The organism is Parabacteroides faecis, assembly GCF_014647375.1.
GTDB lineage: Bacteria > Bacteroidota > Bacteroidia > Bacteroidales > Tannerellaceae > Parabacteroides > Parabacteroides faecis.
This window is the reverse complement of record NZ_BMPB01000003.1, coordinates 115,343-230,685: the sequence shown is the minus strand read 5'-3', so window position 1 is coordinate 230,685 and position 115,343 is coordinate 115,343. Positions and strand designations below refer to the sequence as shown.

93 protein-coding genes (2 of these 93 running past the window's edge) are annotated in these 115,343 nt (G+C 44.3%); 61 read left to right on the top strand and 32 right to left on the bottom strand.

What is annotated here, in order from left to right; translation table 11 throughout:
* Window positions 1-222, bottom strand: partial view of a MutS-related protein gene (locus IEY67_RS05310; protein WP_183669343.1) — the 5' portion only. It extends 1,092 nt beyond the left edge of the window; only the first 222 of its 1,314 coding nucleotides appear in the window; it begins with the start codon at window positions 220-222; the stop codon falls past the left edge of the window.
* Between the two features lie 138 nt (window positions 223-360).
* Window positions 361-774: a DUF5856 family protein gene (locus IEY67_RS05305; protein WP_122354989.1), complete on the bottom strand. Its 414-nt coding sequence runs from the start codon at window positions 772-774 to the stop codon at window positions 361-363.
* 148 nt (window positions 775-922) lie between these two features.
* Here IEY67_RS05305 and IEY67_RS05300 point away from each other — a divergent pair, with 148 nt between their 5' ends.
* The gene (locus IEY67_RS05300) at window positions 923-1,279 is read left to right on the top strand and encodes a DUF488 domain-containing protein (protein WP_183669345.1); all 357 of its coding nucleotides are present in this window, start codon (window positions 923-925) and stop codon (window positions 1,277-1,279) included.
* Between the two features lie 139 nt (window positions 1,280-1,418).
* Window positions 1,419-2,309, top strand: coding sequence for a metallophosphoesterase (locus IEY67_RS05295; protein ID WP_229800962.1), 891 nt, complete (start codon window positions 1,419-1,421; stop codon window positions 2,307-2,309).
* Between the two features lie 153 nt (window positions 2,310-2,462).
* Here the strand turns inward: IEY67_RS05295 and metF are convergent, their stop codons facing one another.
* Window positions 2,463-3,413, bottom strand: a complete 951-nt coding sequence (gene metF / locus IEY67_RS05290; protein ID WP_122354987.1) for a methylenetetrahydrofolate reductase [NAD(P)H] — start codon at window positions 3,411-3,413, stop codon at window positions 2,463-2,465.
* Between the two features lie 83 nt (window positions 3,414-3,496).
* On the opposite strand from metF, the gene IEY67_RS05285 reads away from it, so the two are divergent.
* The 3 genes from IEY67_RS05285 to nifJ all read left to right on the top strand — a co-directional run bounded on the left by IEY67_RS05285 (window position 3,497) and on the right by nifJ (window position 9,472).
* The gene (locus IEY67_RS05285; RefSeq protein WP_122354985.1) at window positions 3,497-4,516 is read left to right on the top strand and encodes a branched-chain amino acid aminotransferase; all 1,020 of its coding nucleotides are present in this window, start codon (window positions 3,497-3,499) and stop codon (window positions 4,514-4,516) included.
* 186 nt (window positions 4,517-4,702) lie between these two features.
* Entirely contained in the window at window positions 4,703-5,881 is a 1,179-nt protein-coding gene (locus tag IEY67_RS05280; RefSeq protein WP_122354983.1) for an ATP-binding protein, read from the top strand.
* Window positions 5,882-5,914: 33 nt separating this feature from the next.
* Window positions 5,915-9,472 carry a pyruvate:ferredoxin (flavodoxin) oxidoreductase gene (gene nifJ, locus IEY67_RS05275; protein WP_122374219.1) on the top strand — a complete coding sequence of 1,186 codons (3,558 nt, stop codon included), beginning with the start codon at window positions 5,915-5,917 and terminating at the stop codon, window positions 9,470-9,472.
* A gap of 79 nt (window positions 9,473-9,551) precedes the next feature.
* On the opposite strand, the gene IEY67_RS05270 is transcribed toward nifJ, so the two are convergent.
* Window positions 9,552-10,586 (bottom strand): aldo/keto reductase, encoded by a 1,035-nt coding sequence (locus tag IEY67_RS05270; RefSeq protein ID WP_122354979.1) that lies wholly within the window; start codon window positions 10,584-10,586, stop codon window positions 9,552-9,554.
* A 106-nt stretch (window positions 10,587-10,692) separates the two neighbouring features.
* Here IEY67_RS05270 and IEY67_RS05265 point away from each other — a divergent pair, with 106 nt between their 5' ends.
* The 5 genes from IEY67_RS05265 (at window position 10,693) to IEY67_RS05245 (ending at window position 14,251) form a co-directional block, all read left to right on the top strand.
* Window positions 10,693-11,466, top strand: coding sequence for a Cof-type HAD-IIB family hydrolase (locus IEY67_RS05265; RefSeq protein ID WP_122354977.1), 774 nt, complete (start codon window positions 10,693-10,695; stop codon window positions 11,464-11,466).
* Between the two features lie 33 nt (window positions 11,467-11,499).
* The gene (locus IEY67_RS05260) at window positions 11,500-12,051 is read left to right on the top strand and encodes a beta-class carbonic anhydrase (RefSeq protein ID WP_122354975.1); all 552 of its coding nucleotides are present in this window, start codon (window positions 11,500-11,502) and stop codon (window positions 12,049-12,051) included.
* 180 nt (window positions 12,052-12,231) lie between these two features.
* A complete protein-coding gene (locus IEY67_RS05255; protein WP_165359927.1) occupies window positions 12,232-12,390 on the top strand; it encodes a hypothetical protein in 159 nt (52 codons plus the stop codon).
* A 292-nt stretch (window positions 12,391-12,682) separates the two neighbouring features.
* Window positions 12,683-13,681, top strand: a complete 999-nt coding sequence (locus IEY67_RS05250) for a M28 family metallopeptidase (RefSeq protein ID WP_122374221.1) — start codon at window positions 12,683-12,685, stop codon at window positions 13,679-13,681.
* A 27-nt stretch (window positions 13,682-13,708) separates the two neighbouring features.
* Complete coding sequence (locus IEY67_RS05245) at window positions 13,709-14,251, top strand: FKBP-type peptidyl-prolyl cis-trans isomerase (RefSeq protein ID WP_122374222.1); 543 nt, start codon at window positions 13,709-13,711, stop codon at window positions 14,249-14,251.
* A 124-nt stretch (window positions 14,252-14,375) separates the two neighbouring features.
* Here the strand turns inward: IEY67_RS05245 and IEY67_RS05240 are convergent, their stop codons facing one another.
* The 3 genes from IEY67_RS05240 to IEY67_RS05230 all read right to left on the bottom strand — a co-directional run bounded on the left by IEY67_RS05240 (window position 14,376) and on the right by IEY67_RS05230 (window position 20,437).
* The gene (locus IEY67_RS05240) at window positions 14,376-15,014 is read right to left on the bottom strand and encodes a hypothetical protein (RefSeq protein WP_147382529.1); all 639 of its coding nucleotides are present in this window, start codon (window positions 15,012-15,014) and stop codon (window positions 14,376-14,378) included.
* Window positions 15,015-15,081: 67 nt separating this feature from the next.
* The gene (locus IEY67_RS05235; protein WP_183669349.1) at window positions 15,082-16,980 is read right to left on the bottom strand and encodes a SusD/RagB family nutrient-binding outer membrane lipoprotein; all 1,899 of its coding nucleotides are present in this window, start codon (window positions 16,978-16,980) and stop codon (window positions 15,082-15,084) included.
* Between the two features lie 31 nt (window positions 16,981-17,011).
* A complete protein-coding gene (locus tag IEY67_RS05230) occupies window positions 17,012-20,437 on the bottom strand; it encodes a SusC/RagA family TonB-linked outer membrane protein (protein WP_122354967.1) in 3,426 nt (1,141 codons plus the stop codon).
* A gap of 695 nt (window positions 20,438-21,132) precedes the next feature.
* Between IEY67_RS05230 and IEY67_RS05225 the strand changes: the two genes are divergently transcribed.
* From IEY67_RS05225 to IEY67_RS05200, 6 genes are all read left to right on the top strand, one after another.
* A complete protein-coding gene (locus IEY67_RS05225) occupies window positions 21,133-24,495 on the top strand; it encodes a SusC/RagA family TonB-linked outer membrane protein (protein WP_122374226.1) in 3,363 nt (1,120 codons plus the stop codon).
* 16 nt (window positions 24,496-24,511) lie between these two features.
* A complete protein-coding gene (locus IEY67_RS05220) occupies window positions 24,512-26,284 on the top strand; it encodes a SusD/RagB family nutrient-binding outer membrane lipoprotein (RefSeq protein WP_122374227.1) in 1,773 nt (590 codons plus the stop codon).
* Between the two features lie 99 nt (window positions 26,285-26,383).
* The gene (locus tag IEY67_RS05215; protein ID WP_183669360.1) at window positions 26,384-27,055 is read left to right on the top strand and encodes a hypothetical protein; all 672 of its coding nucleotides are present in this window, start codon (window positions 26,384-26,386) and stop codon (window positions 27,053-27,055) included.
* Window positions 27,056-27,341: 286 nt separating this feature from the next.
* Window positions 27,342-30,509 (top strand): SusC/RagA family TonB-linked outer membrane protein, encoded by a 3,168-nt coding sequence (locus IEY67_RS05210; RefSeq protein ID WP_122354961.1) that lies wholly within the window; start codon window positions 27,342-27,344, stop codon window positions 30,507-30,509.
* Window positions 30,510-30,546: 37 nt separating this feature from the next.
* Complete coding sequence (locus tag IEY67_RS05205) at window positions 30,547-32,466, top strand: SusD/RagB family nutrient-binding outer membrane lipoprotein (protein ID WP_122362553.1); 1,920 nt, start codon at window positions 30,547-30,549, stop codon at window positions 32,464-32,466.
* A 153-nt stretch (window positions 32,467-32,619) separates the two neighbouring features.
* Complete coding sequence (locus IEY67_RS05200) at window positions 32,620-34,203, top strand: hydroxymethylglutaryl-CoA lyase-like TIM-barrel protein (RefSeq protein WP_183669362.1); 1,584 nt, start codon at window positions 32,620-32,622, stop codon at window positions 34,201-34,203.
* A gap of 119 nt (window positions 34,204-34,322) precedes the next feature.
* Here IEY67_RS05200 and rpiB read toward each other — a convergent pair whose 3' ends face one another.
* The 6 genes from rpiB to IEY67_RS05170 form a co-directional block, all read right to left on the bottom strand.
* On the bottom strand, window positions 34,323-34,754 hold the full coding sequence (gene rpiB, locus IEY67_RS05195) for a ribose 5-phosphate isomerase B (RefSeq protein ID WP_122362551.1): 432 nt from the start codon (window positions 34,752-34,754) through the stop codon (window positions 34,323-34,325).
* Between the two features lie 194 nt (window positions 34,755-34,948).
* Window positions 34,949-36,976, bottom strand: coding sequence for a transketolase family protein (locus tag IEY67_RS05190; protein WP_183669364.1), 2,028 nt, complete (start codon window positions 36,974-36,976; stop codon window positions 34,949-34,951).
* Window positions 36,977-37,135: 159 nt separating this feature from the next.
* Window positions 37,136-37,828 (bottom strand): NUDIX hydrolase, encoded by a 693-nt coding sequence (locus IEY67_RS05185; protein WP_122362549.1) that lies wholly within the window; start codon window positions 37,826-37,828, stop codon window positions 37,136-37,138.
* A 28-nt stretch (window positions 37,829-37,856) separates the two neighbouring features.
* Window positions 37,857-39,002, bottom strand: coding sequence for a galactokinase (gene galK, locus IEY67_RS05180; protein ID WP_183669366.1), 1,146 nt, complete (start codon window positions 39,000-39,002; stop codon window positions 37,857-37,859).
* An 89-nt stretch (window positions 39,003-39,091) separates the two neighbouring features.
* Complete coding sequence (locus tag IEY67_RS05175; protein ID WP_122354955.1) at window positions 39,092-40,348, bottom strand: MFS transporter; 1,257 nt, start codon at window positions 40,346-40,348, stop codon at window positions 39,092-39,094.
* A 45-nt stretch (window positions 40,349-40,393) separates the two neighbouring features.
* Window positions 40,394-41,470, bottom strand: coding sequence for an aldose epimerase family protein (locus IEY67_RS05170; protein WP_183669368.1), 1,077 nt, complete (start codon window positions 41,468-41,470; stop codon window positions 40,394-40,396).
* Between the two features lie 189 nt (window positions 41,471-41,659).
* On the opposite strand from IEY67_RS05170, the gene IEY67_RS05165 reads away from it, so the two are divergent.
* The 15 genes from IEY67_RS05165 to IEY67_RS05095 all read left to right on the top strand — a co-directional run bounded on the left by IEY67_RS05165 (window position 41,660) and on the right by IEY67_RS05095 (window position 58,926).
* Window positions 41,660-43,612, top strand: coding sequence for an alpha-L-arabinofuranosidase family protein (locus IEY67_RS05165; RefSeq protein WP_183669370.1), 1,953 nt, complete (start codon window positions 41,660-41,662; stop codon window positions 43,610-43,612).
* Between the two features lie 267 nt (window positions 43,613-43,879).
* Window positions 43,880-44,176: a nucleotidyltransferase family protein gene (locus IEY67_RS05160; protein ID WP_122374234.1), complete on the top strand. Its 297-nt coding sequence runs from the start codon at window positions 43,880-43,882 to the stop codon at window positions 44,174-44,176.
* Entirely contained in the window at window positions 44,160-44,375 is a 216-nt protein-coding gene (locus IEY67_RS05155; RefSeq protein ID WP_183669372.1) for a HepT-like ribonuclease domain-containing protein, read from the top strand. The genes IEY67_RS05160 and IEY67_RS05155 overlap by 17 nt, the downstream gene beginning before the upstream one ends.
* A gap of 642 nt (window positions 44,376-45,017) precedes the next feature.
* Window positions 45,018-45,935 (top strand): tyrosine-type recombinase/integrase, encoded by a 918-nt coding sequence (locus IEY67_RS05150; protein ID WP_183669374.1) that lies wholly within the window; start codon window positions 45,018-45,020, stop codon window positions 45,933-45,935.
* 490 nt (window positions 45,936-46,425) lie between these two features.
* Complete coding sequence (locus IEY67_RS05145; protein ID WP_183669376.1) at window positions 46,426-47,853, top strand: DUF3575 domain-containing protein; 1,428 nt, start codon at window positions 46,426-46,428, stop codon at window positions 47,851-47,853.
* Between the two features lie 14 nt (window positions 47,854-47,867).
* Window positions 47,868-48,830 (top strand): DUF5119 domain-containing protein, encoded by a 963-nt coding sequence (locus IEY67_RS05140; RefSeq protein WP_229800961.1) that lies wholly within the window; start codon window positions 47,868-47,870, stop codon window positions 48,828-48,830.
* Between the two features lie 49 nt (window positions 48,831-48,879).
* Window positions 48,880-49,830 carry a fimbrillin family protein gene (locus IEY67_RS05135; protein WP_183669378.1) on the top strand — a complete coding sequence of 317 codons (951 nt, stop codon included), beginning with the start codon at window positions 48,880-48,882 and terminating at the stop codon, window positions 49,828-49,830.
* Between the two features lie 65 nt (window positions 49,831-49,895).
* Window positions 49,896-50,870: a fimbrillin family protein gene (locus IEY67_RS05130; protein WP_183669380.1), complete on the top strand. Its 975-nt coding sequence runs from the start codon at window positions 49,896-49,898 to the stop codon at window positions 50,868-50,870.
* Between the two features lie 34 nt (window positions 50,871-50,904).
* The gene (locus tag IEY67_RS05125) at window positions 50,905-52,215 is read left to right on the top strand and encodes a fimbrillin family protein (RefSeq protein ID WP_183669382.1); all 1,311 of its coding nucleotides are present in this window, start codon (window positions 50,905-50,907) and stop codon (window positions 52,213-52,215) included.
* A 26-nt stretch (window positions 52,216-52,241) separates the two neighbouring features.
* Window positions 52,242-53,357, top strand: coding sequence for a fimbrillin family protein (locus IEY67_RS05120; RefSeq protein WP_183669384.1), 1,116 nt, complete (start codon window positions 52,242-52,244; stop codon window positions 53,355-53,357).
* A 12-nt stretch (window positions 53,358-53,369) separates the two neighbouring features.
* Window positions 53,370-54,515, top strand: coding sequence for a BF2992 family fimbrillin-A clan protein (locus tag IEY67_RS05115; RefSeq protein WP_183669386.1), 1,146 nt, complete (start codon window positions 53,370-53,372; stop codon window positions 54,513-54,515).
* Window positions 54,516-54,583: 68 nt separating this feature from the next.
* The gene (locus tag IEY67_RS05110; protein ID WP_183669388.1) at window positions 54,584-57,439 is read left to right on the top strand and encodes a BACON domain-containing protein; all 2,856 of its coding nucleotides are present in this window, start codon (window positions 54,584-54,586) and stop codon (window positions 57,437-57,439) included.
* A gap of 134 nt (window positions 57,440-57,573) precedes the next feature.
* Complete coding sequence (locus IEY67_RS05105; protein WP_183669390.1) at window positions 57,574-57,855, top strand: HU family DNA-binding protein; 282 nt, start codon at window positions 57,574-57,576, stop codon at window positions 57,853-57,855.
* 107 nt (window positions 57,856-57,962) lie between these two features.
* Complete coding sequence (locus IEY67_RS05100; RefSeq protein ID WP_183669392.1) at window positions 57,963-58,448, top strand: hypothetical protein; 486 nt, start codon at window positions 57,963-57,965, stop codon at window positions 58,446-58,448.
* A gap of 127 nt (window positions 58,449-58,575) precedes the next feature.
* A complete protein-coding gene (locus IEY67_RS05095) occupies window positions 58,576-58,926 on the top strand; it encodes a DsrE family protein (RefSeq protein ID WP_183669394.1) in 351 nt (116 codons plus the stop codon).
* Here the strand turns inward: IEY67_RS05095 and IEY67_RS05090 are convergent.
* Complete coding sequence (locus IEY67_RS05090) at window positions 58,921-61,554, bottom strand: response regulator (RefSeq protein WP_183669997.1); 2,634 nt, start codon at window positions 61,552-61,554, stop codon at window positions 58,921-58,923. The two genes, IEY67_RS05095 and IEY67_RS05090, sit on opposite strands and share 6 nt — an antisense overlap.
* Window positions 61,555-62,537: 983 nt before the next feature.
* Between IEY67_RS05090 and IEY67_RS05085 the strand changes: the two genes are divergently transcribed.
* The 4 genes from IEY67_RS05085 (at window position 62,538) to IEY67_RS05070 (ending at window position 64,708) form a co-directional block, all read left to right on the top strand.
* The gene (locus IEY67_RS05085) at window positions 62,538-63,137 is read left to right on the top strand and encodes a DUF1062 domain-containing protein (RefSeq protein WP_183669396.1); all 600 of its coding nucleotides are present in this window, start codon (window positions 62,538-62,540) and stop codon (window positions 63,135-63,137) included.
* Window positions 63,138-63,183: 46 nt separating this feature from the next.
* Window positions 63,184-63,912 (top strand): nitroreductase family protein, encoded by a 729-nt coding sequence (locus IEY67_RS05080; RefSeq protein WP_183669398.1) that lies wholly within the window; start codon window positions 63,184-63,186, stop codon window positions 63,910-63,912.
* Window positions 63,913-64,026: 114 nt separating this feature from the next.
* Window positions 64,027-64,320, top strand: a complete 294-nt coding sequence (locus IEY67_RS05075) for a nucleotidyltransferase family protein (RefSeq protein ID WP_122374248.1) — start codon at window positions 64,027-64,029, stop codon at window positions 64,318-64,320.
* Window positions 64,321-64,336: 16 nt separating this feature from the next.
* On the top strand, window positions 64,337-64,708 hold the full coding sequence (locus tag IEY67_RS05070; RefSeq protein ID WP_229800959.1) for a HepT-like ribonuclease domain-containing protein: 372 nt from the start codon (window positions 64,337-64,339) through the stop codon (window positions 64,706-64,708).
* 99 nt (window positions 64,709-64,807) lie between these two features.
* Here the strand turns inward: IEY67_RS05070 and IEY67_RS05065 are convergent, their stop codons facing one another.
* The 3 genes from IEY67_RS05065 to IEY67_RS05055 form a co-directional block, all read right to left on the bottom strand.
* Window positions 64,808-66,574: an ABC transporter ATP-binding protein gene (locus IEY67_RS05065; protein ID WP_183669401.1), complete on the bottom strand. Its 1,767-nt coding sequence runs from the start codon at window positions 66,572-66,574 to the stop codon at window positions 64,808-64,810.
* Between the two features lie 3 nt (window positions 66,575-66,577).
* Window positions 66,578-68,302: an ABC transporter ATP-binding protein gene (locus IEY67_RS05060; RefSeq protein WP_183669403.1), complete on the bottom strand. Its 1,725-nt coding sequence runs from the start codon at window positions 68,300-68,302 to the stop codon at window positions 66,578-66,580.
* Window positions 68,303-68,374: 72 nt separating this feature from the next.
* Window positions 68,375-69,910 carry a BT2802 family ribose utilization protein gene (locus IEY67_RS05055; RefSeq protein WP_183669405.1) on the bottom strand — a complete coding sequence of 512 codons (1,536 nt, stop codon included), beginning with the start codon at window positions 69,908-69,910 and terminating at the stop codon, window positions 68,375-68,377.
* A 297-nt stretch (window positions 69,911-70,207) separates the two neighbouring features.
* Between IEY67_RS05055 and rbsK the strand changes: the two genes are divergently transcribed.
* The 7 genes from rbsK to IEY67_RS05020 all read left to right on the top strand — a co-directional run bounded on the left by rbsK (window position 70,208) and on the right by IEY67_RS05020 (window position 76,949).
* Window positions 70,208-71,137: a ribokinase gene (gene rbsK / locus IEY67_RS05050; protein WP_183669407.1), complete on the top strand. Its 930-nt coding sequence runs from the start codon at window positions 70,208-70,210 to the stop codon at window positions 71,135-71,137.
* A 19-nt stretch (window positions 71,138-71,156) separates the two neighbouring features.
* Window positions 71,157-72,713 carry an ADP-ribosylglycohydrolase family protein gene (locus IEY67_RS05045; RefSeq protein WP_183669410.1) on the top strand — a complete coding sequence of 519 codons (1,557 nt, stop codon included), beginning with the start codon at window positions 71,157-71,159 and terminating at the stop codon, window positions 72,711-72,713.
* Between the two features lie 9 nt (window positions 72,714-72,722).
* A complete protein-coding gene (locus IEY67_RS05040) occupies window positions 72,723-73,736 on the top strand; it encodes a nucleoside hydrolase (protein ID WP_183669412.1) in 1,014 nt (337 codons plus the stop codon).
* 7 nt (window positions 73,737-73,743) lie between these two features.
* Window positions 73,744-74,745 (top strand): GRP family sugar transporter, encoded by a 1,002-nt coding sequence (locus tag IEY67_RS05035; RefSeq protein ID WP_122374255.1) that lies wholly within the window; start codon window positions 73,744-73,746, stop codon window positions 74,743-74,745.
* A 155-nt stretch (window positions 74,746-74,900) separates the two neighbouring features.
* Complete coding sequence (locus tag IEY67_RS05030) at window positions 74,901-75,656, top strand: hypothetical protein (RefSeq protein WP_122354923.1); 756 nt, start codon at window positions 74,901-74,903, stop codon at window positions 75,654-75,656.
* Window positions 75,631-76,011 carry a GtrA family protein gene (locus tag IEY67_RS05025; RefSeq protein ID WP_075557103.1) on the top strand — a complete coding sequence of 127 codons (381 nt, stop codon included), beginning with the start codon at window positions 75,631-75,633 and terminating at the stop codon, window positions 76,009-76,011. The genes IEY67_RS05030 and IEY67_RS05025 overlap by 26 nt, the downstream gene beginning before the upstream one ends.
* Window positions 76,012-76,016: 5 nt before the next feature.
* The gene (locus tag IEY67_RS05020) at window positions 76,017-76,949 is read left to right on the top strand and encodes a glycosyltransferase family 2 protein (RefSeq protein WP_183669414.1); all 933 of its coding nucleotides are present in this window, start codon (window positions 76,017-76,019) and stop codon (window positions 76,947-76,949) included.
* An 82-nt stretch (window positions 76,950-77,031) separates the two neighbouring features.
* On the opposite strand, the gene msrA is transcribed toward IEY67_RS05020, so the two are convergent.
* Window positions 77,032-77,538, bottom strand: a complete 507-nt coding sequence (gene msrA, locus IEY67_RS05015; RefSeq protein ID WP_122354919.1) for a peptide-methionine (S)-S-oxide reductase MsrA — start codon at window positions 77,536-77,538, stop codon at window positions 77,032-77,034.
* Window positions 77,539-77,601: 63 nt separating this feature from the next.
* Between msrA and IEY67_RS05010 the strand changes: the two genes are divergently transcribed.
* The 7 genes from IEY67_RS05010 (at window position 77,602) to IEY67_RS04980 (ending at window position 84,979) form a co-directional block, all read left to right on the top strand.
* Window positions 77,602-78,792, top strand: coding sequence for a uracil-xanthine permease family protein (locus IEY67_RS05010; RefSeq protein ID WP_122362527.1), 1,191 nt, complete (start codon window positions 77,602-77,604; stop codon window positions 78,790-78,792).
* 140 nt (window positions 78,793-78,932) lie between these two features.
* Window positions 78,933-80,315 (top strand): polyamine ABC transporter ATP-binding protein, encoded by a 1,383-nt coding sequence (locus IEY67_RS05005; protein ID WP_183669417.1) that lies wholly within the window; start codon window positions 78,933-78,935, stop codon window positions 80,313-80,315.
* Between the two features lie 38 nt (window positions 80,316-80,353).
* Window positions 80,354-81,127 carry an ABC transporter permease gene (locus IEY67_RS05000; protein ID WP_122354913.1) on the top strand — a complete coding sequence of 258 codons (774 nt, stop codon included), beginning with the start codon at window positions 80,354-80,356 and terminating at the stop codon, window positions 81,125-81,127.
* Window positions 81,124-81,915 (top strand): ABC transporter permease, encoded by a 792-nt coding sequence (locus IEY67_RS04995; protein WP_183669419.1) that lies wholly within the window; start codon window positions 81,124-81,126, stop codon window positions 81,913-81,915. Before IEY67_RS05000 ends, IEY67_RS04995 begins: the two co-directional genes overlap by 4 nt.
* Before the next feature lie 22 nt (window positions 81,916-81,937).
* Window positions 81,938-83,266, top strand: a complete 1,329-nt coding sequence (locus IEY67_RS04990) for an ABC transporter substrate-binding protein (protein ID WP_122354909.1) — start codon at window positions 81,938-81,940, stop codon at window positions 83,264-83,266.
* A gap of 17 nt (window positions 83,267-83,283) precedes the next feature.
* Window positions 83,284-83,889, top strand: a complete 606-nt coding sequence (locus IEY67_RS04985; protein ID WP_183669422.1) for an HAD family hydrolase — start codon at window positions 83,284-83,286, stop codon at window positions 83,887-83,889.
* A 100-nt stretch (window positions 83,890-83,989) separates the two neighbouring features.
* Entirely contained in the window at window positions 83,990-84,979 is a 990-nt protein-coding gene (locus tag IEY67_RS04980; protein WP_183669424.1) for a FimB/Mfa2 family fimbrial subunit, read from the top strand.
* Window positions 84,980-85,009: 30 nt separating this feature from the next.
* On the opposite strand, the gene IEY67_RS04975 is transcribed toward IEY67_RS04980, so the two are convergent.
* On the bottom strand, window positions 85,010-85,693 hold the full coding sequence (locus IEY67_RS04975) for a queuosine precursor transporter (protein WP_183669426.1): 684 nt from the start codon (window positions 85,691-85,693) through the stop codon (window positions 85,010-85,012).
* Between the two features lie 99 nt (window positions 85,694-85,792).
* A complete protein-coding gene (locus IEY67_RS04970) occupies window positions 85,793-86,461 on the bottom strand; it encodes a DUF2490 domain-containing protein (protein ID WP_122354899.1) in 669 nt (222 codons plus the stop codon).
* A 92-nt stretch (window positions 86,462-86,553) separates the two neighbouring features.
* Between IEY67_RS04970 and IEY67_RS04965 the strand changes: the two genes are divergently transcribed.
* A complete protein-coding gene (locus IEY67_RS04965) occupies window positions 86,554-87,225 on the top strand; it encodes an SGNH/GDSL hydrolase family protein (RefSeq protein ID WP_122362521.1) in 672 nt (223 codons plus the stop codon).
* A 222-nt stretch (window positions 87,226-87,447) separates the two neighbouring features.
* Complete coding sequence (locus IEY67_RS04960; RefSeq protein WP_183669428.1) at window positions 87,448-88,002, top strand: GNAT family N-acetyltransferase; 555 nt, start codon at window positions 87,448-87,450, stop codon at window positions 88,000-88,002.
* A 98-nt stretch (window positions 88,003-88,100) separates the two neighbouring features.
* Here the strand turns inward: IEY67_RS04960 and IEY67_RS04955 are convergent, their stop codons facing one another.
* The 6 genes from IEY67_RS04955 to IEY67_RS04930 all read right to left on the bottom strand — a co-directional run bounded on the left by IEY67_RS04955 (window position 88,101) and on the right by IEY67_RS04930 (window position 93,001).
* Window positions 88,101-88,862, bottom strand: a complete 762-nt coding sequence (locus tag IEY67_RS04955) for an exodeoxyribonuclease III (protein ID WP_183669430.1) — start codon at window positions 88,860-88,862, stop codon at window positions 88,101-88,103.
* Between the two features lie 117 nt (window positions 88,863-88,979).
* A complete protein-coding gene (locus tag IEY67_RS04950) occupies window positions 88,980-89,720 on the bottom strand; it encodes a LytR/AlgR family response regulator transcription factor (protein ID WP_122354890.1) in 741 nt (246 codons plus the stop codon).
* On the bottom strand, window positions 89,717-90,853 hold the full coding sequence (locus tag IEY67_RS04945; protein ID WP_183669432.1) for a sensor histidine kinase: 1,137 nt from the start codon (window positions 90,851-90,853) through the stop codon (window positions 89,717-89,719). The genes IEY67_RS04950 and IEY67_RS04945 overlap by 4 nt, the downstream gene beginning before the upstream one ends.
* A 5-nt stretch (window positions 90,854-90,858) precedes the next feature.
* A complete protein-coding gene (locus tag IEY67_RS04940; RefSeq protein WP_183669434.1) occupies window positions 90,859-91,533 on the bottom strand; it encodes a DUF2490 domain-containing protein in 675 nt (224 codons plus the stop codon).
* 21 nt (window positions 91,534-91,554) lie between these two features.
* A complete protein-coding gene (locus IEY67_RS04935; protein ID WP_183669436.1) occupies window positions 91,555-92,238 on the bottom strand; it encodes a DUF4956 domain-containing protein in 684 nt (227 codons plus the stop codon).
* Window positions 92,222-93,001, bottom strand: coding sequence for a polyphosphate polymerase domain-containing protein (locus IEY67_RS04930; protein WP_183669438.1), 780 nt, complete (start codon window positions 92,999-93,001; stop codon window positions 92,222-92,224). Before IEY67_RS04930 ends, IEY67_RS04935 begins: the two co-directional genes overlap by 17 nt.
* Before the next feature lie 788 nt (window positions 93,002-93,789).
* Here IEY67_RS04930 and IEY67_RS04925 point away from each other — a divergent pair.
* The 3 genes from IEY67_RS04925 (at window position 93,790) to IEY67_RS04915 (ending at window position 97,379) form a co-directional block, all read left to right on the top strand.
* Window positions 93,790-95,403 carry a carbohydrate-binding domain-containing protein gene (locus tag IEY67_RS04925; RefSeq protein WP_183669439.1) on the top strand — a complete coding sequence of 538 codons (1,614 nt, stop codon included), beginning with the start codon at window positions 93,790-93,792 and terminating at the stop codon, window positions 95,401-95,403.
* An 84-nt stretch (window positions 95,404-95,487) separates the two neighbouring features.
* On the top strand, window positions 95,488-96,729 hold the full coding sequence (locus tag IEY67_RS04920; protein WP_183669442.1) for a PLP-dependent transferase: 1,242 nt from the start codon (window positions 95,488-95,490) through the stop codon (window positions 96,727-96,729).
* The gene (locus IEY67_RS04915; protein ID WP_183669444.1) at window positions 96,729-97,379 is read left to right on the top strand and encodes a LuxR C-terminal-related transcriptional regulator; all 651 of its coding nucleotides are present in this window, start codon (window positions 96,729-96,731) and stop codon (window positions 97,377-97,379) included. Before IEY67_RS04920 ends, IEY67_RS04915 begins: the two co-directional genes overlap by 1 nt.
* 32 nt (window positions 97,380-97,411) lie before the next feature.
* Here IEY67_RS04915 and IEY67_RS04910 read toward each other — a convergent pair whose 3' ends face one another.
* The 5 genes from IEY67_RS04910 to cysK all read right to left on the bottom strand — a co-directional run bounded on the left by IEY67_RS04910 (window position 97,412) and on the right by cysK (window position 103,166).
* On the bottom strand, window positions 97,412-99,016 hold the full coding sequence (locus IEY67_RS04910) for an MFS transporter (RefSeq protein ID WP_183669445.1): 1,605 nt from the start codon (window positions 99,014-99,016) through the stop codon (window positions 97,412-97,414).
* A gap of 47 nt (window positions 99,017-99,063) precedes the next feature.
* Window positions 99,064-100,134: an HlyD family secretion protein gene (locus IEY67_RS04905; RefSeq protein WP_183669447.1), complete on the bottom strand. Its 1,071-nt coding sequence runs from the start codon at window positions 100,132-100,134 to the stop codon at window positions 99,064-99,066.
* 18 nt (window positions 100,135-100,152) lie between these two features.
* Window positions 100,153-101,463 carry a TolC family protein gene (locus IEY67_RS04900; protein WP_183669450.1) on the bottom strand — a complete coding sequence of 437 codons (1,311 nt, stop codon included), beginning with the start codon at window positions 101,461-101,463 and terminating at the stop codon, window positions 100,153-100,155.
* Window positions 101,441-101,881, bottom strand: a complete 441-nt coding sequence (locus IEY67_RS04895) for a MarR family winged helix-turn-helix transcriptional regulator (protein ID WP_122374271.1) — start codon at window positions 101,879-101,881, stop codon at window positions 101,441-101,443. Before IEY67_RS04895 ends, IEY67_RS04900 begins: the two co-directional genes overlap by 23 nt.
* 337 nt (window positions 101,882-102,218) lie before the next feature.
* Window positions 102,219-103,166: a cysteine synthase A gene (gene cysK, locus IEY67_RS04890; RefSeq protein WP_122352377.1), complete on the bottom strand. Its 948-nt coding sequence runs from the start codon at window positions 103,164-103,166 to the stop codon at window positions 102,219-102,221.
* Window positions 103,167-103,317: 151 nt separating this feature from the next.
* Between cysK and IEY67_RS04885 the strand changes: the two genes are divergently transcribed.
* The 5 genes from IEY67_RS04885 to IEY67_RS04865 all read left to right on the top strand — a co-directional run bounded on the left by IEY67_RS04885 (window position 103,318) and on the right by IEY67_RS04865 (window position 112,819).
* Complete coding sequence (locus IEY67_RS04885; protein WP_122352378.1) at window positions 103,318-103,860, top strand: RNA polymerase sigma-70 factor; 543 nt, start codon at window positions 103,318-103,320, stop codon at window positions 103,858-103,860.
* A gap of 105 nt (window positions 103,861-103,965) precedes the next feature.
* Window positions 103,966-104,943 carry a FecR family protein gene (locus IEY67_RS04880; protein ID WP_183669452.1) on the top strand — a complete coding sequence of 326 codons (978 nt, stop codon included), beginning with the start codon at window positions 103,966-103,968 and terminating at the stop codon, window positions 104,941-104,943.
* A 169-nt stretch (window positions 104,944-105,112) separates the two neighbouring features.
* Window positions 105,113-108,508, top strand: a complete 3,396-nt coding sequence (locus tag IEY67_RS04875) for a TonB-dependent receptor (protein ID WP_183669454.1) — start codon at window positions 105,113-105,115, stop codon at window positions 108,506-108,508.
* A gap of 12 nt (window positions 108,509-108,520) precedes the next feature.
* Entirely contained in the window at window positions 108,521-110,221 is a 1,701-nt protein-coding gene (locus IEY67_RS04870) for a RagB/SusD family nutrient uptake outer membrane protein (RefSeq protein WP_122352381.1), read from the top strand.
* 117 nt (window positions 110,222-110,338) lie between these two features.
* Window positions 110,339-112,819 (top strand): hypothetical protein, encoded by a 2,481-nt coding sequence (locus tag IEY67_RS04865; protein WP_183669999.1) that lies wholly within the window; start codon window positions 110,339-110,341, stop codon window positions 112,817-112,819.
* 141 nt (window positions 112,820-112,960) lie between these two features.
* On the opposite strand, the gene IEY67_RS04860 is transcribed toward IEY67_RS04865, so the two are convergent.
* Complete coding sequence (locus IEY67_RS04860; protein WP_122352604.1) at window positions 112,961-113,554, bottom strand: RNA polymerase sigma-70 factor; 594 nt, start codon at window positions 113,552-113,554, stop codon at window positions 112,961-112,963.
* Window positions 113,555-113,695: 141 nt separating this feature from the next.
* On the opposite strand from IEY67_RS04860, the gene IEY67_RS04855 reads away from it, so the two are divergent.
* Window positions 113,696-114,628 carry a FecR family protein gene (locus tag IEY67_RS04855; RefSeq protein WP_183669456.1) on the top strand — a complete coding sequence of 311 codons (933 nt, stop codon included), beginning with the start codon at window positions 113,696-113,698 and terminating at the stop codon, window positions 114,626-114,628.
* A gap of 160 nt (window positions 114,629-114,788) precedes the next feature.
* Window positions 114,789-115,343, top strand: the beginning of a protein-coding gene (locus tag IEY67_RS04850) for a TonB-dependent receptor (RefSeq protein ID WP_183669458.1). 2,847 nt of this gene lie beyond the right edge of the window; the window shows 555 of its 3,402 coding nt (coding positions 1-555); its start codon is at window positions 114,789-114,791; the stop codon falls past the right edge of the window.

Below are 115,343 nucleotides of genomic sequence, written 5' to 3'. Positions count from 1 at the left end.
TGCGATTCCTCCGACCCGGATGGATTCGATACGATTGTGAAGTACCCTCATGTCGCTGATGGGATAGGTTACCCAATTTTTTAGTAGCCTGTGTCCACCGATTGATTGGGTTTCATTATAGATGCTTGTCAACTCAAATTCTCCGTAAGGATTTTGTGTAACACATAGATCATTACGAGTTTGTATATCTGTCTCTAATTTTTTTATTCCTATCTGTCCCATTTAACAAAGATAGGTTTGTTTGTGAGATATGAATACTCAGAAGTCTGAAAAATATAAAAAGGAGTTGTCAATAAAGACAGCTCCTTTTTTTTATAAATATATAAACTCTAAAAAATAACTTGCTGACCGTTCGGTCGTTTATTGTAATCTGACCAATCTGTAAAGCAACTGCTGGATCGCTTCCTGATAGTCGTCGATAATGGATTGTGAGAATGCTTCAGGGAATAGATCTCTGTGTTTTTCTACGTAGTTGTAGAAATCTGATGCATGTTTTACAATATCCTTCGGCGTTTTTGTTTCAGGAATAGTTATTTGCAGGTCGCCCACCATCGCGTAAGTTGTTTCCGTAATTCTGTCGATCACATCGAGTACTGAAGCAACGGCTTCATCCAATGCCATGTGTTTAGCATAACTACCTGCTCCGGTTACGCTCCAATGAAAAAGTTTAAGACTGCTGTTGAATGAGAAAAGTTCTCCGATAAATGCTGCTAGCTCTTTGTTTGATGTATGGGCTGCTTTTTCTTTTTGTTCCGATTTTACTGTTGTACTCATAATACTTTTAGTTTTATGTTTTGTACTTAATAAACATCATGGACTGCTGGAAAGTTCTGAGAAAATGTAGAAAATATGGGAAAGAAATGAATGCTAACAATATGGCCATAAACCTTGTTTATATAGAAAATGTAATACATAAATGGTTATGACACAAATAAAGTTAAAACGGATATATGAAGATCCGGAAAGTTCGGACGGCTATAGGGTTTTTGTCGATCGTTTATGGCCGAGAGGTATGAAAAAAGAGGCTGTCCATTATGATTTATGGGCAAAAGACGTAACGCCTTCTCCTGAAATACGTGAATGGTTTCATCAGGCACCCGCTGAAAGATGGAATGAGTTTACTGCATTATACCAAAAGGAACTGAGTGGTTCGGATGCAGTAAAGCAGTTTGTTGAAGAGATAAAAAAGTATCCGGTAGTGACATTGCTTTACGCCGCAAAAAGTCCGGATCATAATCATGCTTTGATATTAAAAGAATATTTGGAACATGTGATATAAGCGGTAGATAGGTGCTTATAGTCAAAGGTATTGACTTTTTATTAACTTTGTAAGTCAATATCAGGGGTATGTTGTGTCTGACAGCGTGCTGATTGACTTTTAAATCTATGAAACTTATAATATGAACAGACGCTTATTTTTGAAAAAAACATGTGGGGGAGCATTGCTTTTGGCTGCCTCTCCTTCTTTTATATCCTGTAACCGTCAGCAACGTCCCGTTCGCTTTGGGATTGTGACAGATCTGCACTATTCACGACGTGAACCTTACGGAACACGTTATTTTCCTCAGACGATGGAAAAGTTGAAAGAGGCCATCGGTGTTTTCAATGAGTCAAATCTGGATTTCGTGATCGAGTTGGGTGATCTTAAAGATCAGGACAATGTACCTCAGAGAGAGCGAACCCTTACCTATCTGGATGAAATAGAAAAGGAGTTTCAGACTTTTCAGGGACCTGTTTATCATGTTTTAGGAAATCATGATATGGACAGTATCTCAAAAGAGGATTTTTTACAACATACCTCCAATCATGGTGATGCCGATAAGAAAACATATTACTCATTTATCTGTAATGATATAAAATTCATAGTACTGGATGCAAATCATAATCTGGACGGAACACCTTATGATAGAGGGAATTTTGATTGGACAAAGGCTTTTATTCCTAAAGATCAGGTGTTGTGGTTGCAGGAAGAATTAAAAGAGAAAGACAAACCTGTCGTCATCTTTATACATCAGTTACTGGATCGTTTTTCTGATATTGGCAAGGCGCTTTGTGTTAGTAATGCGGACGAAATTGTTCCTCTGTTGGAGGCAAATGGAAATATACTTGCAGTATTTCAGGGACATCATCATGCCGGACATTACAGTTTCCGTAATAATATCCACTATTGGACAATGAAAGGGATGATAGAAGGAAAGTTGCCCGATAATAATAGTTTTGCTGTTGTAGAAATTGATCCGCAAAACAATATTCATATCGATGGTTTCTATAATTGTGAAGATAAGGATTTAAACCGCATCACGGTGTAAAGCCTTCGGTCGATCTGCATAAAGCGGTCTAATGTTTTTCAAATACAGGCAGGGCTAAATAAAATTAGAGGTAGGTGTAATTCGAATTACATCTACCTCTAATTTATAAGACATGATAATGTGTCCTGGCGGTCAACGATTCCACCAAAGGATTTAATATACTTCTTTCGCTACTTTATAAACGCTGTCTGTTGCCATCATTGTATAAAAATGCAGGCTTGGTACTCCGTGAGCGATCAGGTCTTTACATTGTTGGATACACCATTCTACGCCTACTGCTTTGACTTCATCGTCATTCTTGCATTTGCGCAGTTCGGCAGCAAAAGGTTCCGGAATATCAGAACGGAAGATCTTTGGTAATACAGTCAGCTGAGTTTTAAAGACGACCGGCTTGATTCCCGGAATGATCGGAACCGTGATACCTTCTGCACGGCAACGGTCTACAAAAGAATAATATTTTTCATTGTCGAAGAACATCTGTGTAACCAGGTAGTCGGCTCCGTTCTTCACTTTTTCTTTCAGGTAAAAGATATCCGATTCCATATTCGGGGCTTCCTCATGTTTTTCCGGGTAGCAAGCCATACCGTATGAGAACGGAGTTTCGTTAGCCTCAAAGGTTGAACCGTCTATAGCAATTCCTTTGTTGAAATTATTCACCTGTTGTTGCAGACCGGTTGCATGCTCGTGGTACAGGTCGGTGTTTTGTCCGGCTTCCAGCGTTTTCACATCTCCGCGGAGCAGTAGCAGATCGTAAACACCCAGGAAGTTGAGGTCGATCAAGGCATATTCTGTCTCATCTTTTGTAAACCCTTTACAGATGATATGCGGAACAGCCGGAATACCATATTTATTTTGAATAGCGGAAGCAATGGCTACAGAACCCGGACGTTTGCGGATGTTCACTTTCTGGAAACTTCCGTCAGGGAGCGTCTTATATATATATTCGCTATGATGTGAGGTGATGTTAATGTATTTAGGATTGAATTCTTTTAGTTTATCAATCACATTATACACTTTCTGTATGCTGTTCCCTTTCAAGGGTGGAAGTATTTCGAATGAGAAAGCAGTGCTTTTACTGCCGTTGATCAGATCAATAACTTTCATATTTTAATTATTTTTGCTGCAAAAGTAACAATTATCATCTGAAATAGCTTACTTTTGCGTTCATAATCTAATTACGACATTATATGGAAAATATGAATTGGTCTGATCTTGCATTCGGTTATATGAAGACAGACTACAATGTACGGTGTTACTATCGCGATGGTAAGTGGGGTGAATTGGAAGTTAGTTCTTCTGAAATTATCAATATTCACATGGCAGCTACTTGCCTCCATTACGGACAGGAGTCGTTTGAAGGGTTAAAAGCATTCAAGGGAAAAGACGGGAAGATCCGTGTATTCCGTATGGATGAAAACGGCAAACGTATGCAAGCTTCCAGCCGTGGTATCAAGATGGCTGAACTTCCTGTGGAAATGTTTGAAGAAGCAGTTCGCAAGGTAGTGAAATTGAACGAACGTTTTGTTCCTCCTTACGAGAGTGGAGCAGCATTATATATCCGCCCGCTGATGATCGGTTTGGGTGCACAGGTTGGTGTGAAGCCGGCTCCCGAGTATATGTTCATGATATTCGTAACGCCGGTAGGCCCTTATTTCAAGGGTGGTTTCAAACCTTCGAAGGTTTGTATCATGCGTGAATACGACCGTGCTGCGCCTCAGGGTACAGGTACTATCAAAGTCGGTGGTAACTATGCAGCCAGTCTCGTTGCCGGAGAGAAAGCGAAAGAAAAAGGTTATGCAGCCGTTCTTTATCTGGATCCGAAAGAAAAGAAATATCTGGATGAATGCGGTCCGGCAAACTTTTTCGGTATCCGTGGCAATAGCTACATCACTCCGCAGTCTCATTCCATCCTGCCTTCTATCACCAATAAGAGTTTGCAACAATTGGCAGCCGATATGGGCCTGACCGTTGAACGTCGTCCGGTTCCGGTGGAAGAACTCGCTACATTCGATGAAGCGGCAGAATGCGGAACAGCGGCCGTTATCGCTCCGATCTCACAAATCGACGATTTGGATATCGATAAGTCTTATGTAATTGCCAAAGATGGCAAACCGGGTCCTGTTTGTGAAAAGTTATATAATAAACTACGTGGTATTCAGTATGGCGACGAGCCTGATACTTACGGATGGGTAACGATAATTGAATGAATAAGATAAGAGTATTGACAGTTAGTGGTTTATTTCTAAAAAGACCATTAACTGCCAACTCTGAATTCTCAAACGTCAATACGCATTGTTAACTTTGGATTGCCAACTGAAAATAAAATTGCTATCTCGGTATTGCAAAGTAGAGGATAATTTCTATCTTTGTGGCCTATATAGTAAGACAGTAAGGTGGAAGCATTCTTTAAAACACATAAATACCTTGTAGAACATTTGCATGCACCGGTACGCCGGGGGCTGATGGATGAGATTAACTGGAATGACCGGTTGATCGGTATCAAAGGCTCTCGTGGAGTAGGTAAGACTACGTTTTTACTGGATTATGCCCGCGAACATTTTGGTGCTGATAATAAAGAGTGCCTATATATTAATCTGAATCATTTTTATTTTACAGAACGTACTTTAGTCGATTTCGCTTCTGAATTCAGAGCGAAAGGAGGGAAGGTGCTGTTGATTGACCAGGTTTTCAAATATTCAGGATGGTCGAAAGAGTTACGTTACTGTTATGATAATTTTGAAGATCTGAAGATTATCTTTTCCGGTTCATCGGTTATGCGGTTGAAGGAAGAGAATCCGGATCTCTCGGGTAAAGTCGTTTCATATAATTTGCGTGGTTTTTCTTTCCGTGAGTTTCTGAATCTGATGTCGGGAAACAATTTTCCGGCTTACACATTCGAGGAAGTGCTCGCAAACCACCAGGAGATTGCCCGTAATATCTGTTCGGTAGCCAAACCGATGGCTTATTTTCAGGATTACCTGCATCATGGTTTTTATCCTTTTTTCCTGGAGAAACGCAATTTCTCCGAGAATCTGCTGAAAACAATGAATATGATGTTGGAGGTAGATGTCTTATATATAAAACAAATCGAGCAAAGTTATTTGCCTAAGCTCCGAAAATTATTATATTTGCTGGCTATCAGTGCGCCGTGTACGCCGAATGTAAGTCAGTTAAGTAAAGATATAGAAACATCTCGGGCGACAGTGATGAATTATATTAAGTATCTGACCGATGCCCGTTTGATGAATATGTTATATCCGGTAGGCGAATCGTTCCCGAAAAAGCCCTCTACCGTATATATGTATAATTCGAATCTGATGTACCCCATCCGTCCGATGGAGGTTAACCTACAGGCAGTGCGCGAATCTTTTTTCTATAACCAGCTTTTGAAAGACAATAGACTGAATGAAGGAATAAAGAATGCTCACTTTCTGGTAAATGAAAAGTATAATTTCAGGATAGAGGAAAGTATGAAGGTGAAAAACAATCCCGATTTATACTATGCTATTGATAAGGTTGAAGTAGGAGATGGCAACATGATCCCGCTTTGGCTTTTTGGCTTTTTATACTAATAAAATTCTTTTAAATACTAATAGTAAAAGTCTATGACAAAACAGAAGAAATTTTTGACCTGTGATGGTAACCAGGCTGCTGCACATATTTCCTATATGTTCAGCGAGGTAGCCGCTATCTACCCCATCACTCCGTCGTCTACAATGGCAGAATATGTAGACGAATGGGCTGCCGCCGGACGTAAGAACATCTTCGGCGAAACGGTTTTGGTACAGGAAATGCAATCGGAAGGTGGTGCTGCAGGTGCAGTTCACGGTTCTTTGCAAGCCGGTGCCCTGACTTCAACTTACACAGCTTCTCAGGGATTGTTGCTGATGATCCCGAACATGTATAAGATCGCTGGTGAGTTGCTTCCTTGCGTATTCCATGTGTCTGCCCGTACATTGGCATCTCATGCTTTGTGTATCTTCGGTGACCATCAGGATGTAATGTCTGCCCGTCAGACAGGTTTCGCAATGTTGGCAGAAGGTTCTGTACAGGAAGTTATGGACCTGTCCGGTGTTGCTCATCTGGCTACTATCAAGTCTCGCGTACCTTTCGTGAACTTCTTCGACGGTTTCCGTACATCACACGAAATCCAGAAGATCGAAGCGTTGGAAAATGATGACCTGGCTCCGCTGATCGACCAGAAGGCGTTGGCTGAATTCCGTGCACGTGCATTGAATCCGGAAAAACCGGAAGCTCGTGGTATGGCTGAAAACCCGGATCATTTCTTCCAGCACAGAGAATCATCGAACAAATACTATGAAGCAGTTCCTGCTATCGTAGAAGAATATATGAACGAAATCTCCAAACTTACAGGCCGCAAATATGGTTTGTTCGATTATTACGGAGCAGAAGATGCAGAACGCGTAATTATTGCTATGGGTTCTGTAACAGAAGCTGCCCGTGAAGCTATCGACCACCTGACGGCTCAGGGTGAAAAAGTTGGTTTGGTTTCTGTTCACTTGTATCGTCCGTTCTCTGCTAAGCACTTCCTGGCTGCTGTTCCTAAGACTGCGAAACGTATTGCTGTTCTTGACAGAACAAAAGAACCGGGTGCTACCGGCGAACCTTTGTATCTGGATGTAAAAGACTGCTACTACGGAACAGAAAATGCTCCTGTTATCGTTGGTGGCCGTTATGGTTTGGGTTCTAAGGATACTACTCCTGCTCAGATCCTTGCCGTTTATGAAAACCTGGCATTACCGATGCCGAAGAACCAGTTCACACTGGGTATCGTAGACGACGTTACATTCACTTCTCTTCCTCAGAAAGAAGAAATTGCTTTGGGTGGCGAAGGCATGTTCGAAGCTAAGTTCTACGGTTTGGGTGCTGACGGTACTGTCGGTGCTAACAAGAACTCTGTAAAGATCATCGGTGACAATACAAATAAATATTGCCAGGCATATTTCTCTTATGACTCTAAGAAGTCTGGTGGTTTCACTTGTTCTCACCTGCGTTTCGGTGACCATCCGATCCGTTCCACTTATTTGGTAAATACGCCTAACTTCGTTGCTTGCCACGTTCAGGCTTACCTGCGTATGTACGATGTAACTCGTGGTTTGCGTGAAAACGGTACATTCCTGCTGAACACTGTATGGAATGGCGAAGAGTTGGCTAAACACCTGCCGAATAAGGTAAAACGTTATTTCGCTCAGAAAAATATTACTGTTTACTATATCAATGCAACTCAGATTGCATTGGAAATCGGTTTGGGTAACCGTACCAATACAATCCTTCAGTCTGCATTCTTCCGTATCACAGGTGTAATTCCTGTTGACCTGGCTATCGAACAGATGAAGAAATTCATTGTGAAGTCTTATGGTAAGAAAGGTGAAGATGTAGTTAATAAGAACTATGCTGCTGTCGATCGTGGTGGCGAATATACTCAGCTTGCTGTCGATCCGTCATGGGCTAACCTGCCGGATGATGAAGTTGTAGCAAACAACGATCCTGCTTTCATCAACGAAGTAGTTCGTCCTATCAATGCTCAGGATGGTGACCTGCTGAAGGTTTCTGCATTCGAAGGTATCGAAGACGGTACTTGGCATCAGGGAACTTCCAAATACGAAAAACGCGGTGTAGCTGCTTTTGTTCCTGTTTGGGAACCGGATAACTGTATCCAGTGTAACAAGTGTGCGTATGTTTGTCCTCACGCTTCTATCCGTCCGTTTGTGTTGGATGCTGCTGAACAGGCTGCTGCTCCGTTCAATAACTCTTTGAAAGCTACAGGTAAACAATTTGAAGGAATGCAGTTCCGTATCCAGGTTGACGTTCTTGACTGTCTGGGTTGTGGTAACTGTGCCGATGTTTGTCCGGGTAATCCGAAGAAGGGTGGTAAAGCGCTTAAGATGGCTGCTCTGGAAACTCAGTTGGCCGAAGCTCCGAACTGGGATTTCTGTGCAGAAAAGGTTACAAGCAAACAACATCTGGTTGACATCAAAGCTAACGTGAAGAACTCTCAGTTTGCAACTCCGTTGTTTGAGTTCTCAGGTGCTTGCTCCGGTTGTGGTGAAACTCCGTATGTGAAATTGATAACTCAGTTGTTCGGTGACCGTGAAATGGTAGCTAACGCAACAGGTTGTTCATCTATCTATTCAGGTTCTGTTCCTTCAACTCCGTATACAACAAACGAAAAAGGACAGGGTCCGGCTTGGGCTAACTCATTGTTCGAAGACTTCTGTGAATTCGGTCTGGGTATGGAACTGGCTAACGAAAAGATGCGTGCTCGTCTGACGAATGCAATGAACGCAATTATCGCTGGTGAAAATGCTCCTGCCGAAGTGAAAGAAGTGTTGAAAGCATGGGTTGAAAACCAGAACGATGCTGATAAGACAAAAGAACTGGCTCCTCAGATAATAGCTATTGCTGAAGAAGGTATCACTCACGGCTGTCCGCTTAGCGCACAGATCAAGGAACTTTCTCACTTCCTGGTAAAACGTTCACAGTGGATCATCGGTGGTGACGGTGCTTCTTATGATATCGGTTACGGTGGTCTCGACCATGTAATTGCTTCAGGTAAGAACGTCAATATTCTGGTTCTGGATACCGAAGTTTATTCTAACACTGGTGGTCAGTCTTCTAAAGCTACTCCGGTCGGTGCAATCGCTAAGTTTGCAGCTGCTGGTAAGAGAGTACGTAAGAAAGACCTGGGTCTGATGGCTACAACTTACGGTTACGTATATGTTGCCCAGATCGCAATGGGTGCTGACCAGGCACAGACATTGAAAGCGATCCGCGAAGCTGAAGCTTATGACGGTCCTTCATTGATCATCGCTTACTCTCCTTGTATCAACCACGGTTTGAAGAAGGGTATGGGTAAGAGCCAGCAGGAAGAAGCAGATGCAGTAGCATGTGGTTACTGGCACTTGTGGCGTTATAACCCGGCATTGGAAGAAGAAGGCAAGAATCCGTTCTCTTTGGACAGCAAAGAACCGGATTGGAGCAAATTCCAGGACTTCCTGAAGGGTGAAGTACGTTTCGCGTCTCTGACAAAACAGTTCCCGGCTGAAGCAGGCGAATTGTTCCAGGCTGCTGAAGACAACGCTAAGTGGAGACTGAATAACTACAAGCGTCTGGCTAAACAGCAATGGGGTGTTGAAGAATAATTGATTATTTGATCATCTAAATAGTAAAAACGGAATCTTCGAAAGAAGGTTCCGTTTTTTTATGAAGTTAAATGAGGTTCTAAAACTGAATCTGTGCATTCAGGAATGGGAACTGTGCCTGATGCCAATAAGGATAAACGGGAGTGACCTGGCTGGCATCATCTAAACGTTTTACCTGTTCCGGTGTCAGATTCCACCCGACAGCTTCCAGGTTTTGTTTTAATTGTTCCTCTGTGCTGGCTCCAATGATCAGGCTGGAAACAGTAGGACGTTGCAATAACCAGTTCAACGCACATTGTGCAACAGTATGTCCCGTCTCTTCGGCTATTTCATCCAATACATCCATAATATTGTACAACCGTTCGTAAGATGTCGCTTCGTCTGGAATAGGGCTGCCGCCGCGAGCTACACGTCCGTCAGCCGGTATCGGATTATTTCTTCTGTATCTCCCACCTAAGCGGCCGGCAGAAAGAGGACTCCAGATAATAGAGCCGACTTTCTGATCGATACCCAGTGGCATTAACTCCCATTCAAACTCCCTGTTAAGCAATGAATAATGCACCTGCTGTGCCACATAACGGCTCCAGCCGTATCGTTCGGAGACTGATAATGCTTTCATCAGATGCCATCCGGAGAAATTCGAACAGGCAATATACCGTATTTTACCGGCTGTGATCAGATCGTCCAATGCGCGAAGCGTTTCCTCTACCGGAGTATTGGCATCGAACCCGTGCATGTGATAAATATCTATGTGATCGGTATTCAGCCGCTTCAGGCTGGCTTCGCAAGCTTCGATCAGATGAAAACGGGAAGACCCCATTGCATTACGGCTTTCCGGATTCAGGTTGAATGTCGCTTTAGTTGAGATCAGTAACTTATTTCTCAGTCCCTCCATCGCTTTACCCAATATCTTTTCAGATAATCCGTCTGAGTATGCATCTGCCGTATCAAACAGATTCACGCCTGCGTCGAGGCAACGGTTTATCATGCGTCTGGCTTCTTCTACCTGGGTATGTCCCCAACCTTCGAAACCATTTGTACCTCCGAAAGTAGCAGTTCCTAAACAGAGAACCGGCACGTATAGTCCTGATCCTCCTAATTGTCTGTATTCCATAGTTTACCTATTAAATTGTTATTAAGATCTTACTTACAAAGGTATATAAAATATGCATGTGTTTATTTATTCTTATCTTTGTATCAAATTTAGGTTATTAAAAAGTATGGTTAAGGCAGTTTTTTTCGATATAGACGGGACATTGGTTAGTTTTAAGACCCACGAAGTTCCGCAGTCAACTATCGAAGCATTGGATATGTTAAGAAAGAAAGGTATTAAAGTTTTTATAGCTACAGGGCGGCACTTCAGTTCCATCAACAATCTGGGAGATTTACAGTTTGACGGATACGTTACATTGAACGGGGGATATTGCTTTGCCGGCGATAAAGTCATTTATAAACACAGTATTCCTGACAGGGATGTCGAAGCCCTGATCCGTTATATGGAAACAGAAGAATCTTTTCCATGTGCATTTGTCCGGGAGAAAGATATCTATATGAATTATAAGGATGAAACGGTGGAAGAGATATTCAATATGTTGAATTTTCCGGAGCCGCCTATCCGTCCGATGAATGAAATACGGGGTGAGACCGTTTACCAGCTTGTTTCTTTCTTTACTGCCGATCAGGAGAAAAAGATCATGCAGATTTTGTCTCATTGTGAATCGACCCGTTGGAATCCTTTATTTACAGATGTTGTTCCTGCCGGGAGCAGCAAGCGAATCGGGATCGATAAGATGCTGGAATATTTCAGGATACCGTTGAATGAATGTGTAGCATTCGGTGATGGCGGCAATGATGTTGCCATGCTTGAACATGCCGGAATTGGCGTGGCTATGGGAAATGCGGAAGACGATGTGAAACGATATGCCGATTATGTAACCGATTCTGTCGATGAGGACGGAATATTCAAAGCGTTGAAACATTTGAACATTATCTGATCGTAAGTTGTTTCTATACTAAGAAGTAAACATATGATTGACGAATTACTAGTATTTAATAAAGAGTTCGTAAAGAACAAAGGATACGAAAAGTTTATCACGAATAAGTATCCGGATAAGAAAATTGCGATTGTATCTTGTATGGATACTCGCCTGACAGAACTTCTTCCTGCCTCATTGGGTATCAAGAACGGTGATGTGAAAGTCATAAAGAATGCCGGAGCAGTCATTTCGCATCCGTTTGGTAGTGTGATACGCAGTTTGTTGGTTGCCATCTATGATTTGGGGGTAACTGAGATCATGATCATCGGACATTCGGATTGTGGCGCACAACATATGGACAGCGATACGATGATAGAAGCCATGAAGAAACGGGGCATTCCTGCCGATCGTATCGATATGATACGTTATTGCGGGGTCGACTTTAAAGACTGGCTACATGGTTTCGACTCGTCAGAAGGTTCTGTTAGGAATACAGTGAACCAGGTTCTTCATCATCCGTTGATCCCTTCCGATATAACGGTTAGAGGCTTTGTAATTAATTCAGTTACAGGCGAATTGACAGAGGTGAAACAGGAAGTTTAGCTTCTAAAAAGATATGACTATAAATTAAATAAATGTAAAGATAGAAATTATTTATATGTTTTATAGCATAGTTTTGAATATAATGTCTATCTTTGCATTGTAAACAAAAAGAAAAGATTAGAGTTTAGGTTAATTATTAATGAGTCTTCCAAGCGTGGAAGACATAAAAATGTAAAGATTATGATGACAAGTAGAAATGAAGAAAATCTTCGTGCTTTAGCGATGTTGCGTTATCAGGCTGATCGTTATCAGTCAATGAGAAATGGTACAATGAGTCAGCGAGTAAATGCTGAAATCCGCCGCCTATTAGAAGAAATGGGCGCTAACGCAAAAAATTAAACAAAAAGATTAGTATATTATTAGATGTTTTCTCTTCACCAAAGTCTTTTAAAGACTGGTGAGAGACAAAAGATGGGCATTCGACACTGGCAGATCAGTGAAGATTAGCCTTTTTTTATTTTATAGCCCTTACAATTCTTCAATTTATCTTCTATCTTTGCCTTGGTAAACGAAGATAGGCTGTATTTGGCATAATCAAAACAAGTTTTGCTTCTGCTCTTATTTGCACTATCTTTGTACGCGAAAGCTGAAACTATATTATTTCCAATAATTTGTAAAACACAATCATACGATGAAAAGAGTAGGTTTATTTGTAGCATCCGTTATGCTATCTACAACCCTTTGGGCACAGTCGCCTATTGAAAAAGGACTGAATGTAATCAATAAAGAGAATGCGGAGGCATATATCGGTTTTCTGGCCAGTGACGAACTGGAAGGGCGTGAAGCCGGTTTCCAGGGAGGACGTATTGCCGGAGAGTATATCGTATCCAATCTGAAGACAATGGGGATTGCACCTTTGAATGAATCTTATTATCAACCTTTTGAAGCTTATAATAAAGAACGCCAGAAGCGAGGACGTTTCCAGGTACATCCGGATTCGATCGCTCAGTTGAAACAAGGAGTACATCAGAAATTATCCATGCGCAATATCCTGGGAAAGATAGAAGGAAAGAATCCGAATGAATATGTTATTATCGGTGCCCATTACGATCACCTGGGATTTGATCCGATGCTGGACGGCGACCAGATCTATAATGGTGCCGATGATAATGCTTCCGGGGTATCGGCTGTTCTGCAGGTAGCGAAGGCTTTCCTGGCATCGGGCCAACAACCGGAACGTACCGTGATCTTTGCTTTCTGGGACGGGGAAGAGAAAGGATTGCTGGGCTCAGAGTATTTTGTGCAGAACTGTTCTTTCCTGAAAGATATTAAAGGATATTTGAATTATGATATGATCGGTCGTAACTCGAATGAGGCGGTTCCTGAGCAGGTCGATTATTTCTATACAGAAGCAAACAAGGCTTTCGGGGATTGGCTGAAGAATGACATCAAGAAATACAACCTGAACCTGAAGCCAATTTATCATGCCTGGGACAAACCGGTAGGAGGGAGTGACAATGGTTCTTTTGCCAAACGTGAGATCCCTATTATCTGGTATCATACCAACGGTCATCCGGACTATCATATGCCGAGTGACCATGTAGAAAAGATCAATTGGAATAAAATAGTTGATATAACGAAAGCCTCTTTCCTGAATATGTGGAATCTGGCGAATGAAAAGAAGTATTAATGTTGAATTTAATCATGTGAGTAAAGAATGAAATCAATTTATGTAGCCCTATGTTGGGTGGTGGTGATGGTTACCGGTTTGGTAGCTTGCAGTGATGATGAGGGAAAGACGATACCTGCTCATACGGAAGCAGAGAAACTTTGGATTGCTCAGAATCAGGCATATTTCCAGGAAAGGAAGGCGATTGTGGAAGAGGATGGACAATTATTATATCAACAGTTGGTTGTGGAGGATGATACCTTGTTATACCGTGTATTGGAAGTTGGCCAGGTCGATTCTGTTCCGACGATAGACTCGGATGCGAAAGTTTCGATGTTGGGGATATTACCTGTCTCTAAGGATCAGATTGTCGGAGATAGCAAGGGAAATCCCGTAGAAATGACATTCGATCTGGATAGTCCGGATTTGATCAAGGGATTGGCTGCTCTTTTGTTGCAAACCCATAAAGGAGAAAGAGTGGAAACTATTATTCCTTATCAGTTAGGCTATGGAGAAAAGGATTATCCTTATCCGTATATTCCGTTGTGCTCAACGCTTCAGTTTACTTTGACCGTAAAAAGTTTTGAGTAATCCTAAAAAGAATTTCGTAATCCGGCGTCACTTTTATAGAGACGCTTTACAAGTTCTGATATATAATGTAAAACGGGTGACGCTGTCATAAAAAGCAGGATCACCCGTTTTTTATTTAACCTGATTATAATCCCAGGCAATAATTGACAAGTGTGATGACATCTTTCGCATTCTTCATGTCTGTTTTCGTTTCTTTTATATAAGTTTCGATGAGGTTCTCTTTGCCGGGAAAGAGTTTTAATAGCGATTTCTTATTTTTGAATTTCAGCGGAGTACCATCACGGAATATGCAATATTCATTCTGATTGGCGAGCTTATACACTTCCGTGTATTGATTTTCGTAAGTGCTATAGTTTAACTGGTTCGTATTTAAAGTTTCCACTTTAGCCTGTTGCGTTACGCCGAAAGCATTTTTATATCCCTGGGAAGTATTCTTCAACAACCAGTTTATACCGATAAGACCATTCGGTATCTGTAGTATCTCATAGAAACTGGATCCGGTCGGAATGAATTTGGCATTTCCAATATAGACCGTATCGATCTGGGCAACGTTGGTAAGGAGCATTTCTTCCGAACCGTTTTTGAACATCATCTTCTGATTGCCGGCATCGTAATTGAGTTCTGCCATTGTCTTGGAGTTGTTCTTCATTAACACGACACCCTTCGAGTAATCTTCGAAAAGCATCTGACGTTTCTTCTGTGCATTAACACTACCTACGGTTGCTATACAGCACAGGATGGTGATTAACAGGTATGTTCTCATTGTTGTAGAATATGTGAAAGAGCAGTTACAGAATCTGTAACTACTCTTTCGAGGTTATTAATAGGAATTAATTCTTTGGTCCTTCACCCCATTGCGGAGCACCCTGATCCTGCCATGTACGTTCTGAATTCAGAATAGATGTATTCGCATCACCGGCACCTGTGATGGTGTAACCCTGTGCTGCATACGCATCTCTCTGGATCTGGTACAACTGGCTCATCTCGTTAGGAACACCAGTCTGGAAACGACGCGGGAAGTTGGTCACAGGAATAGAAGCATAATTCTCACGACTGATAAACTGTGAATTGAATTTAGGCAAGCCTGAACGACGGGCGGTAACAAACTGATCGTAAGGATACATGGTAAAGTTGATCAACTGCTGCAAGTATACTTTTTCCAGTTGTTCGCTGGCTGAACCGGTCAGCTGGTAATCGTCTGATGCCAGCATCGCTTCGATCTCTCCGCTTTTCAGTTCGATGGAAACTTCATTCGGATCATAATCATAAGTAGTGCCGTAATAAGCGATCTGGTTTAATCCGGCTACCTTATCATATTCCTGAACAGACAGTTTAACACCTTGTGTGAAATAGCTTTCAGCCGTACCGGGCAAGTTTGCTCCTAATAGTTTGAACTCAGCCAGATACAGGTTTACCTCACTTCCACCCAGATACAAACCGTACCAGGGACGGCTGTCGTTTCTAGTGATTACAGGACCGCCGGGAACTGTAGGCAGGGTGAAATTATAGTAACGTCCGATAACCATCTGATGCTGGTACATAGAGTAGGGGCGATAGCTTTTTGCACTCTGGCCGTTTTCGTCGGTAATCTTGTAACGGTTTTCATAGTCAAACCATTCACCGTAAACAGCCGAATTGTTCTTGGCATTATATTCAACCGGAAGGCCGTAATAACGAACCCAAGGTTCACCCATTCCTTTCCATTTCACGAATGTTTTCTTTCCGCCGGACGTGGTATATTCAACGTTTTCTTCGATATAGGAAGGAATCGCCTTGCCCTGATCGTAGAATTCCTGAATGATTTTAGAGTTCCAGTCGTTTTTACGATAAAGGAAACGAACGCGAGGGTCTTTGTTTTCAAGCATGAAATCTACTATACGCTGGTTGGAAGCCATTCCGTCCATAAATCCGTTACTCCAGTGGTAAATGTAATCGTCACTGCTTGAGTTTACGACACTTTTGTTGAACAACATGGCATCATCCAAAGAATCGATATAGCCGCAGGAAGCATTTGCGACTTCCGAAGCAATAGCCAGAGCTCTTGCTTTATCTTGAGATATCAAACGGGCAGCAATTCTTAGTTTCAGCGAATTAGCCATTTTGGCCCACTTGGCACGGTCGCCTTTATAAACGATATCCTGCTCGTTTGTAAAAATCTGGTCGGTGGCAGTCGTGAATGTTGTGATAGCTGAATTTAATTGATCCAACCACAGCGTGTACAGATCGGCAATTCTGTCGTAAGCCGGGGTCAGAGTACCGCCATGTAAGGCGTTGCCGGCTTCCGTAAACTGGATATCTCCATTGATATCGCTGCTAGAAAGTGCCAGATAAGTAGTAAGAACATCTACGCATGCGGCTGTTACGGCATGTTTGGCTGCATCTTCCTCGCTCATGTTCGAACGTAAATAAGTGATTTCGTGTGCCAGTTTCAAAGTGTTCACATAGCTTACGCCACCAGTAACAGTCGTCAATGCGGAGCTTTCGGTAAAGCTGCCGGTCGGTACCGCCATCTGACTCCATGATGTCAACATCGGTGCGTCATAAAACCAGAATGTATACCCAAAAGGTTCAAAGTCCATAGCGGCCATTGCGAACAGATAAGACGGGTCACCCACAGTCACCTGCGAAGGGCTGGAGTTGATATCTGCGAAATCATCACGGCATCCGGTGGTGCATACCAAGGCTGCACTCAGGCCGAATCCCATTAATATATTACTATATTTGTTCATGTCTCAATTAATTTAAAGTTTCTTGTTTTGTTTAGAATCCAACATTAATAGTAAATGTGTAGTTAGCAGTCAAGCCGTTGAAAGAACGGATACGGAACTCGGAAGCAGATGTACCGCGGACAGATTCCGGGTTGATCTTATTCGGCATCGTGTTTAGCAGATAACCCAGGTTACGTCCGGATACCGACAGGTTCAGATGTTGTGCCCCCAGTTTGTGTGCAATCTTGTTAGGCATTCTGTAAGATACGGTGATTTCACGTACTGCGATGTAATTCAGTTTCTTCACCCAATCGTCGTTCACGACACCTGTCCCCCATGCATTGTTCCAGTAATGCCATGCCGAAGCATGCTGCGGGTCTACAAGACCCTTGTCATACAAAGCCTGGTATGTTTCGCCACCGGCAGCTACCGTATAAGCGCTTCCGTCAGGAAGAGGAATAGATGTTCCGCCTTCGATCAGACCTACCGGAATCAAACCGTCGTTATACTGCTGACCGTCCCAGATGGAAGTATAGCTCATACCGCCGTTTTCTGCGTCACGCCATTTCAGGGAGCTTTCCGTAAAACCGTATGCCAGACCGTAACGGTTTGCATAAGACGCTACATAACCACCGAAACGCATATCGAACAAAGCACGCAGGCTCCAATTTTTATACGTAAGCGAAGTACTTACAGAACCCAGGAAGTCAGGAACCATCGAACCAACCACTTCCGCTTCACCGCTACGCTGGTAATACATGGCATGCATACCTCTGTCGCCACCATAATAAGAAGTAGCGTTCAATATAGGCAAGCCGGTCTTTTCGTCGATCTTTGCTTTCGAGTCACTCATCAATACCCCGTAAGATTCACCTACTTTTGCCACCGAGCCAATGCGATAGTTTCCATATGCGACACTACCGGACAACTCTATATAATCGGCTACATTCGGGTGCAGTTCAACGATTTTATTGTTGTTCTTGGTGTACGTAAAGTTCAAATCCCACTGCCAGTCTTTGTTTTTGAACGGTGTTGTATTCAAGGCTATTTCCAGCCCCTTGTTTTCGATATTACCGGCATTGATATGCTGGTTGCTGATACCGGAGATACCCGGAACGCTGATCGACATGATCTGGTCCTTTGTATTTTCCTTATAATAAGTCATGTCGATACCGATACGGTTAGACAGGAAGCGCCAGTCCAGACCAATTTCCCAGGCATTTTTACGTTCCGGTTTCAGGTTCGTAGAATAAGCTGTCGACGGGATGCTCAGAGCATATACGTTACCGCCGCCTTGTAACTGGGCAGTCAGCAATGAATAAGCCGAGTTGATCGTATAAGCATCCGTGTCATTACCAACCTGTGCCCATGATCCGCGCAGTTTGGCAAAAGAGATCCATTCCGGAAGCTGTTCGCGGAACGTTTCGTGAGCCAGCCAGGATGCGGAAATAGACGGATAGAAATAGGAGTAGTTACCATGTGTATCCGAATAAACCAGGGCAGACGACCAGTCATTACGTCCGGTCACATCCAGGAAGAGCTGATCTTTCCAGCTGGCACTTGCCTGGAAGGATAAAGACAGCATACGTTTTTCCCCTTCTATCTTACCGCTGTAAGACGGTGTATTGATAGAGTTGGCAATAAAATACTGGTTAGGAACAACCAGACCGCCGTTTGTATTTTCAGCCATGGTCTGTTGCATATTGTTGAAATATTCACCACGGATGAACCCGCCGAATGTGAAATCGCCCACACTCTTGTTGAACGTAAACGCGGCATTCAGGTTGGTCTGTTCCTTTGTATACAGTCCCATTCCATAATAACCGCTCTTCTTGTTTGCATAGTCGGAACCGGGCTGTTTCTCCTCGTAACGTCTGTAATAATAGTTGTAGTTACCTTCCGCACGGAATTTCATCCAGTCGGTCAGTTCCATATTCAATACCAATGTCGGACGTACAGAAGTTTCTTTCTGCGAATAGTCATTTTCATAAATCGCCCACCAGGTACTTCTTCCCGGGTTGTTACCGTATTCGTCGCCATAGCTGGCACTTGCCAGACCGCCGTGAGTTCCTTTATAACGTTTACGGAAATACTGTGTATCGTATGTACGTCCCCAGGTACCGTCTACGAACAACTCACCGATATTCGGCTGCGCATTCTTCGGATTTGAATTGGCGAAAGCAATAGATGCTTCCACTTCGATCTTGTCGGTAATCTTATGGGATGCCTTAGCCAGGAACGATGTACGATCGAAGCTGTTGTTCGGTAATGTACCGCTTGCATACTTATAAGACAGAGAAGTATAGAAAGAGGTCTTTTCGCTGCTACCGCTGACGGATACGTTCGTATTGCTGTTGAATCCTAAATTATACGCATCCTTAAAGTTATTCTCAACCGGACTGTAGGCAATTGTCGAATAGTCATAGTTTTCAATGTCGCGTCCGTCGAATGCAGGTCCCCAATGGCGACCTGTTCCGCCTGTAAGAGTCGGATTGCCGGCTGAATTCAGATGGAACTGGCCGATATTGTCATACAGATAATAGTTTCCACTGGCATCGGTTTCACCATAGCCGACATTACCGGTATAGTTTCCGCGTCCGTATTTATTCTGCAACTTCGGTTGTTTGAACATATGGTCGATACCGAACGTCTGCGAAACATTCACCCCGATACCCTGTTTGCCTTTACCCGATTTCGTCGTGATAACGACTGCACCGTTCAAACCGCGTGAACCGTAAAGGGCGGTAGCGGCTGCACCTTTCAGAACAGACACTGTTTCGAAGTCGTCCGGGTTCAGGTTCTTCAACTCATTACCGTAGTCGTAGTTATGAGCTGTCCAGTCTGCATCCCCGTCGCGGATCGCGTTATCCAGGATAACGCCGTCTACTACATAAATAGGCTGGTTGTTTTTACCCAGTGTAGATGCACCACGGATCTGGATCTTGGTCGCACCGAACATACCACCGTCGGAACCGGCAATTTCAACCCCTGCCACTTTACCCTGTAAAGCTGAAACCGGATTGATTGCGTTGTTCAGCAATTCTTCACCTTTTAATTCGGTAACGGCATATCCCAATGCTTTCGTTTCGCGTTTCATACCCAAAGCGGTAACAACCACTTCATCCAGAGCTTGTGAATCTTCCTTTAACGACACACGAAGAGAGGGCTGTCCGGTATACCGGATTTCCTGTGTGGCGTAGCCGATAAACGAGACCTGGATGGTGGCTCCGTTTTGCACGTTTTCCAGTGTAAAATTACCGTTCACGTCGGTAATGGTACCATTTGTGGTTCCCTTCACAACTATAGAGGCTCCGGCAACGGGTCCGAAGTTGTCCTCTACTACTCCGGTGACTCTCCCATTCTGTTGGGTAATCCCGGTACTTTGCTTACTTGGCATCAGATCTGCATATGCGCTCCCTGAGAAACCGAGTGCGCCAGCGATCAGAATTAAGCTGACAGGCTTTAAGTTTTTCAACATAATTGATAGTTTTTAGATTACTGAAGTGTTATTTTGGCGAATAAGCACTTCTATGTTTAATTTGATGTATTATTGTATATCTCTTGTAATTTAATATCTGTCTAAAATTGTGTTTAGCGATCATCATAGTTCTAAAAGAACTCTGTACATTTTATATCCGCGACAAATATATGAAATAATTATTACCCAGTGTTATTTTTCGTCAAAAAATTATCACAAGATTTTGTTTTTAACACATTGGCTAACAATAATCCATCGTAATTAAGTTAACAGGACACTTGATTTACGGTTCATATGTTAATATAGATTTACAAAACTTCTCTGAAGAAATATGATTACATTTTCCTGTTAACATTTATAAGGTGTCTATATTTTACTCAAAAATCAGGAAAAGATAATTCTATTTGCAAAGTGAGATATATACATAAAATTCATATCATACTACAAAACAACATATTATGCAATAGGCAGATTTCTAAATAATTAGCTATAATTACTTAAGTTCTTTTAGTACTTATATCCATCTTTTTATTTTTAACCGAAATAACTATAGTCCTTTTAGAACTGAGGTAACGCCAACTAAAATACACACTAGTTTCTAAAATATTACTGCGAATTATATCCAAAGAGATTTAGAACAGACCATTGTTTCGCCAAAGCAGTGTCTATTTTATGTTCAAATAAAACCATCAATTATGTTGAAAAACTTTAAGCCTGTGGGCTTATTGCTGTTAGCCGGAACACTAGGTATCCCCGGATATGTGTCTGCGGATACGGTTGCAGCAATGCCAAAAACCAGTATTTCCCAACAGAATGGGAAAGTGACGGGAGTAGTTGAAGATGAATTCGGTCCTGTTGCCGGAGCATCTGTCGTAGTGAAAGGTACAACTAATGGATCGATTACCGATATGGACGGTAACTTTACATTGGAAGGTGTGAAGAGCGGTGACATTATTCAGATTTCTTTTATCGGGTATGCTACCCAGGAAATCAAGTATACTGGTCAACCTGCTTTACAAGTGAAAATGGCTGAAGATGCTCAGAAACTGGACGAAGTTGTTGTAACAGCTTTGGGTATCAAACGCGAAAAGAAAGCACTGGGTTATTCAGTAAGTAGTGTAAAAGGTGAGGAACTGACTGAAGCAGGTACGCCGATGAATGCTATGCAAGCTTTGTATGGTAAAACTTCTGGTTTGCAGTTACAATCTACTGCTTCCGGTCCTTCTGGTGGTATGAACATTAAAGTTCGTAATGCTATTTCTTTGACAGAAGATTCTTCTACTCGTCCATTGATTGTAGTGGATGGTATTCCTATTCATGATGAAAATACAGGACAGTCTACTAATAGCCGTACCGGTGGTGACCATGGTACAGGTTTGAATGACATCAATCCGGAAGACATCGCTTCTATTGAAATCCTGAAAGGTGCAAAAGCGGCCGTTTTGTATGGATCGGAAGGTGCTAATGGTGTTATGTTGATTACTACTAAAACCGGCGGTAAAAAAGGATTAGGTATTGATTTTGGTATCAATCATTCTTGGAATATTGCTGCTTATCTGCCTGAATTACAGAATGAATTCGGTACAGGTTCGAGTGCAGGTACTGCTGCTTTAAAAGAAATCTCCAAAGATGGTTTCTATACAATGACCGATCCAAATACCGGACAAACAGTTGAGTCATTGTGGAGAGGTTCCAGTTATAATTTTGGTCCGCGTTTGGATGGCCGTCAGTTATTATGGTGGGATGGACAGTATCATTCTTATTCTGCTCAGAGAAATAATCAAAGGGATTTGTACCGTACAGGTGGTCAGACTAATGTGAATTTTGCATTGAGCAATGGAGGTGATTTGGGATCTTTCCGTTTGTCATACAACTATCGTGATTACAATGCTATCTCTTATGGTGCAGATAACAAAGCTCACTCATTTAGTTTTGCTGCAGACCTGAAAGCAAACGATTGGATTAAGGTGAAAATGAACACCAACTTTTCGAATACGAAGGATCATAATGCTCCGTACGCCATGCAAAGTTTTGCAACCTATGGTTTCCCGCGTGAACAGGATGTCAACCTGATCAAAGATATGTATTTGACAGATGAAGGTTACAATTATTTCAGCATGAATAATTCAGTTACGCAGATGGCTCCTTATACCAGTTATTTCTCTGATTATTATTGGGCACAATTACGTAATTCAAATGACTATGACCGTAATCACTTGATTCAGTCATTGAACGTTGATGTTACATTCAATGATAAGTTCTCCTGGACTACGTTGGGAGGTATTGACTGGACAGTTTCTGATCAGGAAATTAAGCAACATGTCAGCAAACCGTTGTCTTATGAAAATAAGCAAGGTTGGTATCAGATTGCAAGTAAACGTAATATGATTATGTATGGCCAGTCTTCTTTTAATTACAATCAGACATTTAATGATGTTTGGGATTTGTCAGCTATGGTCGGTGGTGCTGTTAAGTATAATAAAGAAGAATATCAGGAACAATCTGTGCAGGAAACTTTCGCTATTGAAAACTGGTTTTCTTTGAGTAATACTCGTGAGGATTTTGGTCCTCGTTCAAGTCGTACCCGTGGAAATGATTTGTTGTTAAGTGTGTTCGCTTCTGCTCAATTAGCTTATGCCAACCAGGTTTACTTGGAAATTCAGGCTCGTAATGACTGGTCTTCTATTCTTCCTCCTGAAAATAATCATTATTTTTATCCAGGAGCCAGTTTATCATGGATCTTCACGGAAGCATTCGATATTCCAAGCTTGAACTTTGGTAAGGTACGTGCTTCTTGGGCCGATGTAGGTCGCCCTGGACCTCGTTATTATGGAAACGTAGACTTCTCGTTAGGTGCGTATGGTGGACAGCCTACCATGTCTTTACCGGATTATTTGCCACCTGCAGACTTCGCCTCTGCCAATGGCGGATTCCCGGTTCCCAATTTGAAACCTGAACGTAAGCGTGAATATGAAATTGGTTTGGAAGGTGCATTTTTACCAGGTAACCGTATCGGCGTAGATTTCTCTTTCTTCCATAATAATACCTATGACCAGATCACAAAGTTAACAGTACCTTCTTCTTCTGGTTTGACAGAGGTTCGTATGAATGCTGGTGATATCGCTCAGAGTGGTATTGAATTTTCTGTAAATACAAAGCCGATCATGACTAAAGACTGGACATGGGAAGTCGGATTTAATTTGGCAAATTATTCAACAAAAGTAAAGAAGTTAGGTAAAGGTATCAATCAGTTGGATATGTGGGGTGCAACGGGTGCTTCTGTTCGGAGTATTCCTAATGGTGAATATGGTGAAATCTATATTTATCCATATCAGCGTGACGAAAATGGCAACCGTATCGTTAATCAGGGAACCGGTGTTTGGGACTTTGATAAAACACAGATGATCAAAGTTGGAAAAATTACTCCGGATGTTGTTGGTGGTCTTACAACTAGTCTTTCATATAAAGATTTTTCTTTGAGTGCTGTATTTGACTTCCAATTCGGGGCAACTATGATTTCTCAGACAAACATGTTTTTGTTGGGTAATGGTTCCGGTGTTGAATCATTAAAGTATCGTGATGAAGCACGTGGCGGTCTGCCTTATTATGTGAATACTGCTGGAGAGCGTATCCTGTTAGATAGCCACTCTGCAGCTGTTCCTGCTGATTCATTTTATCCATTCATCCTGCATGATGGTGTAATCACACCGGGTGTAACGAGTGATGGAAAACAGAATGAAAAACTGATTACTGCTGAACAATATTATAGCCAGTTATACTGGCAAGGAGGTATGGATTTGTCAGAAGATCAGATTTATAAAAGTGATTATATAGCTTTGCGTTCTTTGTCGTTTAATTACAATTTACCGAAAAGCTTCTTGTCAAAATTCAAGATTCAAAGTGCACGTATCAATGCTTTTGCAAACAACTTGTGCTATATTTATAAGGCAATTCCGAATGTAACACCGGAATCTACACAAGGTACTAACTCGTTTACAGAGGTTAGTAGTATCCCTGGTGTCCGTAGTTTTGGTTTGGGTCTTAATGTTTCATTCTAAATCAGTATAACAAAGTATGAATACAATCAGAAAATATATAACCAGTTTAGCTTTGGGCGTTGCCGTAACTGGAGCAATGGTGTCATGTGACACGCTGGATGAAAAATTTTATAATCCGGATAAATTGACAGAAGCTGACTTCAGTTTGTTGTTTGCATCTGCTCAAACAAAAGGGCATTTGTTCCGTTATGACTATGGTGCGACTTACCATTATATGAGAGGCTTTGGTAAGATGTTGGGATTAGGTGTCAGCCCATTATATTTGGATAAGACCCAAAATAATACGATTGTTCGTCCTTGGGATGGTTGGTCAGGTACTCCATTTAATGAGTTTATTTTTACGCAGACTTGTACCAATTATAGCAAAGAACTCAGTGGCATGAAATTATTATATGCAGACATGACGGAGGAGGAACAGGAACAAAACAAAGTGTATATGCTTTGTAGTGATATCATCCGTTCTTATGCATTCCAGCGTGCAACAGACTTGTACGACGATATGCCTTATTCGGAAGCCGGTGGTGCTTTTCAAGAACTGTTTTATCCTAAATACGATACGCAGGAAGAGATTTACATGAATATCATGGAAACTCTAAAAAGTGCAGCTGCCGACTTAACAGCTTTCCAGTTTCAGACTGATGCACAAAAGTCGAAGTTCTCATCCGTAGATATTTTGTGTAATGGTGATTTGGACAAATGGATTCGTATGGCTAATTCTTTGCGTTTGCGTATGGCAATGCGTCTCTGTCATGTGAAATCGGATGTAGCTCTTTCGACTATTAAAGAGTTGGTTGCCGAAAATCGTATGTTGACAGAATATTCACATGATCTTGGTTTTGAAGAACAAGATAAGACACATGCTTTCGAGGTGACATTCTTCCGTGGGTTGGATGAACGTGGATATGAATCAGGGGCACCGGCAACAATTATTAAAGATATCATGAATTATGAATATCAACCGGGCGATGAAAATGGTATCACTCGTCACGATTTTGACCCACGTCTGTATGCCATGTTCCAAACTGATATTCATGGACGTTATATAGGTTTGCCATTAACAATGGAAGAAGCAGAAGCAGAGCTTCCTAAATATTATACAGAACAGGAATTGACTGATATGTATAATTTTAACGATGTGGTTACAAATCCGTGGAATCCGGAACGTATTCCTACGATGTATAATCGTCGTACTTATTTCAATTTTGATATGAAATTTCCAGTGATGGGTTCAACGGAAACAAACTTGCTATTAGCTGAAGCCGCAGTGCGTTGGCCGGGTGAGTTTGGTAGTATTGATGTTAAAGGATGTATTAAGAAAGCTATTGATGCTTCTACTCGCTTCTATTACAATGTGAATAAAACAATGAGTTATAATGAATCTTCTCTGCCAAGTATTTTGTACGTTCAAGCAAAGGCTAAGGCTCCGGAGTTGGATGAAGAACATTTGGCTGATTATGAAGAATTCGCAGCTAATAAATTTGTTGCTTTGGCATCAACAAAGGATAAACTAAAATTTATTTTCGACCAGAAGTTCTGCCATATGAATATCATGAATCCATATGAAATTTATAATGAAGCACGTCGTTTGGTGAAAGACTTTGACGGAGAACTGCCATTTGTTGCTACTCCTAACGTTGTATTCCAGGAACGTATGTTCTACCCATCCAGTGAGTTGACTAATAATGCAGAAAATTTTGCAAAGGTTGCTTATAAAAATACGTATGACACACCGGTGTGGTGGACAGGGCGTACAACTGCTGCTGAGAATCATAATGGTAATGCATTGTAATAAACATTAGCATAATGCTATATAATAACAAAGGCTGTCGAGAAATTTTCGGCAGCCTTTATTTCATTATATAAATGTGATTTCAATCTATAATATACAATGAAAACAATATATTTTCTTTTCAAAACGCTCCTTATTTTGTTTACATTCCCTTTCATTTTAAGTGCGCAAGAAACAGTAGAAATGTCTTCGGATGTTTTCCTGTTCGATCGGTTTATCAATGGAAAGATCTTGTTGACCGATAAGAGCTATATAGAAACTCAGTTCAATTATGATTGTGAAAAACAGGAATTATACTACAAAGACGGTAATGAATACCAAATGATGTATAACACTTCGAATATAGATACTCTCTGGATCGGGAACCGGAAGTTCGTCCCGGCTCATGAAGGTGTCCGTTTCTTTGAATGTATTCCCGCTGGAGACCGAATATTGCTGGTCGATTGGAAAATAAAGTTATATTATAAAGGTAAACGTGGTGCTATGGGAGTAGTCTCTCAAGCCGGAGGACAAGCATCTTTTGATATGTCTTTGATGCAAAACAAAGGACTTAGTAATCCGGATAACAGTGTATATAAAAAGGATTACCAAAATACCTATCGAATTTATCTGGATGGACAGCAAGTATCTTTCAGTAACCTCAAATCATTCTTAAAACTCTATCCCGATACTCATCGGACAGCCATCCGTCAGCTGGTAAAAGAGCAATCCATTCATTTTGATGATCCATGGCAAGTAGCTAAATTGATAGTTCTTTGCCAGACTATGTAGGAAGAAGGTTCTTTCTTCTTTATTTTCACAAATCCGTTACAAGTATTTGTGATTAAAAATAAAAAAAAGTTATGCTCTGATTGAATAACCAATAAAAAAGAGTTTTCATCCTCCTTTTGATTTATAGCTTGTGCCTTTCGCCGGGAAGGCTTTTAGGGGGAACAAATCCCGTTGTTCCCCAATGTTAATCTTGCAACAACGCTTGTTTCTTTCTGTTTATATTACCAAATGACGTTGGTTGACGCCAAACACATTTAATCTAATAAATTAAACAAAAAACATCAGTATGTTGAAAAGATTCAAATCTGTCAGCATGATTCTCCTGGCGGGCGCGTTGGGTTTCAACGGAAACGCCTTTGCCAATCCGAATACCGGGAATCCTGCTATTGACATTTCCCAACAGGATACGAAAGTAACGGGAACAGTAGAAGATGAGTTCGGACCCGTCGCAGGGGCTTCTGTTGTAATAAAAGGTACTACCACAGGTACTATGACCGATATGGATGGTCATTTCACTCTGGAAGGCGTAAAGAAGGGAGACATTATCCAAATCTCTTTTATTGGTTTTGCCACACAAGATATTCCTTACACCGGACAAGCTACATTGAATGTTAAACTGGCAGAAGATGCCCAGAAGCTGGATGAAGTCGTTGTGACCGCTTTAGGTATGAAACGTGACAAGAAAGCACTGGGTTACGCGATGCAGGAACTGAAAGGTGACGAATTGCTGTCGTCACGCGAACCGAATCTTGCCAATTCCTTATCAGGAAAAGTCTCCGGTCTGCAGATCGTGCGCTCCAGTAATGGGGTAGGAGGTTCTTCTAAAATCGTTCTGCGTGGTAACAACTCCCTGACCGGTAGCAACCAGCCGCTGATCGTAGTCGACGGTACGCCGATGGATAACTTCACAGGCGGTGTCGATGATGTATGGGGTAACTCCGGTGCCGATATGGGTAACGGTCTTTCCGATATCAACCCCGAAGATATCGAATCGATGACGGTGCTGAAAGGTGCTTCTGCTGCCGCTTTGTACGGGTCGCGTGCCGGTAACGGTGTGATCCTGATCACCACTAAGTCGGGAAAGAAAAACGAAGGTCTGGGTATCACGGTCAATGCCGGTATCACGACTGAATCGATTTTCCTTAAACCGGATCTGCAGAACAGCTTCGGACAAGGTTCGGTCGGTGCTTACGATAACCAGTCGCGTTTGAGCTGGGGACCGAAAGCGGAAGGACAGATGGTCTCCGACTGGCTCGGACGTCAGGTACCTTTAAAGACTTATGATAATATAGATGCCTTTTTCAATACCGGGACTTCCTTCAATGAAGGTGTCAGTTTCCAGCAGAATATAAAAGGGACATCGGTATTCTCTTCTATCAACCGTTCGGATGATGCCGGTATCACTCCCGAATCAAAACTGAACAAGACGAATATTACTTTGCGTGCAACCACTTTCCTCGATGAAGCCGAAAAGTGGAAGATCGATGCCAAAGTGAACTACATCAATATGAATGCCCACAACCGCCCGATCCAGGGTGTCAATCCTTCCAATGCATTCAACACGATCTATAATTTGCCCCGTTCACTGAATGTCGCTGAGTTTAAACAGGATGTGGATGAACAGGGAAACATGATCTGGTGGGATGCCTCGAAGAATCCGCAGGAAAACCCGTACTGGGTAACCAAATACCGGCAAAACAACGATACCCGTAACCGTTTGCTGGGTAATATCGCATTGAAATACGCTCCAACGAATTGGTTCGATATTGAACTCCGGGGTGGTACCGACTATTATACGACTACTAAAAATGAAAAAGTATATGCCGGTGGAAATACAACGCCAAGTGGTCTGTACAACGAAGGTTCTGAAACATTCTACGAAAATAACTATAGTTTCCTGGCTACAGCCCGTAAGGATAACCTGATCGACCGTCTGGGTGGATTTGTTTCTTTTGGTGGTAACCTGATGATGCAGAAACGAACGAAGATGAATGCTTCGGCAGGCGAACTGCTTGTCCCGAACCTCTTCTCCCTGAACAATGGTATCAATAAACCGACAGTCACCTCCGAACTGATCCGCCGCAAGATGAATTCGCTGTATGGATCGTTGCAGTTGAACTGGGACGGTTATCTGTTCCTGGATGTGACGGCACGTAACGACTGGTCGTCTACTATGTCGAAAGCCAATCGTTCTTATTTCTATCCGTCAGTCAGCTTGTCGGGCGTTATCTCCGATATGGTTCCGAAGTTGGGTGGGCAGATGCCTGAATGGTTTACCTTTGCCAAGGTGAGAGCTTCTTATGCAGAAGTAGGTAACGACCTCGATCCGTATCAGTTATACAATAACTTTACGGTAGGAAAGGATGAGAATGGGAATACGACGTCTGCTCCGGGCAATGTGCTTTTTGATTCTACGGTACGCAGTGAGTTGATAAAATCGTGGGAAGCCGGTTTCGATGTCCGCTTCTTCAATAACCGTTTGGGATTGGATGCTGCCTGGTATAAGACAAACGCCACCCGTCAGTTGCTGAACCTCCCGATGGACCCGTTCTCCGGTTATAGTTCACGGAAAGTAAATGCCGGTAATATCCAGAACGAAGGTATCGAAATCTCATTGAACGGTGCGATCCTCGATAACCCGAAAGGATTGAGCTGGAATTCGACGGCACAATTCTCTCTGAACCGGAACAAGATCATCGACCTGTATCCGGGTGTTACTCTCTATGATATAAAAACATTGGATGCTATCCAGATCGTAGCCGTACAAGGTAGTTATTACGGTGATATCTACGGACAAACATTCCAGCGTGTAGAAGATAAGAACGATCCTAACTATGGCAAGATCATTGTAGGTGAAGACGGTCTGCCGCTGATCACGACCGGCAAATCGAAGGTCGGTAATCAAAGTCCCGACTGGATGCTGGGATGGACAAACAGCTTTGCGTATAAAGGTTTCAATCTTAGCTTCCTGGTAGACTTCCGTATCGGTGGTGACTTGTATTCGGCTACGGCTTCCAACCTGTATGTCCGTGGTAATGCCGCCGGAACAGTAGTCAACGGCAATCGTCAGGACTTCGTGGTCCCTAATTCTGTGGTACAGACCTCTAACGGTTATGCGGAAAATAAAGTCCCTGTAACTCATCAGAACTATTGGGAACGTATCGGTTCGACCGGAAACTACGGTTTGCCTGAAATGTTTACGTATGATGCTACCAATATCCGTCTGCGTAACATCACGCTTGGCTATGACTTTAACCGGGCCATGTTACAAAAGACACCGTTCCAGCGCCTGCGTCTGTCGGCCACTTGTAACAATGTATGGATGATCCATTATAACCTGCCGGGTATCGACCCCGAATCCGTATCGGCAACCAATACGAATGCCACCGGATTTGAAAACGGGGCTGCACCGACCAGCCGCTCATTTACGTTCAACGTTACGGTAGGATTTTAAAGATGGTTTAATAAGAACAATAAAGAAATAAAACAAGATGAACACCAAGAATATATTACTGGCAGGCATGTTCTCGATAGCCGCTTTGTTTACATCCTGTAATGATTTTCAGGAAATAAACGAAGACCCTAACCAGGTAGGTGAGGACAAAGTGAAGCCTGAATGGTTCCTGAACGGCTCTATTGTCGGAGCACAGATGAACCCGGAGATTGCCGAACGTATCTTCATTGCCGAGTGGAACCGTGCTTCCCGCTTCAACCGGGGTAGCGGTTTTACGATCGGAACGGACAATAACGACTATATTACCCTATATCTGAGTAACTCATACGCTGTAGGTTGGTTGAACAAAGCCACCAAGGCGATCGAACTGGGTGAAAAGAAGGTTGCCGAAGGCGAAGCCGAACAATATCCTTATTATAAGAATGTGATACAGATGGCACGTATCTGGCGTGCTTACCTGAATGCGGAAGTATCGGATGGTTTCGGACCGATCCCGGCTTTGTCGGCTTTCACGGGTGTGCCTGCCGAATATGATAGTGTGGAAACTATTTACGGCTTTATCCTGAAAGAGCTGAAAGAAGCGGAGGCTGCCCTCGATCCTTCCATTAATATGGAACCGATGGCTGGTGAAGATGCTTTCTATGCCGGAAATATCAATGAATGGAAGAAATATGCAAACTCTTTGCGTATGCGTTACGCCATGCGTATTTCGGCTGTCTCTCCGGAACTGGCAAAGACTGAGTTCGAAGATGCAGCGGGCAAGACTTTTATCTCTTCCCTGAATGACCTGGCTGGCGTACAGGAAAAAGATGGTTGGAACGATTTGACAAGTGTAATGTCGCGTACCTGGAATGCACAGGCGATGTCTGTCACTTTCAAGAATCTGGCAGAAGGATTAGGCGGTATCGAATTTCCTGTTCCCGACTCACTGAAGAGTCATCTGAAAGATCCTCATACCTATATGGGGTTATATCTGGACAAACATTTCCCGCTGAAGACGAATGATCCGTGTGCCGGATTCTATTTTGATGCGATCCCTCAGTATGTCGATCCGCGTGGACCTAAACTGTTCAGCGTGGTAGGCTGGAATGACGGGGTGGTTTATTCCGATTATATCGGTGCGGCCAGCGAAGTACAGCCGGTCGAATTGATGGACCCGAACGATAATACTAAACCGATGCTGACGGTCGATCCTCGTTATACCTGGGGTACCTGGGTAGCCGGAGAATGGAATAATCTGTCCGGTCTGGTCAGTGCACTGACAGGAAAGAATTATAACTATCCTTCCATGTCGAAACAGTATCGTATGAATACTCAGAAACGTGTCTTCTTCGGTCCGTGGGAAAGTTATTTCCTGTTGGCGGAAGCAGCCCTGAAAGGTTGGACGGTTCCGGGTACCGCCAAGTCGAATTATGAGAGTGGCATCACTGCCAGTTTCGAATATCATGGCTTGCAAAACCAGGTTGCACAATATCTGACATCGACGGATTATAATCGTGTAGGTACCTCTGTCAGCTTTGACCATACGACAGAAGCGCAACCGTACACAGTCAATTATGTCGATCCTTATACAAAGGAAAACAAGACAATGACATATAATTATCCGAAGAATTCCATCTATCGCGGTGGCTCTTACAATAACGATGCACTGACGAAGATTATCACTCAGAAATACATTGCACAGGTACCCTGGTTACCGGAAGAAGCCTGGAGCGATCATCGCCGTCTCGGTCTGCCGTTCTTTGAGAATCAGGCTGTAGAAAAAGACTACAACCCATTGAACCAGGTTCCTTTGACTATGGCAACAGCCAAAGAATGCCGCTGGGATTTCTACCCTAAACGCTACCGTTATCCTGCCAATATCCAGACAAATAACCTGGAAGGGTATCAGAAGGCACTGGAATTGCTGGGGGGACCGGATCTGACGACAACCCCGCTTTGGTGGAATCAACATTAACTACTTTTGGCTTGATCCAAAAGTAGACAAAAGATCAAGGCTGCACCGGCTTCGCTGCTCCGTCTTCTCCCTCCACGGACGCTCACCCGCTGAGGCCTTGATCTTTTGTTTACTTTTCTATCAAGAGAAAAGTAAAATTAAACAAACACAAATATGGTACATAAATTATTAATCCGCGACCTCACCCTCCGTGACGGGCAGCAGTCAGCATTTGCAACACGCATGTCACAACAACAAATCGATCGTGTATTATCTTTCTATAAAGAGGTTGGTTTCTACGCAATGGAAGTGTGGGGTGGGGCAGTTCCCGATGCTGCCATGCGATATCTGAATGAAGATCCCTGGGAGAGACTGGAAAAGATAAAAGCAGCCGTAGGTACGACAACCAAGCTCGCCGCCTTATGCCGTGGGCGCGACCTGTTCGGCTACAATCCTTATCCGGACAATGTCGTCAAAGGTCTTTGCCGTAACGCTGTCGAGTCGGGCATTAATATTATGCGTATCTTCGATGCTATGAACGATGTCGACAATATGAAGCCGGCTATCAAATATACCGATCGTTATGGAGGAATGGCCGATTGTGCCGTCTGCTATGCCATCGATCCACACCATTCCGCTTTGGAACGGATAGAAGCCGCCCTGCATGGCCGCCCGTTGCATAAGCCGATCTTTAAGAATGACTATTTCCTGGAAAAAGCCCGGCAAATGGAAAATTATAGTGCCGACATTATTACTCTGGAAGATGCCAACGGCCTGATCACTCCGGGAAAGACAGCCGAGCTGATACGTCTTTTCAAGAAGAATCTGAAGGCTCCCGTTGACTTCCATACCCGTTGTATTGCCGGATACGGCCTACCTTCTATGCTGGCTGCTATTGTCAACGGTGTGGATATCGTCGATACGAATATATGGTATTTTGCCGGAGGTTGCTCTGCACCCGCTATCGAATTGATCTATGTCTTCTGCAAGAAGATGGGAATAGAGTTGGAGATCGATATGGAAGCCGTCGCCCGTATCAATGCCGAACTTTTCAAGATACGCAAGGAGCTGCGGGCTTACGATTCCGCCAAAGAACTTCCTAATCCCTTTAACCCTCTGACCGATAAATTACCTACCGAAATAGACCGTTTCTTCAATGACGCTATCGAAGCTGCCCGCCATGACAAGGAAGACGACCTGATCATTTTCTGTCGCGCTATAGAGGAATATTTCAACTTCCCCGAACCGAATGAATTGGTTCAGAAGTCTCAGATCCCGGTAAATATGTATAATCAGATTGTAGCTTTGTTGAAGCAACAGGGACATCCCGAATTGTTGGAGAAAGCGATGTCATTGATTCCCCAGGTACGTATGGATGCCGGTTTACCTCCTTTGGTTACCCCGGTAAGTCAGGTGATCGCTTCACAGGCTGTAGCCTGTGCATTGGATGAGTTGAATGGTTGCCCTCTCTACAGTAAACCTGTATATCCTTTTATCTCCCTGATCCGGGGAGAGTTTGGAAAAACACCTTTACCGATAGATCCGGAATTTCGTTTGAAAATAACCGGTAAACGGGAAGAACAATGTTATGATGCTTCGGATTATGAGATGCAGGAAAACCCGATGATAGATGAAGTCGGTATCCTGGTTGCCGAAAATGAGAAAGAAGTCTTGTTGCTGGAACTCTTTCCGATGTCGGCCCGTAATTTCCTGACGAAACGTAAAAAGGAAAAGTTCAAGGATAATATGTTTTCCTAGGCACAAAGGTCTATGGAGCTGTTGGCATTATATACCTATAGGTATCAGCCCTATAATCCTACAACTGTTAACTCTATAGTGTCACAGGGGGTGACACTAATATAATAATCCCGTTGTTTTTACAACGGGATTTTGTTTATTCTTCGTATATGCCGACCGCCTTCGAAAGGAGTGTTCAGAAAGGCTTCGACAGCGCGGGTAGCTTCCTCCTGACTGATAAACCGACCGGGCATGACAAGTATATTGGCATCATTGTGCTCACGAGCCAATCGTGCAATCTCTTCCTGCCAACATAAAGCGGCCCGTATTCCCTGGTGTTTGTTTAAAGTCATCGCAATACCGTTTCCTGATCCGCAGATCGCTATTCCGGGATATACTTCCCCGGCTTCTACAGCGTAAGCCAACGGATGGGCGAAATCGGGATAATCGCAACTTTCTGTTGAACAGGTTCCGAAATCCTTATAGGATAATCCTTTGGAGTCCAGTATTTGTTTCACATACTCTTTTAGTTCGTAACCTGCGTGGTCACAACATAAACCTAGTGTTTTCATCTTTATCTGTTAGAGGTAGACAAATGGCCCTATGGTTCCGTCTGATGCAACCGTGTTGGTTCCCGATGCAGTAACCGTGCTGGTTCCTGTTCGTGCAACCGTGGCTTCGCGATGAAGGAAACGCCGGGGTTCCGCTTACGGGAACCGAGGCGTTCCTGCCGGTGCAACCATAGGGATGCTTTATCTTATGTTTCTTATGCTAATAATTCTTTTACCTGATTGTATACATTCTGTCCGGTGAAGCCCAGTTTTTCGTCCAGAACCTTGTAAGGAGCGGAGAATCCGAATGATTCGAGTCCCCATACCTTACCGTTGGCTCCGACCAATCCTTCCAGGTTGACCGGCAGACCGGCTGTCAGACCGAAAATCTTGCTTCCTGTCGGAATAACAGATTCCTGATACTCCTTGCTCTGGCTGCGGAACAGTCCTTCAGACGGAACGGATACGATACGAACCTTTACGCCATCGGCGCGAAGCAGTGCAGCTCCTTCAACCAATGTGGCTACTTCCGAGCCGGAAGCGACCATGATAACGTCCGGGTTTTCATCGCTTTCTACAATATAAGCACCCTTTTCTGCCTGCAGAGCTTCGTCGTAACGGCTTCCTTTTGCGGGCAGGTCATTAATGTTCTGACGGGAAAGGATCAAAGCGGTAGGAGTGGCGGTATTTTCCATTGCCATCTTCCATGCAATTGTCGTTTCAATAACATCGGCCGGACGGAGAACCAGCATAGAGTTGTGTCCCTTGTGATTCTTCAGTTTTTCCATCAGGCGGATCTGTGCTTCCTGTTCAACCGGTTCGTGAGTAGGCCCGTCTTCACCGACACGGAAAGCGTCGTGCGACCAGATGAACTTAACCGGCTGCTCCATCAATGCTGCCATACGGATGGCTGGTTTCATATAATCGGAGAATACGAAGAAGGTACCGCAAGCCACGATCACACCACCGTGCAGTGACATACCGATACATACACATGCCATGGTCAATTCGGAAACGCCAGCCTGGAAGAAAGCTCCGCTGAAATCTCCTTTTATAAATGAATGTGTTTTCTTCAGGAAACCGTCTGTCTTGTCCGAATTGGAAAGGTCGGCAGATGAAACAACCATATTTTCAACCTGGGTTGCCAATACGCCTAATACGGTAGCGGATGCGGCACGTGTTGCCTGGTTTGCTTTCTGTTCGATAGCTTCCCAGTCCAGTTTAGGAGCTTTGCCGGAGAACCAGAATTGCATTTTCTCTGCCAGTTCCGGATTGGCTTTCGCCCATGCTTCTTTAGCAGCATAACGTTCGGCTACGATAGCTTCCAGTTCTTTTGCACGTTTTGCATACAGTTCGGCAACGTCTGTGAATACAGTAAACGGATTCTTAGGATCGCCTCCCAGGTTCTTGATTGTCTCTTCGATCGATGCACCTGCAGCAGACAGAGGTTGACCGTGTGTGGAGACTTTGTTTTCGTAGCTGCTGTCGTCGGCTCCGCGGGCACCTTTACCCATAATGGTATCACCGATGATCAGGGTAGGACGTTGGGTTTCTGCCTTCGCTTCATCCAAAGCCTTACGTATTTCATTTACATCGTTTCCGTTGATGCTGATCACTTTCCAGCCCCATGCCTCGTATTTCATAGCAACATTTTCAGTCGTTACTTCTTCTACGGTTGTAGAAAGCTGGATGTTGTTGGAGTCGTAGAACATGATCAGGTTGTCCAGCCCCAGTGTTCCGGCAACACGTCCGGCACCTTGTGAGATTTCTTCCTGGATACCACCATCGGATATATATGCGTAAATAGTCTGGTTCATTACATCTCCCAGGCGGGCTTTCAGGAACTTGGCAGCGATCGCAGCACCTACTGCGTAAGTATGGCCTTGTCCCAGCGGACCTGAGGTATTTTCGATTCCTTGCTTGACGTTTACTTCAGGATGGCCCGGAGTAGGACTTCCCCACTGGCGGAACTGCGACAGTTCTTCCATCGTGAATTTGCCGGTAAGGGCGAGGGCTGAATAAAGCATCGGAGACATGTGTCCCGGGTCCTGGAAGTAGCGGTCCCTGCCTTCCCATTCCGGGTTCTTGGGATCATAGACTAAATACTCTGAAAATAGTACATTGATAAAATCAGCACCACCCATTGCACCGCCCGGATGACCGGATTTAGCCTTTTCTACCATTGACGCTGCCAGGACGCGGATATTATCCGCTGCTCTGTTCATTACTTTGATATCGTTCATTTTGATGAATTATTTTAATTTTTGCACAAAGATAGGGAATCTCTTCTTATAGACCGCTATATCATACAAACAATTCATTTTCTGTAAAGTTTCCTAATTAGCGATATTTCTCATAGAGAGCCGGATATGCAAGGCGATTTTCGCGATTCGGATGGTTTGTTACAAGGAGAAATAGAATCCTTGATCCAGTAAACGGTCGTATTTCTCTTTATTGAACATATAATAGAAAGCGCCTCTTTTAGAACTCTTTTTATCCTTCTCGTCCAGTTTTTCGAGAATGTCCATCGAGTTTAACTTCTTACGGAAATTACGTTTGTCTAACGGGGTCTGATAGATCGCTTCATATAGGCTTTGAAGCTGGGGTAGGGTAAATTTTTCCGGAAGAAGGTTGAATCCGACAGGGCGTGTCGCTGCTTTTTTCTTCAGGAGCGACAGGGTGTCGTCGATCATTTGGTTGTGGTCGAAGATCAGTTCGGGAATATCGCTGATTTTAACCCATTCGGCATTATGTTCTTTCAGCAACTCCGGATTGAAATCGTTCATATTGACTAATGAATAGTATGCTACGGAGATAACCCGTTCTCCAAGATCGCGGGTAACATCTCCGTAAGCACCTACCTGCTCCATAAAAAGACGATCGATACCGGAACATTCGGTAAGAACTCGGGAAGCCGCTTCGTTTACACTTTCGCCCGATTTGATAAAGCCGCCCATCAGAGACCACTGTCCTTTTAGTGGTTCAAAATTCCGTTTGTAAAGTAATACGTTGAGTTCACCACTGTTGAATCCCAGAATAATACAATCTACTGCAACAAAAAATTTGACTTCGTTCTGATAAAATGCGGCTGTCATGATATTTTATGGATATTGAATTAATTTATTATGCGAGTTTGCGTGCGCCGTCGCTGATTACTACTTCGTAAACTTTAGGTTCGTGACCGAATTTCTTTGTATAAGACTCGAATGCTTCTTTGATGAAATCATCATGCAACTCGTCTTTTACAAGGTTGATCGTACAGCCGCCGAAACCACCGCCCATCACACGTGAACCTGTTACGCCACATTTCTTGGCTACATCGTTCAGGAAGTCCAGTTCTTCGCAGCTCACTTCGTACAATTTGCTCATACCGTGATGAGTTTCGTACATTTTCTGACCTACAGTTTCGTAGTCGCCTTTTTCCAGAGCTTCGCAAACGTCGAGTACGCGCTGTACTTCTTCGATTACGTATTCGGCACGCATATAATCTTCTGCGCTGATATCGCCTTTCACTTCGTTCAGCATGTCCATTGTAGCGTCACGCAGGAATTCTACTTCCGGGTGATTACGACGGATAGCAGCTGCTGCATTTTCGCAAGACTGGCGACGTTTGTTGTATGCAGAAGAAGCCAGTTCGTGTTTAACTACGGAATCCAGCAATACCAACTTATAGCCAACCGGATTGAACGGGAAATATTTATATTCCAAAGAACGGCAATCCAGACGGATCAGGCTTCCTTCTTTACCGAATACAGAAGCGAACTGGTCCATGATACCACAGTTAACACCACAATAGTTGTGTTCTGTAGACTGACCGATCTTAGCTAATTCGAATTTGTCGATACCTAGAGAGAAAAGATCATTCAAAGCAAAAGCATAGGTACTTTCCAAAGCGGCTGATGAAGACATACCGGCACCCAGAGGAACATCGCCTGCAAATACGGTATCGAATCCCTGGATCTGACCGCCACGTTTGATGATCTCGCGGCATACACCGAAGATATATCTTGCCCAGCTTGCTTTTGGTGCATCTTCTTCGTTCAGTCCGAATTCTGCATAATCGTTCAGGTCGATAGAGAATGCGCGAACTTTACCTGTGCCGTTCGGTTTGATCTCAGCGATCATGCCTTTATCGATAGCACCCGGAAATACGAAACCACCATTATAGTCTGTGTGTTCACCGATCAGGTTGATACGGCCCGGAGAAGCATATACACTACCTTCTGTATTAAATAACTCCTGAAATTTATTTCTAATTTTTTTCTGCATGATATTATTTCTTTTAAAGGTTATAAATAAAGAAATTATCCGGTTATAAGGTAAAACCGGATAATTTCATAAATTGGCATATTGTTTATTTATTCTGATTTTTTCGATGGTTTAGAACCGATAGCCGCATAGAATAAAATGTAAGCAGCACTGAAGAGTACAACCCAGTAGCTGGTCATATAATCAGTCATATCGGCAACCCAACCCTGAACAGCAACCATTACAGCGCAACCGAATACCATTGTCATAAAGATACCGCTGGCAATAGCTGTATATTTTCCTAATCCTTCTACAGCCATGTTGAATATACCACCCCACATTACGCTGGTACAAAGACCTACGAGAAGGAATGCCAGAATACCAACGGGAACTTCCTGCCAGATCACACTTAATGAAGCCCAGTCTACACCAGGAACTTCAACTGTATTTGTTTCAGGTGAGAACATACCGAAGCTAACCAACAGAAGAGTGGCAACCGATACGATAGTGATCATTGTGCGGCTGGAAACCTTACCTCCGATACTAGCTCCTACGAAACGTCCGATAAGCATCATAAGCCAGTAAACAGCTACGATAAGACCCACGGTGCTGGCCGGGATACCTTTTGCTGTAAGGTATTGAAGAATATAAGTAGGAGTACCTACTTCAACGCTCATGTAAAGGAAGATTGCGAGTGCTCCCAGTGCAAAATGGCGATGGCTCAAAGCGCCCTTGATCAAGCTTGTGTCAACAGGTGCCTGTTCGGGTTCTTCAATTTTTGTAAATATGATAACTACAAATGCGATAACGAAGATAGCAAGAGCGATCATCAATGCCGGTGTTGCGTCGGCAATATGTGCTTTGGCTGCGTCACCGATAAGAGCTCCCATCAGGATGTAGCAGGCAACGGCTGCAGTACTGTTGAATACACCGCCGAGCTGGATAAGCTGGTTACCCTTGTTACCACCGCCACCGAGCAGGTTAAGCATTGGGTTAACCACGCAGTTAAGAATACACATAGTGAAACCGCTGATAAATGCTCCGACTAGGTAAACCAGGAAAGCGCTCTCTTTGCCCACATGACCACTCAGCCATTGAACTAAAATACCTACGATACCTACAACAAGACCGATAAGAGCTGTTTTCTTATAGCCATATTTGGCGATAAGCATACCGGCAGGAATACCCATTACCAGATAGGCAATGAAGTTACCATAGTTTCCAATTTGGGCAAGAACATTGCTAGCCCCGAAGTCGTTCTTTACGATAATAGCCATTGGTGAACAAAGGTTAGTCACGAATGCGATCATTGCAAACAGTGCAATCATAATGATGATGGCACCCCATTGTTTTTTTTCTTGAGTCATTGATTGATATTTTTATTATTATTGATATATTAATTTTGTTATTTGTTATTCAGCAGAGAATTTATAAATGGTCTTGCTTTCAAAAACTTCTCCCGGACGGAGTACGGTAGAGGGGTATTCCGGTTTGTTCGGGCTGTCGGGGAAATGTTGTGTTTCCAGGCATAAAGCAGCTCTTGCCGGGTAACGCTGTCCGTTCTTTCCTTCGAAATTACCGGTCATCCAGTTACCTGTATATAATTGTACACCCGGTTCGGTTGTATATGCTTCCATGATAATACCGGTCTTCGGCGATTGACAACGGGCACAGAAACCCAGTTCGCCTTCTTCCTTATTTAATATATAGGTATGGTCGTAGCCTCTTGCCCAGGTCAACTGGTCGGTCGGTTCGTCTATGCGTGCACCTACCAGATAAGGGGTACGGAAATCCATCGGGGTACCTTCCACCTTTTCCGGTGCTCCGTAAGGTATGGCTGTTTCATCCGTAGGAAGATATTGATCGGCATTGATTGTCAGTGTATGATCTGCTACTGACGGATCGCCTGCTCCTGATAAGTTGAAGTAGGAGTGGTTGGTCAGGTTCAATACGGTCGGTTTGTCTGTTACGGCATGATACATGATTACGACTTCATTGTCGTCTGTCAGATGGTATGTAACAGTTACTTTTAATGTTCCGGGGAAACCTTCTTCACCGTCTGCTGACGTATATTTCAGTTCTACGGTCTGGTCATCGGTCTGATTGGCATCCCATACAACAGAATTAAAACCTTTGAGTCCTCCGTGGAGACTGTTGGGACCATTGTTGATGGCCAACTTATCGTACACAACGTCGTCGAGTGTAAATGAACCCTTGGCGATACGGTTCCCGTAGCGACCGCAGATAGCTCCGAAGTAAGGCTCTTCAGAAACCAGATAATCATCGATTGAATTATGTCCGGTAACAACATCGGTTAACTTGCCGGACCGATCCGGTACCATAAGCGATACAATTTTTGCACCGTAGTTGGTAATGGTAAGTTCTGCTCCTTTCTTATTGGTCAGGATACATAGCATCGTCTCCTTCCCGTCTATTTGCTTGCTGAAATTAGCCACAGTCAAGCCAGACAGTGTATTCTTGTTCTTCATGTATGTAATGTTATCAAAATTGCGTGTAAAATTAGCCTACTTCTTCGTAAATAGGATGCACGAAAAGATGTTATAGAGCATAAAGCCGCTTTTTGTCTACCAATTTAGTGTATTAGTCCACCTTTTAAATATGTATTTAGTGTACATTTGCAACTAAATAAATCTTTTATTTACGGAAAAACACTTGATATGAGAAGAAGCATGAAAAACGCTATCTCCCTGTTCCTCTTAAGCATGGGGGTAAGCAGTCTGATGGCACAGACTAGTGAGTTCAAAATAGACGTGCAGCAAACGGGTGCGCCTATCCAATCCACCATGTACGGTATCTTTTTTGAAGATATCAACTTCGGAGCAGACGGAGGATTGTATGCAGAGTTGATTAAGAACCGTTCTTTTGAGTTTGAAAATCCTTTCGGGGGCTGGGTTCCTTTTGGAAATGTAACGGTACAGACCAAATCCCCCTGTTTTGACAAGAATCCGCATTATGTACGTCTTTCTTGTAATAAAGAATTGACCGGTACAGGGCTGGATAACGAAGGTTTTAAAGGTATTGGTATTAAGGCAGAGGAGAAGTATGACTTTTCTTTCTATGCCCGTACGGTAACTAACGGTCCGATCAAGTTTCGTATAAATCTGGTAAATAGTGGGCATGACATTTATGAAACAAAGGAAGTTGAGATAAACGGTAAAGATTGGAAAAAGTATTCCGTTGTCCTGACTCCTGAGGCAACAGAAGCCCATTCCCGTTTACGTATCACGATGCTTACACAGGGAACGGCGGATCTGGAACATATATCTTTATTCCCTCAGAAAACATTCAATAACCGTCCGAACGGTATGCGTGCCGATCTTGCACAGGCATTGAAAGATCTTAAACCGGGTGTATTCCGCTTTCCCGGAGGTTGTATCGTGGAAGGAACGAACCTGGCCACTCGTTATCAGTGGAAAAATACGGTTGGTCCGGTTGAAAACCGACCGATCAATATCAATCGTTGGAATTATACATTTCCTCATAAGAAGTTCTCCGATTATTATCAGTCTTATGGTTTAGGTTTCTTTGAATATTTCCAGTTGAGTGAGGATATCGGTGCCGAGCCGCTTCCTGTGTTGAACTGTGGTCTTTCTTGTCAGTATGAAAATGATGATCCGAAAGAAAACTGTCCGGTCGATAAATTGCAACCTTATATTGACGATGCCCTTGACCTGATCGAGTTTGCCAACGGTCCTGTGACTTCTAAATGGGGAAAACTGCGTGCCGATATGGGACATCCGGCTCCTTTCAACCTGAAGTTTATAGCTATTGGTAATGAGCAGTGGGGTACTTTGTTTACCGAACGCCTGGAACCTTTCGTAAAGGCTATTCGTGCCAAATATCCGGATATCAAAGTTATTGGTAGTTCTGGTCCACAAGCGGAAGGGGAAGATTTCGACTTCTTGTGGCCTGAAATGAAGCGGATGAAAGTCGATTTGGTAGATGAACATTTTTACCGTTCTCCCGAATGGTTTCTGAATGGTGCCAAACGCTATGATTCATACGATCGTAATGGTCCTAAGGTTTTTGCTGGTGAATATGCCTGTCATCCGAACAATCGCGAGAATAGTTTCCTGACAGCATTGGCTGAGGCGGCTTTTATGACTGGTTTTGAGCGTAATGCGGATGTAGTACATATCTGTACCTATGCACCTCTGTTTGCCCATGTGGATGCCTGGCAGTGGCGTCCGGATTTGATCTGGTTCGATAATCTTTCTTTGGTGAAGACACCGAATTATTATGTACAGCAACTTTACGGTCATAATGCCGGTACGAATGTCGTGCCTTTGACCATGCAGAACGAACCGGTTACCGGACAAAATGATCTGTATGCAACGGCAGCAGTCGATAAGAATACAAATGAGTTGATCATTAAGATCGCCAATACCGGCATTCAAAATAGAAAAGTGAAACTGGATTTAAACGGCCTTTCCGGTGGAAAACATAAAGGTACAGTAACCGTACTTCACGCCTCTGACCTGGAAGCTAAAAATACGATCTGCAAACCGGACCAGGTAGTGCCTGTTGTTTCAGAAATTGAACTGGAAGCTCCGGCTGCAGAAGTAGTACTTCGCCCATTAAGTTTCTCTGTTTATCGCGTTGCATTTTGATATAAGTTTTCCCTCAATCCGGAGTTTGTTAGGCTTTAGAAATTTGCCGTTTGGGGCAAAAATCTTAAACAGATAAACATGAGCTTCTCAAGAAATATTTAAGATAGGAGTGAATTTTAGCGCAAAGACGTGCAATATAGAAGAGTGGAAAATAGAATCATGAATGATGACTTATGAAAGTTAGAATTATCAGATAGTTGTTAAAAAAGAACTCATGTTGATATTTTTCACATATTTAGCTATCTTTGTGATATGAAGTAGTTATATATGAAGGTTTCAATTTTAAATAAACTGTCCTCATTTTTCTCTATGCAACCTGTTCAAAGGGCATGGGTGTTCGGTTCTTATTCCAGAGGGGAGGAATCGAAGAAGAGTGATATTGATATTTTGGTTCAATTTTTACCGGATGCTAATATTACTCTTTTTAAATATGCAGGAATGGTCGATGCACTTCAAAAACTACTGAAAAAGAAAGTAGACCTTGTGGAAGAAGGGCAACTAAAAGATTTTGCTAAAGAGAGTGCTAACCTAGATAAACTGTTGATCTATGAGAGAAAAGCCTAAAGATGAAAGTCGGTTACTTCATATAATTGAGGCTATCGATAATATAGTAGAGTTTACACAAGGCGTAGATTTTGAATCTTATAAGCAAAATAAAATCCTTCGCTTTGCTGTAATTAAGAATCTTGAAATAATTGGTGAAGCAGCATATTTATTAACGAAAGAATTTCGTGATTCTCATTGCAAGAACTTTTACCTTTAAAAAAGCAGATTCAAGAAATATTGGATAAGTAATTATCATTTTGACAATCAGTTAATTCATGTACTCTTTCTTTGTCGTGTATAGAGGTAAAGGAGAGTTTAAAAACATATATCCCCTTGATCCGGAGTTCAGCAATGACGGATTGAGGGGATTTTCTTTTTAGCGGAAACATTTAAGAGGGGAAAATGTAATCATCATAATGATTTCGGAGTTAGTGACAGGGAAAAGGCGGAACCTACTATTATTTGTCAAATGAAAATGAATCGTTCAGAAAGAGCTTCCAGCTATCAGAAAGCCGTATCAGCCCTGTTTAAGAGCATAATCCCGAAGCAAATCTCCCCATATTTTGTAGTGTTAAAATTTTCATCACAATGATTGTCCCACTTCATTGTGATAAGTACGTGAAGTCATTGTGATGACTCTGTCGGGACATTGTGATGATAGGGAAGATTCATTGCAATGATTTCCGAAAGGAGGGGTGATGAAGGGAGGAAAACAGAGTGATAAGGCGGGTTTTTCTTCCGGAACAGCTGTTTGAGTGAAAACGACTGTTAGCCTGATCGGTAAAAATCGAACATTCTGAAAGCTATGAATGTTTATCTTTATCTTTTTGATTAATCCGAATAAAATGGAGGAAAAGTTATGAAGAAAAGAGATTTTTATGGACAGATGTTGTTGCAGGAAGAGGATAAACGTTCCTGCGGCGATGAAAGTACGGCTGACCTGTATCGGGCGGTGCGTAATCATTTTATATGTTTCTCGGGTGGTAAGGACTTGTGCCTGAAAGATGTGACACCGGCTTTGGTTGAGGCGTTTTTGAAATGGTTGCGTGAAAAAGGACTGCGTGTGAATACGGTGAACAGTTACATGAGCAATTTGCGTGCGATGTATAACCGAGCCCGTCGGGTGTGTAGGGAGAAAATGGGAGAGTCACCTTTTGCGGGGATTCACTTGAAGAGGGAGGAGACGCGTAAACGTGCTGTGCCGGTGGAAGTGATAAAGGAAATAGCCGCTCTGGATTTGAAGAGTGAACCGGAGAAGCAGCTTGCTATTGATTTGGCATTGTTTTCGTTTATGGCTTGCGGTATTCCTTTTGTGGATATCGTGCATCTGACAGGTGAGAATTTGGTGGAGAACGGTACGGTATTGCAATACCACCGGCAGAAGACCGGGGCATTTATCCAGATGGAAGTGACTTCGGGAATACAGATGCTGATCGACCGGTATAAAAATGAAGAGAGGCGTTACCTTTTCCCGGTGCTGTCGGAAGATATGACCCACGAACAGTATAAAGCCTGTCTGGCAACAGAAAACCGTTACTTGAAAGAGATCAGTGTGATGCTGGATTTGCCGGAAACATTGACGACCTATTCGTTCCGTCATGCCTGGGCTTCGGAGGCGTACCGCCTGCATGTCGCTATCGGCGTGATCAGCCAGGCACTGGGGCATACATCGGAAAAAACGACCCGTCTCTATTTACAGAAGTTTGACGTATCGGAAATAGCCAAAGCAAACCGGCAGGTTTCCGAAGCGATCGGCAGCTGTTTGCGGGTGGGATAAACCTTATTTATATAATAAGGGGAAACATCCTCTTTCTGTCTTACAATCAGTGTCTTATAAATAAGAAAAAAACTGAATTGTAATGAAGTACGTGGCAAACGTAAGAATAAAAAAATGAAAAAACAAGGAGTGTAGGGTGTTTTCTTAAAAAAGGCATATCAATTTTACTAAATTTCACAAGTTAACCTATTTTTTAGCCATATAATATGAATTTCATTACAAGATGGTATAAAACAGGCCCGGACTGCCATCGTTTTTTAATCTGTTAAGAGAAAACTGTTATTTCCGCAGTACCGTTTCTTCCTCCAAAAAGACTCAAAAAGACATCAATCCTTCATTTTTTACCCTAAAAACTCCCAAAGGAGGTTCTTCGGGAAAGGGCTTTTTTCACCCTCTACCCTTATTATATAAATAAGGTGAACATTTACAGAGAGTTAGTGATAATCATAGTCACTGTTCAATATTGAACAAACTGGTATTATATATTAATATGTATAGGATAAAAGGTCCACACCGGAAAATACAGGTAAGAACAATCTTCCTGTTGCTGCTTTGCTTCCTTTTGAGGATGGAAACGGATGCCCAGACTACGACCTATTACAAGGCTGAATCGTTCCTATTCTCTTTCCGCCGGGATAACGACCTGTTCCTTGCCGACTACGGAGACAACGCTTATCAATTGGAACGGATGGGCGATTTACTCGACGTGTCCCGTGACCAAATCCTGAAAGGTGATTGCCATTTGTTGATCGTATCGCATGTGAGTGCATATGAATACGAAGATACAGAGGTGGTGAACGAAGCCTCATTGCGTGCGGGTCGTATCCACGCCTACCTGAAAACCCGTTTCGATATTCCCCATGATTGTGTAGCTTTTTATATCGACCGTAGCGGAAACTATCGCGACCAGGTACATGTCTATAAGGTTTATAAACCACTTCCGTGGTTTGCGAACATTTCGATTCATTACAGTGAAAGCCGTTATCCGGTAGCGGTAGAGGCTGCCATGGGTGAATATGGGGCAGTCCCTTATGTAGACCTGTACCGTCGTGGTGAGACAGGAGGTTACGACCGTGAAGTGTACCGTATTGACGATCCTCTTTTCGACCGAACGGAACTGGAAGATTACCGTCTGGCTTCCGTAACGGATACGGTACGCCATAGTAAACGGATAGAAGAGCCGGACATCGCTTTAGCCACCACCGTAACAACCAGGGAAACAGTGCGGGTGGTGACAAAACAGAGAAAAACAGTCGGAAAAGAAGTTGTTCCCGAGGAACAAAAACAGTCAACCAAACCAGTGAGGATGGAAGAAGCTCCGGTGCAGCAAAGCTCAGTATATCTGGGGGTGAAAACGAACCTTCTTCCCTGGTGTGGCGTAGCCCCGTCGATTCGTTTAGGAACCGGTGAAACGAAGATAGAAACGGGGGCATTCATGCCGAACCTGGAAGTGGAGTGTAGTTTCGCCGGTCGTTGGTCGGTAGCCTTGTTGGGCATGTATTCCGACTTTGCCTATAAAGACAAGACGCGCGACTGTTGGGCTGTGTCCGAAATCTCCCTCGAACCTACTATCTGGCTATCCTCTTCGGGGAAGTTTACCGGATTGAATACCGGCTTGTTTACCGAATACGGTGATTTCGATATACGTGGAAGCGCGATCGACCTGTCGGAAGATATGCTTTACGGACGGACAGGTTGTTTTTGGTCGGCAGGTCTGTCGATGGGTTATCGCTTTTCTCTGGTCGGTGGTTTGGGAGTAGATATGCGTGTCCGTGCCGGTTATCGAAGTGTTTTCAGTGGGAAGAAATATCGGTATGATTCGCTGGATAACCGTAATTATCTGGAAACGAGTTTTGCTTCTACGGGTTTTATGGTTGGTTTAAAGGTCAGTTTATCCTATCGTTTTCAAATCAGGTGAAGGGAGGTGAGGATATGGAAAGATATAAAAATAAGAGAGAGATAAGATATAAGGGATATAGGATGATGCAGGTTGTCGTTTGGGCGATCAGTACCGTATGGATTATGGCGATTTCATCTTGCGCCTATCACAGTCCTGATGAGGATTGGGAGAAGAACGGAAAGGTACGTTTGCTGCTTCGAAGGTCAAACAGTGGTTGCCCGGATAATATGATTTGGTATTTCTACCCGGAAGATTCGGAAAGTCCGTTCATGCGTACGGGTGACGTTTCAGGATATGAGGGCACGTTGCCTTTGGGACGTTACCGGGTAGCAGTCTGTAATACCAGTTGTACGGGTGTCACGCTTGAAATGGAGAAGGGGTATGAGGAAGCCTGCGGCAGGGCACAACAACTCTCTTCGTTAAAATCAAGCTCCGTGCAGATAGCCTGCCCGGGGAGCTTGTACGGTACAGGTCTGGAGCAGATCGAGGTAGTCGGAGGTGAAACGGTAGCAAAGGAATTAACTCCGGCAAACCTTGTTCGTACATTGGAAATGAATATAAAGGTCACAGGAGGGGATAAGGATGATATCGTTCCTGCGGTCTTGTCGGGAAGGTTGACCGGTGTATCGTCACGGGTTCATATCCCTTCCGGCAAGCCGCTGTTCGATACGCCTGTTTTTATGACGTTCGAGCCGGAAGAGGTCAGTCCGGACGTGTATGCTTCTTCACTGAGCCTGTTCGGTTTATCCCCGGGTGAGGAGGAGGAGGGAAGTGACGAACCCGTCGACCTTTCCCTTACGATGACATTGGCGGATGGAAAGGAAATCACTTCATTGACGGATATAACGAAAGATGTGAAAGATGCGTTCACCGCAACTGTCACAACACATGTGATACTGGATCTGGTTGTCCGCTATGATGAAATAAGCGGTTTGACGATCACGCTGACGGACTGGAAACCGGGCAGTGGCGGTTCGGGTGTGGTAACTCCCTGAAACGGAATGAAAATGAGAACAATAGTAACAATAAAAACACTGGTATAATATGAAAATAGGAAAATTATTGATCATGAGTCTGTTAGTGGTTGCTTTCTTAGGCAGTTGCACGAATATGGAAGAACCGGTGACGGATGGAACAGTAGAAGTGAGTGCCGGGATCGCGGAGTCTACCCGTGCTGTGATTGGCAGCGGTTATGCGAATGACCTGGAAGTCTCGTTCGCCCGTCTGGATAATCCCGGAACAACGGGTGTTCAATGGAATACCCCGTCTATCGATGCGGTTCGCACAGGTGGTACAGGCAACACGGTTCTAACGTTTGAACCTGAACAAACCTATCTGACGGAAGATGGCGAATCGATTCTGATCGGTTACTATCCCCGCAAGGCGTTGAATAGTGGAACCGCCAACCCGGTCAGTGTCGCATACACCATTACCGGAGAGGAGGATATAATGGCAACAGGAGTCCAGATCGGTTCGCTGGTGGATAAGTTCGAGACTTTTACCTTCAATCATCTATTGACCCAATTGCAGTTCAAATGTACGGGTTCTGCCGGAGCGATCACAAAATGGACGGCTATAACTTCCATTAAAGTAAAGAATGTAACAACGGGATTGAAACTATCGCTTGATAAAACAACTGGGGCAAAACTGACAGCACCAGGAACAGCCGACCAAACGCTAACGGTTAAAAACTGCCCTTCTACAGTTGCGGCTTTGGATGCCGAAAAAACATCGACCGGCTATCTGTTGCTTTACCCGACAGCGAATATGGGAACAGAAGATTTGCCTGTCAGTTTAGAAGTGAAAGGAACTTATGACGGAAATCCCAAAACATTGAACGTAACCGTCTCCAATATCAGTGAAGGCGTGAAAGCGGGCTATTCCCACCTTATCACGCTCACCTTTACGGAGGACGGCAAAATAGCAGTGGAAACCGGTATCACCGAGTGGCAACCGGGTAATAACGGTAGTACTATCATTATCCCCGGCGAGTAACCTTTCCCCTCTTCGAGAGGGGGCAGGAGGGTGTAAATTAAAAAAACAAGACAACTATCAAAATCATGAACAACTTCATAGCAATAATATCAATATCCATCGTCATCCTTCCGGGCCTCGCCGCCTGTTCAGACAGCAATCCTACTCCGGAGCCGGTTCCGGAAACAGCGGTCTGCCTGGAAGGGGCGATCGGACAATCAACGCGTGGAGCAATCGGTTCCGGCTATGAAAAGGATTTAGAGGTTTACTTTGCCCGTCAGGATGAAACGGCCGTTTCGACAGAAAGTTATGGCATGTGGAACAGATATGAGGCGGTGCGAACAGGCGGGAAGGGGAACCGTCCGATCGTGTTTGCCCAGTCCCAGTCATACCCGGAGGATGCTCGTCATATCCGCCTACACGGCTATTATCCGGCAAAGGGTGAGTCGGAAGCCGTTGCAGGAACGGGCAAAGTAACCTTTATAGTAGATGGTACAACTGATATTATGTCAACAGGAATCCTAACGGGCAGCGAGTATGCCCCGATACAAACCTGTACGTTCCATCATTTACTGACACAGGTTCGTTTGGTTTGTTACAGTGACCGATCCGATGGATGGGGAACGATAAAAACGATCGATGCAGTGGACGTACATACACGTCAGGAACTGGATCTGGAACAGGAGACTCCCTATTTGGATGATATATCGTCAGATGATGGAATAAAAAATATCCCGGTACAGGATATAACAAACTTGCCGGTCCCGGAGGTAACAGCCAGCGAAGATCTTCCCGAATCGCAAGGATATCTCTTGCTCCCGGTTTCCCCAGTGGACGGAACAGCAAAACACCCGTTGCATCTTTGGATAACAACGACGAAAGATGGTAGGGGAACCGAACATGAAACAGTCTCGGAAGTTTCTTTCTATATAGAAGGTGGTTTTCAGATAGGAAAAAGCCATGTTGTAACCCTCTTCTTTACAGATAAAAGCCAGATACAGACTATATCTGTCGGTGTGGAAGCCTGGACGGATCATGAACAGGATGATATGCCGATATAAAATATTACATAGAAACACTTTAAAACGAACGGAAATGAAAACAACTAAGACAATGTGGGTTATGTTGATAGCCCTTCTGACAGCGACAAGCTGTTCGGAAACAGAAACCGAAATCGACCCTGAACCGGGAAGTGGCGGTCAGGTAGCTTTGGGTATCACTCCCAATCTGAAAGTGGATGCTGGAACCAAAGCGGCTACTAAATCGGTAGTAAGTGGTGAAAAGATTACCTATACCGATTACAACTCTGCCCCTGGTTTGGGTGTATTGGTCACGAATAGTACCTCGACAGGTTGGTATAAACCCGATGAGACAGGTTCCGGCTATACCGGACATCATGTGAGGTATATAGGGGATGGAAATGGAGCCAACTGGATTTCAATCACAGACAAAAAAAGTTCTTATGACCAGAAAAACGAAGTCCCTTATTATCTGACTAAAACGGTAGGAAAGGTGTATGCTTATTATCCTTATAATGAAGATCTTGGGATTTCTTCCATCAGTAGCGAATCCAACCTGAAAATCCAGGTAAAGGTCCTCACTACCGGTGAGATAGATGCTTCTACTAACAATGCAAGGAAATATTGGGATGTGAATAAATGGTCACAACCATCGAGTAAAGGCACTCCAGTAAATCTGTCTTTGTCGACTGAGAATGATTACCTCTATTTTGACGCAACGGAGAGCGGCCGTTATGTCAATAACGGACGTGCCGAAGGACAAACACCTGTTACTCCGGAAGCCGATCCTGATAATACAAATGACAAGAATCCCGGTTATAAGATCAACCTGAATATGAAGCATGCTATGGCGATGGTCTCTTTCCGTGTGTATGACGGTGGGCATCTGAGTGATAAAGACGTGAAGTTTACGACGTTCAAAATAAAGAACCATACCGACGGTTCAAGTCTGTTTAAGACAGGAGAAGGATATATGTCGTTGACGGACGGGGCAATAACCGGACCTTCAACCACGACCGGTATGACTCGTACGATTACTGGTTATATATTGATGAGACAGGTAGAGGAAGGAGGAAAAGAAGGTGAACATGCTTTTGTCCAAAACGGCAAGACTTCTTCCTCAGTGAATGGCCAGACCGTGTCTAAAACGGTCAGCGCCCTGGTATACCCGATAGAAAGTTTCGATGACAACGAAATAGATGTGGAAATCACGTTGCAGGAGGGAGAAAATCCGGTAGTTGTCTATCAGGTCACTCTTCCTGCAAACAATTGGTCGGCTGGCGACAATTACATCTACACATTCTCGGCAGGTCGTAACAAGTTGACGATAATGGACGTAACGGTAGAAAAATGGAATGATGTCGATCAGGTGGAAATCCCGTTGTAATTAAACAACGACTAAAAATAAAGCCCATGAAAAAGTTCTTATACCTATTACCGGCAGTGCTCCTGTCGCTGTGCATGGCGTGCACGGAAGCGGAGATCGCTTTGCCTGTACCCGGTGGCGAAGATACAGAAAAGGGTGTTCCTTTGAGCATCAGGAACCTGGGCTTGTCATTGGAAGTGGAATCACGAAGCGTCGTTACGGGTGGTCCGGGGGAGGAGGAAAAGAATCCGAACCCGCTTGCTTCTGTCGGTATATGCGTCACCAAACAGAACGGTAGCGGTGCAGTCAGTTTCTACGTGAGCAGTGTCAAAAGTCAGCTGTTCACCTATAACGAGGCAATACCACTGCCTGCCTGGGAGTTGGCGGAAGGAGAAGAACCGCTTTGCCTGTATACGGAAAAAGGGACTGTTTATGCCTATGCGCCGTCCGGGAAAAGCGTGTCGCTTTCGGGAACCCCTAAAGTACCGTCGATGAGCGGTGTCAGGGTGCTGGATAAGCAGAAGTTTTCTTTCAACGACGGCGGCAAGCAGGTGGATGCCGCGACCGATGTACAGTGGGAAACTGACCAGGACGATTACCTCTACTGTATGGCGGCGGACCAGGTAGACCGCTGGCATCCGGAGGTATCGCTTTTGATGCAGCATGCACTGGCAAAGGTGAGTTTCCGTGTATTGGAAGCAGAGGGAGGAACGGCCTTTTCTGGCTGCCGGGTAGCCCGGGTGACGTTGAAAAGTGATGTGGGCCTGAAAAAATCCACTTCCGCCAGACTGAACCTTTCGACAGGTGTTCTGGAGGGAACCATGACAGATGCCGGTGAACTGGTGTTTACAGCGGACGGCGATCTGCGCGGAGTGGGTTCCGGTGAAGCCGATGCCTCCAAAGTCGCGATACAGGCATTCGGCCTGGTCATTCCGGTGACGGATGTGGGTGTCACGCTGGTGCTTACGCTCGAAGACGGGCGTACGTTCAATATGAAACCGGCAGAAGGAAACGGGAAAGCTCCCGGAACGTTTACAGCGGACTGGAAAAAGGGATACAATTATATCTACAATATCCGCCTGCAGCCGCAGGGAATCGAACTGGCGGATATCCGGGTTGCCGGTTGGAATGATGGCGGGGCGCATGATATTCCGGTAGAATAAAAACTGTATGATATGAAACGATATTTGATATGTCTGTTGGGGGGAATGCTCACTGGTTGTACCTCCGGTCCTGTGGAAGAGATGCCGGAAACGGCGCAGCTGGTGGCAGTCAGTTTCGGGAAGCCCGACTTGGGTATCCCAGTGGTCCTGACACGGTCGGATGAAGCTGTTACGCCGGAGCCTACGCCATTGCCGGAAGGAGCTACCATACGCATCCGTGGCTATTTGCTGGGAAATGTGGGAGAACAGACCACGCCGGCAGCTTTTTCTGCGGCGGCTTCCACCTTTGAATTCACTTATGAAGTGCTGGCCGATGGCAGCCTGTCGCCTTGTCGGGTGGATGATGTGGGGAAAAAGGTTGCCGGAGAAGCGGAAAAGACGGTTGTCCGTAGCGGCATATATGACTTTTATGCCGTTTCTCCGGCACGGCCGTTGCAGAAAGGGAGTGGTGATTCTTATCAGATAACGGATATTCCCCACAAAGAAGACATGATGACCTCGTTTGTGCGCGGCGTAACGGTTTCTGAAAGTTCCCGGCAGGTAAAGTTGGGAACTTTCCGTCGTAAATGTGCTCTGGTGGTGTTCAATGTCGCTCCGTCGAAAGAAAACATGCTTCCGTTTAACCGGCTATATGCCACCCGTTTGAAACTAAGTAAAATATCCTCATCCGGTGCCGTTCTTATAGCCGGAGAGGATACGGGCATTCCGGCTACGGACGGCGTTGACGGTGAAACAGGGGAGGTCGTATTTGAAACGGGTGAGTTTGAACTGGTAGAAGCGGGTGCCGATCCGGACAATAGCGGACTGAACAAGACAAAAGGAGTGCTTCTACCCAAAACGGCGAAGCCTTTCGATGTGGAGATCGATGTGCAGCGGGATGAGAAAACGGCAACCCTGAAAGCGACTGTCGATAAAAGTATATCTTTCGACGAAGGCCAAAGGTATGTTTTTACGTTGGAGGTAAAGAATAATGAAAGCCGTTTGCAGGTACGTGTACTGGCATGGAATGCGGTTCCCTTTACCGATGCATATGTCGGAGCTCCCGACCTGCCTTGTCCCGATCCGGATATCAACCAAGGGGTTGGAACGGAATTTACGGTTGCCCGGTGGAAAGAGATCACGTGGAGTGGGAACGGGGAAGCCGGAAGAGGTGCATAATATGCCGATGGGAAAATGTGCCGGTGTGCCAATAAGAAGAATGAGATATGGAATAAAAAAGAGAGAGAATGAAACAAATGAGTGGAATAAGATATAAACGTTGGATTTGTATGTCTGCCTGGTTATTTTTGCTTTTTGTCGGTAGCTGTACACAGGCAGATGTGGAAAATGGCGATATATCGCCGCATATGTTAAAGGATGTGGATGCCGGTTTTCATTTGAATGTCCTGGCGAGCCGTGCGCCGACAACACGAAGTATAACGTTTACTCCCGAAGGGACGGTAGATGCCGATTCACTGGCCGTCGGTGAGAGGGAACGTATCGGCACCCGCGCCACCCAATCGCTGGATGAAGAGCAGGAAAGTAAGATTGCCGGGCTTTGGGTGGGACAGTATGATGCTTCGACCGGGACGCTTCTATTTAATAAATACTTTGCTTCCTTGACAGACAATACGGTGAATATAAAGTTGAAACAAAGTCAGGATGGAGCACAAAGCCATGTCTGGTTCATCGCGAATGCCGGTGACCTGGGAGAGATCGGGGATGAAACGAAATTGAAGGGACATGTCCTGTCGTATGCTTCGACGGAAAGTGGTTTGCCGGAAAGTAACCTGTGCGGAATGACAGGTATGTGGGAAGGAGTAGTACAGGAAAAGGGTGACAAAAACATCACGGTCGAATTGACACGCCTCCTGGCAAAGATCTCGTTTACCTATTCGATAGGTGGAAATAATTTTTCTTTTACTCCTTCTTCTGTCGAATTGAAATCCGTCCCTCAGAAATCGCAGGTCGATGTCCCGGAAAGCCGGTTGGCTAATATGACGTATACGGGTTATGCCGGTACTGCCGATAAGAACGGAGCCACGATGTGCTGGTATTTGCCGGAGAATATGGCGGGTACGGTAAAAAATGGAGATGCGGTCGATTCGGAAAAGAAGAAAACAGGCAAGGGGGTAATCCATGCTACTTTTATTGAATTGACCGGAATTGCCGTGCAGAGTGGGGTGACTTACGAGAATGTCACTTTCTGTTTTTATCCGGGCAGCGATAAAAACAACTATGATATTGTGCGTAACTCGCATTATACGATGAATGTGACGTTGGTAGGCATAGATGTATCCGACGAACGTATCACGGTAGGCAGGATACCGCCTATCGAAGTGACGGAAGGAAATATGCCTGCTGAAAAAGGAGGAACGAAGGAGGTACAGATCACCGCCCGTCCGGGTCAGGCATGGTCGTTCGACCTGGAGGATTGGCTGTCGGCTGTGATAGAGGGTAAGGAAGCCGGTACGGGTGTTACGGTTTCTCACCAGGGTCCGGCGAAGGTCACTTTCCAGGCTGTATCGAGCAATCCGAAAGCGGAAGAGAGAAGTGTGTCCTTTTCTGTGAATGTAAACGACAATCCCTGGACAATAACCATTACGCAGGAGGGTTCGACCCTAACCAAAGGGGATGATATCTCTTTGGGCGCGGCATCCGGTTCGGAGGGTAGTTCCACTTGTAAAGTGACCAAAGGTTTGCAGTGGCAGGCGGCAGTGAGCGATGAGGACTGGTGGAGCTGGGCGGATAGTAATCCGGCTATCTCGGGAAATGAATCCGACGGTAGTGAGTTTCCGTTGAAAGTAAAATCATTGTCATCCAATCCACTAGCACAGGAACGTACGGGAAAGATTACAGTTGCGGCAGGTGCATCGTTTAGTGATCCGACTTATCCGGGCCTGAAAGGAGAAATAATAGTCAAACAGGCTGGTTCAACGGTTGAAGGCTCGACAGTAAAGCTTGAACCGGTAGCAGCCAGTAATCAGTCATCTTCCTTTACCGCAACGCTCGGTTTGGCATGGGCAGCGAAAGTAACGCAAGGGGATTGGCTCACCCTGACAGGTTCGACTTCGGGTAGCACAACGACCGGAAGTGTGCAGGATATCACCTTTGACGCAACAGTAAATCCGACAGCCTCCTTGCGAAGCGGTGAGATCACAGTCCGGGCTGGTAACGAAACGGGTGGTCCGACAGGTGTGATAGTGATAAACCAAAAGGCTTCATCGCTAACAGCTTCCGGTGATAAAACCACATTGGCGGCAACAGCTGACGACAAGGGTACACTCACGTTTCAGGCAACTAAGGGACTTCCTTTATCCATAACCAAGCCTGAATGGTTAACCCTAACGGCAACACCTCCGGAAAACGCAACCGGTGAAGAACAGACTTTGGGATATAAAACAAGTAGTTTAAATTTAAACAGTACAGTTAATGCAGGAAATATATCAGTGACAGCCGGAACAATGAACCAGAGTGTACCGGTGAATCAGGCTGCTTCTTTGTTTAGCGTTACCAGTCCGGTTGCCGAAATAGCGGCGGTTGGAGGAAGTACAACAGGTTCTGTTAAGGCTACTACAGGTTTACCATGGACTATATCTCCGTTAACTAATAATGGCATAACTGTGAGTCCTACCAAAGGAACAGGTAATACCGCGCTAACCTTTACGGGATCTGCCAATACGGGTGCTGATCGTAAGGGAACTTTTACTGTATCGGTAACAGGAGCCAATCCAGCACGAAGAGCACAGGTAACGGTTAAACAGGCATCAGGGGAAATTGGTGCTTATGTCGGAAACTTACAGGTATGTAAAACGGACGGAGGTTCAAAAAATTGGAGTAACGCAAACTCATATTGTAACGGTTTAACAGCAGAAGGCCATTCTGATTGGTATTTGCCATCGCAAGATCAGTTGTTAACTATGTATAGAAGCAAGCAGTCGTTACAGGCAACCGCAGGCTTTCAAAAGTTCGAGAGCAGTTGGACCTGGAGTAGCACGCTCCAGATTGCGAGCAGCTACCAAGTCGTGAGCTTTTACAACGGCAGTACCAACGCCTACGGTGCCGACGCCGTCATGTCATTCCGTTGTGTCCGTGAAAGATAGTTGTGCCCAGCTAACTCAATGAATGATGATGGTCTGTGATCCGAGGTCTGGAGGGCAATAGAGAATACCCTTATGACAGAGAAAACAGAAGCAGTCCATTGATAAATAGCTATAACATTCAAATAAAACAAATTATGAACAAAGCAGATTTAGTAAATGAACTGGCCGAGAAAATGCAAATTACGCAATGCCAGTCACGACAATTTCTCAATATCTTTCAGGAGGTGTTGACAGAGGTAATAAAACAGGATGCTTCCGTGATGTTACAAGGATTTGGCACTTTTACTCCCTGGAAACAAAAGGAACGGGAAGGACGAAATCCTCGAACAGGTAAAAATTGTATGATACCGGCACGTACGAGTGTCAAGTTCAAACCCGGAAAGTTTTTACTCGAAGAGTTGAACCCCGGCAAATAGATAATACAGGGGCATAGATATCTTCATATAATGGATTTTAATCTGTGTCCCTAAACGTCTGTTTTTGATTTTCCCTCAATTAATTATTCAACGCCTATCATAATATCATGAAGAAACAAAATAAATTAGAAGCATTATTCCCCAATGGAAAAGTACCGGATGTAAAAGTCTTTAACCGAAGCCTCGACAAAATGTCGAAAGAAGGCCGTAACCGTCTACTTGAAAAAATCTACAAAATAGCTTTCACCGTCTGGTCTGCCTTACCCAAAAAGCACCAGAAATTCATCCGGGAAGTAATCATCCACGACCGCCAGTCATACGTCGACTTCATCCAGCAAAGAACTGTCATGTCCTGCCTCCGTTGTCCTCTCCGTTATCCTATTTTGTTTATCCGAATGCTCCACCTAACCGAAATCGTCGAACGCACAGCGCAAACCTCTGTAAATCATATTGCAATGTCCGTCCTGATCTGCTTCCAGATTTGTGGCAAGGTTGGTACGCTTGCCGGACATCTTGGCAAAGATGAGATTGCCTATGAAGAAGCGTTAGTGTTGGTAGGTAAGATGACGATTGTGGAGTTTTGCGGGTATTAATACCTGTATTTGCCGCATAATGTGCGGAGAATATAGAGGCTAATCTCCGTAAATAAACTATGATTGCCAAAATTACATTAGTAAAACCTATTCCATGTCTAGCCTGTTTTTAAGAAAAATGTTTATCATGGAAAAGTTCAGTTTTGTATTTTTGATTCGTGAAGACACTTGCTGGAATCAGTTGTTTTCACATGTGGATAATTTGAAGAAGTCATCTGACGAAGTTGGAAACATCGCTGTTGTTGCTGTAGGAACCGCTTTGCTTTCTTGTTTACGATTCACGAATTTGGAAACTATCAAAGAAACTATATCACGCCTGTCGGATGAGGGTACACAATTTTATTTATGTATAAATACGATGTCTCGTTATGGCATCAAGGAAGACATGTTACTTCCCCAGATAGCCATTGCCCATGAAGGTGGCCTTTTGAAAGTCGCAAAACTGGAATCAATGGGGTATCATCAGGTTGTTTTATAAAAACTCTTGCAATATATCGAAGAGTTTTGTTTTATCGATAGGCTTCATCAGATATTCATTGCAACCGGCGGTCAAAGCTGCTTGGCGGTCTGCATCGAATGCGTGAGCTGTGAGGGCTATAATCGGTAGTTTGGTGTTGAACTGCCGGATCTTCTCTGTTGCTATCAATCCATTCATAATAGGCATTTTCATGTCTATCAGCAGTAAATCGACAGGCTGACTTTTGATAATATCCATAGCTTCCTGCCCGTTTTTAGCCCGGATCAGGTCATAATCTTTCTTTAAGATAGTCGAAACCAATAAATAATTGCTTTCGATATCCTCTGCTATCAGAATCGTTTTCCGTTCGTTTGAAATAGATGATTTGTTTGAAACCGGGACGGCTTTTTTCTCCGTTTGGAGCTGTTTTTCCTGGTGTATCTCCGTTTCGCAAGGCAGAAAGGCCCAAAACAAAGAACCCTGACCAAACGTTGATTCAAAGCCGACGTTACCACCCATCGCTTCGGCAATGGCTTTGCAGATGGATAGTCCTAATCCTGTGCCTTGAGCAAATTCGTCCAACTTTTCGAAACGCTGGAACAGTTTATTCTTCTTTTCATCGGGAATACCGATGCCACTGTCTCTCACATAGAGGCGAATACCATTCTCTACCACCTCGTATCCCATTTCGATAAATCCTTTTGGGGTATATTTGATCGCATTGGTGACGTAGTTGGTTATGATTTGGGTGACACGGTTCCGGTCCAGATTAACTTTGCAATCCGGATAGGGATTATGAGAAAGCAATCGTACATATGAATTTGTTATCCGCTGCTTCATCGAGATGACCAGGTCCTCGAAGTAGGTTGAGATATCGAATTTGTCATACTTCAATTCAACAGTTCCGGATTCGATTTTCGATAAGTCCAGGATGTCGCTGATTAGTTTCAGCAACAGTTCGTTGTTGATATTGATGATTTTGATGTATTCGGCTTTCTCTTCCGGCTCGGTTGTCTCCATCAACAGATCGGAAAATCCGACGATAGCGTTCAATGGAGTCCGTATTTCGTGGCTCATATTGGCAAGGAATGCAGACTTGAGTTTGTCCGACTGTTCTGCAAGGGTTTTGGCATGTTTCAGTTCCTGTATCATATTTTCCCGTTCGGTTACATCGTCCATGCGGATGACAATACCATCTGCTGTCCCGTCTTCTTTGAAAACGGGGGTACAGAAAATTTCAAGGGTATGTCCGTTTTCAAACGTGTTCTGCATCTGTTCCGTTTGTCGGGAAAGGATTGCTTGTTGCATAACGCAATCCTCGCAAGGGGAAGTAAGCCCGTAAGACTCATAACAGTGGCTTCCTTTTTTGTAAGCTTCGTAGGTGAGGCTGGCTGAACAGTTGGCGACGTTTTCCCATTGCACGATATAGTCCGTGGTGATATAGACCAGGCCGGAGTAGGTATTGTTGAGTATAAGCTCGTTTTGTTGGATGAGGCCGTTCAGTTTCTTTTCGTTTTCCCGCATCATCGTCAATTCATTCTGCTTGTGCTTGTCGATGCTGATGGTCATACCGAACATAAATGTATAAGGACCTTCGTCGCGTTGGGTTGTTTCGACTAATCCTTGTGTCTGCCACCAGTTATAGGTGCCGTTATTATTCAGGTCGGCACGGTACTCTACGTTCCACTTTTCGTTTTCATGGGTTATTGCATGTCGGAAAGAGTCCAGGAAAAGTTTCCGGTCGTCGGGATGGACGAAGCTGATGAATTTTTTTAGAGAATCGTGCAATACGGGGTTAATTATGAGATTATCGGAGCCTTCGCCAAAACTGAACTTATCCTTATCCGGCTCGTAGAACCAGGTATGGGCGTTCATAATTTCCATGGACAGGTCGAGCATCTTAGTCCGTCGCTTAAGGTCGTTTTGCAGACTCTGGTCCCAACGGACAGTAAGCAACATACGCTTGCCACTGTCGAATATAACACTTTTACGAACGAGTGCGTCGTAACTCCGGCCGTCCTTCAATTCGATATGCTCCAATCCGTTGTAGGGGTTGCCGGTGGCGAATACTTCCTTGTCGGTCTTTTCGATGCGGCTGACACGTTTAGCCTCCATCACATCGTGAATCGTTTTATCGACACTGATTCCGAACAACCGCTGACTCTCATCATTACAGAATACATAACGCGAATTATCTTCTATATCTTTGATTTGTATGCAAGCCGGAATACTGTTGAGGATGTTGTCCTGTAATTGTTTTTTCTCTTCGAGTTGCTTGGTGGCACGTACTGTCTCGGTTACGTTCTGTACGATAAACAGATAATTTTCGAGTTGTCCACGGGCATCTGTAATAGGTCGGCCGATACATTCAATATGGATGTCACCATCTTGAGAGGTCGAATAATAACTGGAATCTTTTACTGTATTGAAACTATATGGAAAGGAACAGCGGATATCACCACCTTCCATCACTACTTTTTTTACTTTGTCGGGGAGGTTTGGATTGCCATTAATATTTACGCCGCTGATGTCAAAAGTCTCTTTGGGGATACCGAATATTTTGAAATCTGTGTCGTTAAGGAATTGCATCTTACCGTCCGGTGAATATATCTCAACGCCTACTGGCAACGTATTCACGATGGTGGTCATCTGATTGTATAAGGATTCGTATTTTTGCTGGAGCAACCAGCTTTCGGCTGTATTTTCGAGTTTTCCGTATTCCTTTGTCTCTATCTGGTTTCGTTTGATTACGATATCAGTGATGTCGCGGATTTCGTTGAGTATCTGCCCGTCGGATAATTTGCTGATCGTCGATTCTAGGTAGTTGTCGAGGATTTTGAAATGGTATTTTACCGGAACTCCTGTCATGGAAACGGATTCGAATGCGTTGTTCAGCATTGAACAAGCCTGATGGAATGGTGAAGTAGGATCGCTGGCATACATGAGAATATTTGTACCGAGGATATCGTCAACCGATTTGCCTGCCAGTATTTTTAGTGAGAGGTTGAAGATACCGATTATATTTTTGTCCTTATCCAGAAGTATCATCGATTGTGGCAAAGCCTTTACTATGGTTTTGTAGAATTTCAACTCTTCTTCTTGGGTGTAATCCTGAATGAATTTCATGGCTTATGTGTATTGTACATGGCAAAGGTAGTATAATTCATCATCTTTCAACTAAAAAGTAACCGAAAAGTCATGATATACATTCGACATAGAGAAAACTAACTGAATATGGCTCTTACATTCTCCGGAAATGCTAAATAAACGGTAGTGGGGGATAGCAAAAACTGGTTTTGTTTGATGACATTCGTTAGATACTCCTTGTAATTGACTAAAATGAGCAATAAATCATTATCTTTGCCCCGAAATTATAAATATTCACGTTTTGGGAGCAATTCTTAAATTTATACTGGCTTAATATTAGCCTCATAAACCGCAGGCTGATAATTCTTTCGTTTGAGTAGTCCTACTCGAACAGGTTTCTTATTTAATTTTTTCATTTACAGCATTGAACTTTAAGGGCATAGGCCTTTGATGTGGTTGTTTATGGCGACTTCTGAGTTTGCTATAACTGTAATGCTGTGGATCATAATCAAATATTTCAAAGAATATCAAGCACAGTATAAAGAATGGAAACTGAATATATATGGGAGATAAAGCCTAAAAATACTCCTGCCTTAAAAAGAAAATGTAATCATTGTAATTGCGACCGGTTTTATTGTAGTAACAAATTCAGAATGAATGCGCAAAAAAGGAATATAGATGTCTGGTTGATTTATAGATGCGTAGAATGTGATAGTACATATAACCTAACGATTTTGTCACGCACAAAACCTGAACAGATAAAGAAAGAGTTATTTCGTAAGTTTTCGGAAAACGATGAAGAACTTGCATGGGAGTATGCTTTTTCTTCCGAAACAGGGCGAAAAAATAGTGTCGAGTTGGATTATAGCAGTGTCGAATATGAGATATTGCATGACGATATTTCGATAAATGATATCTTGAATGCGGATGATGAGTTTGTAACATTCAAGATTCAAACCCGTTTTGAGTTCGGGTTAAAGTTATCTTCTGTCATTCGAATTTGTTTAGGATTGTCTGCAAATCAGTTAAATCGGCTGATAGAGGCAAAAGCGATATTCAGTCCTGAGGGTTATCCGCTAAAGAAACATAAAGTAAAGGATGGAGATGTTGTGCTGGTAAACAAACATATTGTGGGAATGTTTTAATTTTGTAGTGATATAGAAAAGTATTTTAATCAAATAAGTCAGCATTATGAATTTAGAAGAAGTCCTCAATTACCGCCGTTCGGTACGGGCATATGATAAAGAAAAACCGATGGATCCGGAAAGGGTGAAGCATTGTCTGGAACTGGCGACATTGGCTCCCAACAGTTCGAATATGCAGTTGTGGGAGTTTTACCATATTACGGAGCCCAAATTGTTGGCGGAAGTTTCAAGAGCTTGTCTCGACCAGAAAGCGGCTTCGACTGCTTCGCAAATCGTTGTTTTCGTTGTACGGCGGGACTTGTACAAGAAACATGCTCGGTTCGTTCTCGATTTCGAACGGGAGAATATTCGTCGGAACAGTCCGAAAGAACGTCAGGATAAACGTATCAAAGACCGGGAATTATACTACGGGAAATTGATGCCGTTTGTTTATGCCCGGTTCTTCGGGGTTTTGGGGTTGTTCAGGAAGCTGCTGGCTAATACCATCAGTATCTTTCGTCCGATGATGCTCGAAGTATCTGAGAATGATGTGCGTGTGGTTGCCCATAAATCGTGTGCACTTGCAGCTCAGACGTTTATGATTGCGATGGCAAACGAAGGGTATGATACTTGTCCTTTAGAAGGGCTGGACAGCCGACGGCTGAAAAAGGCACTGAAGTTACCTCACGGGGCTGAAATAAATATGGCTATTCCCTGTGGAATACGAGACGGAAATAAGGGAATCTGGGGAGAACGGTGCAGGCTGCCGTTTGAGGATGTTTATCGGAGGGTTTGAGGTAGCTCTTTAAGCTAAACCGCTCATACATTACTTTCTTGCTGCATTTACATTTTATATTATTTTTATATTGTATCTTTGTAATGCACATAAACAAAGAAAGAGAGTAACAAAATGAAAACAACTGCTGAAATTGTAGAAATGTTGCGCGATTTCAAAGCTCATTCGGCGGAGAAGTACGGCATTATGACTCTTGGCCTTTTCGGCTCCGTTGCCCGTGGAGAACAACGAGAGGGGAGTGATATTGATGTTTGTGTGAAACTTCGGGAAACCAGCTATCATACCTTGATGGATATTCAGGAAGATTTAGAAAAACTCTTTCGAACAAGAGTGGATGTTATAACCCTGCATGATACAATGAGAGCATTGTTTCGGCGCAATATTGAGAAAGATGCAATCTATATCTAAGGAAACAATACTCGATATGTTGGATTTCGTTGTGATGCGCACGGAATTGGCCATAAATTGTACACAAGGAGTGGTGCGTCATCATGATTTCTTGTTATCGAATGAAGGTATGAATTTGTTTGATGCTACATGTATGCGGCTTCAAACTATTGGTGAGACGATGAAAAAGATTGACCTTCCTACAGAAGGACGGTTATTGGAATGTTATACAGACGTTTCATGGCGGGATATTTTTGGATTAAGAAATATAATTTCTCACGATTATCTATCAGTTAACCCGGAGATTATATTTGATATTGTAAAGAATGAGCTTCAACCTTTACTTATAACTTTAAAAAAGATCATTTCAGATTTGGAGTCAGGACTTTATGACGACCTGTTTGTATAAGCAGGTCGTTTTCCCTTTATTTTCTGACACAGCTTTTAACCCTAAAAGCTTTCTAAAGATTACTTTTTAAGAGATGGTATGCCAGTAAATACAATTAAATTACTTGAACTGCTCCTGATTTAGCGAGTAATATATCCCTTTTAAGCGGAGAAGTTCTTCATGATTTCCTCGTTCTACGATCTGTCCGTGTTCGAGTACCAGGATCACGTCTGCGTTTCTGATGGTAGAGAGGCGGTGGGCGATAATCAGGCTGGTGCGTCCCTGCATCAGTTGGTCGAGACCTTTCTGGATGAGTATCTCGCTACGGGTGTCGATATTGCTGGTTGCTTCGTCCAATAATAGGATAGGAGGGTCGGCAATAGCGGCACGGGCGATATTGAGCAACTGACGTTGTCCCTGGCTGAGGTTGGCACCGTCGTTTTCCAGCAAGGTATCGTATCCCTGGGGCAGACGTTTGATGAAAGAATGGGCGGCAGTCAGTTTGGCTGCTTGTACAACTTCTTCATCGGTCGCGTCCAGACGTCCGAAGCGGATATTTTCGCGGACAGTTCCTGTGAACAAGTGAGTGTCCTGCAAGACGATCGCCATGGATTGGCGCAGGCTGTTTCGTTTGATCAGTTGTATCGGGTGACCGTCTATGGCAATTTCGCCCGACTGGATATCGAAGAAACGGGGGAACATGTTCAGGATGGTTGTTTTCCCGGCTCCGGTGGCACCGACCAATGCTATTTTACAACCGGCAGAAGCATGGAGCGAGATACCTTTCAGGATCGTTTTCTCCGGTTTGTATCCGAAATAAACGTCTTTCATGGAAACATCTCCCTGTACCTGTTGTAAAGCGATGGCTTCGGGGGAGTCCGGTGTTTCCGGTGCTTCGTCGATCACTTCGAAGATACGTTCGGCTCCGGCGATGGCTGCCTGGATACTGTTGTAAAGGCTGGCCAATTCATTGATCGGACGTCCGAACTGGCGGGAATATTGCAGGAAGGCTGCAAGACCGCCGACATCGAAACCACGAAAGATGGCGAGTAGGGCACCTACAATCGTGATAAAGACGTAATTCAATGTGTTCAGGTTCTGCATGACGGGCATCATCATACCGGAGTAGAACTGAGCTTTCTCCGATTTACCTTTCAAGTCGTCGTTGAGCGTATCGAAGTCGGACTGTACTTTCTTTTCGTGTCCGAACACTTTGATCACCTTCTGGCCGCTTATCATTTCTTCTATATAACCGTTCAGGGTACCGATAGACTCCTGCTGGGCTTTGAAGTATTTGCGGCTTCGCTGAACGATCCCTTTGGCAAAGAGGAACATTAGTGGAACGGTGATCAGAGTTACCAGAGTAAGTATCGGACTGATATATAACATCAGGCAGAAGATACCGATCAGGGTAAGAGCGCTCGACAACATATCCGACAGACTGTCGGTCAGTGCATCGCTGATCTTGTCTATGTCATTCGTGTAACGACTCATCAGGTCGCCGTGCTGGTGAGTGTCGAAATATTTGACAGGCAGATGTTCCATTTTCTGGAAAAGGTCGGCACGCATACGGGTAACGGTACGCTGGCCTATTTTATTCAGTAGGATATATTGGATATAGACGGCGGCAACTCCTGTCAGGTAAATGGCGGCAAGGATAGCCAAGACCCTGATCAGTCCGTGAAAGTCTCCGGGAAGGATATAATCATTGATAATCGGGCGCAACATGTATGACCCCAATAGATTAGCCACGATACTGACAATGATCAGGAAGCCGATCACGAACAACAGCTGCTTGTCGCAGGACAGGTACGAAATCAGCCGGAAGAAAGTTTTCTTTCCTTCCCGGGGCTTTGCATTCTCTTTTAAATGATCTCCGTGTGCCATATCCTATAATAATACTTGTTGTGAATGATAGATTTCCTGATAAACGGTAGATGTTTCGATCAATTCATCCGGAGTTCCTATGGCGTTGATCTCGCCCTCTTCGAGTACGATCACCCGGTCGGCCGATTGCATCGTATTGATCCGCTGGGTGATGATAAATACAGTCGTGTCGTGTAACAACGCATTCAGGTTGTTCCGTATTTTCAGTTCTGTTTCCGTATCGACAGCACTCGTACTGTCATCCAGGATCAGTATCTTAGGTTTACGGAGCAACGCACGGGCGATGCAGATACGCTGTTTCTGTCCGCCGGAAAGATTGATGCCTCCGCGTCCCAGCAACGTATTGTAACCGTCCGTGAAGGACTGGATAAAATCGTGTGCTTCGGCGGCACGGGTGGCTTCTTCTATCTCTTCCATCGATGCGTCGGGTTTTCCCCATCTGAGGTTCTCGACGATCGTTCCGGTGAATAGCTCGTTTTTTTGGAGGACCATGCCGATCCCCTGGTGAAGTTCATCCAGGTTATAGTCTTTTATCGGGATGTTGTCGATCCGGATTTCTCCGGCAGTAACATCGTATAACCGTGGTATCAGTTGTACCAGGGAGCTTTTGGCAGAGCCGGTAGCACCGACCAGCGCAATCGTTTCGCCGGGTTCGGCCCGGAAGCTGATATGCTGTAGAATGTCATTTTCTCCACCGATATAACGGAAACTGACATCATTAAATGTCACTTCTCCTTTCTCTACCCGGTGTTTGTTTTGAAGCCCTTCCCGGGTGTTTGTCAGGGAGGGTTCCGTATTGAGCACTTCCATGATCCGTTTAGAGGAAGCGGAAGCGCGGGAGTACGACATAATGACCATTGAGAGCATCATCAATGACATCAGTACCTGGAAAACGTAATTCACGAATGAGATCAGTTCGCCCACCTTCAGTTCGCCGTCCATCACCTTTTGCCCACCCAGCCAAAGGATGGATAGTATGGATAAATTCATGACTAACTGCATGACCGGAAAGATGGAAACGACGATGTTGGACGCACGGATCACCATATCGCGCAGTTCTTCACTGCTTTTGACGAATTTATCCGTCTCAAAATCTTCCCTGACAAAAGATTTGACGACACGGATATTGATGAGGTTTTCCCTGACCACACCATTCAGTTGGTCTACTTTCTGTTGTACTTTCAGGAAATAAGGAAATCCTTTACTCAGGATCAGGTAGACACTTCCTCCGAGGATCGGGATAGCGGCTATCAGGACCAACGCCAGTTGTTTATTGATGCTGACGACAAAGAAAACGGCCATGACGAGCATCAGTGGAGAGCGTAATAAAAGTCTCATCGACATCAGAACGATCTGTTGTATGCGGGATATATCGCTAGTAAGCCTTGTGACAAGCGAAGCTGAACTGAATTTGTCGATATCGAAAAAGGATAGTTGTTGTATTTTATTGAAGAGTGTTCCCCGTAGATCTGTACCGAAGCCGATTCCGATGCGGGAAGAAATGTAAGTATTCACAATACTGACTAATAATCCCCCGACGGATACTAACACCATATAGGTCCCGATCCGGGTAATAACGGACAGGTCACGTGGCATGACCCCGTTGTCAATGATTTCAGCCATGAACATCGGCTGAACCGTTTCGCACAGCACAGTGATCAGTACAAGAAGCGGGCTGATCAACAATCCCACTTTATATCGTTTAAGAATTTGCCAGTATTTTCCCATATCGTTGTTACAAAGATAGAACATAATTGGGAAATGATATGTTTTCGGGTTTCTGAAAAATGGAGTTACAGGCTATTGTAACTCCGTATTCCTTTCCACCAGTATCTCTGCAAACGCTCTGTCGGTCAGTTTGCTTTCTATCCAGGAAAGGATATCGAATGTTTTAAGTAACTGTTTTTCGTATTTATCCTGCCTGATCTTCGTTATTTCTTTTTGGAATTGCATCCACAATTTATTTTGGGCTTTCTCATAAGATGGCAACGGATACCCCATGACAAAGCGGAACAAAAGTTTCTCTGTTTGGTACGTCTGCTTTTCATAACGCATATTCCGTTTGATGGAGTTGATCTCATTCTCAAAGAAACTGTAATCCCCGAGTTCCGCCTGTATAAGGAGGTTGATCAAACGTGCTGTTTTATAGGATGGTAACGCATAGAATTGTTTGCCAGCACTGAATATCTTCTTCATGCTTTTACGTGCTTTACCGGGATTTCCCAGACATAGATGAAGGATCGCAGTATTCAGATACAATTTAAGTTGTGTCTCCGGTCTGAGTAAACCGGCCTTTTTGAATAAGCTGTCTTCGTTTTCTTCCGATAGGTGGAGTGCCTCTTCCAATTTTCCCGTATTTATCAGAGCAGTCTGTTCGTATTGATAGATGCAAGCACTTATTTCCAGAAGAAATTCGGTAGCGTAGTTGCCTTGTTGTATCTTTTTCAACCGTTCGATAAAGAAGGGCATTTCTTTATATAAACCTGCTGTATGGAGGCTGTCCAGTACACCCTTTATTGCGCTCAGATAATAGATCGGAGGATTCAGAATTAGATGCTGGTTCGATTCAAAAAGAGCGATAAGTTCCTGATAAAAGCGGATCGCTGATTTATAATTACCTGTATTCAGATAGTAGGCTGCCTGGAACAGCAGGTGTAGTTTTTTTGCCTCAAAACCTTTATATGAACTATTGGCTATCAGATTGAGTTCGCTCAATACCAGATCGTTCAGGTTATCTTTCTGTTTGTCCGACCGGACATATCCTTTATAGGTGATGCGGTGCTTTAGAATATCATATAGTTGCAGATGAAGGTTCGTATTTCTTGAATACTTCATAACGTCGTTTATTTTCATCTGCTTACTGACTAACTCCCTTTCGGAAATCTCCTTAAAGCCAAGCGAACTGAGATATTTCAGTTCTGTCCTCCGGATGAGAAGGAGAAGAGGGTCGTTCTCATAAGTCACTGCCAGGCTTTTGGCTTTATCCAACTGGCTGAAAGCGGCATCGAAGAGTTCCCTTTCAAAAAGTATCTCGGCTTTGGTGATATGGTCGAAGATCGCTGTCTGTACATCTTCTTTCTTTCGTAGATGGGTCAGGCAGTCCATGATCACCCGGTAAAGATGTTTCGCCGCCATCTCAAAGTTGCCTTTGCTCTGTTCCTGACAGTAAAGTTTACAGATATCCTCGGAGGGAGTCCCTTTATTGATCAGGTCGAACAGAAGGAGATAGTTCTTTTCACCGCTTTGCAAATTCGCGTACAGGCGGAAATATCTTTTTTCCGCTTTGGTAAGTGATTGAATAAGCAGGATCAGATGATCCGGATTTGTGTATTTCATATCTGTATCGGATTGTTCTTTCAGGATATTAGTTCCTGTTGCACGACGAAATTAAATAAACTTTTTCATATGAGGACTGTAAAAATGTTTTTTCTATTGTTGTTTTACTCTCGGTAAGATGGATATTTATAACTTGTTTTGTGAATTATATTCATTTGTTTATTAGTGATTTATTGTTCTATGGTAGAAATAAATCTTAGATTTGGGTTTATCTGTATACTCGAATTATTCATAGAATAGTAGAGAATATAAAGTTATATTTGTATCGCTTCATTGCAGACTTTAAATTTTATAGATATGGACACTGAACAATTAGACCGGCATAATATCCTGGTGGTTGGTAGCAGCAATACGGATATGGTTATTAAAGCCGGACATCTTCCCCGTCCGGGGGAAACCATTGTGGGAGGGACATTCTTTATGAACCCCGGTGGTAAAGGGGCCAACCAGGCAGTCACTATTGCCCGTTTGGGAGCTTCCGTCACTTTTATATGTAAAACGGGCAGTGATATTTTCGGTCATCAGTCGCAACAACTTTTTGAGGAAGAAGGCATCAATACCTCGTATATCTTTTCTGATTCGGAGCATCCTTCCGGGGTCGCTTTGATTACCGTGGACGATCATGCCGAAAACTGCATTGTTGTTGCTTCAGGGGCAAATGCCAATTTATTACCGGCCGACCTGGTAAAAGCGGAAGAGGCGATCGACCAGGCGGATATTGTCCTGATGCAGTTGGAGATTCCGATGGAAACAGTCGAGTATGTTGCGGAAATGGCTTATCGCAAGCATAAAAAAGTGATACTGAATCCTGCTCCGGCGCATCCATTGTCTCCGTCATTACTGAAACATCTCTACATGATCACCCCAAATGAGACGGAAGCTGAAATGATTTCCGGTGTGAAGATAACCGATCGGGAATCGGCGGTTAAGGCAGCCCGTATACTTTCTGAAATGGGAGTGGAGAATGTTATCATTACGCTGGGTTCGAAAGGAGCATTGGTGTATGGTGCTGAGGAAGCGGATTTTGTACCGGCTCTGAAAGTGGAAGCCGTGGATACAACCGCTGCCGGTGATGTCTTTAACGGTGCACTGATTGTTGCTTTATCGGAAGGACGGAGTCAATTGGAGGCAGTCCGTTTCGCTTGTAAGGCTTCGGCAATCTCGGTAACCCGGGTCGGGGCACAATCTTCTGTCCCTTACCGGAGTGAAGTCGATATATTTGAGTAAACATTATAATCTGCTAATTATGAAAAATCTGATTGTACCTATTTTATCCGGCTGTTTATTCCTGTTGGGAACTGTAGCCTGTTCGGAACAACCGTCTGCCGGAAAGCAAATCGTCTTACCGTCGGAAATAGCCATCAGTAAGGAGAAGCTGATGGATAAAATCAAAGGAGGATGGGCCGGACAAACGATCGGTTGTACGTACGGAGGACCGACGGAGTTTCGTTATAACGGGACGATGATACAGGATTATGTCCCTATTTCCTGGCCGGACGGCTATATCAAATGGTGGTATGAGAACAATCCCGGTCTGTATGATGATGTCTATATGGACCTGACCTTTGTGGATGTCTTCGACCGTTTGGGATTGGATGCACCGGTCGATTCGTTTGCGATGGCATTTGCAAAAGCCGGATATATGCTGTGGCATGCCAACCAGGCTGCACGGTATAATATTTTGCAGGGTATCATGCCTCCGGCTTCCGGTCATTGGCTGAATAACCCGCATGCGGATGACCTGGATTACCAGATCGAGGCCGATTATGCCGGTCTGATGTCTCCTGGAATGCCGAATACCGCTTCTGAAATTTCGGATAAGATCGGTCATATCATGAATTATGGTGACGGTTGGTATGGAGGTGTTTATGTAGGAGCCATGTATTCGCTGGCATTTGTTTCGGATGATATCGGGTTTATCGTTACCGAAGCCCTCAAAACTATACCAAAGGAGAGCCGTTACTATCAATGTATGAACGATGTGATCCGTTGGCATAACGAATTTCCGGATGATTGGAAACGGACTTGGTTTGAATGCGAAAAGAAATGGAGTGAAGATGTTGGTTGTCCGGACGGTGTTTTTGTCCCGTTCAATATTGATGCGGTGATTAATAGTGCCTATATTGTGATCGGCCTGTTGTATGGCGAAGGTGACTTCTATAAAACAATGGATATTGCTACCCGTTGCGGTCAGGATTCCGATTGTAACCCGGCTTCTGCTGCAGGTATTTTAGGTACAGTGCTGGGATACAGTAAAATCCCTGACTATTGGCTGAAGAACCTGAAAGAAGTGGAGGATATGGATTTTGCCTATACAACGATTTCGCTTAATAAGGCCTATCGGATGAGTTTCGATCAGGCTTTGCAGGTTGTTGAACGGAATGGAGGAAAGATAGAAGGAGACCAGGTACTTATTTCCTGCCAGCAGCCTGTCCCTGTGAAATTAGAGAAAGCATTCGACGGCTTGTATCCTGTAGACCGTATCGGTGTCAATAAGCGTGTTGCCGATGTGGGAAATGTCGGATTTGAAGGAACCGGTATTGTCTTTAAAGGACATGTGCAGTCGAATAATAATGAATATGTGGCCCGTGTGGAAATGTATATAGACGGGGAGTTGGTCGAAACAGCCAACCTGCCTGCTTCGTATATTACGCGCCGCCATGAATTGTTCTGGAAATATCAGTTGCCGAAGAAACCGCATACAGTCTCTTTCAAGTGGCTGAATCCGCAACCGGATGCATCCGTTAATTTCGGAGAAGCTATCGTTTATTCCGATACCCCGTTGAAAATAAACCATCAATAATGTCTTATCATGAAACAATCCTTTTTGTTAATCTGTGTATTATCCCTGCTGGTCGCCTGTAACGGAACAGAGAAGAAAGCAACGCAGGAAGCTGCCGTACAACCAGTGAATCTGATTCTGGATACCGATTTGGGCCCTGATTACGACGACGTAGGGGCGATGGCTGTTATGCATGCACTAGCCGACAGCGGTTATGTGAATATACTCGCAACCTTGTCTTCTAACCACGATGAATTGGTTATTCCTTGTATAGAGGTGTTGAATATATATTTCAACCGCCCTGATATTCCGTTGGGAGCACCTAAAAGCGAAGGTGGTGTAACAATGACTTCCGGTCATAAAATAAAATGGACGGAGATATTACCGGCTAAATATCCGCATAAGACCAAAAAGACATCGGACGCTCCGGATGCAGTCCAGGTATATCGTAAAATATTAAGTTCTCAACCGGATGGCAGCGTTGTCATTTGTACTGTCGGCTTTTTCACGAATCTGAAGGACCTGCTGCTTTCTGCCGGCGATGAATACAGCCCGTTATCAGGAAAGGAACTGGTTGCTAAAAAGGTAAAAAGAGTCGTGGCGATGGCAGGCTTGTTCCCGCAGGGACGTGAGTTTAATGTGCTTTGTGATACACCGGCATCGAAAGTAGTTGCCGAACAATGGCCTACAGAGATCGTTTTCAGTGGCTTTGAGATCGGTAATGTCATTTTTACCGGGAAGAAACTGGTGGCATCCGATATAGATAATAGTCCTGTCAAAGACACCTATGCACAGTGTTTTGCAGAAGGCGATCCGGACGGTCGGATGAGCTGGGACCTGACGGCGGTTCTGGTTGCGATCAAAGGTTATGAACCGTACTATAACGTAGAACGGGGAATCTTTAAGGTAATCGATGAAGAAGGCAGCAACACCTGGATCCCGGATGAGAACGGTCGGGACCTTCGGCTGATCGAAAAAGTTCCGGCCAGCCAGATGGCAGCTTTGCTGGATAATTATATGATGCATCAACCTGTATTAAAATAGAAAAGTTATGTTTATCGTACAAAGTTATACTTTAGCAATCGTTTTCTGTGTCGTTACCATGCTATGCTGGGGCTCCTGGGGAAACACACAGAAGTTGGCTTCCAGAACATGGAGGTACGAGTTCTTTTATTGGGATTATGTGATCGGAGTACTTTTATTCTCCATCCTTTCCGCTTTTACCCTGGGTAGTTTTGGTTCGGAAGGGCGCAGTTTTCTGCCCGACCTGATACAGGCGGACTGGAACAATATAGGCAGTGCTTTCCTGGGAGGTGTTATTTTCAATGCTTCCAATATTCTGCTTTCGGCGGCAATCGCTATATGCGGAATGTCCGTCGCTTTTCCAGTGGGAGTTGGGTTAGCCCTGGTGTTGGGCGTGCTGATCAATTATTTCGGTGCGGCAAAAGGAGAACCGTCCTATATCTTTGCAGGTGTAGCTTTGATCACGGTTGCCATTATATTGAACGGCCTGGCCTATAAAAAAGCCCTGGTCGGATCGAAGAAAGTATCCGGTAAAGGCATCTTTATTTCTGTTGCCGCCGGTGTGATTATGGCTTTCTTCTACCGTTTTGTAGCTGCTTCGATGGACCTGGATAATTTTGCCTCTCCGGCAGCCGGAAAACTGACACCTTATACGGCTGTATTCATTTTTGCTTTGGGTGTTTTTGCCAGTAATTTCCTGTTCAATACGATCGCGATGAAGAAGCCGGTGGAAGGTGCGCCTGTCTCCATAAGCGGTTATTTCAAAGGCAATATCCGAACTCATCTTGTCGGAGTATTGGGAGGCGTGATCTGGTGTGTCGGGCAATCATTCAGTATGATCGCATCCGAAAAGGCAGGAGCGGCAATATCCTATGGTTTAGGGCAGGGAGCGACGTTAGTCTCCGCCTTATGGGGGATCCTGGTTTGGCATGAGTTCCGGGGAGCACCTAAATCTTCCGATTATTTGAATCTGGGTATGTTTATCTTTTTCGTCATAGGATTGGGTTTCCTCATCTACGCGGGTGCCTGATACTTTGTAATTGAAAGAAATCCGGGGATAGAGTGCTTTTTATGGGCCTTTATCCCCGTTTTTGTACGATAATACCAAAAATATCGGGAAAAAGCCTTACTTTTGTCTTAGTTTCTTGTTTATTGGGTATAGTATATAACTAAAAAAACAGGTCTATGAAAGAAGAAGGCGATGTATTCAAGAGGTTCCGTGACTCTTTTAGTAAGATGGACGGACATTTCCATATTTTAGAACAGCGTGTTCCGGTAGAACTTCAGATGGAATATTTTAAATATTCCGAACAGGTTCGTAAAGGCAAAGTGAAGCAAGATTTGGATGATATGGATTATACAGCCTTCCGCGAAAGTCTGTCTAATCCGGAGGCGACAACCGATTATAAGAAATATATTTTATCCATGTTGGCCACTTCAAAGGAAGTGAAAGCCTATCGGATGCTGGAAGATTATGTGCAGCATCCCGATGAAGATGTCAGCAATTGGGCATATATGGCTTTGATGGAAAGCCGTATCTCGTTGGAGTCGGAATTGTCGGATGAGAAACAAATATATATTTCTACAGGGCTGGGAGGCAAAGGTGAAAAATTGCGCTTTTACGTATTGATGTTGTCCAAGGACAGGAACCCTTTTCTGGACTATCAGCGTAAAGTGATCGAACGTGAATTCGCTTACTTTTTGCCGCAGGCAGACTGTGAGATAGAACGGTTGACGATCGGTGAACAATATGTGGAACTGGTATTTTTGATACCGGTGCGTGCAGACATCAAGTTAACTCTCGACAGGGTTATCAATGAATGTAATCAGTACGGTGATTTCCTTTCGGATATCTTTACGATAACGAACGTAAAAGAACTTACGCAGCAGGAGATTACTGATATTATAAATAAGAATGGAAACAGTAAAACAAGCCATTAAGTATGGCGTGGTAGGGGTGAGTAACACCTTGATAACAATGGCTGTTATCTGGGTGATGATGAAACTCTTCGGATGTCGGGAAGGTTTATCTAATTTAACGGGATATGTAGCAGGATTGCTGAATAGTTTCATCTGGAACAAGCAATGGACTTTCAAGGGAAGTTCTACCGGGTGGACGAAAGGTGCAATCCGCTTCGGTATTGCGTTTGCGGTATGTTATGTCCTGCAATACGGACTGGTACTTCTATTAAATTCCCAGTTAACGATCGATCATTACTACAACCATTTAATAGGAATGGTTTTCTATACAGCGATCAATTTTTTAATAAACAAGTTTTATACCTTTAAGGCTTAACGGAAATGAAGAAGCTCGCAGTCATAGTTCCCTGTTACAACGAAGAGTTAGTCATCGGTGAATCCTATCGCCGTACGAAAGCTGCTTTGCAGTCCATGTCCATCGATACCGAGATCATTTATATAAATGACGGAAGCCGGGATAAAACCCGGGAGTTGCTGGATGGCATTGCCGCCTCCGACCCGCATGTGAAGGTAATCCATTTTTCCAGGAATTTCGGACATCAGCCAGCGGTTACTGCCGGTATCAATAATTGTGATGCGGATTTGGCCGTTATACTCGATGCCGATATGCAGGATCCTCCGGAGTTGATCCCCGGCATACTGGAACTGCAGGAGAAGGAAAATGCCAATGTCGTGTATTGTGTGCGTAGGTCGAGAGAAGGCGAGAGTCTTTTCAAGAAGTTTACGGCAAAAGCCTTTTACCGTTTGCTCAATTATATGAGTGATGTCAGTTTCCCGTTGGATACGGGTGATTTCCGTATGGTCGACCGGAAGATCATGGATCAGTTCGATCGTTTCCAGGAACGGGGTAAATACATCAGAGGGCTGATAAGTTGGCTCGGCTATAAGCAAGTGCCGTTTTACTATGAACGGGAAGCACGTATTGCCGGCGAGACAAAATATCCTTTCAGCAAGATGTGGAAGTTCGCTTCGACAGCCATGTTGTATTTTTCCAAGAAACCGCTTCGTCTGGCCACCAGTTTAGGTTTTATAGCCGTCGTGGTCGGTATCGTTCTGGCTGCCTGGTTTACGCTCGGGAAGATATACGGTTTCAGTAATGCGGAAAGCGGCTGGACTTCCATTATGACATCGGTTATTTTCTTTGGCGGCGTTCAGTTGCTGACGGTGGGTGTCCTGGGGCAGTATGTCGGGATTCTCTTTGATGAGATCAAGGCGCGTCCCGAATATATTATCGACGAAAAGAAGAATTTCTGATAAATACATTTTTATAGTTCCTCTCGGATGAAAATTCAATTTCATCCGAGAGGAATTTTATTTTCTTCCGAAGGGAATGGAATCAGTCATGGAATATCTTTCGATAAATATGACAGTAAGGAGTTTCTCCTTTTTTGTCGTAATAATGCTGGTGATAATCTTCCCCGATCCAGAACTTTCCGGCAGGTTCTAATGCTGTAGCCACTTTAAATCCCATTCCGAATAATTTGCTGATATATTCTTCTGCGATCGCTTTCTGTTCTTCGCTGCAATAGAAGATAACCGAACGGTATTGACTGCCGATATCCGGTCCTTGTCCGCCAACCTGTGTAAAATCATGTGTTTCGAAGTAAAGACGTACTAATTGTTCGAAACTGGTTTGAGACGGATCAAAGATCACTTCCACTGTTTCCACATGGCCGGTAGTACCGGTCTTCACTTCGGGATAGGACGGATTATCAATAGTTCCACCCATATAGCCGACATGCGTACTGTCTACACCTTTTACTTTTTCGAGATGGTATTGTGTTCCCCAAAAACAGCCGGAAGCGAAATAAGCTGTTTCCTTATGAAAATTATTCTGTGTCATATTCTTTCTTAGCGTTTGGATTATTCTGATTATATTTGTGCAAATATAATCTTTTATTTCGCAATGGACAGCAAAAAATCACTGGGCCCTGCTCAAAAGACGGTAGTAGGCGTTCAATTTCTCTTTGTAGCCTTTGGTGCCACCGTCTTAGTCCCTCTACTGGTGGGTTTAGATCCTTCGACAGCCCTTTTCACTGCCGGATTAGGAACATTGATCTTTCATTTGGTAACAAAGGGGAAAGTGCCGATTTTTCTGGGAAGTAGCTTCGCTTTCGTGGCACCCATCATTAAAGCGACTGAATTATATGGTTTACCGGGGACAATGTCGGGACTGGTGGCTGTCGGTGCTGTCTACGGACTGATGAGCATGTTGGTGAAGTGGCGTGGCATCGGGTTCATCAAGCGGTTATTTCCACCGGTTGTGATCGGGCCGGTCATCATATTGATCGGTCTGTCGTTGGCGGGTTCGGGTGTGAATATGGCGAAAGAAAACTGGCCGCTGGCACTGATCGCTCTGTTTACTGCTGTTCTGGCATCGTTGTTGGGACGGGGGATGATCAAGCTGATTCCTATCTTCTGCGGGATTATCGTCGGATATATTGCTGCATGCTTTTTTAAGGTGATCGACTTCGAGCCGATCATTGCGGCCCCCTGGTTTGCGTTGCCTCAGTTCGTCAAGCCGGAGTTGTCGTGGGAAGCTGTGATCTTTATGATCCCGGTGACGATCGCCCCGATCATAGAACATATCGGAGATGTATATGCCATTAACGAAGTGACGGGCAAAGATTTTGTGAAAGATCCGGGATTGCACCGGACTATGCTGGGCGACGGTTTAGCTTGTGTGGCTGCCGGGCTGATCGGCGGACCTCCTGTAACCACTTATTCAGAGGTGACCGGAGCTATATCGCTGACGAAGATCACGGATCCGGCCGTTATCCGTATTGCAGCGGTGGCAGGGATTGTCTTTTCCGTTTTCGGCAAGGTCAGTGCTTTCCTTAAATCGATCCCGCCTGCCGTACTGGGCGGAATTATGCTGTTGTTGTTCGGAACGATCGCTGCTGTCGGTATAAATAGTCTGATACAGAACAGGACAAATCTGGGAGATACCCGTAATCTGATCATAGTCTCGTTGATTCTCACCTTTGGTATTGGCGGAGCCTCCCTGGAGTTTGGTGAATTTACGATGGCGGGAATCGGCCTGGCGGCTCTGCTGGGAGTAATCCTGAATCTGGTCTTGCCCAAGGGAAGCCAATAAAGTTGGATATTGTTCTTTATATATATCCATCTCTTAACGGTCCAAACCCTTTGTATGTCCCCTAAATTGTATACCTTTGTGCCGCTTTTTAAGAAAGCAAGCGATTATATGTTTAACTTGTAAGGAAAAGGGATAAATCTATGCAAAAGTCCGACTGCATTATTGGTGTGGAACATGTCTCCAAGTTCTTTGGCGACAAGGCCGTGCTGAATGATGTAAATTTGTTTGTCCGCAAGGGCGAGTTTGTTACTATTTTAGGACCTTCCGGTTGTGGAAAAACAACCTTGTTACGTCTGATAGCCGGATTTCAGACAGCTTCGGAAGGGGAGATCTCTATTGCAGGAAAAGAAATAACGCAAACGCCGCCGCATAAACGTCCGGTCAACACGGTGTTCCAGAAATATGCATTATTCCCTCACCTGAACGTTTTTAATAATATTGCTTTCGGTCTGAAACTGAAGAAGCTACCGTCTGCCGTGATCGAGAAAAAGGTCAAACAGGCGTTGAAGATGGTAGGTATGACCGACTACGAATACCGCGATGTGGATTCCCTTTCGGGCGGACAGCAACAGCGTGTGGCGATTGCCCGTGCCATCGTGAACGAACCGGAAGTGTTGCTGCTCGACGAACCGCTGGCTGCCCTCGACCTGAAGATGCGCAAGGATATGCAGATGGAGTTGAAGGAAATGCATAAATCGCTCGGTATCACTTTTGTTTACGTAACTCACGACCAGGAGGAGGCATTGACTCTGAGCGATACGATCGTCGTTATGAGTGAAGGCCGTATTCAGCAGATCGGAACTCCCATCGATATTTATAACGAACCGATCAATTCGTTCGTTGCCGACTTCATCGGTGAAAGTAACATCTTGAACGGATTGATGATCAAAGATAAACAAGTCTCTTTTGCCGGACATGACTTTGAGTGTGTCGATGAAGGCTTTGGAGAGCAGACACCGGTAGATGTCGTGATCCGTCCGGAAGATATCTATATTTTCGATCCGTCGGAAGCGGCGATGCTGACCGGTACGGTGACATCTTCTATCTTTAAAGGAGTCCATTATGAAATGATGGTGCAAACTCCCGAAGGTTATGAATTCATGGTACAGGACTATCATTGTTTCGATGCGGGACAGGAGGTCGGATTACTGGTGAAACCTTTCGATATCCATGTCATGAAGAAAGAGCGCGTCTGCAATACGTTTGAAGGCAAAATGATCGATCCGACGCATGTCGAGTTCCTGGGAACAACCTTTGAATGTAAGGAAGTGACGGATGTGGAAGGCGATACTCCGGTAAAAGTCGAGGTCGATTTCCGCCATGTCATTCTGGAAGACAATGAGGAAGACGGTACACTGACGGGTGAAGTGAAGTTTATCCTTTATAAAGGAAACCATTATCATCTGACCGTGTTTACAGACTGGGACGAAGATATTTTCGTCGATACGACAGATGTCTGGGATGACGGTGACCGTGTCGGTATCCGGATTACCCCTGAAAATATACGTATTATTCATAACTAAAAGGGAAGGAAGTGATAAATAAAGTTGCAGCTTTTTTCATGCGTCGCAGGAACTGGACAATTCCTTACGCACTATTTCTGGCAGTATTCGTAGTCATGCCGTTGCTCTTGATCGTCCTGTATGCGTTTACAGATACGGAAGGAGCCTTTACCTTTGCCAATTTCCGTAAGTTTATGATGCATCCCGAGGCGTTGAATACCTTCGTCTATTCGATCGGGATTGCTATTATAACCACGTTAGTATGCCTGATACTGGGATATCCCGCTGCTTATATATTGAGCCAGGCCCGGTTCAATACTTCCCGTACAATGGTCGTACTGTTTATCTTGCCGATGTGGGTGAACATCCTGATCCGTACGCTGGCAACGGTCGCCCTGTTCGACTTTCTGAACTTGCCGTTGGGCGAGGGAGCCTTGATCTTCGGTATGGTGTATAACTTCCTGCCGTTTATGATCTATCCGATCTACAATACGTTACAGAAGATGGACCGTAACCTGATCGAGGCGGCACAGGACCTGGGGGCTAATCCCTTTCAGGTGTTTATGAAGACAATCTTTCCTTTGTCGATGCCTGGCGTGATGAGCGGTATCGTGATGGTCTTTATGCCGACCGTATCGACATTCGCCATTGCCGAGCTGTTGACAATGAACAATATCAAGCTGTTCGGTACGACCGTTCAGGAAAATATCAATAACGGAATGTGGAACTATGGAGCCGCCCTTTCTCTGATCATGTTGCTGCTGATCGGCATTACGATCTTGTTCACCAATGAGGAAGATAATGCTTCAAATGAAGGAGGAGGTGTGATATGATGACGAAAATAATGGCGAAAGCTTACCTGTGGCTGCTTCTTGTCCTGCTCTATTCACCGATCCTGATCATCATGATCTTCTCTTTTACCGAGGCGAAGGTGCTCGGTAACTGGACTGGTTTCTCAACAAAACTGTATAGTTCGCTGTTTACCGGAGGTGTGCAACGCTCGCTGGTAGGGGCTTTGTGGAATACATTTGCGATCGCTATGCTGGCAGCATCGATCTCGACAATTCTGGGAAGTATTGCGGCTGTAGGTATCTTTAACCTGAGGTCCCGTCCGCGCCAGGTAATGAATTTTACGAATGCCATACCGATGATGAATGCCGATATCATCACCGGTGTTTCCCTGTTTTTGCTGTTTGTCAGCCTGGGAGTTTCCCAAGGATTCACGACTGTCGTGCTGGCGCATATCACCTTTTGTACGCCTTATGTGGTATTGAGCGTGATGCCGCGTCTGAAAAAGATGAACCAGAATGTGTATGAAGCGGCACTCGATCTGGGAGCAACCCCGTTCCAGGCACTCCGTAAAGTGATTCTGCCGGAGATTCGTCCGGGAATGATCAGTGGCTTTATCCTGGCTTTTACTCTTTCGATCGATGATTTTGCCGTTACGATCTTTACGATTGGTAACGAAGGGTTGGAGACACTTTCCACCTTTATCTATGCGGATGCCCGGAAGGGAGGGCTTACCCCTGAACTGCGTCCGTTGTCGACGATCATCTTTGTCACCGTATTGGTATTGCTGATCGTGATCAATAAGAGAGCCGATAAATCATCCGCTAAGTAGCGTCAAAAACAGGAATAGAAGAATGAATAGACTGATTAAAATAATATGTGTGCTGGTTGCTTGTCTGGGTGTTTTGTCTTCCTGTGCACGCACGGAGAAGGAACGCAGCAAAATATTGAAGATATACAACTGGGCAGATTATATCGATGAAGATATCCTGGATGAGTTCCCGGTCTGGTATAAAGAACAGACAGGCGAAGACATCCGCATCATTTACCAGGTTTTCGATATCAACGAGATCATGTTGACCAAGATCGAACGGGGTCATGAAGATTTCGATCTGATTTGTCCTTCCGAATATATTATCGAGCGAATGCTGAAAAAGGGCTTGTTGCTTCCTATCGACCGCAATTTCGGTAAGACTCCCGATTATCTGGATAACATATCTCCCTATATTCAGGAACAATTGAATAAACTGAGCCAGCCGGGTATGAAAACGACCGACTATGTGGTTCCTTATATGTGGGGAACGGCCGGTTTGTTATATAATAAAAAGTTTGTATCGAAGGATGAAGTAATGACCTGGGATTGTTTGTGGAATCCTAGGTATAAGAACAAAATCCTGATGAAAGACAGCTATCGCGATGCCTATGGTACGGCTATTATCTACGCCCATGCCAAAGAGTTGGCCGACGGAACCGTTACGGTAGAACAGCTGATGAACGACAACTCGCCGGAAGCCATCGCCATCGCAGAAGATTATCTGAAACGGATGAAACCCAATATCGCCGGATGGGAAGCCGACTTCGGTAAGGAGATGATGACCAAGAACAAAGCATGGCTGAACCTGACCTGGAGCGGTGATGCCGTTTGGGCTATGGAAGAGGCGGATGCTGTCGGTGTCGAGCTGGGGTACGAAGTCCCTCTGGAAGGCAGTAATATCTGGTATGACGGCTGGGCGATCCCTAAATATGCCCGTAATGTAAAAGCTGCCAGTTATTTTCTTGATTATCTTTGTCGTGCGGATATTGCTTTGCGTAATATGGATGCCAATGGGTATGTGAGTGCCGTGGCTACTCCCGAAATACTGGAAGCAAAGATAGACACGACGGTTGAAGAGTTCTCGAACCTCAGCTATTTCTTTGGTCCCGGAAACGATAGTATCCAAATCAATCCGGTGCAATATCCCGACCACAAGGTGGTGGAGCGGTGTGCTATGATCCGTGATTTCGGCGACGAGACCGAACTGGTACTGGAAATGTGGAGCCGCGTAAAAGGGGATAACCTGAATACGGGGATCGTTTTGTTGATCTTTGCCGTCTTCGGCCTGTTATTGGTCTGGGTACTTTACCGCAGAATACGTGAATATAAACAGAAAAAGCGTTATCACAGACGTCGCAGACGCTGGTGAATAGATTATTATGAAGTATGGATGGAATTAAAAACTTGATTATAGACTTTGGTGGGGTGATTATCAATCTGACCCGTAACCGTTGCGTGGAGGCCTTTGAAAGTTTCGGTGTACCCAATGTCCGCGATTGTATTTTGAACAGCAAGGACTTGTTCATGCAGATAGAAATAGGCACTATCACATCGACGGAGTTCAGGGATGGGATCCGCCACCTGACCCGTCAGCATCTGACCGATGAACAGATCGATGCCGCCTGGATCGCCATGCTCGACGATATTCCCGCTTATAAGCTGGAACTGCTGATGGAACTTCGTAAGAAATACAACACGATGCTGCTCAGCAATACGAACGAGATCCATTGGCAATGGGCGGAAAAGAACAGCTTTGCTTATCAGGGTCATCATGCCGGGGATTTTTTCAATAAGATCTACCTTTCTTACGAGCTGAATATGCTGAAACCCAATGCTGATATCTTTGAATATGTATTGAAAGATGCTGTGATAAAACCCGAAGAGACCCTGTTCCTGGACGATTCTGTCCCTAACTGCCGTACTGCAGAATCTCTGGGTATCCGTACGTATACACCCCAGGCCAGAGAAGACTGGTCGCATCTGTTTAAATAAATCTTAGCCGCTACCGAAAAGTTAATAAGACCGATTCAGAGAACCAATCTGTTTGTATGCTGTTTCTATAAGCATAAATCTAAACAAACATTTGGTGATTATGAATAAGTTAGTTTTTTCAGTGCTGCTGATAGTAACATTTCTTGGCAGTTGTTCAAAAGATGATGATTGTTCCTGTAAGGATGGGAATAGTTCGGATTTGATAACTCCCGAACTTGCCCAAATGATGGTTTCGACCACAACTTCCACAACTCCGTTTACCGGTGCATTAATGGTATATCCATGTCTGGATGATACTACCTTATATTATGGTAACTACAGTAGGAGTGGAACGCTTTCTCCTATTAATGCAATGTACACAGTGAATGGCGGTAGTGTATATAATGCTGCGCTACCTGTTAAGCTTCCTCTTGGAGAATATAGTCTTCTGTATTGGGCTATCCCAAAAAATAGTCAGGTCGATTCAACTTATGATGCGACATCTATTAATGAACCAGGGTTACGGATAGGGGTAAATCTAGCTGAGTTGTATTTATCTTTGCGAAAAGAAAGTTATTCTGATACAACCTATACGCCTGTGTATGATTATTTGCATGCGATAGATCCGATCGATATAGGAAGCGAGAAGATGCAGGCTACGTTAAAACGTGCTGTCACTGGTTTGAAAATAACGTTAGTCAATAAAGATGGAGATAAGATGGATGAAAGTATTGTATCTGCCCGTATCCTGATAGGTGATATTGCTTCCCGTTTGAATTATTACACAGCTGAACCTAGCGATTTTACTAAAACTGTAGCATTTCCTTTAGATATGGCTGCTGATAGTATGTCCATGTCCGCTAACTCGACAGTGATGGTGTTCCCTTCTGCGGATAATCCACCGTTGACTATTTTATTGATATTAAAAAATGGACAGGTAAAGCGTTTCCAAAAACCATTAGCTAATGCACTGGTTGCCGGAAACCGTTTGACACTTAATGTTACCTTAGGTGAGTTATATTCCGAAGAAACGTCTTCCGATGGTTTTAAAGTGGAGAACTGGACGGAAACGACGGAGAATATAGACTTCTCTACCTCTGCGGCATCTTGATATAATGGGTTTGCGTGGCTTTGTAGTGATTTATATATCCTTCACTTTTAATATATTATAGGACGTTCCTATATCATACACATCATTGCCGTCTACTTTCTTTATGTATTTCACAACGCGGACGGTTACCGGGAGGATTATCACTTCGTACAAAGACTTCAGGACTGCCTGCGTTCCGATCATGATCAGTAGTTCCTTAGTCGGTATCAGTCCGGCGAAAGCTATCGGAAAAAAGATCATCGAATCAGCACTTTCGCCGACTAAGGTCGAGACGATTGCCCGTACGGAAAAGTGTTTCCCGTTCGACGCAATTTTCATTTTACTCATAACGTATGCATTCAGGAAAGAACCGACCAGGAAAGCGATCAGGCTGGCAATGGCTATGCGCGGCGCCATCCCGAAGACGAAATTAAATCCTTCTTCGCCTTCCCAGAAAGGGGCGGCAGGCAACATAACAGCCAGTTGGGCAAATCCGATAACCAGGAAATTGGATGCGAACCCGCTCCAGATGATCAAACGTGCTTTCTTGAATCCCCATACTTCGGCTATACAGTCGTTGATAATATAGGAAATAGGGAATACAATCAGTCCGGCAGTGGCGGTGATGCCGAATACCTGTACGACTTTTGTCTCTAAAAGATTGGAAGCTACCAGGCATATATTAAAGAGAATACCCAGAAGCATGAACGGGATTGTGACAGTTGTTCTCTGCATAATTCTTGTTTTTTACGAGGTTTATCAAGCACTCGGGAAAGCACGGGCTTTCCGTATTATGTCTTTTTATTTATTCAGGTTGCAAAGATAGTTATTTTTTTAGAATCTGTGCGAATAGGTCAGCCCTATTGCATGTTTGTAGTTGACAGGATCATATACATTAAATATATGGTAACGATAATATAGCTGTAACGTATTTTGCTTATTGATCTTATAATCGCTTCCGGTAGAGAGGCGGATACGCTCTGTGTACATATTCCCTTGGTGGCCGGTGTTATTGAACAATTCTCCGTAAACGAAAGGGGAGAAGCCTGTTTTACCGATTTTGTATGAAACGGTCAACATAGTCCTGAGATAATTTTTAGGATGTTGGCCGCCCGTCTTAAAAGTACTTTGAAATCTTTCCCGTAAAGAGAAAGAAAGGTTGCCGATCGGATAAGATGCCGAAGCATACACATAATAACGATTGCGTAATTCTTCCGAAGCTTTATACTGGCAAAGCAGCATATAGGCCACTCCGGCTTTTACATACGGATTGAATGTATAGTTGACTTCCCCTGTAGTCAGAAACCATTCTGCTTGCTTGAAATTGGATTTAGGGCGGATGTCTTCTTCAAATAAAAAGGAAAACTTATGATAAATCTTTCCCGACAAACTGACCTTAAATGCCATACCGGCTCCGTCTATTGCATATAAGGAAGAATGAAACAGAAGTATCCAAAAAGCAGACAGAATAAAGAAACGATTTCTTCTGAAATAGTTTTTCATGAGAATATGACGTGTTTTTGATTTAGATTCTTTGCAAAGATAAAGATAAAAGCGTTACTTTTGTTTCTTCTGGAACTTAATAAAATCATATTATGAAGAACATTAAGAAATGTTTTATGCTGGCAGTATGTATATTCACTGCATCGTCTCTTTTCGGCCAGCAGAAAGATTGGGCACAGTTTGGCCGTTACGCAGAGGCTAACAAGACAGTGAAAACTCCCTCCAAAGTAGTTTTCATGGGAAACTCGATTACAGATGGGTGGTGGTCGACCGATTCGTTATTCTTTAAGACAAATGGATTTATAGGCAGAGGCATCAGCGGACAGACAACGGCAGAAATGCTAGTCAGATTCCGTGCAGATGTAATTAACCTGAAACCTAAGGCTGTCGTGATCCTGGCCGGTACGAATGACATCGCGCAGAATAACGGATATATAGCAATGGAGAATATCCTCGGAAATATAATCTCTATGGTTGAGTTGGCAAAGGCTAATAATATAGATGCGATCCTTTGTTCCGTATTACCCGCATACGAATTCGGATGGCGTAAAGGCTTGGAGCCTGCCGGTAAAATTATCGAACTGAATAAAATGATCAAGGCTTATGCCGATCGTAACAAGCTGACTTATATCGATTATCATTCCCGACTGGCTGATGAAAGGGGAGGATTACCCGAGAAATATTCAAAGGACGGTGTACATCCCACTTTGGATGGATATAAAATAATGGAAGAAATACTTCTTCCGGCACTGAAACGTTATTGACCGGATTATTTTATTATATTTGCTCCCGAATTATAAAAACAGTTTTTTGAAAACACTACATTCTACATCTATAAGTGCGTAATAACAGCCTATAACTCTTTATAGGCTGGCCACTTTTCTTTTTCGGATATATATCTTTATCCGAACCTTCTTTTTATTTTCTTTTTTGTACGAATAAAGTGTTCCCATAAGGGAGCATAATAACCATTAATATAAATAATCATGAATTTGAATGACGTACATGTCAGGAAGGCTACTTCCGACGATTTCAGTGACGTAATGAACGTCGAACGGCTTGCTTTCGGCGAGGAAGACGAAGCTCGACTGGTGAAGGATCTGCTTGCAGATGCGAGTGCCGAACCATTTGTTTCGCTACTTGCCTGTTACCAGGGGGAAGCCATAGGGCATATTCTTTTCACCAAGGCCTTACTGGAGGGATCCAATCCTTCTCCTTCTGTGTATATCCTGGCTCCATTGGCTATAAAACCAGCATATCAGAAGCAAGGAATTGGCGGTTTATTGATCCGCGAAGGGCATCGGATATTGAAGGAGATGGGTGTGGAGTTGGTATTTGTTCTGGGGCATAAAGAATATTATCCCCGCCACGGATTTAAAGGAAAGGCAGAAGAGGCCGGTTATCCGCCTCCTTATCCGATCGAAAGCATCTATGCAGATTGTTGGATGTATCAGTTCCTCATCCCGAAAACGAAAGATTTCCCCAAAGGGAAAGTTAAATGTGCTGAAGCGTTGGATAAGCCGGAGTATTGGCGGGAGTAGGTTTAAGTAGATATATCAAAACAAATAAACCGGACGCAGATGTCTTAGAATTCTGCGTCCGGTAAATATCGTCTTTTGATACAATTTCTTCTTGTCTTTTATTTGATTTCCAATACCGCCGGGCAATGATCCGAGTGTATGGCATCGTTCAATATGTAGGCTTCTTTCAGTAACGGCTTTACCGGTTCGCTCACCATGCAGTAGTCGATACGCCAGCCTTTATTGTTTTTGCGCGCATTGAAGCGGTAGCTCCACCAGGTATATTGCTGCTTGTCGGGATTCAGGAAACGGAACGTGTCGATAAATCCGGAATCGAGGAACCGCGTCATCCATTCGCGTTCTTCAGGAAGGAAACCACTATTGGTCGCATTCCGTACAGGATCATGGATATCTATCGGTTCATGGCAGATATTATAGTCGCCGCAAAGGATCAGTTGCTTGCGTGTTTTCTGTAATTCCACTACATAGTTCCGGAAGTCTTCCAGCCATTCCATCTTAAACGCCTGACGTTCATCGCCGCTGGTTCCTGAAGGGTGGTAGACGCTTACGATGGAGATATCGCCGTAATCTGCACGGATAAAGCGTCCTTCATTATCGTATTTCTCTATTCCCATGCCGGTTTCCACATGATCGGGTTCCTGCTTGGTCAGGATGGCGACGCCGCTGTATCCCTTCTTTTGTGCACTGAATAAATAGGCTTTATAGCCCAGAGCCTCGAATGCTTCTGCCGGAAACTGGTCCGGTTGCAGTTTGGTTTCCTGCAGGCAAAGTACATCCGGTTGCTGCTCACCGAGCCATTCGGGCAATCCCTTTCCAACGGCTGCACGCAGACCGTTTACATTGTATGTGATGATCTTCATATGAACTGTTTGTTTGTCCGTTTTTATATGAATTCAAAGATACGATTTAACGTTTGGATCTGCTAATATTTGTTTGATAATTCTGTAAGATGCCTTATATCCACAGATAAATAATATCTATTTCCCGAGGAAGCGGGTATCCAGATATTGAGTGAATTTATCTTTATACTGGTTGCCGATAGGGATATAAGTGTCCTTTCCGAAAATGATACGGTTATTGGCTACTGCCGTTATCTTTGAGAGGTTTACCATATACGAACGATGCACACGCATGAATTTGCCCGAAGGTAATTTCTCTTCCAGTAATTTCATGCTGATAAGAGACATGACCGGCTTCTGGTCTTCGGTAAAGATGCGGACATATTCATTCTGGCTTTCGATATACAGGATCTTGCTCATATCTATCCGGATCATTTTGTAATCCGCTTTGATGTAAAGGTCTTTACTTTCCGACGGGCTGTTTTCATCTTTTACTTCAGGGACTATGGCGGATGGTTTTAGTAATTCCATCTGTCGCAATGCTTTGTTTGCCGCTTTCAGGAAATCGCCGTATCCGAATGGCTTTAGCAGATAATCGAGCGCATCCACGCGGAAACCTTCTACGGCATATTCCGAATAAGCGGTTGTAAAGATAACAAGCGGTTTCTTTACCAGTGACTTAACGAAATCCATCCCATTCAGATCCGGCATATTGATGTCGGCAAAAATAAGGTCGACGGGTTGCGAAGCAATCACGTCGAGTGCTTCGAGTGCACTCGAACAACTTTTGACCAGTTGAAGAAAAGGAACTTTTTCTATATAACCGGTTATTTGTGTGAGCGCCAGCGGCTCATCATCAATGGCAATACATCTGATCATGATTGTATGGGTATTATCAGTAAAACACGATATTCATTATTCTCACTTTGGATATCCAGCGTATAATCATTGTCGTATAACAAACGGAGCCGCTTCTTCACATTTTCAAGTCCTATCCCTTTGTGTTGTTCGGTCGCATTGTTGAAACTGCTGTTGATCACGAGGCATTCTATTTCGTTCTCTTTAACCTTCATCGACAAGTGGATGAATGACTTCCGGCGGTAACTGATCCCATGCTTGAACGCATTTTCAAGAAAAGAAATGAAGAGCAGGGGCGGAATCTGTACGTTCGGTATCTCTTCCGGGAGAGATACCCCTATTTCAACCTGGTCCGTATAGCGGAGTTTCATCAATCCGATATAATTATCCAGAAAAGCGATCTCTTTAGCCAGTGGCAAGGTGGGCTGGGTGGCATCATATAAAACATAACGCATCATCTTGGATAACTCAAGAACGGTCTCTTTCGCTTTTTCCGTATCCAGGTCGATAAGCGCATGGATATTGTTGAGCGTATTCATAAAGAAATGCGGATTGATCTGATGTTTCAGGTATTCCAGTTCTGTTTGTAAGGTATGTTTCTCCAGTTCCTTCATCCGGTGCTCGTCACGGATCGATTTGAACAGGAGCTTAATGGCAACATTCAGACCGAGTACCAGGATAGCTGTCAGGATGAAGTTTACCATAGGAGAGATCATCCCCGGCATCTGCCACATCGGTGGGCGCATAGCTTGCCTGGGCGGTTCTTTCTCCATCGGGAATTTAGGTCCCGGCATTTCCTCTTTCGGCGGCCGGTTCATCATAAATTCGCGTGGCGGATGTTTCTCCATTCCTCCGGGCCGTTTGAGTTTGACGAAAGGATTCAAGGCAAATATCAGGCAGACAGTCAGCAAGGAGAATAGCAGGTAAAGCCATGACTTTTTCCTTATCAGTAAAAAAGGAATAAGCACATAATTATTGATGAGGAAAAGGATAAAGAAAGGTGCGATCATTTTCCAGGCGCGGAAAATATCGTTCCAGTTGATCGTCTCTCCGTTATATTTATGTTCCAGAAGCGGGGACACCAGAATGACTACCCAGATAATCAGGTAGATCAGGTTTTCCAGTAGCTTCTGTCGTCGTTCCTGTTTCTCCATTGCTGTCAGAATTTATATGAATATCCCAATCCTATCATATGTTTACCGTTTCCTTCGTCATCGTCTTTAAAGTTGACGTAACGATAATAGAGTTGTAACGAATTACGCTTGTTCAGCCTATATTTGCTTCCTGCCGTGTATTTCAACTTGTTCATCTTATTTCCCTGCGGATCGTTCAGTGTATTGTATAGCTCGACAGAGGCAAAAGGCTCGAATTTGCAATTCCTTATATCGTATTCCACCTCCAGGCGGCTGCGAAGATACAGTTTCGGGTTTGCCCGTTTGCTTGTTTCCTTCACTCCGACACGGTAGGTACTCTGAAAACGCTCCCGTAAAGATACGGTAAAGCGGTTAATACGGTAAGAACCGGTGGCAAAAAAATAATACCGGTGGCGCACTTCCCAACCTTTCGTCTCATGGTTATAGTTGATCAGGTTGTAGGCACCGCCTAATTTCAGGAACTTCCAGGGCTTATAGCTTAGTTCGAGTGTAGTCGAAAAACGGTCGACCTCACTCAGGTTATCACGCAGCCGGAAGTCTTCTTCCAGCGACAGGTTCAACCCGGGGATGATCCTTTTAGTAATGTCGGCGCTAAGGGAGGAGCCCAGGTCGTCCTGTGCTGAAAGAGTATGGATAGTCAGCAGGGAAGCGGTAAAAAATAGTATCTTTAGCTGTTTCATGATCGATGTATTTAATTGTTTTTATTCTCCTTCCCGAGGGAAACGGGTTACTGTATCGACCGAATTGATCTCCCTCACTTCGGATTCATAATATACCTTGATGAATGCCGCATCGCGCAGGAAATCGATATGTCCGATCTCAATCTTTTGTATATTCAGTCCGGTACGGAGGCGGAGGTCTGCTATCAGCTCTTTGCGTTTTTCCGGAACGATCAGCTGGATTTTATCATACAGGATCAGTTTGCAGGATACATGTTTCAGCCAGCGTTCGCTTTCCAGCAGCCAGGTGACAAGGATAAAGATACAGTTTGTCGCAATCAGTTCGGCATAACTGATCTGTACAGACAAGGCATTGATAACGGATAGGGCGATAATGATGAAGAGATACGTCATTTCGCGGATAGGGACCGATTCTGTCCGGTAGCGGATGATCCCGAAGATGGCAAATATACCCAGGGCAAAACCGATCTTCAGCTTCACGCTTCCCATCAGGATGATCAGGAAAAAGACACTGACATTGATCAGGGAGAATGTGAAATAGTAATCCCTCCGCCGGCTCTTCGGGTAATAAAAGAAATGGATGATGATCCCGACAATCACGAAGTTGAAAAAGAACCGGATAAGCAGCTGGGTAATCGCTTCCGTATCCATTACGGGAGTGCCCATCAACTGCGTTTCCTCTACGATATCAAATAATGTATCCATAAGAATAGTTTGCTAGTTTATTTATTTGAGTGAGTTTCTTTTTAAAGCGGTTGCGTTTGGCTTCCGGGTTCGTCAGGAGCATACCCAGGCAATATTTGCTGATACTTACCGGGTGGATATGTAATTGCGAAAGGTTTACTTTGGCGCGGGAGGGGATATTTCCGTCCTGCTTCAACTCGATAATGACCAGTCCGGGTAACGATTGTTCTTTTCTGGAAGAGAGATGGCGGAAGCAGAGATCCGTATCGATGGTAAGCCGTTCTGTTTTCTCCCGGTTGACCAGGGTGATACGGTTAAACTGGTTTTCAACCTGTAACGTTAAGTCCTGCAACTGAAAGGAAGCATGTTCATAAAGAAACACTTCTGCTTCCGTGACCAGGTATGAGTTCATAGAGGAGAGGGGCATTCGTACTTTTCGTGTTCTTCCTTTATTGTTTTTATCTTTTATCTCAAGGAAAGTCCGGCAGGAATCTAAATAGGAACGCATGCGTATTTTTTCGCGGGTTTTGCGTCCGTTCTGGTGTGCCAGATACATGGATAGTCCCGGTGTATCCAGATAGACGGTGCGATAGGGGCTGACACGTTTACCGTTTATTTCCTGTATATAATAGTCCTTTTGCAACAGGCGAAGGAAACAGACCAATTGCTCCGACGTTGTCGTGTACTTGGTATCTATCCGGTTCATCAGCCGGACACCCTCCATCTCACTCAGGGAGATGGAGGGGAAGCTTTTTAGAATAGTGTCGATAACCTTTTCTTCCATATTACTTTTCAGACTAATAACTAAACCTTTTACTAAACCTCTACATTTTGGTTTCAAAAATAGAGATGCTTTTATTGATGGGAAAAAATAATCAGTGAAGTGGCGGTTTTATTCAATGAAAATATTTTTTGAGATATAAGTAGGAGAGAAAGATTCAATAATTTCTGAATCAAAATTTTCGGAACTCCGACCAGGCATAATCAGATTGTAGGACCGAGTATTTTGATGCTAGTTCTATATCGTACAATTAAAGAAATTAAGTTATACGCTGAGTTATACGTTTCCTATACGCCGCATCTATTGAATTTCAATCGGCTAAAATAAGTTATAAAACACACCTTATACACACGGACCGGTCTCTCTTTAAATATAGATAGAAGTATCTTTAATATAGAATTTATAATAGGGTATTTTTTCAATTTTTTTCAGTAGAGGTCAAACCGTTCTCTAACGCTCTATTACAAAGTAAATCGTTTTCCAAAACATATATGTTTCGTTTGCAAATCATATATGTTTTGTCGTTAAAACACCTATGTTTCGACAGCAGTTGTCAGCTCTTTTTCCAATAAAGACTAACTGTCTTTATCCAGCACTAACCATCCCTATCTGCTCCTATCCGGTAGTCACTTTTCAGTTGTACTTACTTTTGTGAGGTTATCGATAATCTGATACTAAATGAAATAATGCGGTATAAGATTTATTTCATTGATAAAAACATCCCGTTTACAGATTCTTTTTTTAGAAGATAGGAGGGAACGCTATTTTTGGAGATCAAAAAACAAAAGGATATGATAAAATATACCATTGTAAAGAGCTATCTGTTTGCTGTTTCCCTGTTCATACTGGTACCGTCTTTACCGGCATGCAGTGCAGACGACATTTCTTCCGGTGAGGAAACAAAGGCTGTCCCGGACGATGAGAATGATCAGGTAGATAACTCTTCTTTTTCCAGTACGGTCACGGTTTCTTTTGATAACACGGTCACAGTCTCCAACCCGATGTCGGACAACGGCGTATCTGTTCAGATTAGTGACGGACAAGTGACGATCGTTTCGACAGCCGAAGAAATGGAATATGTTCTCTCCGGTTCGACGACCAACGGAATGGTAAAGATTTACAGCGACTATAAATTCAAGCTGACACTGGATGGTGTATCCATCACCAACCCTTCCGGTCCGGCTGTTAATATCCAATCACATAAACGGGTATTTGTCCAGCTGAATGATAACACGCAGAATATATTGACGGATGGTTCCTCCTATGCAACAAATGGCAGCGAAGACCAGAAAGCAGCCTTTTTCAGTGAAGGCCAGCTGATTTTCAACGGTAACGGCTCGCTGACGGTCAACGGTAATAACAAGCATGCCATTTGCAGTGACGACTATGTTCGTATTTATGAAGGAAATTTCATGCTTACCAGTAAAGTCTCCGACGGTATCCACACGAACGATGCCGTCATAATAGACGGAGGAACCCTGACGATCCATGCGGCAACCGACGCCATAGAATGTGAAGAAGGCTATATCCTTATCCAGGACGGCGATATTACGATCGTCAGCGGTGATGAAGGAATCACCACCTCCTACGAAGGCTCCGATTCATCTATTAATCCCTACATGGATATCAACGGAGGAACGATCCGTATAACGACAACGGGCACTTCCGCCAAAGGAATAAAAAGCCTGGGCAACCTGACTATCAACGGAGGAAATATAACGGTAAAAACCTCCCGTTCGGAAGCGGAAGGTATCGAGAGCAAGCGCGAACTGGTCATTAACGACGGCTATATCATCGTCGAGGCTTACGATGACTGTATCAATGCGGCCACTTCCATTGTCATTAACGGCGGAGAGATTTATTGTTACAGTACCGCAAACGATGGCATCGATTCTAACGGTACGCTGACGATTACCGGAGGCACTGTCGTCTCCATCGGTACTTCTTCGCCGGAAGATGGCTTTGACTGTGACCAGAATACATTTAAGATCACCGGCGGAACAATCATCGGAGTAGGAGGAGGCACCAGTACACCGACCACTAACGCATGCACTCAATCTTCCCTGATCTACGGTGGAAGCGGTACTCAAAATACATTATTCCATATAAGCTCGGATGATGGTGCCGATATCCTGACTTTCAAGATACCGCGTACGCTCCAGCAAATGACATTATTATTCAGTAGTCCTGCCCTTACATCCGGTTCGGGCTATACCATCTATACCGGAGGAACGGCTACGGGTGGCTCTGATTTTTACGGCTTATATACCGGATCGACCTATTCCGGCGGTACACAGGCCGCCACCTTTACCGTTAGTTCGATAGTCACGACTGTCGGTTCTTACTCCGGCGGACCGGGCGGCGGAGGGAATATCGGCGGTGGCGGAAGACCGGGAGGATGGTAAAAAAATCTCATTTTGTATACTCCGAATGTAAATGAATCATACATTTGTACCGGCAAAAAGAAAATTACTCAAGGATAGTACAAAATGAAAGAAAATAGCATTGAAGCCCGTTTGCTTCATACTCCTTACGAAAGGCCGGATGCCTACAACGCGTTGTCTATGCCGGTCTATCACACAGCGGCCTACGAATTTGATTCCGCCGAAGCCATGGAAGCCGCTTTCTGCGGCCGCACGACCGACCATGCTTATTCGCGGATAACGAATCCGACCGTGCAATATTTTGAAGATCGCATACAGGCTATCACCGGAGCGATGAGTGTGACTGCGCTCAACTCCGGAATGGCTGCCATCTGCAATACCTTGATGGCGATCGGCTTCTCCGGGGCGAATATCGTGACTTCTCCCCATCTCTTCGGTAATACCTATTCGCTGATGAAAACGACATTGGCCGCATTCGGAGTCGAAGCACGTTTCTGTGACCTGACAAATCCGGATGAGGTTCGTGCAAATGTCGATTACAATACCTGCGCTGTATTTGTGGAAGTGATCACCAATCCTCAATTGGAAGTGGTCGATTTAAAGCTATTGTCGTCTATCGCCAGAGAGGCCAAAGTTCCCTTGATCGCAGATACGACGATCGTCCCTTTCACGGTTTTCCACGGAAAGGATTTCGGGATAGACATCGAGATCGTATCCAGTACCAAATATATTTCCGGAGGTGCAACGAGTGTAGGAGGGCTGATCCTCGACAACGGAACGTTCGACTGGAGCCGTTCATTCATCCTGAAACATTGGTATGAACAATATGGCGAACGTGCATTCACAGCCCGCCTGCGTAAAGAGATCCACCGGAATCTGGGAGCCTATATGACGCCGCAGGTCGCTTATATGCAGACATTGGGCCTGGAAACTATGCAGCTCCGTTTTGAACGGCAGGCTTTCACCTGCCTGGAGTTGGCAAAACGTTTGCAAAGCCTGCATGGCATCGTGTCCGTCAATTATACCGGGCTGGAAGATAATCCGTATTACCAACTGAGCACTTCCCAGTTCGGTCGTTATCCCGGAGCGATGCTGACGTTCGACCTGCCTGCCCGCGAAGCCTGTTTTGCCTTTATGAATCGCCTGAAGTTGATTCGCAGGGCTACGAATCTGTTTGATAACAAGACATTGGCTATCCATCCTGCCAGTACCATCTACGGCAGTTTCACGGAGGAGCAGCGTCGGGATATGGATATCAGTCAGCAGACGGTCCGCCTGTCGGTCGGCCTTGAACCGGTCGATGATCTGTACAATGATATTGAACAAGCCTTATCCGTAACCAGCTGATGCGAACATTGATCATAGCCGATAATCAGGATATCACGAAAGCCGGCATCTTATATCTGACTGATAAGATGCCGGACTTCTCGCTTGTAACCGAGGTTGCCGGTAAACGTGAACTACTCCAACTTCTGCAACAATATCCGCAGGCTGTAGTCCTGCTCGATTATACGCTTTTCGATTTGGCGAGTGCCGACGAACTACTGATCGTGCAGGAACGTTTCAAGCAGGTATCCTGGATACTTTTCAGTGACGAGCTGAGTGAAGATTTTATCCGCCGCATCCTTTTCAGCAGCGAGGCATTCGGTATTGTCCTGAAAGATGCTTCATCGGATGAGATACAGGAAGCCTTACGATCGGCTTTGCATTCCCGGCGTTTTATCTGCCAGCGAATCCATCACCTGCTTTCGAATAAGAACTCTGTTCGTGAACCGAAAGAGCACCCGGTACTGACCTCCACGGAAAAAGAGATATTAAAGTCCATCGCTTTGGGAAAAACGACCAAAGAGATAGCTTCCGAACGTTTCTCCAGCATCCATACCATCACCACCCACCGAAAGAATATCTTCCGAAAACTGGAAGTCAACAATGTGCATGAAGCAACCAAGTATGCGTTGCGTGCCGGAATTGTCGATACGACGGAATATTATATTTGAATCTACTTTTCCATCCAGAGAAAAGTAACACATTACACCATATCATCTCCCGTCTTCACAATCTCCACTTTTAGTGTCTTATGGAAAGGAGTAAAGCGAGAAATAACCATTATTACGATGGCGAATATCAACACATAACCGATAATCGTTTTCAGCGCAAGCAGTAAACTTTGCGATTGCAGCGTCGCATACAAGCTATTTGTTGCAAGCAGGGTGGCATCGGTCATATTATGCCCCTGTGCCAGCGCATTGTTGAGAGACTGATTATATTGCTGTGCCGCCAGTGGGTTTTGCAGGTCCATATTTTCCGAAAGGGTTGTCATACCCCGTAATTGCAGGCGGTAAAGTATATTGTTAAAGAATGCCGACGACAGGGCAGGAGCTATCACCGAACGGCAACTGATCAGGAAGAAAGCATTATATATCATCAACTTCGGATTCATATCCTCCACCGCATACACCCCAAAAGCGATAAACAGGATCATCATCCCCATACCCCGGAGGAACATCGGAAGATACAACATTTCATACGTCCCGTCCGGCGTGATTCCGAAATAAAGGATAGCAAGATAAACCACATAACACGCCATTCCCGAGGCTATCAGTATACGGAAACGCCACCGCTGCCAGCGGAACCACCAGAAGCAAACTACCGCCCCGCCGATAAAGCCCGGTAGCATCCAGAGGTTCAGAAAGTTGGCATGCACGCTGTCGACCCGTATGATGTTATTCATATAGCTTGTGACCAGCGAACTCGTAGCCGAAAAGAACATGACCAGCATCATAAAGAAATAACCGATCAGTGCTTTGCTGCTATTCAGTATTTCCAGCCGGATATAAGGATTCTTTTGTGTCTTTTGCCGTGAAACGAACAACCAGACCAATACCGGCAATGACAATACGTACAGGGTGATCTTGGCGGACGAGAACCAGTCGAGCGTTTTGCCGTATGTGGCCGACCAGATCGTGAAGAGCAGGATAGAGGCTATGATCAGGATGCTTTTCCAGTCTATCTCCTTAAAAGGAAAATGAACGGGGCGCTTCGCATACCGGAAAAACATCAGGATAAAAGAGATGGCGACCAGCAACAGCAGGATAACGAAATAATACATATACTGCCATTGATAGTAGTAGGCGAGCTGTGCCGTGATTGCCATCGATATCTGCCCCGCCGAAAAGACGATAGGGTAGAAATAGGCATAAAACTCGCTGCGGACATTCTGCGGACTGAAAAGCGGGCGGATCATCAGGATGATTTCCAGCATGGCAAACCCTTTCAGGAAACCGATAAAGAAACTACAGACAATGATGATATCCATCTGGTTCACCTGCGCACAAATAAAGCTTAATATAACCTGCAAAAGCAGGTCGATCAACAGGATCGTCTTGGTCGTTACCACCGGGCGGACCTTGGGGATAAGCGGGTAGGAGACCGCCATGCCTGCCGATGTCGCATAGTAGGCCATACTGATATCCTCGCTCAATACGCCGAGCGTTCCCGAAACTTCGGTGATATTCCCCGTATAAGCTCCGTTGATGAGGATGATCGGCAGCATGACGACGAAGGCCGTGACGATCCCCAGCCACCGGGGAACCCAGGGGCGTATCGGGACATTCAGTAAAACCTGTTGAGCCATATGCTTCTATTTGCTTTAAATAAGAAAATCCGTGTAATACGTATCTTTCACTCTTTCTTCAATGCTTCCGTCTCCACCATCATTCCGGCACGGAGCAGATTCATATCTTCGGGCGAAACATCTGTGAGGTCGATCCGCACGGGGATACGTTGCTGTATCTTGACAAAATTACCGGCCGAATTATCGGTCGGGACCAGCGAATATTTCGATCCTGTCGCCTCGGAGATAGCCGTTACCGTGCCGTGGAAGATACGGTTGTCGATGGCATCCACCTTGATACGGACCTGCTGCCCGATGTAGATGTGGCTGATTTGTGTCTCTTTGTAATTGGCGGTGATCCATTTGTCGTTGCCGCGGACGAGATAGCTGAGGGTTTGCCCTGCCTGCACCAGTTGCCCGGTTTCCAGTGTACGCCGTCCCATGTATCCGTCGAAAGGGGCGGTGACAACTGTATAGGAGAGGTTCAGTTGCGCCATCTCCAGGTCAGCCTCCTTGCGAAGGATCGTGGCTTCGACACTGCCGCTCTTTTTGCTCGTTTCCGTGTATTGGGACTGGGCGGCATTCTTTTGGCGCAACAAAGCATCGTAACGGGCTTTCATAGCTTCGTAGTTTGCTTTGACCTGTTCATATTGCTGTTGTGAGACGGATTCTTCCGCCAGTAGGTTGGCATACCGTTGATAATCCTGTTCGAGTTGCCACAAACGGGCTTTCGTCTCCGCGATATTCGCTTCCTGGATACCGATATTCACCTGAGAGGTTTCGATGCCGGAGCTTAAGATGTCTTTAGACGCATGTGCATCCAGAAGGGCCGCCGCAGCATCTTTTAGTTTGATGCGGTATTCACGGTCGTCGAGGATAAGAAGCGTGTCGCCTGCCTTGACTTGCTGATGTTCGGTGAAACGGACTTCTCTGATGTATCCCGGTACACGGATATTGACGGGGATGATATACTGGTCGACTACGGCATCGTTGGTGATCTCGTAGTTTACGTATTTCCAGAAATAGTTCACAGTCCACGATATTCCGCCGAAGGCAAGCAGGATACAGATCGTGTTGAGCGTGATGTTCCTGATCTTCAACCGTAGTAATTGTTTTCTTTTCTTATGTAATGCTGACATACAGAATTGTTTTATCGGTTATAAATTGCCGCACGAACGCATCAGTTCGTAGTAGCTGTAAACGGCCTCGGTACGGGCATTCGTCAGTTGCAGTTCGGCTTCGAGCCTGACACTGCTGGCATCGAGCAGATCGGTCAGGATGGATAACTGGTTCAGATAACGGTTCCGCACGATGCGATAGTTCTCTTCGGCCTGCCTGACCGATAACAGGAGTGCCTGTACACGGTCGAGTGCTTCGTGATGCCTGATCCAGGCACTTCTGACATTGATACGGATATCCTGCCGTATCTGGTCTTCCCTGTTTTTCCGGAGGTGGACGTATTGTTTGGCCTCGTGCATTTTATGCTTGTTCTGATAGAGGGAAGACAGGTTGTAAGACAGGCTTAACGCTATATTCCAGTTATTGGAAAACATATCTTCCATCGTAGTGCTCAACGGGCGTGACAGTGTATTGGCGGCCCGGATGGAAAGGGAAGGCAGATAATCTGCTTGCGACAGGCGAATGTCGTTTTCCGCCAGTTTCGTGTTATAGCGGGCGATTTGCAACTCCGGATAGTTGCTGTAAGCCTGCAGGACGTATATCTCGTAGTCTTCCAGCGAAACAGCTGTATAAAGCAGTGTCGTATCGGGTTGCAGAAGTAACGACTCGTCCAGTCCGAGCAGGACGTCGAGCTGTTGCGAAACAATGGAAATATCGTCGTCAGCTTCACGGCAGGCTAGCTGGTCGTTGGTCAGTTGCAGTTCGCTGCGCAACTCATCGTTACGGGTGACGACGCCTTCCTTCTTCAACCTGCGGATATCGTCCAGCCGGCGTGTGGATTCTTCCACGTTGCGGGCGAATACGTCTCTTTGTTTATAAAGGCTGAAAAGGTCCATATACCGGCGCAACAAAAGGAGTTTGATCTCTGCCTCGCTGTTGGTCGAGTTCAGTGTGGCAATCTCTTTTTCCAGGGAAGCCCGCTTGATGTTATAATGGATTTTCCCTCCGTGGTAGACGGGTTGGGTCACCTCTACATTATAATTGTGCGACCAGTCGGGCAGGTCGGGATGCACGGGCTGCGCCAATCCTTTGCGGAAGACGGTAGACTGTCCGATATATCCGGTCGTCGCACCGATACTGATACCGGGTAGGCGTGAGGTCTTTGCCGTCTTTTCCTTGTCGTCCGCGATGACTTCCTCCATGCGGGAGGCTTGCAGGCGCAAACTGTTCTCTGTCCCCAGACGGAATAACTCGTCGAGAGAAAGCGAGTAAGCCTGTTGGGAATAAGTCGCAACAGGCTTACAAATAAACAGTAACATTAATAAACTATATCTGATCAAATATCTCATTCAATTTATTCAGATGCTTCATGCAGGCTTCCATGTGGCGGGTATTCATTTGGTTGCCTATCTGTGTGTACATATCTTTCAGGAGTGACTTTATCTTTTCAGCCACTTTTTCTCCTTCCGGTGTAAGAAATATGAGTTTGTTACGCCGGTCGTTGGTGTCTTCCCGGCGTACGACCCATTCTTTTTTCTCCAGGTTGTTGATCAGGTTGGTGAGGCATGCCTTGTCCTTCGCCGTTTTTTCCGCCAGCGTTTGTTGGCTGACACCCTGTTCTTTCCATAGGCAATGCATGACCTGAAGCATCTCGAAGGTCATATCGACATTGTTTTTTTTAAGTAATCGTTGAATCGTTTGCCGGAATGTCATCCGGGTCTTTAATATCAATAAATTAAGTTCGTGCGCTAATTCACTATCCGTCATACTTGCTGTTTTTGGGATGCAAAGATAGGAATTTCTTTGATATTAGTTTAATATTTGACTATTATTTGTTGGGGAAGAGATAACAAGCAAGGCTTGCTTGTTACAGGTTCATTTGCCGTCAGTTTTAACTGACGGATTTGTAAATGGCTATTTCTTTGGACTTTAGTCCCATTTTAAAATATATCCCCATTAAAGAGAAATGTGGCTAAAGCCAAAAGAGATAAACTATCTGCAAACCGTCAGTTAAAACTGACGGCAAATGAACCTGTAACAGCTAAGCCTCTTTTATAATGGTACAGTTCATTTCTGATATTCACTTACAATGAATACTCTTCACTTACAACGGATACTCTTCAAACGCGTACAGTACCGTAGAAAGATACCGTTCCCCTGTATCCGGCAGTAAGGCGACGATTGTCTTTCCGGCATTCTCAGGCAGTTCTGCCAGTTTCAATGCCGCATACACTGCTGCACCAGAAGAGATGCCGACAAGCAAACCTTCTGTCTGTGCCAGTTCACGGCTGGTCCGGATAGCATCGTCGTTTTCAACCTGAATGATCTCATCGACAAACTTGCCGTTATATGTTTTAGGGATGAAGCCGGCTCCGATACCTTGTATCTTATGCGGTCCCGGTTTTCCTCCCGAGAGGACGGGGGAGTCGCTCGGCTCTACCGCTACGATCTTTATATCCGGATTATGTGCTTTCAAACCTTCTCCGACACCGCTGACTGTTCCACCTGTGCCGACACCTGCCACGAAAATATCGACTTTGCCGTCCGTATCACGCCAGATCTCCTGGGCAGTCGTTTCCACATGTTTGGCCGGATTAGCCGGATTTTCGAATTGTTGCAGGATGATGGAACCGGGTGTTTCGTCACGTAATGATTCGGCTTTGGCGATGGCTCCCTTCATGCCGTCGGCTCCGGGAGTTAATACTAGGTGGGCTCCAAGTGCTTTTAACAGGTTACGACGTTCTATACTCATCGTTTCAGGCATCGTCAGGACTAATTTATATCCTTTGGCAGCCGAAACGAAAGCCAGTCCGACTCCGGTATTTCCGCTTGTCGGTTCGATGATGGTCGCTCCCGGTTTCAGCAGTCCTTTCTTTTCTGCGTCTTCGATCATTGCCAGAGCAATGCGGTCTTTCACACTTCCTGCCGGATTGAAATACTCCAGTTTGCCGATCAGTTTCGCTTTTACTCCCTTGCTTGCATTGAAATTCGAGAACTCCAGTAACGGTGTGTTACCGACCAGGTCTGTCAATGATTTTGCTACTTTTCCCATATTCTTTTATGTTTTTAAATTGTTTCTTATCTATGCAACAAAGATAGGTATCGGATTGATTATGATATATACCATAAACAGGGTATATTTTGTTTTTATTTATTAACAATAAAATAATTCTCTTATATTTGCAGTATTCTGGACGAACGAGATGGAGGATAATGAACTCATATTATTGTTAAAACAAAGTGATAAAGATGCTTTTACTGCTTTGTATAAAAAGTACTGGAGGCAAGTATACAACTTCAGTCGGCTTTATCTGACCGGTAAGGATGCGGCAGAGGAGGTCGTACAGGAAGTTTTTATCAAAATCTGGGAATCGCGTGACTTTATGCGCCAGGAAGATAATTTCAAAGGACTATTATTTATTATAACCCGTAACCTGATCTTTAACCAACACCGTAAGAGCCTGAACGAAGACTTCTATAAAATGACCGTTATCTCGGCTATGGAAAGTTCGTATGATATAGAAGAAGAGATAGAGGCTAAGAACCTGAGTGACTATATCGATCTGCTGATCAATGAACTCCCTCCGCGTCGTCGCGAAATATTTAACCTGAGCCGGAAAGAAAATAAGAGTTATAAGGAAATAGCCGAACTATTGCATATTTCAGAAAAAACTGTAGAAAATCAGATCAGTGAAGCTTTAAAGTATTTGAGAAAGAATATATCGATGCTTGCTCTTTTCCTGTAAATAGGTTATCTCTTCTCTTTTATTTCAGAAAATCGAAAAAAATCTATGGCCGGATAGGGGGACACGCTCGGGTTAGGTGTATTTATTATAAAGCACATAGAAGAAATGAATCAGAATGATAAGAAATATATACTGAAGAAACTGATGCAGGATGCATTGGCAGAGGAAGAAGTAGCTGCCCTGAACGATCGGGTGGCTATAAAGGAACGGATGGGCGATCAATGGGAAAATGCCCCGGATGCGGCAGCCTTCGACCGGACGGACGGGGTGCATATATGGCAGTACATACGCAGGCGGATAGAGGGTAACAGACCGGGGAAAACGCAGTTCTATAAAATCTATAGTGCCGTCGCCTCCATACTGCTGTTACTGGCGTTGGGGGGAATGACTTACCTTTTCCTGGAAAAGAGGAATGATCCTCCGATGTATATTGTCAGTTCGGGTATTCAGAATATGCAATCGGTGTCATTGCCGGATGGAACGGAGGTCCAGTTGGGTCCGGGCAGTAAATTGACCTACCCGTCGGAGTTTTCTTCCGGAAAGCGGGAAGTCAGCCTGGATGGACAGGCATTCTTCGATGTTTATAAGAATCCTCATAAGCCGTTTGTTGTTCATACTGCTGATATGGATATAGAAGCTCTGGGCACTGCATTTGAGGTTTTTAGTTATGGTATAGAGAATAAGTCGGAGGCCATTCTGTTGAATGGAAAGATAAGGGTGAATTGCAACGGCTCTCTGAATAATAAGAATGGCGGATACCTTCTGTCGCCGGATGAGAAAATAGTATTTGACAAACGAGATAATTCAGCCTCCGTGCAGGATGTCGATGCGGATAAATATACAGCCTGGCGAAAGCAACGGATACTGAGTTTCGAGAATGAAAAGTTATCGATGATCATTCCCCGTCTGGAACAATGGTATGGGCGTAAGATCATGTGCCAGCAGGATCTGGCTGATAAATACCGGTTTACATTTAAGATCAGGGATGAATCTCTTGAAAGAATTCTTTTTATGATGGGAGCCTCATCCCCGTTAAAGTACAAGGAAACAAGTAACGGGAATTATCAATTGATTCTCAAGTAAATAATTAATAACTTAAAACAAATACGTATGGATGGATAAACAGTTAACCTAAAAAATTGGAAGATACCTGCAAGTACCTTCCAATCAGAATGTTTTAGACCAAATGCATGTCTTAAGGAGTCCAAGCCGATGACTTGCATTCATTATTTATCAAAAACAATACAAAGTTATGAAAAAAAACAATGACAGGGATTGTTGTGTCCCGTTATTCAGAAAAACAATTCGTATTATGAGGATCACAGTTTTATTTTCACTGGCTGTAGCCTGTTGTATTTCTGCTTCTACCTACGCGCAGGATTACAAAGTCTCAATAAACAAACAGAACAGTAGTATAATTGAGATTCTGAAAGAGATTGAAAAAAACAGTGAGTTTACATTCTTTTTCAATGATAACCATGTAAATGTAAACAGGAAAGTGAGCGTAAAAGCGAAAGATGTTTCTTTGGAAGAGGTGCTTGCACAAGTTTTCAGGAATACCGGATATGAGTATCAGATCATAGATCGCCAGGTGCTGATCAAAGTGGCTGCCGGGGGGCGTTTGAATGCTCTTGTGGACCAGCAAAATACAAAGTCGGTTTCCGGTGTCATTTACGACGAAGAAGGACTGCCGGTTATCGGTGCGAATGTCGTGGAGAAAGGAACGACCAATGGTACCATTACCAATGCCGAAGGGAGCTTCTCCCTTCATGTTGCGTCTGACGCAACATTAGTGATTACTTATATAGGATATGTGACAAATGAAATATCCGTAGCCGGTAAAAATACGGTAACCGTTACTTTGAAAGAAGATTCGGAAATGTTGGATGAGGTTGTTGTCGTTGGGTATGGTACAATGAAAAAGAGGGATTTGACGGGAGCGGTTGCTGCCGTGAAAGGTGATGACCTGGCATCTCGTAAAACCACACAGTTATCGACGGCTTTGCAAGGTTCTGTTGCCGGAGTGATGGTGACCCGCGATAATAGTGCACCGGGAGCTGCTGCCGGTAGTATCAGGGTCCGTGGTATTACGACTATCGGTGATACCAGTCCGCTGGTGATAATAGATGGTGTTCCGGGGGGTATTAATGACGTGAACCCGAATGATGTAGAAAGTATGTCGGTATTGAAAGATGCTGCATCCGCTTCTATTTACGGTTCACGTGCCGCTGCCGGTGTTATTTTGATCACAACCAAACGTGCCCAGGAAAAGAGCCTGTCGATTGATTACAATTTTGAATACGGGTTGGAGATCCCGACAAAACAACCTGAATATGTCGGTGTCAAACGTTTTCTGGAAACAACCAATGAACTGCGTTATAACGACAACAAATCCGGAGGTTGGAACCAGGCCTATTCGGAAGAAGACATAAACAACTGGGAGAAAAATTATCTGACGAACCCTGATAAATATCCGATGACGGATTGGGTAGGGATGATCCTGAAAGGATCGGCTCCGCGCCAGACCCATACGATCAGCGTGGCGGGAGGTTCCAAAGCTGTAAAATCGAATGCTTCGTTCGTTTATGACAAAGTGGATGGCCTGTATGCCGATCGTTATTACGAACGCTTTATGATTCGTTCCAATAATGACTTTACGGTAAATAAATATCTGGGGGCAACGTTGGACTTTAATTTTAAACGGACCAAGAATCACCAGCCCCATTACTCTCCTTTCGCTAACATGCGTCTGGCTCCTATGATCTATCCGGCTGTATGGGCCAATGGGGAATATGCAGACGGAAAGAATGGCAACAACCCTTACGCAAATGTAAATTCGGGAGGTTTTAAGGATGAGTGGTATAACCAGCTTGGAGGACGTGCTGCAATCAATATTACTCCGCTCGACGGTTTAAAGATCTCGGGTGTAATTGCTCCGAATTATACGTTTGAGAAAAAGAAACATTTCCGTAAGGCAGTCTCTTATTCTTTGGCTGACGACCCGAATACGGTTGGCGGTTATATGGAAGGTTATAATACGACAAAATTGTCTGAAGATAGAAATGACAGTTACAATGTGACCATCCAGGGCATAGCGAATTATATGAAAACCTTCGGCAAGCACGATCTGAACCTGATGGCAGGTTATGAAATGTATAACTCTTTTGCGGAAAACCTGGGAGCTTCCCGTGATCAGTATGAGTTGATAAACTTCCCTTATCTGAATGTCGGTCCGTTAGACCTCCGTGATAACAGCGGTAGTGCTACGGAATTATCTTATCGTTCGTGGTTCGGACGGGTTGCCTATAATTTTGATAACAGGTATTTGTTGCAGGCGAATGTCCGCTACGACGGATCTTCACGGTTCCATTCCGATTATCGCTGGGGATTTTTTCCTTCTTTCTCCGCCGGTTGGGTGATGAGTGAAGAGGCTTTTATGAAAAATGCGGACATCGATTGGTTATCTTTCCTCAAGTTGAGAGCTTCTTACGGTACTCTGGGAAATGAGCGGATTACCGATAAGGACGGAAATGCCCTTTATTATCCGTATCAGGCATTTATTAACTTTAGTGACGTGCTGTTTTATCAGAATGGAAATGTTGTGCCGGAGTTATCGGCAGCACAATGGGCTTATGCCGTCGAGAATATTTCCTGGGAGACTACCCGTTCTGTCGATGTCGGTCTGGATGCTACTTTCTTTAATAACCGTCTGCGCTTTAGCGGCGATTATTACAACAAGCAAACCAAAGATATGTTACTGGCGTTGGAAATTCCTGATTATGTAGGATTCGATAACCCTCAGAGAAATACAGGAAAGATGTATACCAACGGCTACGATCTCGAGTTGGCATGGAATGACCGGATCGGTGATCTGACCTATGGTATATCGGCTAACTTCTCAGACTTTGTTTCTAAAATGGGAGATCTGGGCGGTACCGAATTCCTGGGTGATCAAGTGAAGATCAAAGGCAGTGAGTTCAACGAATGGTATGGTTACCTGAGTGACGGCCTGATGTTGACGGATGAGGATTTGAAAGGCCCGAAGCTAAACGATAATGTTCAGTTGGGAGACATTAAATATAAAGACATATCCGGACCGGACGGTGTTCCCGACGGAAAGATTTCACCGGAGTATGACCGTGTTCTGTTGGGTGGCTCTTTACCCCGTTTCCAGTATGGCGGGACATTGAACCTGGGGTATAAAGGAATTGATTTTTCTGTAGCTTTCCAGGGAATCGGTCGGAGAAATACACGTTTGTCTCCGGCTATGGTACAACCTCTTCAGTCCAATTGGGGAAATACTCCGGCTATTATCGATGGTTATTATTGGTCGGAGAAAAATACGGAAGCTCAGAATGCACAGGCTCTTTATCCTCGTTTATCGTATGCCAATAACGCTATTAATTATGCCATGTCAGACTTTTGGATGTTCAATGGGCGTTATTTCCGTCTGAAGAATCTGACTTTGGGATACACGTTGCCTGCTGCCTGGACAGAAAAGGTGATGATTAAACGGGCCCGTGTTTATGTTGCAGCGAACGACCTGTTCTGTATAAGTAAGTATCCGAAAGGATGGGATCCTGAAATGGGCAGTTCTTCCTATCCGATCACTACATCTGTGTTGTTTGGATTATCCGTTAAATTTTAAAAGAATAAAAAGATGAAACATACATTGATTATATTATTAGGATGTTGTTTGGGATTAAACTCTTGCAATGACCTGGATCTGAATCCTCTTTCACAGGCTTCCAGTGAAAATTGGTATTCCAATGAAACGGAAATAGAAATGTCTGTCAAGGGGTTCTACCGCGATGACTTCTGGCCGTTGGACAATGAAGATAAAACGGACAATTTCATTTATCGGGAGACTCCTTCGGAGATCATAAAAGGTACTTTTAATGGGCAGAGTGGCGACGTAACGACCTTATGGGCCAACCAGTATAAATCGATTGCCCGGGCAAATACGATCCTGGCAAATATGGATAAGGCGGCAAGTATGGGAATATCGGAGGTAAAGCTGAAACAATACGAAGCCGAAGCCTTATTCCAGCGGGCTTCCTGTTATGCGAGGCTGGTCACTTATTTCGGAGATGTCGTTTATGTGACGGAAGTGGTCGATATAGAGGAGGCATTCAAGCTCGGACGTACTCCGAAATCAGAAATTATACCGAAGATTTATGCCGATTATGATAAGGCGATCGAGGGATTACCTGAAAAATATACAGGTGTCTCTTCCCAACGTGCCACAAAAGGGGCTGCATTGGCATTGAAAGCCCGCTTTGCCTTGTATATGGGAGACTGGGATATTGTAGCAGACGCTACAAAGAAATGTATGGATTTGAATATTTACAAGTTGTATCCGGATTATGCCGGCCTTTTCCTGACCTCGACAAAAAATGCGGAGGAATCCATATTCTTACTTCCCCGTTCTATCGAATATAAAGTAACATTGGGTAACTGGACGGTGATGAATGAGGTATCGAGAAATACCGGAGGCTGGGGAGCTTTCGCCCCTTCATGGGATTTGCTTGCAGCGTATGATTGTACGGATGGATTGCCTGTCGATGAATCTCCTTTATTCGATCCGCATGATCCGTTCAAGAATCGTGATCCCCGTTGTACGGCTACTATTGTCGAATTTGGAACTCCGCATCTGGGATTTGAATATAACCCTCATCCGGATGCCGTGGAAGTAATGAACTATAATACCGGCAAAATGCAAAAGAACAATGATGCCCGTGTGAATGCCCAGTTCGCTTCTTTCAACGGATTATTATGGAAAAAAGGAATTGATGAAACATGGCTGGAAAACGGGAAGGATGTGGCCCCGGATAAGATTATTATCCGTTATGCGGACGTTCTGTTAATGTATGCGGAGGCAAAGATCGAATTGAATCAGATCGATCAATCGGTTCTGGATGCGATCAACCGGGTACGTGCAAGAGCGTATGGTGTCGACTATACCAATATAAGTGCCTACCCGGCAGTAACTACGACCAGCCAGCAGAAACTACGGACGATCCTGCGCACGGAACGGCGTGTGGAGTTTGCAAAAGAAGGATTGCGTTATATGGACCTGGTCAGATGGAAGATTGCAGGCAAGGCTTTGACACGACCGAATTATGGCATGTTGTATCCTGTTAATCTGTTACAGGAGAAAGTGGTGAATAAAGGTTTGTGGTTCTGGCCCGGCATTCCACAGGTAGACGAAGATGGAATCCCTGACTTTTCCGCTATGGAGAAAGCCGGATTGATAGCCCCGATGTCTCAGCGTATGTGGAACGACCGCCAGTATCTCTGGCCGATCCCGACGAAAGAGGTTCTGATCAATGAAAACCTGAAACAGAATCCGGGATATTGATAAGAATAGGTTAGCACTATTAAATACCAGAGGCTCTTCTCTGCTTTTCAAATGAAAACCTGGCCGGAGAGCCTCTGTATAAACATTATTTTCAGAAATAATTAAAAGAAGATGAAGATGAAATTAAACAGTACGATAGGTCTGATGGCTGTACTATCGGTGATGAGTTGTTCAGCGCAGAAAGAAACCAAAAGAATCCCGGATTCCGTTTCCGGCATTTATCCGCGTCTGGCATATTATAACAATGAGGGAGAGTGTGGAACCGGGGCAGTTGTTCCCTGGGCAGACCGCTTGTGGGTCATAACCTATGGACCTCATTTGCCGAACGGATCATCCGACAAATTGTATGAAGTGACACCGGATTTCCGGCAGATCGTACGTGACGAGAGCATAGGGGGAACCCCGGCGAACCGTATGATACATAAAGAAAGCGATCAGTTATTCATAGGTCCGTATGCCATTGATAAAACCGGAAAAGTTCGTGTGATACCTTACCAGACGATGCCGGGACGCCATACCGGAAATGCTCGTCATCTGACGGACCCGGCAGGTAAAATCTATTACGGGACGATGGAAGAAGGCTTTTATGAAGTAGATGTCAATACGCTGGAGGTAAAAGAACTGTATCAGGATGGAAATAACAAGAAACAGAAAAAGAATGATACGGATGCCGGTCCGATCAACGCCTTATTACCCGGAGTACATGGGAAAGGGCTCTATTCCGGCCAGGGTGTCATGCTCTTTACCAATAACGGGGAAGGCACCCAGGAAGCGTTGAAAAAGTTTGACGTGGAAGCCGGTGTCCTGGCGGAATGGGATGGCAAAGACTGGAAAACAGTTCGCCGGAATCAGTTCGTGGAAGTGACGGGGCCGGGCGGCATTTACGGAAATACGAATCCAGAGACCGATCCGTTATGGGCGACCGGCTGGGATCATAAATCAGTTATACTGGGAGTACGCGATGCGAAGAAAGGCTGGTCGTTCTACCGTCTTCCGAAAGCAAGCCATAGTTATGACGGGGCTCACGGATGGAATACAGAATGGCCGCGAATCCGCAATGTCGGGACGGAAACCAATCCGGATTACCTGATGACGATGCATGGTCTGTTCTGGCGTTTTCCCGGACAGTTTACTGCGGAAAACAGTGTCGGTATCCGTCCGCGGTCAGCCTATCTCAAAGTAATCGGTGATTTTACCCGATGGAATGACCGGTTGGTATTTGGTTGTGACGACTCCGCTCAAAAGGAATTTCTGAATAAACGAAAAGCAAAAGGAAATATAGAAGGACCGGGACAATCCAACTCCAATTTATGGTTTACCTCTTTCACAAAACCGGATGAACTGGGTCCGGCTACGGCTGAAGGGGCTGTCTGGGCCAAAGAAAGTATCAAAGCGAATGAGGCTTCCGAACCCTTCCTGTTTGCCGGTTGGGCGAATCGTACCGGTTGGATCAAAAATGAAGGAAAAGAACCGGTGACCTTTACCTATGAAGTCGATGCAACAGGTACGAACGAATGGAAAAGGTTAAGGGCTGTAACCGTGAAGCCGGGTAAAGCGGCCTGTGTACTATTTACCGCTACAGATAAAGGAGAATGGATCCGTGTAAAAACGGATAAGAATACGTTGGCGACGGTAAGTTTCTCATATACCACACCCGATACCCGTTCTTCGCAACCTGCTGCTATGTATAAGGGCCTGGCTTCTGCTGCGGAAACAAACCTGACGGGCGGATTATTGTACGGTCTGGGAGATAACCGTCGTGCCCTGGGAGTATTGGCAAATACCGTTACGAATGGCCGGGTTGCGGAAACCGGTTATTATGAAATGGGAGAGAAGCTCGAACTGGTCCGTAAGGACGATCCTGTTGTTGCTGATTTCATCCGAACTAAATTTGCCATTCCGCAACAGGTCGTTTCAATAGAGAACAGTTCCGTTTTAATTGTCGACGATTTAGGACGCAGATGGCGTTTGCCTTTGGGTGATGAGGCCTATGCATCGTTGACTAATCGGGGAGAACTCCGTGTTTGCCGGGAAGTGGCTACTGAGCGTGACCTGTTCTCTTGTATGGGAACGTTCTATGAACTTCCGGCCGAGAATGCGGATGGCTATGCCAAAATACGCCCGGTATCGACTCATAACTATCGCATCAACGACTACGCCTCTTATCGCGGAATGCTTATTCTTACAGGAGTAAAGCCGGAAGAAGGAAAAGATAATGAACACATTCTCGTTTCCGATGACGGTAAGGCTGCCGTATGGGTCGGAGTTATCGACGATCTGTGGCAGCTGGGTAAACCGGTAGGTAAAGGTGGCCCGTGGAAAGATACGGATGTAAAGGCCGGTATCCCGTCCGATCCTTATCTGATCGGCCTCTATGACAGGAAGCAGTTAGTTTTATCCCATCAATCTGATAAGGATGTGACGTTTTCTATCGAGGTAGACCCGACAGGAAATGGAGACTGGATGGAATATAAATTACAGCAGGTGAAGGCTGGAGAAAAATGGGCGTATGAATTTCCGGAAGAGTTCCAGGGGCGTTGGATTCGCTTCTCCACGGATGCGGATACGAAAGCTACGGCCTGGCTGGAGTATAAATAAACGTATAATTTAAAAATCAGTTTGTTCTTTTATATTCCCTGCTGTTAACTCCGGTATGGAGTTACCGGTAGGGAATGTATGGAGTCAGTGCCAGTGAATGCATGAGTACAGTCTCAGTAAATTATTGAGTCCGGTTCCCGGCTATTTGTCGAAAATAGAAGTGAACAACATGAACAAAGGCAAATAATCTTTTAACTCTTCCTTCAGTATTTCTATCGCCTTGCTCTTATATCTTTTTACAGTCCGGGTGGAGACGCCCATTATTTCTGCTATTTCTTCAATGTTTTTATTCTCGAAACGATTCAGCTCGAAAGCCAGTCTGTATTCGGGAGGAAGTTTTTCGAGCGTTTTGTTCAGCAGGTGCTGCAGTTCCTGCAATGTATAAAGATCATCCTGATTCTCGAAATATATAGGGATGTTCTTTTGGATAACTGTTTCATATTCCCGTTTGTATCCCTGGTTACGCAGGTAGTTCAGGCTGTGGTTCTTGACACATGTTATCAGAAAGTTCTTGGCGGAGACGGAAGGGGTGATCGTTTTTCTTTTATCCCAGATGGTGAAAAACACATCCTGTACAATATCCTCCCGCGTTTCCTGATCGTCGATATATCGTCTGGCGAATTGGCATAACGAAACGTAATACTGTTCGAATAATGAACGGTATGCGACCTGGTCATCGTTATTGGAGATACTCCATAAGAGATAGTCTATGTTTTCAGTTACAGCTTTTTCCACGGATAAATATGCGTTGAATCTCTTTCTTTTGTCAAACAAAGATAGCAATGAGAAAATATAAACCTTACTTTTTTGAAAGAAAAATAGAATTCGGGTGTCCTCTTTTCCCTTTTGGTGTGTCTAGTAATAAACAGAAATAAAATGGAACCAGATAACAAAGATATAAAAGAATACCTCCTTCTCGCAAAAGCGATCAATGACGATATTGTTGATTATGAGAATTATAATATAGGAAGGGCCTTTCTGAGGAATCAGCGGAGAATAGCCTCCGGTTCCCGAAAACAAAGACTTGTCAGGAGTGCCTTACGGATTGCGGCAGTCTTGTTATTACCCTTTATTTTGTCGACGGGGATATTATCTTATTTGTATATCGGCCAGATGCAAAATGATAAAGAGGTATCTTACCTGGAGGTCGTTTCTGCTCCGGGAGTTATAACGAAAATGGAATTGCCGGATAAATCGAAGGTATGGCTCAATGCCGGTAGTTCACTCCGTTATCCGTCCCGTTTCACGGGAAATGAGCGAAATGTTTATTTGTCGGGAGAAGGATATTTTGAAGTACAGTCGGATAAACAGAACCCTTTTTATGTATCTGTAAATGACAATATGAAAATAATGGCACACGGGACGAAGTTCAATGTAAATGCCTATGGCGATGAACAGTGGATTGAAACGACGCTCGAGACGGGATTGGTCGATGTCATTATGAATAAGCAATCCGTATTGCTGGAACCGAGTGAGTTGGCCTATTATGACAGATCGAACCAGAAGTTATCGATCCGCCCGGTCAATGTGGATGAAAAGACGGCCTGGAAAGACGGACGTCTGATATTCCGGAACACTTCGCTGGATGAGGTGGTGAAACAGCTCTCACGCCGTTATAATGTAGATATAGTTATGCATAAGAGAACGAATATCGATTATAAATGCCGGGCATCGTTCTCTACGGAAAGTATAACCCAGATACTCGATTACCTGAAACTGGTTGCTCCGATGAAATGGAAAATAGCGGAAACAAAACAGTTGCTGGACTCAACCTATCCGCGTCAGCGTATAGATATTTGGTTAAAATGAAGCTATAAACCGATTAAAGAAAGGAGGTTATATAAGAAAAAGATCCATGTAAAAAAAAGGACAAGCATAAGCGCCAACTTATACCTGTCCCCAAATCAAAAAATTAAGTCCGAGACCAATCGGGCCTAATTAGTTTAATTAAAAATCCAAGTACAAAGTTATGAAAATTCTAAAACAATCCAATGGGGATATCCCCCGATGTATACCTAAATCAATGCGTGTTATGAGAATCGGTCTGTTCTTGTTATTTGTCATGATCGCCCAGCTACATGCAGAAAATTTGTATTCACAGAATACGGTTATCAATCTGAAGCTGGAGAATGCTACTGTAGAGCAAGTGTTGGACAAGATAGAAAAAGAAACGGATTTCTCGTTCCTGTTCACGGATAAGTCTGTGGATATTGACTGGAAAGTGAATGTAGATGTGCACGATAAGAATATAAATGAACTATTAGATATCTTGTTTGGAGGGACCAACGTGCAATACCGTATTGTCGATAAACAGATCGTGTTATCCAATAGGCCGTTATTGGCGGAAAATGTGAACCAGCAAAAGAAGATCAGCGGAAAAGTGATCGATGCAAACGGCGACCCGGTCATTGGGGCGAACGTCGTAGAAAAGGAAACAACGAACGGTACGATTACCGATATGAGCGGTAATTTTGTTTTGTCCGTTAACCCGAATGCCGTGTTGAGCGTTTCCTATATAGGGTAT

Coding starts and splice junctions, on each gene's coding strand:
- IEY67_RS05305 (WP_122354989.1), bottom strand. CDS start 774: ATGAGTACAACAGTAAAATCGGAACAAAAAGAAAAAGCAGCCCATACA.
- IEY67_RS05300 (WP_183669345.1), top strand. CDS start 923: ATGACACAAATAAAGTTAAAACGGATATATGAAGATCCGGAAAGTTCG.
- metF (WP_122354987.1), bottom strand. CDS start 3,413: ATGAAAGTTATTGATCTGATCAACGGCAGTAAAAGCACTGCTTTCTCA.
- IEY67_RS05285 (WP_122354985.1), top strand. CDS start 3,497: ATGGAAAATATGAATTGGTCTGATCTTGCATTCGGTTATATGAAGACA.
- nifJ (WP_122374219.1), top strand. CDS start 5,915: ATGACAAAACAGAAGAAATTTTTGACCTGTGATGGTAACCAGGCTGCT.
- IEY67_RS05270 (WP_122354979.1), bottom strand. CDS start 10,586: ATGGAATACAGACAATTAGGAGGATCAGGACTATACGTGCCGGTTCTC.
- IEY67_RS05265 (WP_122354977.1), top strand. CDS start 10,693: ATGGTTAAGGCAGTTTTTTTCGATATAGACGGGACATTGGTTAGTTTT.
- IEY67_RS05260 (WP_122354975.1), top strand. CDS start 11,500: ATGATTGACGAATTACTAGTATTTAATAAAGAGTTCGTAAAGAACAAA.
- IEY67_RS05255 (WP_165359927.1), top strand. CDS start 12,232: ATGATGACAAGTAGAAATGAAGAAAATCTTCGTGCTTTAGCGATGTTG.
- IEY67_RS05250 (WP_122374221.1), top strand. CDS start 12,683: ATGAAAAGAGTAGGTTTATTTGTAGCATCCGTTATGCTATCTACAACC.
- IEY67_RS05245 (WP_122374222.1), top strand. CDS start 13,709: ATGAAATCAATTTATGTAGCCCTATGTTGGGTGGTGGTGATGGTTACC.
- IEY67_RS05240 (WP_147382529.1), bottom strand. CDS start 15,014: ATGAGAACATACCTGTTAATCACCATCCTGTGCTGTATAGCAACCGTA.
- IEY67_RS05235 (WP_183669349.1), bottom strand. CDS start 16,980: ATGAACAAATATAGTAATATATTAATGGGATTCGGCCTGAGTGCAGCC.
- IEY67_RS05230 (WP_122354967.1), bottom strand. CDS start 20,437: ATGTTGAAAAACTTAAAGCCTGTCAGCTTAATTCTGATCGCTGGCGCA.
- IEY67_RS05225 (WP_122374226.1), top strand. CDS start 21,133: ATGTTGAAAAACTTTAAGCCTGTGGGCTTATTGCTGTTAGCCGGAACA.
- IEY67_RS05220 (WP_122374227.1), top strand. CDS start 24,512: ATGAATACAATCAGAAAATATATAACCAGTTTAGCTTTGGGCGTTGCC.
- IEY67_RS05215 (WP_183669360.1), top strand. CDS start 26,384: ATGAAAACAATATATTTTCTTTTCAAAACGCTCCTTATTTTGTTTACA.
- IEY67_RS05210 (WP_122354961.1), top strand. CDS start 27,342: ATGTTGAAAAGATTCAAATCTGTCAGCATGATTCTCCTGGCGGGCGCG.
- IEY67_RS05205 (WP_122362553.1), top strand. CDS start 30,547: ATGAACACCAAGAATATATTACTGGCAGGCATGTTCTCGATAGCCGCT.
- IEY67_RS05200 (WP_183669362.1), top strand. CDS start 32,620: ATGGTACATAAATTATTAATCCGCGACCTCACCCTCCGTGACGGGCAG.
- rpiB (WP_122362551.1), bottom strand. CDS start 34,754: ATGAAAACACTAGGTTTATGTTGTGACCACGCAGGTTACGAACTAAAA.
- IEY67_RS05190 (WP_183669364.1), bottom strand. CDS start 36,976: ATGAACGATATCAAAGTAATGAACAGAGCAGCGGATAATATCCGCGTC.
- IEY67_RS05185 (WP_122362549.1), bottom strand. CDS start 37,828: ATGACAGCCGCATTTTATCAGAACGAAGTCAAATTTTTTGTTGCAGTA.
- galK (WP_183669366.1), bottom strand. CDS start 39,002: ATGCAGAAAAAAATTAGAAATAAATTTCAGGAGTTATTTAATACAGAA.
- IEY67_RS05175 (WP_122354955.1), bottom strand. CDS start 40,348: ATGACTCAAGAAAAAAAACAATGGGGTGCCATCATCATTATGATTGCA.
- IEY67_RS05170 (WP_183669368.1), bottom strand. CDS start 41,470: ATGAAGAACAAGAATACACTGTCTGGCTTGACTGTGGCTAATTTCAGC.
- IEY67_RS05165 (WP_183669370.1), top strand. CDS start 41,660: ATGAGAAGAAGCATGAAAAACGCTATCTCCCTGTTCCTCTTAAGCATG.
- IEY67_RS05160 (WP_122374234.1), top strand. CDS start 43,880: ATGAAGGTTTCAATTTTAAATAAACTGTCCTCATTTTTCTCTATGCAA.
- IEY67_RS05155 (WP_183669372.1), top strand. CDS start 44,160: ATGAGAGAAAAGCCTAAAGATGAAAGTCGGTTACTTCATATAATTGAG.
- IEY67_RS05150 (WP_183669374.1), top strand. CDS start 45,018: ATGAAGAAAAGAGATTTTTATGGACAGATGTTGTTGCAGGAAGAGGAT.
- IEY67_RS05145 (WP_183669376.1), top strand. CDS start 46,426: ATGTATAGGATAAAAGGTCCACACCGGAAAATACAGGTAAGAACAATC.
- IEY67_RS05140 (WP_229800961.1), top strand. CDS start 47,868: ATGGAAAGATATAAAAATAAGAGAGAGATAAGATATAAGGGATATAGG.
- IEY67_RS05135 (WP_183669378.1), top strand. CDS start 48,880: ATGAAAATAGGAAAATTATTGATCATGAGTCTGTTAGTGGTTGCTTTC.
- IEY67_RS05130 (WP_183669380.1), top strand. CDS start 49,896: ATGAACAACTTCATAGCAATAATATCAATATCCATCGTCATCCTTCCG.
- IEY67_RS05125 (WP_183669382.1), top strand. CDS start 50,905: ATGAAAACAACTAAGACAATGTGGGTTATGTTGATAGCCCTTCTGACA.
- IEY67_RS05120 (WP_183669384.1), top strand. CDS start 52,242: ATGAAAAAGTTCTTATACCTATTACCGGCAGTGCTCCTGTCGCTGTGC.
- IEY67_RS05115 (WP_183669386.1), top strand. CDS start 53,370: ATGAAACGATATTTGATATGTCTGTTGGGGGGAATGCTCACTGGTTGT.
- IEY67_RS05110 (WP_183669388.1), top strand. CDS start 54,584: ATGAAACAAATGAGTGGAATAAGATATAAACGTTGGATTTGTATGTCT.
- IEY67_RS05105 (WP_183669390.1), top strand. CDS start 57,574: ATGAACAAAGCAGATTTAGTAAATGAACTGGCCGAGAAAATGCAAATT.
- IEY67_RS05100 (WP_183669392.1), top strand. CDS start 57,963: ATGAAGAAACAAAATAAATTAGAAGCATTATTCCCCAATGGAAAAGTA.
- IEY67_RS05095 (WP_183669394.1), top strand. CDS start 58,576: ATGGAAAAGTTCAGTTTTGTATTTTTGATTCGTGAAGACACTTGCTGG.
- IEY67_RS05090 (WP_183669997.1), bottom strand. CDS start 61,554: ATGACCACCATCGTGAATACGTTGCCAGTAGGCGTTGAGATATATTCA.
- IEY67_RS05085 (WP_183669396.1), top strand. CDS start 62,538: ATGGAAACTGAATATATATGGGAGATAAAGCCTAAAAATACTCCTGCC.
- IEY67_RS05080 (WP_183669398.1), top strand. CDS start 63,184: ATGAATTTAGAAGAAGTCCTCAATTACCGCCGTTCGGTACGGGCATAT.
- IEY67_RS05075 (WP_122374248.1), top strand. CDS start 64,027: ATGAAAACAACTGCTGAAATTGTAGAAATGTTGCGCGATTTCAAAGCT.
- IEY67_RS05070 (WP_229800959.1), top strand. CDS start 64,337: ATGTTGGATTTCGTTGTGATGCGCACGGAATTGGCCATAAATTGTACA.
- IEY67_RS05065 (WP_183669401.1), bottom strand. CDS start 66,574: ATGGCACACGGAGATCATTTAAAAGAGAATGCAAAGCCCCGGGAAGGA.
- IEY67_RS05060 (WP_183669403.1), bottom strand. CDS start 68,302: ATGGGAAAATACTGGCAAATTCTTAAACGATATAAAGTGGGATTGTTG.
- IEY67_RS05055 (WP_183669405.1), bottom strand. CDS start 69,910: ATGAAATACACAAATCCGGATCATCTGATCCTGCTTATTCAATCACTT.
- rbsK (WP_183669407.1), top strand. CDS start 70,208: ATGGACACTGAACAATTAGACCGGCATAATATCCTGGTGGTTGGTAGC.
- IEY67_RS05045 (WP_183669410.1), top strand. CDS start 71,157: ATGAAAAATCTGATTGTACCTATTTTATCCGGCTGTTTATTCCTGTTG.
- IEY67_RS05040 (WP_183669412.1), top strand. CDS start 72,723: ATGAAACAATCCTTTTTGTTAATCTGTGTATTATCCCTGCTGGTCGCC.
- IEY67_RS05035 (WP_122374255.1), top strand. CDS start 73,744: ATGTTTATCGTACAAAGTTATACTTTAGCAATCGTTTTCTGTGTCGTT.
- IEY67_RS05030 (WP_122354923.1), top strand. CDS start 74,901: ATGAAAGAAGAAGGCGATGTATTCAAGAGGTTCCGTGACTCTTTTAGT.
- IEY67_RS05025 (WP_075557103.1), top strand. CDS start 75,631: ATGGAAACAGTAAAACAAGCCATTAAGTATGGCGTGGTAGGGGTGAGT.
- IEY67_RS05020 (WP_183669414.1), top strand. CDS start 76,017: ATGAAGAAGCTCGCAGTCATAGTTCCCTGTTACAACGAAGAGTTAGTC.
- msrA (WP_122354919.1), bottom strand. CDS start 77,538: ATGACACAGAATAATTTTCATAAGGAAACAGCTTATTTCGCTTCCGGC.
- IEY67_RS05010 (WP_122362527.1), top strand. CDS start 77,602: ATGGACAGCAAAAAATCACTGGGCCCTGCTCAAAAGACGGTAGTAGGC.
- IEY67_RS05005 (WP_183669417.1), top strand. CDS start 78,933: ATGCAAAAGTCCGACTGCATTATTGGTGTGGAACATGTCTCCAAGTTC.
- IEY67_RS05000 (WP_122354913.1), top strand. CDS start 80,354: ATGCGTCGCAGGAACTGGACAATTCCTTACGCACTATTTCTGGCAGTA.
- IEY67_RS04995 (WP_183669419.1), top strand. CDS start 81,124: ATGATGACGAAAATAATGGCGAAAGCTTACCTGTGGCTGCTTCTTGTC.
- IEY67_RS04990 (WP_122354909.1), top strand. CDS start 81,938: ATGAATAGACTGATTAAAATAATATGTGTGCTGGTTGCTTGTCTGGGT.
- IEY67_RS04985 (WP_183669422.1), top strand. CDS start 83,284: ATGGATGGAATTAAAAACTTGATTATAGACTTTGGTGGGGTGATTATC.
- IEY67_RS04980 (WP_183669424.1), top strand. CDS start 83,990: ATGAATAAGTTAGTTTTTTCAGTGCTGCTGATAGTAACATTTCTTGGC.
- IEY67_RS04975 (WP_183669426.1), bottom strand. CDS start 85,693: ATGCAGAGAACAACTGTCACAATCCCGTTCATGCTTCTGGGTATTCTC.
- IEY67_RS04970 (WP_122354899.1), bottom strand. CDS start 86,461: ATGAAAAACTATTTCAGAAGAAATCGTTTCTTTATTCTGTCTGCTTTT.
- IEY67_RS04965 (WP_122362521.1), top strand. CDS start 86,554: ATGAAGAACATTAAGAAATGTTTTATGCTGGCAGTATGTATATTCACT.
- IEY67_RS04960 (WP_183669428.1), top strand. CDS start 87,448: ATGAATTTGAATGACGTACATGTCAGGAAGGCTACTTCCGACGATTTC.
- IEY67_RS04955 (WP_183669430.1), bottom strand. CDS start 88,862: ATGAAGATCATCACATACAATGTAAACGGTCTGCGTGCAGCCGTTGGA.
- IEY67_RS04950 (WP_122354890.1), bottom strand. CDS start 89,720: ATGATCAGATGTATTGCCATTGATGATGAGCCGCTGGCGCTCACACAA.
- IEY67_RS04945 (WP_183669432.1), bottom strand. CDS start 90,853: ATGGAGAAACAGGAACGACGACAGAAGCTACTGGAAAACCTGATCTAC.
- IEY67_RS04940 (WP_183669434.1), bottom strand. CDS start 91,533: ATGAAACAGCTAAAGATACTATTTTTTACCGCTTCCCTGCTGACTATC.
- IEY67_RS04935 (WP_183669436.1), bottom strand. CDS start 92,238: ATGGATACATTATTTGATATCGTAGAGGAAACGCAGTTGATGGGCACT.
- IEY67_RS04930 (WP_183669438.1), bottom strand. CDS start 93,001: ATGGAAGAAAAGGTTATCGACACTATTCTAAAAAGCTTCCCCTCCATC.
- IEY67_RS04925 (WP_183669439.1), top strand. CDS start 93,790: ATGATAAAATATACCATTGTAAAGAGCTATCTGTTTGCTGTTTCCCTG.
- IEY67_RS04920 (WP_183669442.1), top strand. CDS start 95,488: ATGAAAGAAAATAGCATTGAAGCCCGTTTGCTTCATACTCCTTACGAA.
- IEY67_RS04915 (WP_183669444.1), top strand. CDS start 96,729: ATGCGAACATTGATCATAGCCGATAATCAGGATATCACGAAAGCCGGC.
- IEY67_RS04910 (WP_183669445.1), bottom strand. CDS start 99,016: ATGGCTCAACAGGTTTTACTGAATGTCCCGATACGCCCCTGGGTTCCC.
- IEY67_RS04905 (WP_183669447.1), bottom strand. CDS start 100,134: ATGTCAGCATTACATAAGAAAAGAAAACAATTACTACGGTTGAAGATC.
- IEY67_RS04900 (WP_183669450.1), bottom strand. CDS start 101,463: ATGAGATATTTGATCAGATATAGTTTATTAATGTTACTGTTTATTTGT.
- IEY67_RS04895 (WP_122374271.1), bottom strand. CDS start 101,881: ATGACGGATAGTGAATTAGCGCACGAACTTAATTTATTGATATTAAAG.
- cysK (WP_122352377.1), bottom strand. CDS start 103,166: ATGGGAAAAGTAGCAAAATCATTGACAGACCTGGTCGGTAACACACCG.
- IEY67_RS04885 (WP_122352378.1), top strand. CDS start 103,318: ATGGAGGATAATGAACTCATATTATTGTTAAAACAAAGTGATAAAGAT.
- IEY67_RS04880 (WP_183669452.1), top strand. CDS start 103,966: ATGAATCAGAATGATAAGAAATATATACTGAAGAAACTGATGCAGGAT.
- IEY67_RS04875 (WP_183669454.1), top strand. CDS start 105,113: ATGAAAAAAAACAATGACAGGGATTGTTGTGTCCCGTTATTCAGAAAA.
- IEY67_RS04870 (WP_122352381.1), top strand. CDS start 108,521: ATGAAACATACATTGATTATATTATTAGGATGTTGTTTGGGATTAAAC.
- IEY67_RS04865 (WP_183669999.1), top strand. CDS start 110,339: ATGAAATTAAACAGTACGATAGGTCTGATGGCTGTACTATCGGTGATG.
- IEY67_RS04855 (WP_183669456.1), top strand. CDS start 113,696: ATGGAACCAGATAACAAAGATATAAAAGAATACCTCCTTCTCGCAAAA.